This is a genomic window from Klebsiella sp. BIGb0138 (assembly GCF_004342285.1).
Lineage (GTDB): Bacteria > Pseudomonadota > Gammaproteobacteria > Enterobacterales > Enterobacteriaceae > Klebsiella.
Genome location: NZ_SMCV01000004.1, coordinates 1 through 115,343, shown reverse-complemented (window position 1 = coordinate 115,343; position 115,343 = coordinate 1). Strand labels below are relative to the sequence as shown.

At 56.1% G+C, this 115,343-nt stretch carries 105 protein-coding genes, 3 pseudogenes and 1 other annotated feature (1 of these 109 running past the window's edge); of the genes and pseudogenes, 40 read left to right on the top strand and 68 right to left on the bottom strand.

The features are described from left to right. From murP to EDF73_RS11295, 3 genes are all read left to right on the top strand, one after another. Window positions 1-1,205 carry the 3' portion of a PTS N-acetylmuramic acid transporter subunit IIBC gene (murP, locus tag EDF73_RS11305; RefSeq protein WP_132729217.1) on the top strand. 229 nt of this gene lie to the left of the window's left edge, so the window shows 1,205 of its 1,434 coding nt (coding positions 230-1,434); its start codon lies off the left edge, out of view; it ends in the stop codon at window positions 1,203-1,205. Window positions 1,206-1,367: 162 nt separating this feature from the next. Next, on the top strand, window positions 1,368-2,270 hold the full coding sequence (locus tag EDF73_RS11300) for an EamA family transporter (protein ID WP_165905698.1): 903 nt from the start codon (window positions 1,368-1,370) through the stop codon (window positions 2,268-2,270). 100 nt (window positions 2,271-2,370) lie between these two features. Next, the gene (locus EDF73_RS11295) at window positions 2,371-2,661 is read left to right on the top strand and encodes a YicS family protein (protein WP_132729215.1); all 291 of its coding nucleotides are present in this window, start codon (window positions 2,371-2,373) and stop codon (window positions 2,659-2,661) included. Between the two features lie 7 nt (window positions 2,662-2,668). Here EDF73_RS11295 and EDF73_RS11290 read toward each other — a convergent pair whose 3' ends face one another. Genes EDF73_RS11290 through EDF73_RS11275 form a run of 4 tightly spaced genes read right to left on the bottom strand, consistent with a single transcriptional unit; the run spans window position 2,669 to window position 6,069 of the window. Continuing rightward, the gene (locus tag EDF73_RS11290) at window positions 2,669-3,535 is read right to left on the bottom strand and encodes an NAD(P)-dependent oxidoreductase (protein ID WP_132729474.1); all 867 of its coding nucleotides are present in this window, start codon (window positions 3,533-3,535) and stop codon (window positions 2,669-2,671) included. Further along, on the bottom strand, window positions 3,535-4,617 hold the full coding sequence (locus EDF73_RS11285; RefSeq protein ID WP_132729213.1) for a 4-oxalomesaconate tautomerase: 1,083 nt from the start codon (window positions 4,615-4,617) through the stop codon (window positions 3,535-3,537). Before EDF73_RS11285 ends, EDF73_RS11290 begins: the two co-directional genes overlap by 1 nt. A gap of 1 nt (window position 4,618) precedes the next feature. After that, window positions 4,619-5,332, bottom strand: a complete 714-nt coding sequence (locus EDF73_RS11280) for a 4-carboxy-4-hydroxy-2-oxoadipate aldolase/oxaloacetate decarboxylase (protein ID WP_132729211.1) — start codon at window positions 5,330-5,332, stop codon at window positions 4,619-4,621. After that, window positions 5,329-6,069 carry a PIG-L deacetylase family protein gene (locus tag EDF73_RS11275; RefSeq protein ID WP_132729209.1) on the bottom strand — a complete coding sequence of 247 codons (741 nt, stop codon included), beginning with the start codon at window positions 6,067-6,069 and terminating at the stop codon, window positions 5,329-5,331. Before EDF73_RS11275 ends, EDF73_RS11280 begins: the two co-directional genes overlap by 4 nt. 127 nt (window positions 6,070-6,196) lie before the next feature. Here EDF73_RS11275 and EDF73_RS11270 point away from each other — a divergent pair, with 127 nt between their 5' ends. Beyond that, complete coding sequence (locus EDF73_RS11270) at window positions 6,197-7,438, top strand: LysR family transcriptional regulator (protein WP_132729207.1); 1,242 nt, start codon at window positions 6,197-6,199, stop codon at window positions 7,436-7,438. Here EDF73_RS11270 and EDF73_RS11265 read toward each other — a convergent pair. The 7 genes from EDF73_RS11265 to phnR all read right to left on the bottom strand — a co-directional run bounded on the left by EDF73_RS11265 (window position 7,414) and on the right by phnR (window position 15,079). Continuing rightward, on the bottom strand, window positions 7,414-8,676 hold the full coding sequence (locus EDF73_RS11265) for a gallate dioxygenase (protein WP_132729205.1): 1,263 nt from the start codon (window positions 8,674-8,676) through the stop codon (window positions 7,414-7,416). The genes EDF73_RS11270 and EDF73_RS11265 overlap by 25 nt on opposite strands. Window positions 8,677-8,689: 13 nt before the next feature. Then, entirely contained in the window at window positions 8,690-10,063 is a 1,374-nt protein-coding gene (locus EDF73_RS11260) for an aromatic acid/H+ symport family MFS transporter (protein ID WP_132729203.1), read from the bottom strand. Between the two features lie 269 nt (window positions 10,064-10,332). Further along, window positions 10,333-11,130 carry a 2-aminoethylphosphonate ABC transport system, membrane component PhnV gene (gene phnV, locus EDF73_RS11255; RefSeq protein ID WP_132729201.1) on the bottom strand — a complete coding sequence of 266 codons (798 nt, stop codon included), beginning with the start codon at window positions 11,128-11,130 and terminating at the stop codon, window positions 10,333-10,335. A 2-nt stretch (window positions 11,131-11,132) separates the two neighbouring features. Beyond that, window positions 11,133-11,993, bottom strand: coding sequence for a 2-aminoethylphosphonate ABC transporter permease subunit (gene phnU, locus EDF73_RS11250; RefSeq protein ID WP_132729473.1), 861 nt, complete (start codon window positions 11,991-11,993; stop codon window positions 11,133-11,135). Further along, the gene (phnT, locus tag EDF73_RS11245; RefSeq protein WP_132729199.1) at window positions 11,993-13,105 is read right to left on the bottom strand and encodes a 2-aminoethylphosphonate ABC transport system ATP-binding subunit PhnT; all 1,113 of its coding nucleotides are present in this window, start codon (window positions 13,103-13,105) and stop codon (window positions 11,993-11,995) included. The genes phnU and phnT overlap by 1 nt, the downstream gene beginning before the upstream one ends. A gap of 5 nt (window positions 13,106-13,110) precedes the next feature. Continuing rightward, a complete protein-coding gene (phnS, locus tag EDF73_RS11240; protein ID WP_132729197.1) occupies window positions 13,111-14,124 on the bottom strand; it encodes a 2-aminoethylphosphonate ABC transporter substrate-binding protein in 1,014 nt (337 codons plus the stop codon). 235 nt (window positions 14,125-14,359) lie between these two features. Next, window positions 14,360-15,079, bottom strand: a complete 720-nt coding sequence (gene phnR, locus EDF73_RS11235) for a phosphonate utilization transcriptional regulator PhnR (RefSeq protein WP_132729195.1) — start codon at window positions 15,077-15,079, stop codon at window positions 14,360-14,362. Window positions 15,080-15,219: 140 nt separating this feature from the next. On the opposite strand from phnR, the gene phnW reads away from it, so the two are divergent. Together phnW and phnX are read left to right on the top strand one after the other, a co-directional pair. Next, window positions 15,220-16,323, top strand: a complete 1,104-nt coding sequence (phnW, locus tag EDF73_RS11230) for a 2-aminoethylphosphonate--pyruvate transaminase (RefSeq protein ID WP_132729194.1) — start codon at window positions 15,220-15,222, stop codon at window positions 16,321-16,323. A 9-nt stretch (window positions 16,324-16,332) separates the two neighbouring features. Further along, window positions 16,333-17,142, top strand: a complete 810-nt coding sequence (phnX, locus tag EDF73_RS11225) for a phosphonoacetaldehyde hydrolase (RefSeq protein ID WP_132729192.1) — start codon at window positions 16,333-16,335, stop codon at window positions 17,140-17,142. A gap of 68 nt (window positions 17,143-17,210) precedes the next feature. Here the strand turns inward: phnX and nepI are convergent, their stop codons facing one another. From nepI to EDF73_RS11210, 3 genes are all read right to left on the bottom strand, one after another. After that, on the bottom strand, window positions 17,211-18,392 hold the full coding sequence (gene nepI, locus EDF73_RS11220) for a purine ribonucleoside efflux pump NepI (protein WP_132729190.1): 1,182 nt from the start codon (window positions 18,390-18,392) through the stop codon (window positions 17,211-17,213). Window positions 18,393-18,559: 167 nt separating this feature from the next. Then, window positions 18,560-19,012, bottom strand: a complete 453-nt coding sequence (locus tag EDF73_RS11215; protein WP_132729188.1) for a DUF1198 family protein — start codon at window positions 19,010-19,012, stop codon at window positions 18,560-18,562. A gap of 193 nt (window positions 19,013-19,205) precedes the next feature. Further along, entirely contained in the window at window positions 19,206-19,961 is a 756-nt protein-coding gene (locus tag EDF73_RS11210; protein WP_132729186.1) for an IclR family transcriptional regulator, read from the bottom strand. A 244-nt stretch (window positions 19,962-20,205) separates the two neighbouring features. On the opposite strand from EDF73_RS11210, the gene EDF73_RS11205 reads away from it, so the two are divergent. From EDF73_RS11205 to EDF73_RS11185, 5 genes are all read left to right on the top strand, one after another. Beyond that, the gene (locus EDF73_RS11205; protein ID WP_132729184.1) at window positions 20,206-21,105 is read left to right on the top strand and encodes a dihydrodipicolinate synthase family protein; all 900 of its coding nucleotides are present in this window, start codon (window positions 20,206-20,208) and stop codon (window positions 21,103-21,105) included. Between the two features lie 20 nt (window positions 21,106-21,125). After that, on the top strand, window positions 21,126-22,643 hold the full coding sequence (locus EDF73_RS11200) for an altronate dehydratase family protein (protein ID WP_207896640.1): 1,518 nt from the start codon (window positions 21,126-21,128) through the stop codon (window positions 22,641-22,643). 65 nt (window positions 22,644-22,708) lie between these two features. Further along, window positions 22,709-24,019 (top strand): MFS transporter, encoded by a 1,311-nt coding sequence (locus EDF73_RS11195; protein WP_132729180.1) that lies wholly within the window; start codon window positions 22,709-22,711, stop codon window positions 24,017-24,019. 52 nt (window positions 24,020-24,071) lie between these two features. Next, complete coding sequence (locus EDF73_RS11190) at window positions 24,072-24,974, top strand: 2-dehydro-3-deoxygalactonokinase (RefSeq protein WP_132729178.1); 903 nt, start codon at window positions 24,072-24,074, stop codon at window positions 24,972-24,974. Further along, window positions 24,961-25,578 (top strand): 2-dehydro-3-deoxy-6-phosphogalactonate aldolase, encoded by a 618-nt coding sequence (locus tag EDF73_RS11185; RefSeq protein WP_132729176.1) that lies wholly within the window; start codon window positions 24,961-24,963, stop codon window positions 25,576-25,578. Before EDF73_RS11190 ends, EDF73_RS11185 begins: the two co-directional genes overlap by 14 nt. Window positions 25,579-25,630: 52 nt before the next feature. On the opposite strand, the gene uhpT is transcribed toward EDF73_RS11185, so the two are convergent. The 7 genes from uhpT to rbsK (EDF73_RS11150) form a co-directional block, all read right to left on the bottom strand. Next, window positions 25,631-27,022, bottom strand: coding sequence for a hexose-6-phosphate:phosphate antiporter (uhpT, locus tag EDF73_RS11180; RefSeq protein WP_132729174.1), 1,392 nt, complete (start codon window positions 27,020-27,022; stop codon window positions 25,631-25,633). 141 nt (window positions 27,023-27,163) lie between these two features. Next, window positions 27,164-28,492, bottom strand: coding sequence for an MFS transporter (locus EDF73_RS11175; protein WP_132729472.1), 1,329 nt, complete (start codon window positions 28,490-28,492; stop codon window positions 27,164-27,166). 9 nt (window positions 28,493-28,501) lie between these two features. Continuing rightward, on the bottom strand, window positions 28,502-29,983 hold the full coding sequence (gene uhpB / locus EDF73_RS11170) for a signal transduction histidine-protein kinase/phosphatase UhpB (protein WP_165905709.1): 1,482 nt from the start codon (window positions 29,981-29,983) through the stop codon (window positions 28,502-28,504). A 17-nt stretch (window positions 29,984-30,000) separates the two neighbouring features. Beyond that, window positions 30,001-30,594 carry a transcriptional regulator UhpA gene (gene uhpA / locus EDF73_RS11165; protein WP_132729171.1) on the bottom strand — a complete coding sequence of 198 codons (594 nt, stop codon included), beginning with the start codon at window positions 30,592-30,594 and terminating at the stop codon, window positions 30,001-30,003. 82 nt (window positions 30,595-30,676) lie between these two features. Continuing rightward, a complete protein-coding gene (locus tag EDF73_RS11160; protein ID WP_132729169.1) occupies window positions 30,677-31,690 on the bottom strand; it encodes an aldose 1-epimerase family protein in 1,014 nt (337 codons plus the stop codon). Window positions 31,691-31,701: 11 nt separating this feature from the next. Next, window positions 31,702-33,018 (bottom strand): L-fucose:H+ symporter permease, encoded by a 1,317-nt coding sequence (fucP, locus tag EDF73_RS11155; RefSeq protein WP_132729168.1) that lies wholly within the window; start codon window positions 33,016-33,018, stop codon window positions 31,702-31,704. Between the two features lie 27 nt (window positions 33,019-33,045). After that, the gene (gene rbsK / locus EDF73_RS11150; RefSeq protein WP_132729167.1) at window positions 33,046-33,966 is read right to left on the bottom strand and encodes a ribokinase; all 921 of its coding nucleotides are present in this window, start codon (window positions 33,964-33,966) and stop codon (window positions 33,046-33,048) included. 336 nt (window positions 33,967-34,302) lie between these two features. Here rbsK (EDF73_RS11150) and EDF73_RS11145 point away from each other — a divergent pair, with 336 nt between their 5' ends. After that, entirely contained in the window at window positions 34,303-35,094 is a 792-nt protein-coding gene (locus tag EDF73_RS11145) for a DeoR family transcriptional regulator (RefSeq protein WP_132729165.1), read from the top strand. Between the two features lies 1 nt (window position 35,095). On the opposite strand, the gene ilvN is transcribed toward EDF73_RS11145, so the two are convergent. From ilvN to ivbL, 3 genes are all read right to left on the bottom strand, one after another. Continuing rightward, window positions 35,096-35,386: an acetolactate synthase small subunit gene (gene ilvN / locus EDF73_RS11140; RefSeq protein WP_132729163.1), complete on the bottom strand. Its 291-nt coding sequence runs from the start codon at window positions 35,384-35,386 to the stop codon at window positions 35,096-35,098. Between the two features lie 3 nt (window positions 35,387-35,389). After that, the gene (gene ilvB, locus EDF73_RS11135) at window positions 35,390-37,078 is read right to left on the bottom strand and encodes an acetolactate synthase large subunit (RefSeq protein ID WP_132729162.1); all 1,689 of its coding nucleotides are present in this window, start codon (window positions 37,076-37,078) and stop codon (window positions 35,390-35,392) included. Between the two features lie 101 nt (window positions 37,079-37,179). Then, window positions 37,180-37,275 carry an ilvB operon leader peptide IvbL gene (gene ivbL / locus EDF73_RS11130; protein WP_004869113.1) on the bottom strand — a complete coding sequence of 32 codons (96 nt, stop codon included), beginning with the start codon at window positions 37,273-37,275 and terminating at the stop codon, window positions 37,180-37,182. 549 nt (window positions 37,276-37,824) lie between these two features. On the opposite strand from ivbL, the pseudogene tisB reads away from it, so the two are divergent. The 4 genes and pseudogenes from tisB to emrD all read left to right on the top strand — a co-directional run. After that, window positions 37,825-37,939 (top strand): annotated as a pseudogene (tisB, locus tag EDF73_RS11125) (type I toxin-antitoxin system toxin TisB); the annotation flags it as partial. Between the two features lie 89 nt (window positions 37,940-38,028). Beyond that, window positions 38,029-38,475, top strand: coding sequence for a GNAT family N-acetyltransferase (locus EDF73_RS11120; RefSeq protein ID WP_132729159.1), 447 nt, complete (start codon window positions 38,029-38,031; stop codon window positions 38,473-38,475). A gap of 70 nt (window positions 38,476-38,545) precedes the next feature. After that, window positions 38,546-39,379 (top strand): DMT family transporter, encoded by an 834-nt coding sequence (locus tag EDF73_RS11115; protein ID WP_132729157.1) that lies wholly within the window; start codon window positions 38,546-38,548, stop codon window positions 39,377-39,379. A gap of 175 nt (window positions 39,380-39,554) precedes the next feature. Continuing rightward, on the top strand, window positions 39,555-40,739 hold the full coding sequence (gene emrD / locus EDF73_RS11110; protein ID WP_132729155.1) for a multidrug efflux MFS transporter EmrD: 1,185 nt from the start codon (window positions 39,555-39,557) through the stop codon (window positions 40,737-40,739). Between the two features lie 46 nt (window positions 40,740-40,785). Here emrD and dsdC read toward each other — a convergent pair whose 3' ends face one another. Then, the gene (gene dsdC / locus EDF73_RS11105) at window positions 40,786-41,712 is read right to left on the bottom strand and encodes a DNA-binding transcriptional regulator DsdC (protein ID WP_132729154.1); all 927 of its coding nucleotides are present in this window, start codon (window positions 41,710-41,712) and stop codon (window positions 40,786-40,788) included. 225 nt (window positions 41,713-41,937) lie between these two features. Here dsdC and dsdX point away from each other — a divergent pair, with 225 nt between their 5' ends. Beyond that, window positions 41,938-43,275 carry a D-serine transporter DsdX gene (gene dsdX / locus EDF73_RS11100; protein WP_132729152.1) on the top strand — a complete coding sequence of 446 codons (1,338 nt, stop codon included), beginning with the start codon at window positions 41,938-41,940 and terminating at the stop codon, window positions 43,273-43,275. Window positions 43,276-43,292: 17 nt separating this feature from the next. Continuing rightward, a complete protein-coding gene (gene dsdA, locus EDF73_RS11095) occupies window positions 43,293-44,621 on the top strand; it encodes a D-serine ammonia-lyase (RefSeq protein ID WP_132729151.1) in 1,329 nt (442 codons plus the stop codon). A gap of 140 nt (window positions 44,622-44,761) precedes the next feature. Here the strand turns inward: dsdA and EDF73_RS11090 are convergent, their stop codons facing one another. From EDF73_RS11090 to EDF73_RS11075, 4 genes are all read right to left on the bottom strand, one after another. Then, window positions 44,762-45,124: a DUF202 domain-containing protein gene (locus EDF73_RS11090; protein ID WP_132729149.1), complete on the bottom strand. Its 363-nt coding sequence runs from the start codon at window positions 45,122-45,124 to the stop codon at window positions 44,762-44,764. Continuing rightward, window positions 45,114-45,461 carry a DUF202 domain-containing protein gene (locus EDF73_RS11085; RefSeq protein WP_132729147.1) on the bottom strand — a complete coding sequence of 116 codons (348 nt, stop codon included), beginning with the start codon at window positions 45,459-45,461 and terminating at the stop codon, window positions 45,114-45,116. The genes EDF73_RS11090 and EDF73_RS11085 overlap by 11 nt, the downstream gene beginning before the upstream one ends. Before the next feature lie 110 nt (window positions 45,462-45,571). Next, the gene (locus EDF73_RS11080; RefSeq protein WP_132729146.1) at window positions 45,572-46,894 is read right to left on the bottom strand and encodes a 6-phospho-alpha-glucosidase; all 1,323 of its coding nucleotides are present in this window, start codon (window positions 46,892-46,894) and stop codon (window positions 45,572-45,574) included. Continuing rightward, entirely contained in the window at window positions 46,891-48,513 is a 1,623-nt protein-coding gene (locus EDF73_RS11075; protein WP_132729144.1) for an alpha-glucoside-specific PTS transporter subunit IIBC, read from the bottom strand. Before EDF73_RS11075 ends, EDF73_RS11080 begins: the two co-directional genes overlap by 4 nt. A gap of 300 nt (window positions 48,514-48,813) precedes the next feature. On the opposite strand from EDF73_RS11075, the gene EDF73_RS11070 reads away from it, so the two are divergent. After that, complete coding sequence (locus EDF73_RS11070; protein ID WP_132729142.1) at window positions 48,814-49,560, top strand: GntR family transcriptional regulator; 747 nt, start codon at window positions 48,814-48,816, stop codon at window positions 49,558-49,560. On the opposite strand, the gene EDF73_RS11065 is transcribed toward EDF73_RS11070, so the two are convergent. The 3 genes from EDF73_RS11065 to ibpA form a co-directional block, all read right to left on the bottom strand. Then, window positions 49,528-51,189, bottom strand: a complete 1,662-nt coding sequence (locus EDF73_RS11065; protein WP_132729141.1) for a putative transporter — start codon at window positions 51,187-51,189, stop codon at window positions 49,528-49,530. The two genes, EDF73_RS11070 and EDF73_RS11065, sit on opposite strands and share 33 nt — an antisense overlap. Window positions 51,190-51,366: 177 nt before the next feature. Beyond that, a complete protein-coding gene (gene ibpB / locus EDF73_RS11060; protein ID WP_132729139.1) occupies window positions 51,367-51,795 on the bottom strand; it encodes a small heat shock chaperone IbpB in 429 nt (142 codons plus the stop codon). Between the two features lie 113 nt (window positions 51,796-51,908). Further along, entirely contained in the window at window positions 51,909-52,322 is a 414-nt protein-coding gene (gene ibpA / locus EDF73_RS11055) for a small heat shock chaperone IbpA (protein ID WP_132729137.1), read from the bottom strand. Further along, window positions 52,316-52,389 (bottom strand) — a sequence feature (ROSE (Repression Of Heat Shock gene Expression) occurs in the 5'-region of heat shock genes and acts as an RNA thermometer to modulate expression.). Its footprint overlaps the gene before it by 7 nt. Window positions 52,390-52,631: 242 nt before the next feature. Between ibpA and EDF73_RS11050 the strand changes: the two genes are divergently transcribed. Continuing rightward, a complete protein-coding gene (locus EDF73_RS11050; protein WP_165905708.1) occupies window positions 52,632-52,961 on the top strand; it encodes a YceK/YidQ family lipoprotein in 330 nt (109 codons plus the stop codon). A 1-nt stretch (window position 52,962) separates the two neighbouring features. Here the strand turns inward: EDF73_RS11050 and EDF73_RS11045 are convergent, their stop codons facing one another. The 11 genes and pseudogenes from EDF73_RS11045 to dnaA all read right to left on the bottom strand — a co-directional run bounded on the left by EDF73_RS11045 (window position 52,963) and on the right by dnaA (window position 66,518). Further along, window positions 52,963-54,189, bottom strand: coding sequence for a DUF3748 domain-containing protein (locus tag EDF73_RS11045; RefSeq protein ID WP_132729134.1), 1,227 nt, complete (start codon window positions 54,187-54,189; stop codon window positions 52,963-52,965). A 51-nt stretch (window positions 54,190-54,240) separates the two neighbouring features. Then, window positions 54,241-55,577 (bottom strand): annotated as a pseudogene (locus tag EDF73_RS11040) (MFS transporter). A 125-nt stretch (window positions 55,578-55,702) separates the two neighbouring features. Then, window positions 55,703-56,851 (bottom strand): galactonate dehydratase, encoded by a 1,149-nt coding sequence (gene dgoD, locus EDF73_RS11035; protein ID WP_132729130.1) that lies wholly within the window; start codon window positions 56,849-56,851, stop codon window positions 55,703-55,705. Beyond that, complete coding sequence (locus EDF73_RS11030; RefSeq protein ID WP_132729129.1) at window positions 56,848-57,465, bottom strand: 2-dehydro-3-deoxy-6-phosphogalactonate aldolase; 618 nt, start codon at window positions 57,463-57,465, stop codon at window positions 56,848-56,850. The genes dgoD and EDF73_RS11030 overlap by 4 nt, the downstream gene beginning before the upstream one ends. 56 nt (window positions 57,466-57,521) lie before the next feature. After that, window positions 57,522-58,394: a 2-dehydro-3-deoxygalactonokinase gene (locus EDF73_RS11025; protein ID WP_132729127.1), complete on the bottom strand. Its 873-nt coding sequence runs from the start codon at window positions 58,392-58,394 to the stop codon at window positions 57,522-57,524. Continuing rightward, on the bottom strand, window positions 58,391-59,080 hold the full coding sequence (gene dgoR, locus EDF73_RS11020; protein ID WP_132729126.1) for a D-galactonate utilization transcriptional regulator DgoR: 690 nt from the start codon (window positions 59,078-59,080) through the stop codon (window positions 58,391-58,393). The genes EDF73_RS11025 and dgoR overlap by 4 nt, the downstream gene beginning before the upstream one ends. Before the next feature lie 246 nt (window positions 59,081-59,326). Continuing rightward, window positions 59,327-60,139, bottom strand: coding sequence for a sugar-phosphatase (yidA, locus tag EDF73_RS11015; RefSeq protein ID WP_132729124.1), 813 nt, complete (start codon window positions 60,137-60,139; stop codon window positions 59,327-59,329). 209 nt (window positions 60,140-60,348) lie between these two features. After that, window positions 60,349-62,763: a DNA topoisomerase (ATP-hydrolyzing) subunit B gene (gene gyrB, locus EDF73_RS11010; RefSeq protein WP_132729122.1), complete on the bottom strand. Its 2,415-nt coding sequence runs from the start codon at window positions 62,761-62,763 to the stop codon at window positions 60,349-60,351. Between the two features lie 28 nt (window positions 62,764-62,791). Further along, window positions 62,792-63,865 (bottom strand): DNA replication/repair protein RecF, encoded by a 1,074-nt coding sequence (gene recF / locus EDF73_RS11005; RefSeq protein WP_132729121.1) that lies wholly within the window; start codon window positions 63,863-63,865, stop codon window positions 62,792-62,794. A 144-nt stretch (window positions 63,866-64,009) separates the two neighbouring features. Then, window positions 64,010-65,110 (bottom strand): DNA polymerase III subunit beta, encoded by a 1,101-nt coding sequence (dnaN, locus tag EDF73_RS11000; RefSeq protein ID WP_132729119.1) that lies wholly within the window; start codon window positions 65,108-65,110, stop codon window positions 64,010-64,012. A gap of 4 nt (window positions 65,111-65,114) precedes the next feature. Next, window positions 65,115-66,518, bottom strand: coding sequence for a chromosomal replication initiator protein DnaA (gene dnaA, locus EDF73_RS10995; RefSeq protein WP_132729117.1), 1,404 nt, complete (start codon window positions 66,516-66,518; stop codon window positions 65,115-65,117). Between the two features lie 621 nt (window positions 66,519-67,139). Here dnaA and rpmH point away from each other — a divergent pair. The 10 genes and pseudogenes from rpmH (at window position 67,140) to EDF73_RS10945 (ending at window position 75,293) form a co-directional block, all read left to right on the top strand. Further along, window positions 67,140-67,280, top strand: a complete 141-nt coding sequence (rpmH, locus tag EDF73_RS10990; RefSeq protein ID WP_004871828.1) for a 50S ribosomal protein L34 — start codon at window positions 67,140-67,142, stop codon at window positions 67,278-67,280. Window positions 67,281-67,295: 15 nt separating this feature from the next. Next, window positions 67,296-67,655 carry a ribonuclease P protein component gene (gene rnpA, locus EDF73_RS10985; RefSeq protein WP_049264554.1) on the top strand — a complete coding sequence of 120 codons (360 nt, stop codon included), beginning with the start codon at window positions 67,296-67,298 and terminating at the stop codon, window positions 67,653-67,655. Beyond that, entirely contained in the window at window positions 67,619-67,876 is a 258-nt protein-coding gene (yidD, locus tag EDF73_RS10980) for a membrane protein insertion efficiency factor YidD (RefSeq protein ID WP_132729115.1), read from the top strand. Before rnpA ends, yidD begins: the two co-directional genes overlap by 37 nt. A 2-nt stretch (window positions 67,877-67,878) precedes the next feature. Continuing rightward, window positions 67,879-69,525, top strand: coding sequence for a membrane protein insertase YidC (gene yidC / locus EDF73_RS10975; RefSeq protein ID WP_132729113.1), 1,647 nt, complete (start codon window positions 67,879-67,881; stop codon window positions 69,523-69,525). 83 nt (window positions 69,526-69,608) lie between these two features. Then, on the top strand, window positions 69,609-70,973 hold the full coding sequence (gene mnmE / locus EDF73_RS10970) for a tRNA uridine-5-carboxymethylaminomethyl(34) synthesis GTPase MnmE (protein ID WP_132729111.1): 1,365 nt from the start codon (window positions 69,609-69,611) through the stop codon (window positions 70,971-70,973). A gap of 182 nt (window positions 70,974-71,155) precedes the next feature. Continuing rightward, window positions 71,156-71,562: pseudogene (locus EDF73_RS10965) on the top strand (GNAT family N-acetyltransferase). Between the two features lie 122 nt (window positions 71,563-71,684). Further along, entirely contained in the window at window positions 71,685-72,869 is a 1,185-nt protein-coding gene (locus tag EDF73_RS10960) for an MFS transporter (RefSeq protein WP_132729108.1), read from the top strand. After that, window positions 72,838-73,797, top strand: a complete 960-nt coding sequence (gene yidZ, locus EDF73_RS10955) for an HTH-type transcriptional regulator YidZ (RefSeq protein WP_132729107.1) — start codon at window positions 72,838-72,840, stop codon at window positions 73,795-73,797. Before EDF73_RS10960 ends, yidZ begins: the two co-directional genes overlap by 32 nt. 157 nt (window positions 73,798-73,954) lie before the next feature. Beyond that, entirely contained in the window at window positions 73,955-74,692 is a 738-nt protein-coding gene (locus EDF73_RS10950; RefSeq protein ID WP_132729106.1) for a hypothetical protein, read from the top strand. A 37-nt stretch (window positions 74,693-74,729) separates the two neighbouring features. After that, entirely contained in the window at window positions 74,730-75,293 is a 564-nt protein-coding gene (locus tag EDF73_RS10945) for an NADPH-dependent FMN reductase (protein ID WP_132729104.1), read from the top strand. 54 nt (window positions 75,294-75,347) lie between these two features. Here the strand turns inward: EDF73_RS10945 and EDF73_RS10940 are convergent, their stop codons facing one another. Beyond that, window positions 75,348-76,685, bottom strand: a complete 1,338-nt coding sequence (locus EDF73_RS10940; RefSeq protein WP_132729102.1) for an NCS2 family permease — start codon at window positions 76,683-76,685, stop codon at window positions 75,348-75,350. 168 nt (window positions 76,686-76,853) lie between these two features. Between EDF73_RS10940 and yieH the strand changes: the two genes are divergently transcribed. Further along, entirely contained in the window at window positions 76,854-77,519 is a 666-nt protein-coding gene (gene yieH, locus EDF73_RS10935) for a 6-phosphogluconate phosphatase (RefSeq protein WP_132729101.1), read from the top strand. Between the two features lie 97 nt (window positions 77,520-77,616). On the opposite strand, the gene phoU is transcribed toward yieH, so the two are convergent. The 7 genes from phoU to glmU form a co-directional block, all read right to left on the bottom strand. After that, window positions 77,617-78,342 carry a phosphate signaling complex protein PhoU gene (gene phoU / locus EDF73_RS10930; RefSeq protein WP_132729099.1) on the bottom strand — a complete coding sequence of 242 codons (726 nt, stop codon included), beginning with the start codon at window positions 78,340-78,342 and terminating at the stop codon, window positions 77,617-77,619. Window positions 78,343-78,393: 51 nt separating this feature from the next. Continuing rightward, window positions 78,394-79,167, bottom strand: a complete 774-nt coding sequence (gene pstB, locus EDF73_RS10925) for a phosphate ABC transporter ATP-binding protein PstB (protein ID WP_004869200.1) — start codon at window positions 79,165-79,167, stop codon at window positions 78,394-78,396. Window positions 79,168-79,212: 45 nt separating this feature from the next. Next, the gene (pstA, locus tag EDF73_RS10920) at window positions 79,213-80,103 is read right to left on the bottom strand and encodes a phosphate ABC transporter permease PstA (RefSeq protein WP_132729097.1); all 891 of its coding nucleotides are present in this window, start codon (window positions 80,101-80,103) and stop codon (window positions 79,213-79,215) included. Then, window positions 80,103-81,062, bottom strand: a complete 960-nt coding sequence (gene pstC / locus EDF73_RS10915; protein ID WP_132729095.1) for a phosphate ABC transporter permease PstC — start codon at window positions 81,060-81,062, stop codon at window positions 80,103-80,105. The genes pstA and pstC overlap by 1 nt, the downstream gene beginning before the upstream one ends. Window positions 81,063-81,184: 122 nt before the next feature. Beyond that, window positions 81,185-82,225 carry a phosphate ABC transporter substrate-binding protein PstS gene (pstS, locus tag EDF73_RS10910; RefSeq protein ID WP_132729094.1) on the bottom strand — a complete coding sequence of 347 codons (1,041 nt, stop codon included), beginning with the start codon at window positions 82,223-82,225 and terminating at the stop codon, window positions 81,185-81,187. A gap of 339 nt (window positions 82,226-82,564) precedes the next feature. Continuing rightward, window positions 82,565-84,394 (bottom strand): glutamine--fructose-6-phosphate transaminase (isomerizing), encoded by a 1,830-nt coding sequence (gene glmS / locus EDF73_RS10905; RefSeq protein WP_132729092.1) that lies wholly within the window; start codon window positions 84,392-84,394, stop codon window positions 82,565-82,567. A 208-nt stretch (window positions 84,395-84,602) separates the two neighbouring features. Next, entirely contained in the window at window positions 84,603-85,973 is a 1,371-nt protein-coding gene (glmU, locus tag EDF73_RS10900; protein WP_132729090.1) for a bifunctional UDP-N-acetylglucosamine diphosphorylase/glucosamine-1-phosphate N-acetyltransferase GlmU, read from the bottom strand. 347 nt (window positions 85,974-86,320) lie between these two features. Here glmU and EDF73_RS10895 point away from each other — a divergent pair, with 347 nt between their 5' ends. Next, window positions 86,321-88,492 carry a right-handed parallel beta-helix repeat-containing protein gene (locus EDF73_RS10895; protein WP_132729088.1) on the top strand — a complete coding sequence of 724 codons (2,172 nt, stop codon included), beginning with the start codon at window positions 86,321-86,323 and terminating at the stop codon, window positions 88,490-88,492. Between the two features lie 429 nt (window positions 88,493-88,921). Here EDF73_RS10895 and EDF73_RS10890 read toward each other — a convergent pair whose 3' ends face one another. The 13 genes from EDF73_RS10890 to asnC form a co-directional block, all read right to left on the bottom strand. Beyond that, a complete protein-coding gene (locus EDF73_RS10890; RefSeq protein ID WP_132729086.1) occupies window positions 88,922-89,341 on the bottom strand; it encodes a F0F1 ATP synthase subunit epsilon in 420 nt (139 codons plus the stop codon). Window positions 89,342-89,361: 20 nt separating this feature from the next. Further along, complete coding sequence (gene atpD, locus EDF73_RS10885) at window positions 89,362-90,744, bottom strand: F0F1 ATP synthase subunit beta (protein WP_132729084.1); 1,383 nt, start codon at window positions 90,742-90,744, stop codon at window positions 89,362-89,364. A gap of 26 nt (window positions 90,745-90,770) precedes the next feature. Continuing rightward, entirely contained in the window at window positions 90,771-91,634 is an 864-nt protein-coding gene (atpG, locus tag EDF73_RS10880) for a F0F1 ATP synthase subunit gamma (protein WP_132729082.1), read from the bottom strand. Window positions 91,635-91,684: 50 nt separating this feature from the next. Then, window positions 91,685-93,226: a F0F1 ATP synthase subunit alpha gene (gene atpA, locus EDF73_RS10875; protein ID WP_132729080.1), complete on the bottom strand. Its 1,542-nt coding sequence runs from the start codon at window positions 93,224-93,226 to the stop codon at window positions 91,685-91,687. 12 nt (window positions 93,227-93,238) lie between these two features. Next, on the bottom strand, window positions 93,239-93,772 hold the full coding sequence (gene atpH / locus EDF73_RS10870) for a F0F1 ATP synthase subunit delta (protein ID WP_132729078.1): 534 nt from the start codon (window positions 93,770-93,772) through the stop codon (window positions 93,239-93,241). A 14-nt stretch (window positions 93,773-93,786) separates the two neighbouring features. Next, complete coding sequence (atpF, locus tag EDF73_RS10865; protein ID WP_004869221.1) at window positions 93,787-94,257, bottom strand: F0F1 ATP synthase subunit B; 471 nt, start codon at window positions 94,255-94,257, stop codon at window positions 93,787-93,789. A 54-nt stretch (window positions 94,258-94,311) separates the two neighbouring features. Further along, a complete protein-coding gene (gene atpE, locus EDF73_RS10860; protein WP_000429386.1) occupies window positions 94,312-94,551 on the bottom strand; it encodes a F0F1 ATP synthase subunit C in 240 nt (79 codons plus the stop codon). A gap of 47 nt (window positions 94,552-94,598) precedes the next feature. Then, window positions 94,599-95,414: a F0F1 ATP synthase subunit A gene (gene atpB / locus EDF73_RS10855; RefSeq protein WP_132729076.1), complete on the bottom strand. Its 816-nt coding sequence runs from the start codon at window positions 95,412-95,414 to the stop codon at window positions 94,599-94,601. Window positions 95,415-95,422: 8 nt separating this feature from the next. Beyond that, window positions 95,423-95,803, bottom strand: a complete 381-nt coding sequence (atpI, locus tag EDF73_RS10850; RefSeq protein WP_132729074.1) for a F0F1 ATP synthase subunit I — start codon at window positions 95,801-95,803, stop codon at window positions 95,423-95,425. Window positions 95,804-96,419: 616 nt separating this feature from the next. Next, window positions 96,420-97,043 carry a 16S rRNA (guanine(527)-N(7))-methyltransferase RsmG gene (gene rsmG / locus EDF73_RS10845; protein WP_132729072.1) on the bottom strand — a complete coding sequence of 208 codons (624 nt, stop codon included), beginning with the start codon at window positions 97,041-97,043 and terminating at the stop codon, window positions 96,420-96,422. 115 nt (window positions 97,044-97,158) lie between these two features. Beyond that, the gene (gene mnmG / locus EDF73_RS10840) at window positions 97,159-99,048 is read right to left on the bottom strand and encodes a tRNA uridine-5-carboxymethylaminomethyl(34) synthesis enzyme MnmG (RefSeq protein ID WP_132729070.1); all 1,890 of its coding nucleotides are present in this window, start codon (window positions 99,046-99,048) and stop codon (window positions 97,159-97,161) included. Between the two features lie 381 nt (window positions 99,049-99,429). After that, window positions 99,430-99,870 carry an FMN-binding protein MioC gene (mioC, locus tag EDF73_RS10835; RefSeq protein ID WP_132729068.1) on the bottom strand — a complete coding sequence of 147 codons (441 nt, stop codon included), beginning with the start codon at window positions 99,868-99,870 and terminating at the stop codon, window positions 99,430-99,432. A 91-nt stretch (window positions 99,871-99,961) separates the two neighbouring features. Continuing rightward, the gene (gene asnC, locus EDF73_RS10830) at window positions 99,962-100,420 is read right to left on the bottom strand and encodes a transcriptional regulator AsnC (protein ID WP_004869233.1); all 459 of its coding nucleotides are present in this window, start codon (window positions 100,418-100,420) and stop codon (window positions 99,962-99,964) included. A gap of 152 nt (window positions 100,421-100,572) precedes the next feature. Between asnC and asnA the strand changes: the two genes are divergently transcribed. Continuing rightward, entirely contained in the window at window positions 100,573-101,565 is a 993-nt protein-coding gene (gene asnA / locus EDF73_RS10825) for an aspartate--ammonia ligase (protein WP_132729066.1), read from the top strand. Window positions 101,566-101,573: 8 nt separating this feature from the next. Here asnA and viaA read toward each other — a convergent pair whose 3' ends face one another. Further along, a complete protein-coding gene (viaA, locus tag EDF73_RS10820; protein ID WP_132729064.1) occupies window positions 101,574-103,022 on the bottom strand; it encodes an ATPase RavA stimulator ViaA in 1,449 nt (482 codons plus the stop codon). Beyond that, complete coding sequence (ravA, locus tag EDF73_RS10815; protein ID WP_132729062.1) at window positions 103,019-104,518, bottom strand: ATPase RavA; 1,500 nt, start codon at window positions 104,516-104,518, stop codon at window positions 103,019-103,021. The genes viaA and ravA overlap by 4 nt, the downstream gene beginning before the upstream one ends. 334 nt (window positions 104,519-104,852) lie before the next feature. On the opposite strand from ravA, the gene kup reads away from it, so the two are divergent. The 7 genes from kup (at window position 104,853) to rbsR (ending at window position 112,759) form a co-directional block, all read left to right on the top strand. After that, the gene (gene kup / locus EDF73_RS10805) at window positions 104,853-106,721 is read left to right on the top strand and encodes a low affinity potassium transporter Kup (protein WP_132729058.1); all 1,869 of its coding nucleotides are present in this window, start codon (window positions 104,853-104,855) and stop codon (window positions 106,719-106,721) included. 185 nt (window positions 106,722-106,906) lie between these two features. Beyond that, window positions 106,907-107,326: a D-ribose pyranase gene (rbsD, locus tag EDF73_RS10800; RefSeq protein ID WP_132729056.1), complete on the top strand. Its 420-nt coding sequence runs from the start codon at window positions 106,907-106,909 to the stop codon at window positions 107,324-107,326. A gap of 10 nt (window positions 107,327-107,336) precedes the next feature. Continuing rightward, window positions 107,337-108,842 carry a ribose ABC transporter ATP-binding protein RbsA gene (gene rbsA, locus EDF73_RS10795; protein WP_132729054.1) on the top strand — a complete coding sequence of 502 codons (1,506 nt, stop codon included), beginning with the start codon at window positions 107,337-107,339 and terminating at the stop codon, window positions 108,840-108,842. Between the two features lie 5 nt (window positions 108,843-108,847). Next, complete coding sequence (gene rbsC, locus EDF73_RS10790; RefSeq protein ID WP_132729052.1) at window positions 108,848-109,813, top strand: ribose ABC transporter permease; 966 nt, start codon at window positions 108,848-108,850, stop codon at window positions 109,811-109,813. 27 nt (window positions 109,814-109,840) lie between these two features. Then, window positions 109,841-110,731 carry a ribose ABC transporter substrate-binding protein RbsB gene (gene rbsB / locus EDF73_RS10785; protein WP_132729050.1) on the top strand — a complete coding sequence of 297 codons (891 nt, stop codon included), beginning with the start codon at window positions 109,841-109,843 and terminating at the stop codon, window positions 110,729-110,731. Window positions 110,732-110,830: 99 nt separating this feature from the next. Continuing rightward, the gene (rbsK, locus tag EDF73_RS10780; protein WP_165905706.1) at window positions 110,831-111,763 is read left to right on the top strand and encodes a ribokinase; all 933 of its coding nucleotides are present in this window, start codon (window positions 110,831-110,833) and stop codon (window positions 111,761-111,763) included. 3 nt (window positions 111,764-111,766) lie between these two features. After that, the gene (gene rbsR / locus EDF73_RS10775) at window positions 111,767-112,759 is read left to right on the top strand and encodes a ribose operon transcriptional repressor RbsR (protein ID WP_132729046.1); all 993 of its coding nucleotides are present in this window, start codon (window positions 111,767-111,769) and stop codon (window positions 112,757-112,759) included. Here the strand turns inward: rbsR and mdtD are convergent. Together mdtD and EDF73_RS10765 are read right to left on the bottom strand one after the other, a co-directional pair. After that, complete coding sequence (gene mdtD, locus EDF73_RS10770) at window positions 112,756-114,153, bottom strand: multidrug transporter subunit MdtD (RefSeq protein WP_132729044.1); 1,398 nt, start codon at window positions 114,151-114,153, stop codon at window positions 112,756-112,758. The genes rbsR and mdtD overlap by 4 nt on opposite strands. Before the next feature lie 12 nt (window positions 114,154-114,165). After that, window positions 114,166-114,867 (bottom strand): FadR/GntR family transcriptional regulator, encoded by a 702-nt coding sequence (locus EDF73_RS10765; protein WP_132729042.1) that lies wholly within the window; start codon window positions 114,865-114,867, stop codon window positions 114,166-114,168. Window positions 114,868-115,343 lie beyond the last annotated feature (476 nt).

Sequence of the window (115,343 nt, the reverse complement as noted above, 5' to 3'; positions counted from 1 at the left end):
AAATGATGAACGGGCTGCTGGATGAGGCGCCGGCCGGCTCGCCTTCTCTGGCGGATGTCGCATCAGAGAAAAAGCAGGCGCTAAAGAGCAGGCAAACCAGCGGCGTGCAGAAGTTTCTTGCCCGATTCGCCACCATTTTTACCCCGCTGATCCCTGGTTTTATCGCCGTCGGGCTGCTGCTCGGCTTCGCAACGCTGGCGGAGCAGATGTTCGTGCTGGAAAATGCCCATCCGAACGCGCCCCTGGTCGCGCTGATCGGCTATATGAAAGTCTTCAGCAAAGGGATGTTCACCTTCCTCAGCATTCTGATCGGCTATAACGCGCAGAAGGCGTTCGGCGGTTCCGGGGTCAACGGAGCGATCGTTGCTTCGCTGTTTGTCCTTGGCTACAACCCCGAGGCGACCAGCGGTTTTTATTCCGGGATCACCACCTTCTTTGGCCACGGCATCGACCCGCGCGGCAACATTATCGGCGTGCTGATTGCCGCGATTCTGGGCGCATGGGTGGAAAAACAGGTGCGCCGCATAATGCCAGCCAACCTCGATATGATCCTCACCTCGGCGGTCACCCTGCTGATTATGGGCGCGATAACGTTTACCGTGATTATGCCGATTGGCGGCTGGCTGTTTACCGGGATGTCGTGGCTGTTCCTGCATCTCAACGGTAACCCGTTCGGCTCTGCGGTGCTGGCCGGGCTGTTCCTGCTGGCGGTGATGTTCGGCGTTCACCAGGGTTTTGTGCCGGTCTATTTTGCGCTGGTCGATGCGCAAGGTTTTAACTCGCTGTTCCCGATTCTGGCGATGGCGGGAGCCGGGCAGGTTGGCGCCGCGCTGGCGCTTTACTGGCGGGCGAAGCACGGCTCAACGCTGCGTACCCAGATTAAAGGGGCGATCATTCCAGGCTTTCTCGGCATTGGCGAACCGCTGATTTATGGCGTCACCCTGCCGCGAATGAAGCCGTTCATCACCGCCTGTATTGGCGGCGCCTGCGGCGGTTTCTTCCTCGGCCTGATTGCGTGGCTCGGTCTGCCGGTAGGGTTAAACACGGTGTTCGGCCCCTCTGGCCTGGTGGCGCTGCCGCTGATGACCTCGGCAAGCGGGATCTACGCAGGTATGGCGGTCTACACCGCCGGGCTCGCCGTTGCCTACCTCTGCGGCTTCGTCTTTACCTGGCTGTTTGCCAGTAAAAACGTCGATTTGAGCTGAGCGGCAGGCCCGGCCGAGGCCGTAACGCACAGCGCCGACTATGCGCCGCTTAGCCAGGACATACAACGCCGGGCACCGTTTCACGACGGCCGTTTCCTGCCCGGCGCTTCGGCCTCGCGCATGCTATGATGCCCGTTTTGCGCTATTTCACCTGAGGAAAAGATGGGCTCCAGCAAAAAAGGGATGCTGAACGTTCTGATAGCCGCCGTGCTATGGGGGAGTTCCGGCGTCTGCGCGCAGTACATTATGCAGCAAAGCCAGATGTCGTCGCCGTATCTGACCATGACGCGCCTGCTGTTCGCGGGCCTGATTCTCCTGATGCTCTCTTTCGTCCACGGCGACCGAATTTTCCGCGTCCTGCGAAACCGTAAAGACGCCATCAGCCTGCTGATCTTTTCGCTGTTCGGCGCCCTGACCGTGCAGTTCACCTTCCTGATGACCATTGAAAAATCGAACGCCGCCACTGCGACGGTGCTGCAGTTCCTGTCGCCGACGATCATCGTCGCCTGGTTTGCGCTGGCGCGTAAAACGCGGCCTGGGCCGCTGGTGCTGGCCGCCATCGGCACTTCGCTGGCGGGGACGTTCCTGCTGGTCACCCATGGCAATCCGACCACGCTGTCGATATCGCCCGCAGCGCTGTTCTGGGGGGTGGCTTCGGCCTTTGCCGCCGCGTTCTATACCACCTGGCCGTCAACGCTTATCGCCCGTTACGGCACCCTGCCGATCGTCGGCTGGAGTATGCTGCTGGGCGGGGCGATGCTGCTGCCGTTCTATGGCGGCCAGGGGGCCAGCTTTGTGGTCAACGGCCGTCTGCTGCTGGCGTTCTTCTATCTGGTGGTCATTGGCACCGCGTTGACCTTCAGTCTCTATTTAAATGGCGCGCAGATGATTGGCGGCGCGAAGGCAGGTATTCTCAGCTGCGCCGAGCCGTTGAGCAGCGCCCTGCTCTCGCTCCTGCTGTTGGGCATCACCTTTACGCTACCGGACTGGCTCGGCACGTTACTGATTCTCTCATCGGTGGTGCTGATCGCCGTGGATTCCCGGCGGCGGGTTCGGGTAGGATAAAGTCAATCTACTGATTTTAAAAGATTTAATATCCGACCAATTTGCGCATTTCGCCTCCTGCGCATATAGTTGACTGAAGCCACTACTTAAGGAGAAGTCGATGAAAGCGTGTTGGATTGTGTGTCTGATCGCCAGCCTGAGCGCGACGGCGGCCTGGGCCGAATCACCTCTGCAAAGTCTGCAGTTCGAGCAACAAAAGCAGCAGGTGCTGACGGCGGTGAAGGAAAAATGCGCCCCGGCGACCACCCTCAGCGATACCGACTTTGCCAATAAAGTCCTCGCGTCGAAGCAAAACCAGGAATACGTCCGCGAGGCGACGCTGGCGAAAGAGCGTAATAACCAGAAGCAGTATCAGGCAGCAATCGGGAAGATCGGCTGCCCGGCGAAGTAATCAGTAATCACTTCAGCTTAAGGGCCAGCGCTTTCCAGTCGAAAGGGACCAGCTGCGTATAGTTCAGGCCGCGTGCGGCCATGTTCTGCGGCAGCTGGCGTTGCGCCTGTGCCGTCGCCCGGCTCATCAGCCCCGCCCCGCCTGCGTCACGTAGCGTTTTCACGACCTCTTCCATCTCCTCACCGCGGCGAATACCGTGTTCAGCCACCCGGCTAATCAGATATCCCGGAAACTCGTCGTTCCAGCCCAGCGACGGGAAACTGCTATGCAGCGACGCCAGGACCTGCTCTTCCACTCCATATTCGCGGGCGGCGAACAGACATTCGGTCGTCAATGCCTCCAGGCCTTTGATCATGACGCTCCGGCACATTTTAATGGCCGACACCTTGCCCACGTCATCCGCGCCGTAACGAGCGTTAAGCCCCAGGGCGCCTAAGCGTTCCGCGAGCGCGCGAGCCTGTACGCCGCCAATCAGCAACGGCGTTCTCAGCCGCGCCGGCGGTACCGGCGCCATTACCGCCACATCGAGATAGGCCCCGGGCAAAAAGCGATTGGCCGCGATACGTTTAGTTTCAGGCGCTACCGAGTTCAAATCGAGGAAAAATTGGCCTTCACGTACGTATTCGGCTGCTGCCAGCGCGACTTCCAGCGCCGAGCCGGCGGTCACGGTGGAAAAGATCAGCGTTGCCCCCTCCAGCGCCTGGGCAAGCGAGTCCGCAACCCGGACGCCTGCCAGATGCGCTTTTTCCCGCATCGCTGCGCGCTCTGCGCCCTGAAGCTTGCGATCCCAGATGGTAACGTCATTTTCCCGTGCCAAATCACCCGCCAGAATCCCGCCAGCTTCGCCGAAACCAATAAATGTTATTGCCGTCATCATTGCTCCTTACGCGGCCAGACCCTGGCCGGAATGCAGACTTCGCCGGAAAACAGCAGGCGGGCGGTACGCAGCAGACCGCAGCCCGCCAGTTCACCCTGCGCGCTGCGCCGCAGGGCAACGCTGAACTCGCCGCTGGGGTGCTCAACGCTGATAAGCGGATTGTCGCCCACCCGCGCCAGCCCCTCGGCGACCGAACCGGGGATCAGGCAGGCGCTGGCGACGCTGACTGCGCCAAATACGCCAATCGACGCGTGGCAGCGGTGAGGGATAAAGGTCCGGCTGGCAATCGCGCCGCCGTCGCGCGGCTCGGCGATCAGGGTCATTTTCGGTACCGTACGCCGGGCAACATCACCCAGATTCATTCGTGGGCCGGCCTGCAGGCGTATCGACTCCAGCCGCTGTTTCAGCTCGCTGTCGCTATCCAGCTGTTCGCGGGTTTCATAGCCGCTTCGCCCAAGGTCGCGGGCGCGCAACAAAATCACCGGCATCCCGTTATCGATGCAGGTCACCTCGATACCGTCGAAGCGGTCAATGGCGCTCCCGGTTGGCAGCAGCGCGCCGCAGCTGGAACCTGCGACATCAAGAAAATTCAGTACGATTTGGCTGGCATATCCCGGTACCCCGTCAATGCGCGTCCCGCCCGCATACTCCACGCCGTCTTCATCGCAAGGCACCTCAGCGATGGCCGTCTGACCGGTGTTTTCCATAAAGATTCGCACCTGGGTCAGCGGCGCCGCGTGGGCCACCAGGCCGCGTTCAATCGCGAACGGCCCAACGGCGGCGAGAATATTGCCGCAGTTCTGCCCGTAGTCGACCACTGCGCTATCGACGTTAACCTGAGCAAACAGGTAATCGACGTCAGCGTCTGGTCGCGCGGAGCGGCGGATAATCGCCACTTTGCTGGTCAGCGGATCGCCGCCGCCGATGCCATCAATCTGTCTGACGTCCGGCGAGCCCATCGCCGCCAGCAGCACCGCATCGCGCTGCACGGGGTCTGACGGCAGATCGTCCGCCAGAAAACAGGCGGCTTTCGAGGTACCGCCGCGCATCAGCAGGCAGGGTATCTTGCGTTGCGCCATCTTAGCCCTCCACATCGTCCGCATTGTCGTAATAACGCAGCCCCTTTTCCGCCAGACGCGGACGCATGGCGTAAATATCCAGCCCCAGCTCGCCATCGCGCAGCCGATCGCGCTTTGCCATTTCATTAGCCATTCGGGTTTCCGCCTTTGCCAGCACCGCGCGGGCTTGTGCATACGGTACGACCACGACGCCGTCGTCATCCGCCACCACCACATCGCCGGGGGTAACCAGCTGCCCGGCGCAGACTACCGGGACGTTGACCGATCCCAACGTCTCTTTCACCGTCCCCTGGGCATAGACCTGGCGCGACCACACGGCAAAGCCCATTTCTCGCAGGGTATGCGAGTCGCGGATCCCGATATCGCCCACCAGGCCGATCACGCCCCGTGATTGCAGCGACGTTGCCAGCAGGTCACCGAAGAAGCCATCGCCGCAGGGCGAGGTCGGGGCCACGACCAGAATATCCCCCGCGCGACACTGCTCGACCGCCACGTGGAACATCCAGTTGTCGCCCGGCGTCACCAGCACCGTGACGGCGTTCCCCGCCCGGCTGACGCCCTGCTGAATCGGGCGAATGGCTGGAGCCATCAACCCCTGCCGATCGTGCGCTTCATGAATCGTTGCCACCCCAGCTGTTGCAAACTGCTGTAACGTCGCCGCGTCGAGGCGCGGCAGATTACGGATAACAATGCCTTTTTTATTCAATAGCTTCATGCCAGATTCTCCGTCACCCGAGGGAAGATGCTCTGATATGCTTCACCGTGAACGATATCGCGGGCGGCGGTGATGCCGATATTGCGTTTCGCCTGCACGCCGCGCTGCAGCGCAACCCGGGTGTAGTACTCCCAGAGATGCTCCTGGCCCTGCATACACTGAATAGCCTGATATTTTTTTTCCCACACGCTGGTGATATCCAGCAAGACATCCGGCTGCCAGTGGCACTGTTCCGGCTGGTGTGGTTCAAAGCAGTAAACCGGCGGCGCGGCGACGATCTTTTCGCCGGGACGATAGCCTTCCGCCTGGGCAATGATGCGCGCTTCCTGGGCCAGGTTAGAGGCCATCGGATGGTCGTAGTTGTAAGGGTCCTGCAGCGAGTGAGTCAGGACAAAGTGCGGCTGCACGCGACGATACACATCGGCCAGGCGGAACAGCGTCTCTTGATCGGCGCGCAGAGGATAATCGCCGATATCAAAAAACTCGACGCTGGCGCCGAGGATATCGGCGGCGGCCTGCGCCTCTTGCTGGCGGATCTGCTTCACCGTCTCTTCGGTCATATTGCCTTTGCGCCACAATTTGGCCGATTCGCCACGCTCGCCGAACGACAGGCAGACAATATGGACCTGGTAGCCCTGGCTGGCGTGCAGGGCAATCGCCCCGCCAGCGCGCCAGACGAAATCGGCGGAGTGGGCGCTGACGACAAGGGCACTTTTTTCGCTATGCGGATGAGACATGATGGCTTCCTCTGTTGTTTTTTTCAGCTTGTCATGTCCCGGGGTCCGCGGGTAATTCGTTAACTTGCGAAGGCTATGATTTTTATTTATGTTGTAGGAAAGCTCACAACCTGGCGCCTGGTACAGAATGTTGAAGAGAAAATACGATAAGACGATAAATATCATGCAGCTACGTTTCTTCTGCCAGGTCGCTCAGCGCGGCAGCGTCTCGCGTGCCGCTGATGATTTATTTCGTACACAGTCGGCGATCACCCGGGCAATCCGCGATCTGGAAGCGGCGCTGAACGTGACGCTATTCGAGCGCCACTACAGCGGGATGGTGGCGACAGAGTACGGTAAATGTATTCTGCCGCGCGCCCTGCGCGCGATCGGTGATTTACAGGCGATTCCCGCCCTGTTGCACAAGCTGAAAGCCCGCGCCTCATCTGCGCTGCCGGACGCCGGCTGGCTGTTTAATACCCGGCGGCTGGAGATCTTCCTGCAGCTCTACCATGTCAACCACACGCAGACCGTCGCCACGCAGCTGGGTATCACCCAGCCGGCGGTCAGCGCAGCGCTGAAAATTCTGGAAAAAGGCGCCGATTCCGCCCTGTTTCGCCGGACACCGGAAGGCGTCCGGCCGACACCAGCAGCAGATCTGCTGTACCCGCCCATCAGCCGGGCACTCAACGAGCTGGAGAATATCTGGAGCGATCTTGCCGCCCGTCGGGGGGTGCTTGAGGGTAGCGTACGCATCGGCGCCCTGCCGCTCAGCCGTACCCGGCTACTGCCTGCGGCGATTCGCGCCTTTCTGGCGCATCATCCGGGGATTATGGTGATGACCAACGAAAGTCCATATGAGTCGCTGGTTTCCGACATGCGCGCGGGACATATCGATTTTATTATCGGCGCGCTGCGTCAGGATGAAGAGCTGCCCGACCTGAGCTGCGAGGCGCTGTTTGAGGAAGAGATGTTGATTCTTCTGCGCAATGAGCACCCGCTGCTTCGCCACCCCAATCCACTGAGTCAGCTAGCGGCCGCGCAATGGGTACTGCCGCGCTCGAATGCTCCGGCACGACGCCTGCTGGAGCGGGCGTTTCTGACATTGGGATTACCTTTGCCGCAGCCAACCGTGGAGACAGGAGATGCGGCGATGGTGCGCGGCCTGCTACGCGACTCTGATATGCTGGCGGCAGTTTCCGCCAGCCAGATGTGTTTCGAAATCGACAATGGCCTGCTGACCGTACTGCCGGTGCAGCTGCCGGATACCACCCGCCGCATCGGGCTCACCTTCCGCGCGGGAAGTTTGCCGTCGCCGGCGACCCAGGCGCTACTCAGCTTTATCCAGCAGCAGGTCGCGCAAGGTCAACGGGTTCCGGCCACCGAGTAAGTCACCTGCTGATTTCGCGTTTTCTGGAACTCTTCCAGCGTCTGTCCGCGCATGGCGGCGTAGATATCCAGGTTAGATACGCCCACCACCGCCCCCATTTTCTCCAGCAGGAAAAAGCTGGCGCCGTACTGAATCAACCCGCGCCAGTCGCGCGCGTCGAGCAGACGTTGCTCCTCTTCGCTCAGCCCCGCTTCGGCGTATAGCGCCTGCGGTTGCTTGAGAAAACGCTCGCGCCAGGCGGGTTGAATCAGCTGGTGCAGGAAACTGTTCAACCGCAGGCTATTCAGGCTACGCTCATGGGTGAACGGATAGGTCCCCGGCAGCTTTTCCACGCCAGCCAGCTGCTGTGCCATATGCTGACGATGGCGACTGAGGGTATCCACCGGCGGAGTGCGGGCATTATTTTCCAGAATCAGGGTGGCGATGCCGGTCATTGACGGCAGGTAGTAGTCACGCCAGGCTTCAGTCACGTTAGCCGACAGCGCGCCGCGCATGACCAGCCACATAATCACTTCAGACCCTTCCATCCCCCCAAGCGTGGCGTACTCGCCAAGCGTCATTTCAGCCAGCTTTTCCGGATCATTAACCAGCATATCAACGAACTGCGCGTCCCATTGTGGATTGTTGAAACCACAGCGCTCGCCATGCACCTGATGCGACAGGCCCCCGGTCGCGACGATCGCCACGTTGATATCTTCCGGGTAACTTTCAATCGCCCGGCGCAGCGCCTGGCCAAGCTTGTAGCAGCGCCGGGCGCTGGGCACCGGGAATTGCAACACGCCGATTTGCAACGGGATCACCCGCGTCGGCCATCCCGTTTCCTGCTGCCACGGCAGCAGCGCCGAGAGCGGAGAGAACAGGCCGTGGTCGAGCTTTTTGTCCATAAAGAACGACATATCAAACTCGTCCGCCATCAGGCTCGCGCCGATATGCCTGGAGAGCGCCGCATCGCCTTTTACCGGCGGCAGATCGCGCGGGCCTCCCCCTTCATCTGCCACAGCGTATTCGTTATCAATCCCGAGCGTAAACGTCGAGTAGTGATCGAAGAAAAAGGCGGTCACATGGTCATTGAAGATATAGACTAGCGCATCCGGTTTTTTCTCATCAAGCCAGATCTGCAGCGGCTCAAAGCTCTGGAAAATAGGTGCCCATGCCGCTTCCTGCTGTTTGTGATGATCGACGGCAAAGCCGATGGTCGGGGTATGAGAAACGGCGATCCCGCCGAGTATTCTGGCCATAAGGTAACTCCACTTATCGGTTATGCAACGTTTGCGACAGCGCGCTCAGATCCGCCTCTGTTTCCCGAGGCTTAGGGTGGTGGTTCATACGGTGCAGTAAAATCGCGCCCCCGGCCAGGCAGGCCGGCAGCGCCAGCACCAAAAATATTGAAGAGTGGCCCGGTACGGCGAGCATAATCACGCCACCCAGGGTAGAGCTAAGTATCGCTCCGCTACGGCCAATGCCGTGCATCCAGCTAACGCCGGTGGCGCGAATTTCAGTTTGATAGTAGGCCGGAGAGTATGCCTGCAGGCCATTCTGCGCGCCGTTGATGCACATACCGCTGATAAAGATCAGCACCGCCAGGGCCGCCGAACCGAAGTCCATCAATCCTTGCGTTAACAGGCACATACAGCCGAGGAAATAGGTCACTGCAATCACCGCTTTTGCCGAGCCGCGGTCCATCAGATAGCCGACAAGGATGCCCCCCAGCGGGCCGCCCAGCTGGAACAGGCCGGTGATAATCGCCGCCTGCGGCAACGACAATCCACCAGAACGTAAAATAGTGGGCAGCCAGCCGTTGAGCAGATAAATCACAAACAGCCCCATAAAATAGGTCAGCCACAGGGCGAGCGTGCCGCGCGCATAGCCGTTGCGGAACAGCTGCGCTACCTTACTACGCCGTGAAATTTGCGGCGCATTGAGCTGAAAGACGGTGCTGCTATCGAAGCTGCCGCCCAGACGGTTGAGGACCCGGGCAATATGCGCACCCGGTAAGCGACGCGCCACCATATTCATGGCCAACTCCGGCAGCATGACGACCATGAATGGCAGCACCACCAGCGGCAGTACGCCGCCGAAGATCAGCGCCGAATGCCAGCTGTAATGCGACAGCAGACCCGCGGCGATAAAGCCCCCCAGCCCGGAGCCGACGTTAAAGCCGCTGTACATCAGTGTGATCATCAATCCCTTACGACGTTCGGGCATATATTCCGCCACCAGCGTCACACAGTTTGGCATCACCGCTCCCAGCCCCATCCCGGTAAGAAAGCGCATCAGCGCCAGCTGTGACGGGCTCTGCGCCAGCGCGGCGGCAAGGCTGAAGAGAGCAAAAAAGGCCACCGACCACAGTAAAATACGCTTGCGACCGTAGCGATCGGAAAGCGGCCCGGCAACCAGCGCGCCGATGGCCACGCCAAACATGGCGGCCCCGAGGATCGGCCCCATTTCTGCCCGGCTGATGCCCCAGTCTTCAATCAGAGCCGGGGCGATAAAACCCATCACCGCCGCGTCATAGCCATCAAGCATAATGATGACAAAACACAGCAGCAGGACGTTCCACTGAAAACGTGAGATCGGTCGGGCATCGATCCACGACTTCACATCGACTACACGAGAGTGATTCATAGGGTGACTTCCTTAAGCAGGCGGTACGAATGTTCTGGTTTGTGTTTTTTATGGCGAACTTTGCTATTCAACTTAAGGCAGTCACCGGGCGCTGTCCGGTTCAAAAAACCGACGGCAGGTATGAGTTCTGTTTATATTGTGAGGTGGGCAGCAAAACATCAGGCATAAAAAACCCGCGGCGCAGAGGCCGCGGGCCAGGGGTCAAAGAGCGAATTGCGCCCTACGGAATAATAAGCTCTCCGCGCAGCATGCCGCCGCCGGGGATGACGTTATTTCGGGCTCATCCGGCGGGCGATACGCTCAAGCTTAATCATCAGCAGCAGCGTCACACCCACCAGCACGATGGTCAGCGCCGAGCCGTCGGCAATATTGCCGCGGTCGGTAAGACTGAAAATCGTCACCGGCAGCGTCGTCCAGCCCGGCGGATAAATCATAACCGTGGCCCCCAGCTCGCCCATCGACAGCGACAAACTCAACGCCAGCGCGGAGATCATCCACGGCGTCATCAGCGGTAAGGTAACGTAACGCAGACGATACCACGGCGATGCGCCAAGGCTGGAGGCAACGCTTTCAATATCCGGCGAAATACGCGCCAGCCCGGTGGAGACATTGCTGAACGTGAACGCCGAAATCAGCACGAAGTGCGCCGCCAGCACAATCCAGAAGGTGCCGTTCATCTGCAATGGTCCCTGGCTGAAGGCCACCAGTATGCCTAACCCAACGGAAACGGAAGGAATCGCACTGGGCAGATAGAACGCCAGCCCGAGATATTTTTGCCACCGGGCGCTGAACTGACGCAGAGACAGCGCCGCCCACATGCCGCATAGCAGGGCGAACAGACTGGCGCAAAAGCCCACCACCAGGCTTGAGAACAGCGAATCCCAGGCCGCGCCGCGAAACGCATTTACGAAGTGTCCGAAGGTAAACCCGGACGGCAGCAGACCGTTCCACTGCTGGCTAAGGCTGGACATCAAAATCACCGCCAGCGGCAGGAAGAAGAACCCGGCAAACAGCACTACCGCCAGGGTTCCCGCCGCAGCACGGCCTTTGCGCGACCAGATTAACATCGTTAGCTCCTTACGCCGGTACGCGCGGCGGCCAGCCGGTAGAGCATAAACAGCCCCAGCGACAGCAGAATATTAATCAGCGCGATCGTGCAGGCCACGCTGTAATCGGACTCCAGAATGGCCTTGCTGTAGACCATCATCGGCAGGGTATTCACCCCTTTCGCGCCGATAAACAGCACGATCCCAAACTCGTTGGTGGTCAACAGCAGGCACAGGCTGCCGCCCGCCATCAGCGCCGGCAGCGCCGCCGGGAAGATCACCTGGGCAATCACCCGCAGCGGATGGGCCCCGAGAATGCTCGCCGCCTCCAGCTGGCTTTTATCAATCTGCCGCAGCCCGGCCATCAGCGGGCGCATCACCAGCGGCGTGAAAACGGTGATCTCCGCCAGAATCACGCCGTTGATGGAATAGAGGAAGTCCACCGGCGGCAGTTCGACATGCAACAACGACATCAGCGTGCCGTTCAGTAACCCCGCAGAGCCATAAATAAAGGTAAAGGCGAGCGTGATCAGAAAGGTCGGCAGAGCAATAAAAGTATCAATCACCCGGCTAATCAGCTGGCTGCCGGGAAACGGAATAAACACCAGAATCAGCGCCAGGACGCTGCCCAGAACCAGGCAACCGAGCGTGGCAAAGACCGCAATATGTAAGGTATTCAGCAACGCGCTGATAAAACGGCGGGAATCAATCACCCGCCAGAAAGTTTCGGGACTCAGGTGACCGCTGGCATCGCGCAGCGCCTGTTCGGCGATCAGCAGCAGCGGATAGAAAAACAGGCTCGCCAGCACCAGCAGCGGCAGCAGGAGCCACAGGAAGGGGCGCAGGCTGAACGCCGGGCGCGAAAGCGTTAACATCTGCGACATCATGATACCTCAATCAGTACCGCGTCGTTCGGTTCAAAGTACAGCGCCAGCCTGTCGCCCGCGCGCGGCAGCGGGTTGACGTGCGTCATCACCATACGTACCGCCTCACCCGCAACATCACACAGCAGATGGGTCAAGTCCCCCTGCCAGCGCACCGAGGTCAGCGTGGCGCTGAGCCGGTTACTGGTCGCCGAGCGGGGTGCCAGGCTCATATGCTGTGGGCGGATACACAGCAGCTTATTATTGCCATGCTGCCCACCCTGACTGAAAGCATGAATCAATCCACCGCCGCAGCTGACGCTGACCAGCCCAGGACCCGCGCTATCGGTCAGCGCCGTGGCCTGCAGAATATTGGCGCGCCCAAGGAATTCGGCGCTAAAGCGGTTGGGCGGATAATGATAAAGCTGATGCGTCTCGCCGTGGGCAATCAGCGAGCCGTCTTTCATGATGCCAATCTTGTCCGCCAGGGTCAGGGCTTCGGTCTGATCGTGGGTGACGTAGAGAATGGTCAGCTCCGGCAGCTCGCGGTGAAGACGGGCAATCTCCTCCACCATGTTATGGCGTATTTGCGCATCCAGCGCCGAGAGCGGCTCGTCGAGCAGCAGCACCCGCGGACGCACGGCAATCGCCCTGGCGATGGCGACGCGCTGCTGCTGACCGCCGGAAAGCTGGTGTGGATAGCGCGTGGCGTAGTCCGCCATCCCGACAATCTTCAGCGCCTCGTTCACTCTGTCAGCAATCAGCGCTTGCGGCTGCTTTTGCGCGCGCAGGCCAAAGGCGACGTTATCTTCCACCTTCATATGCGGGAACAGAGCATAGTTTTGTACCACCATGGCAAGACCACGCTTGTACGGCGGCAGCCCGGTAACATCGGTATCACCAATCAGGATCCGCCCGCCCGCCGGCTGTACAAACCCGGCAATCGCCCGCAGTACCGTGGTTTTGCCGGAACCGGAGGGACCAATCAGCGCCAGCACTTCGCCGGGTTCGATGGTCAATGACAGCGGCTTCAGCACCACGTTGCCGTGGTACGAAACGCGCAGAGAGTCGAGGGTAATTCCAGTGCTCCCCATCATCGACGGGGAGCGGGAAGCAGTCGTTTTCATCAACATCAGGCCTACTCGCTGTCGGTCACTTTATGCCAACGGGCAATGTCTGCCGACAGCGATACGGCCACATCGTCCCAGTTCGGTTCCCAGCTTTTCACGCCGTCAAGCGCCGCTTTTGCCGCCTGATAGTTGCTATCGGTCGGCGTCACGTCGCTGCGTACCGGCAGGCCCCAGGAGAGAGCGCTGACGCGGGTTTGCGCCGCTTTATCCAGCAGGAAGTTGATCAACTTTTTACCGTTTTCGCTCTGCGGGCCATTCTGGACCAGACCCACGGTGTACGGCAGCGCCAGCGCGCTACGTTCGCCCTTATCGTCCGCCGGCCAGAAAATTTTCACATTCGGGTTACGCGCCATCTGCGACAGATTCATCTGCAGATCGCCGTTCGCGACAAACAGCTCGCCTTTGTTCACCAGCGCGGTGAGCTTGCCGGTAGAAGCGGACGGGCCGACGTTATTGGCCTGCAGTTTACCGAGATAGGCAAAACCCGCCTCCTTGCCGCCCAGACTGTGGAACGCCTGCAGCATTACCGCGGTACCGTCGCCGGCCTGGCCCGGCGTCGAGTACTGCAGTTTGTTTTTGTAGCGGCTATCCAACAGCGCCTGCCAGCTTGCCGGGGCGGTTTTCAGCAGCTGGCTGTTGTAGATAAAGGTCAGGTAGTTGTTCACCAGCGGCGAGTAATGGGCATTGGCGCCGGGAATTCGCTCGCTACCCTGCGGGGTAAACTCAGCTAACAGATTTTCTTTGGCGGCGCGCTGGATAAACGGCGGAACGGTCACCAGTACGTCGGCCTGCGGGTTGGTGCGTTCCTTCGCCAGCCGCTCGACGATCGCGCCGGAGCCGCCTTCCACATACTGCACTTTGATGCCCGTCGCTTTGGTGAAGGCGTCGAACTGGTTCTGATACCAGCTGTTGTCGCCATCATGCAGGCCGTCAGCGGAATAGACCGTGACGATCCCATCCGCCCAAACCGGGGAACTGGTCAGTGCGAAAACGGACAGCAGAGCAAGTCGGGAGAGTTTCATCGTGTAAGCCTCATCGGGTTGTCGGTCACTCTGGTCTACACCAGATTTGCCTTCACGCTACCGGGGGTTTATGACAAAACGATGACCGGAATATGTCGGATGGATTAAAGGCGGGGCAATTAAACATCGTGAGCCGGGGTGATCCCGAAAGCAGGGCAGTTTCTCCACCCGACCTGCCGTCGGAAGGCCGTAAAATCAGCCGATGCCGTCGTCCAGGGAGGAAAAATCAGCAAAATCAGTGGGTGTCGACTTCAATGCGCAGGCTATCGTGGCGCCAGTACTCGATATCGTAATCCAGAATACGCCCGTGCTGATCGTAGTTAAGACGGCGCAGCAGCAGCGCCGGGCGCCCTTCCATTACCCCCAGCGCTTCCGCAGCCTGCGGCGGCATCGAAGTGGGATAGAACGACAAATGCATACTGGTATATATCAGGTCGTAATGGGTGTGATAAATCTCAGTCAGGCTGCCGTTCAGATCGTGGCGCAGCAGCTCCGGAACGCGGGCCGGCAGGCAGTGGTTTTCGCTATAGCAAATCGCCCGCCCGTCGGCGTAGCGCAGGCGCGTCAGCAGGTAAACCCGATCGAACGGCTGCAGTGCCAGCGGCGTCATTACATCCAGCGGCACCGCGGTTAACCGGCCGTCCAGCAGGACCGTTTTCGGCTCGCGCCCCTGCTCGATGCACAGCTTGTGAAAGTTGGTGTTTTGCGTCGGATCCAGCCACAGACGCTCCGGCGTCACAAACCAGCCGCGGCGATCGGCGCGATAGATCGCGCCGCTGGCCTCCAGCTGCGCCAGGCTCTCACGTACCGTAATACGCGTGGTGTTGAAGATCGCGCACAGTTCGCGCTCTGACGGCAGCTTATCGCCGCTTTTCAACGCGCCATTTTGGATACGCGCCTGCAATTGCGCCTTAATCATCAGGTACTGCGGGATCTCGCCAGAGGGTGATTTCATGTTGACTCGCAAACAAATTTGATAGCGCCATTATACCCACGGAGATGAATTTTTTGTTGCAGCGCGATCTTTTCTTTGACCTTTTGCATCAATTATCACCATCATAAAATCAATCTGGTATAGACCAAATGGTGAGATAAATGACTTCACGTAATTACCTGCTGCTGACCCCCGGCCCGCTGACCACCTCCCGTACGGTGAAAGAGGCGATGTTGTTCGATAGCTGCACCTGGGACGACGATTATAATCTCGGCGTGGTACAGACCATTCGCCAGCAGCTGGTTGAGCTGGCAACGCCTGACGCGGGCTACACCTCCGTCCTGCTACAAGGTAGCGGCAGCTACGCGGTCGAAGCGGTACTCGGCAGCGCCGTCGGCGCCGAAGGCAAAGTGCTGATTATCAGCAACGGCGCCTACGGGGCGCGAATGATCGAGATGGCGGAACTGATGGGTGTCGCCTGCCACGCGTATGATTGCGGGGAAGTGGCCCGTCCGGACGTGGCGACGATCGCGCAGATCCTCGAGGATGACCCGGCGATTACCCACATCGCCATGGTCCACAGCGAAACCACCACCGGGATGCTTAACCCCATCGCCGAGGTGGCGGTGCTGGCGCAGCGCTACGGCAAACGCTATATCGTTGATGCGATGAGCAGCTTTGGCGGCATCCCGATGGACGTTGCCGCGCTGAATATCGACTACCTGATCAGCTCTGCCAACAAGTGCATCCAGGGCGTACCGGGTTTCGCCTTTGTGATTGCCCGCGAGAGCGAACTGCAAACCTGCAAAGGTCGCTCGCACTCGCTGTCGCTCGACCTCTACGCCCAGTGGCGTTGTATGGAAGACAACCATGGAAAGTGGCGCTTTACCTCGCCAACCCATACCGTGCTGGCCTTCGCCCAGGCGCTGAAAGAGCTGGCCGATGAGGGCGGCGTGGCCGCACGCCACCGACGCTACAGCGCCAACCAGCGCCGTCTGGTCGCTGGGATGCGCGCGCTCGGTTTTCAGCCGCTGCTCGACGACAGCCTGCATTCACCGATCATCACCGCGTTTTACTCTCCGGATGCGCCGCAGTACCGCTTTAAAGCGTTCTATCAGCAGCTTAAAGAGCAGGGCTTCGTTATTTATCCGGGCAAAGTCTCACAGAGCGATTGTTTCCGTATCGGCAACATCGGCGAAGTGTATGACGCTGATATCACCGCCCTGCTGACGGCAATCGACAACGCCATGTACTGGAAACACTAAGGAACCGCCATGAACCGTATTACCGCACTGATTCTCGACTGGGCCGGCACCACCGTAGATTTCGGCTCCTTCGCACCGACGCAAATTTTCGTCGAGGCCTTCCATCAGGCGTTTGATGTCGACATTACGCTTGCCGAGGCCCGCGTGCCGATGGGGCTTGGCAAGTGGCAGCATATTGAAGCGCTGGGTAAATTACCCTCCGTGGACGCGCGCTGGCAGGCAAAATTCGGCCGTTCGATGACCGCCGCCGATATTGAGGCGATTTATGCTGCGTTCATGCCGCTGCAAATCTCTAAAGTTGTCGACTTTTCCACCCCTATCGCCGGTGTTGTCGACACCATTGCCGCACTTCGCGCCGAAGGAGTGAAAATTGGCTCCTGTTCCGGTTACCCGCGCCCGGTGATGGAAAAGCTGGTGCCCGCCGCTGCCGCCCAGGGCTATGCGCCGGACTACTGGGTCGCCACCGATGATCTCGCGGCCGGCGGGCGTCCCGGCCCATGGATGGCGCTACAAAACGTGATTGCTCTCGGCATTGATGCCGTCGCCCACTGCGTGAAGGTGGACGACGCGGCGCCGGGGATTAGCGAAGGACTGAACGCCGGGATGTGGAGCGTGGGTCTGGCGGTTTCCGGTAACGAGTTTGGCGCCACCTGGCAGGCATTTCAGGCGATGACGGCAGAAGAGATTGCCACCCGCCGCGAGCAGGCGGCTGAAAAGCTGTACGCCGCCGGGGCGCATTATGTTATCGATACGCTGGCGGACCTGCCGGGAGTGATCGTCGAGATTAACGCCCGGCTGGCGCGGGGCGAACGCCCGTAGATTTCACTCGCCGGTCCCCGCCGCTACCTCGCTCCGCGTCACGCGACCGGGGTTTTATCGCCGACGGGCTACACGCGAACTTTGGTCGCCACCAGCAGCCCGGTCAACAGCATCAGCGCGCCGGAAATCACCAGCGGCGACAGCAGACCGAGATGGTCCAGCGCCACGCCGCCTACCGCCGCGCCACAGGTATTGGCCAGCTGAATAACCGCCACCTGGATCGACCCGGCCTTTTCCGCCTGGTCGGACAGCGAGCGGGTAATCCACGTTGACCACCCCACCGGAATCAGCGCAAAAGCAAAGCCCCAGATAATCGCAACCGTCGACGCCACAACCTGGCTTTCCCCCCACAGCACCAGCGTCGTCGCACAAATCGCCAGCAGCAGCGGCGCAACCGTCAGAGCCATTTTCACCGAACGCTTAAGGATCATCGACGACAGCGAGGTACCGATAAAGCTGGCAATACCGAAGCTCAGCAGCACCAGCGTCAGGCCGTCGACATCAAAACCGGCAAGGGTCATGTAGACCGGACGAATATAGGTAAAGAAGGCAAACTGGCCGGCAAATGCCATGAAAATGGCGCACATCCCGGCCATCACGCCGGGCCGTTTCAGCAGGCCAAACATATTTTGCTGGTGATGCGGCGCTTCGCCGGGTAAAGAGGGCAACACCTTCAGTACCCAAAGGGTACAGAGCACGCCCATTACCGCCGCGGCATTAAAAACGTTACGCCAGCCGATCACGCCGCCCAGAAAACTGCCCAACGGCGCGGCAATCACCAGCGCAATCGACACGGCGCCGAAGATGACCGACAGCGCTTTCGGCACCACCCGCATCGGGACAAGGCGCATCGTCAGCGAGGCGGACATCGCCCAGAAACCGCCTAACGCCAGCCCGAGGCAGGCGCGCCCCACCAGCAGCAGGGCGAAGCTGTTGGCAAAAGAGACCAGCAGGCAGGATACCGTCAGCAGAACGGAAAACAGGATCACCACATAGCGCCGGTCGGTGCTGCGGATAATCGAGGTAATAAACAAGCTGGCGAACATGGCCACAAACGCGGTGGTCGTGACCGACTGCCCGGCCAGCCCTTCGGAAATCCCCAGGTCCTGGGCCATTGGCGTGAGCAGGCTAACCGGTAAAAACTCAACGGTAATCAGGCAGGCCACGCAAAAGGCCACCGCAAATACCGCAGACCAGTTTGGCCGCGTTAATTCACTGGCATGTTGTCTGGTTTCATTGAGAGGAGTCATTGGTTACCTGCAAATTTGGATGGCGGAAAAGTTGCGCAGTGTAACATTTTGTTTGTGACTAATTTAACGTTTTGACAACTTTAAGCTTGATTATCGGGCATGAATAAACCGGAACCCGCCAGTAACGGGCCGCTGCGCGATCTGATGTCGGGTGGCAGGTTAGGTAATCAGTGCAGCCAGTGAACGCCGTCCTCGGGTAAAAACAGCGCGTTATAGCGCTGCTGCAGGGCCACCAGCTCGCTCAGCTCTGGCTCCAGCTCGCGAAGAAACCCCTGCGCGAGACGGATCTGCGCATCGGTAACTGGAGCCGCCAGACGGGATTTTTGCATCAGCCGATACCAGTAATGCAGGTTCTGCTCGCTGCCATCGACGATGCCAACCTGCCAGATCAGCAGGACCTGGGCTGCGTTTTGCAAATGCGCTTCGTTGGGACGTTCAAGATAGCGAAGGTACTCATTCCCGGCGCTTTTCCCCAGCTGATCGATCATCGATTCCAGCGGCACCGGGGTAATGCCTAATCGCTCGCTCAGGCGGCGAATAGCACGGCGTGAATCAGAGGTAAGTACCCGAAATCCGACAACAAATACTACCACCAGCGTGGCCAATCCTAACCAGATCATGCTTCCTCTCATTCTACCGCAGCCCCACTATCATAATGGGAATTTGCCCGCTGTCGACTCCCGGGCATAGCATAATGTGACTTATCGCGGCTGGGGCCAGCCATGATGAGAGTCGGCTGTCTTAAACAGCCGAAAATAGCGGATGCGCATCACGGAATTCGGTACGAGAAACGGCTCCGCGAGGCGGGGCGAATTAAACCAGTTTTGCCGAGAGAGCCTGGCATGCCTCGCGAACCAGAACGGAGTATCGGGGAATGCGCTCTTTGGGCATTTGCAGCTCCACGCCGCTGATGCTGACCGCGGCAATCACTTCCCGGGAACGGTTAAAGACCGGAGCCGCAATACAATAAATGCCCGGCGAATCTTCCGCGTTGTCAAATGCCCACCCTTGCTCACGAATCCTGGCAAACTCCTGCATCAAAAGGGTTTTACTGGTGATCGTCGTAGCGGTAAAGCTCGGAAGCCTCTCTTCCGGTAACAGCTGGTCTATTTTTTCTGCCGGTAGCCAGGCACATAGCGCTTTCCCCACCCCAGAACTGTGCAGAGGCAGCTTTTTACCCACCCAGGTACGAATACCGATTGGCTGTGTATTCTCAAGTTTCAGTACATAGATCGGCGCGACTTCATCAAGAATGCCAAGATGACAGGTCAGATCGGTTTGTTCTCTCAGCTTTTCCAGCACAGGCAGCGCGACGTTGCGAATATCAAACTGCTCCAGCGAGCGGTTTCCCCACTCATAAAGCTTTAGCCCGAGGAAAAAACGCCCTTTCTCCAGGCGCAATAAATGGTGATCAACCAACGCATTGAGCAACGAGGACGTGCTGCTTTTCGGTAAAGCCAAATCCTGCTGAATCTGGCTGAATGTGGCGCCGGGCGAATTGAACAGGTAATTACAGATTTTGACTGTCTTATCGAGGGCGGGTACCGGTGTTGTTATATCCTTGTTCATACGCAAATTGATCTTTTGATTCATACACTCCCATCAGTATACCCCATTCTATTCTCTCCGCGATGAGGCTTTTTTGCACAAACCCGTGACCTCCCTGGCTCCGCCGGGCATTCCGTTTTAAATACGACACGAGTCACAATTGTTCATTAGTTCTACAAAAATCGTTGACGAAATGCGCGATGTTTTGCTGTACTTTATTCAACATACAGAACATTAGTTCCATATATAGAACAAGGGAGTTAGAATGACAGCCGTATTTAAGGGTGTATTTCCACCGGTACCAACCATTGTCAATGAACAAGGTGAACTCGATCGTCCAGGCATGGCCCGCATGCTGGATCATGTGATAGCCAATGGCGCTGACGGGGTGCTGATCCTTGGCAGCGGCGGGGAGTTTTGCCATTTATCGAACTGCCAACGTAAAGAGATTGCTGAATTTTGTCTCCAGCATATAAAAGGGAGGGTCCCGGTACTAATGGGTATCGCCTGTGCCGGTACGGCGGAAACCATTGAACTGGGTTTACATGCCCAGCAGCATGGTGCGGATGGCGTACTCGTCGTTAATCCCTATTATGCCAAATTAAGTGACGAAGCGCGTTATACCCATTATAAGCGGGTCGCAGACGCATTAAACACCCCCGTATTTCTCTATAATTTTCCCGAACTGACCGGTCAGGATATTGGCATTGAGGTCATTACGCGTCTGGCCCGGGACGTGCCCAACATCGTTGGTATTAAAGACACCATTGATAACATCAGCCATACCCGCGAAATCATCAATCGGGTACATGCTTTTCGCCCGGATTTCATCATATTTAGCGGTTATGACGAATACATGCTGGATACCCTGCTGTTGGGTGGTCACGGCGGTATTCCCGCGACGTTTAATTTCGCGCCGCAGATTACGCGCGGGATTTACCAGGCGTTCCTTGATGGCGATATGACTTCTGCCGGTCTTTACCAAAAACAGCTGGCCAGGCTTTCCCCGCTGTATGCCCTTGAGCAACCGTTTTTTGGCGTGATTAAAGCGGCAATAAATTTAAGTGGCCTGGATATTTCTACTGCCGTGGTACCGCCAGCGCTGCCGCTCAATGCCGAGAAAACGGAGTACGTTAAAAACGTTCTGGCCCGCATTAGCCAATAAATTCTTAGAGAGCAATGTCAATGAACACGAATCCTGTACTCAAACTAAATGATAAAGATGATGTCGTCATCGCCAGACAACCGGTCGCCGCCGGTACCTGGCTTCCTGAAGAACAATTGAAAACCCTCAGCGATATCCCCGCCGGTCATAAAATTGCCATTCGTGATATTGCCGCAGGTGAAGCGGTAAAACGCTACGGACAGATTATCGGGTTTGCTACCCAGTCTATTCGTCGTGGTGAGCATATTCATATGCAAAACCTCGGCATGGGCGATTTTGAGCGCGAGTATGGTTGGGGGGAAGACTGTCATACCCTGCCGCCTGCCGGGCACCAGGATACATTTATGGGCATACGCCGGGCCGATGGACGGGCAGCAACCCGCAACTACATTGGCGTACTGAGCTCAGTTAACTGCAGCGCTACCGTTGTCAAAGCCATTGAAGATCACTTTCGGCTTCATGGTCTCGGCGACTATCCCAACGTGGATGGCGTTGTCGCGCTACCACAAAGTTTTGGTTGCGCCATTGGTTCAAAAAGCGAATCGATGGAGGTCATGCGTCGAACCATGGCGGGTTATGCCACTCATGTAAATTTTGCTGGCGTGATCATCATTGGTCTCGGATGTGAATCCAGCCAAATCAAAGATATGATGAACGCCCATGGCTTAAGCGATGGTCCCATGCTGCACAGCTTCACGATTCAGGAGATCGGCGGTACCCGCCATGCTATTGCCAGGGGCATTGAGCTCATCAACGAAATGCTGCCGCAGGCAAACCGGGTGCAACGGGAGCCGATTCCCGCGGCAGAAATCATTCTGGCCCTTGAATGTGGGGGGTCAGATAGCTATTCCGGTATCTCTGCCAATCCCGCGCTCGGTTACGCGGTTGATAAACTGGTGCAGCAAGGGGGTACCGCAATCCTCTCTGAAACGTCAGAGATCTATGGTGCTGAGCATCTCCTGACCCGCCGCGCCGTCACTCGTGAAGTCGGTGAAAAACTCATCGCTCGTATTCATTGGTGGGAAGATTATTGTCGCCGTACCGGGAGCGAGATGAACAATAACCCCTCAGCGGGTAATAAAGTTGGTGGACTGACCACCATCCTGGAAAAATCGCTTGGGGGAATTGCTAAGGCCGGAACCACAAATTTAACCGCTGTTTATGAATATGCCGAACCGGTAACGGAAAAAGGATTCGTATTTATGGATACCCCCGGGTATGACCCCATTGCGGTCACCGGGCAAATTGCCGGAGGCGCAAATCTGCTGTGCTTCACGACTGGCCGCGGTTCTGCGTTTGGCTCTAAACCCACCCCAAGCCTGAAACTCGCCACCAACAACGCCTTATGGCAACGCCAGCAGGAAGATATGGATATTAATTGCGGCACCATTGTTGAAGGTGAAGAGACAATTGCACAGGTCGGTGAACGTTTATATCAAATGATCCTTGAAATGGCGTCCGGTAAAAAAACAAAAAGCGAAGAGTTTGGTTATGGTAGCCAGGAGTTTGTTCCCTGGACTATCGGTTCCATTATGTAAGTTACCCTGATAATTATAATACCTCGTATCGCCATGCTCATTATTGGGCATGGCAAGGAGCATCTATGTCTCATGTCAATGTCCATACTGAAGAAGAAAAGCTCAAAGCGACAACGGTAAGATGGCGAATATTTATTGTCATGCTTATTCTGGGAGCAATTAACTATATTGACCGTACCTCTTTATCCATTGCCATGCCCTATATTACCGATGAATTCGGCATTACCGACACGCGTGTTGTTGGTGTTATTCACAGTGCATTCTTCTGGGCCTATGCGCTCATGCAAATACCCAGCGGGGTCATTGCTGACAAGTTTAAAGCCCGAAATATTATTGCTATCGCCACAATTTTATGGGGTGCATTTCAGGCCATCGCCGCCCTTTGTCATTCTATTTTTACCCTCTCAATTTCACGCATTGGGCTGGGTATCGCCGAGTCCCCCATTATGCCCGCGGGCGCAAAACTGATGGGGACCTGGCTGACCCCGACTGAACGCGGCCGCGGCTCAATGCTGCTGGATGGCGGCGCGCCGTTAGGTACCGCACTGGGTGCCGTCATCATTGCCGGGCTTATTGCCCAGTTTGACTCCTGGCGGATGGCCTTCATCATTGCCGGGGTGGGGACTATCGCTATAGGTCTTATTGCCTGGTGGTATATTCGTACCTATCCTTCTGAACACCCTGGGATTAACAAAGCTGAACTGGATCATATTACTGAAGCCAATGGAGATTCCACCGCTGGTAAAAAATATCGTCTCGCAGATATCAAACCTTATTTAAAACAACGTAATGTCATTGCGTTAATTTGTGGGTGGGTATGCTATAGCTTTGTCTTCTATGGTCTCATGACCTGGCTACCATTATATTTCCAGGCTACCTACGGCTTCGATATTAAGTCTATGGGTGGCGCCATGGCAATTATTTTCCTGCTGTGTTTTGTCGGCCAACTAACCGGCGGCTACATCATGGATAAATGGCGCAGTAAAGGCGGTAAAACCAGTCGCGTTATGCATACCATGCTGGCGATTTCAGCTATTACTGCTGGCATAGGGATATTTCTTTGCGCGCAAAGCAGTACGCCAGGCGTCGCGATTACGCTGCTCACTATCGCCCTGTTCCCTCTGCGTTGGGCAAGCGTCTACTGGTCTATTCCGGGTCTTCTTGGCGCTCAATCCGTAGCGGGGACGATCTGCGGCACCATGAACTTTACCAGCAATCTGTTCGCCGCCATCCTGCCGATTTTTATCGGTTTCCTTGTGCAATTCACCGGTAATTATTATGCCGCAATGATGTTCTTCGCCCTCGCAGCGGTGGGGTATCTCGTCTGCTCTTTGAGCATCAATTTCGATAAGAAAATGGAAATTTCAGAGCAGTAACTATCTCATCCACGGCCTGGCAACAGGCCGTTTTATCCATCAGGAATGCTTGATGTTCAATCTACAAAACTATATTGCCGTGGACTGGGGTAGCAGCAATCTGCGCCTGTGGCTATTCCAGCAAGGTGAAACGATCTGGACCTATCGTAGTCGCGAAGGGGTAACCCACCACCGACCGGGCGCGTTTAAAGAGCTCTGGCTCACCATCCTCTCACGGTGCCCACATCCCCTGGCCCCTGACACCATTGTCATCATGAGCGGCATGATCGGTAGCAATCTCGGCTGGCTTGCCGTGCCCTATATTCCCTGTCCGACATCCGTTTCAGCGCTCTCCTCAAACCTGACGCCGGTCGAAAATGCCGGGCCTTTACCGGTGTGGATTGTCCCCGGACTCCAGCTCAACGGCCCGGAACATTTCAACGTGATGCGTGGAGAAGAAACGCAACTCCTGGGCGCACTGAATGCAGAGGAGTGGTATGTCTTTCCCGGCACCCACAGCAAATGGGTACGCATGGAGAGGGAGTACATCGGTGATTTTCAAACCATCATGACCGGGGAGTTCTTTCACTTGTTAAGCCACTACTCCGTGCTGTCCCAACCACAAGACGGGCATCGGGAAGATCGCCAGGCATTTCTTGATGGCGCGCGACTGGGAGCCCAGGAGTGCTGCCTGTCGCGAGGAACCTTTGCGCTGCGCGCACGTATGCTCTGCGGCGCCCTGCCTTCTGACGCTCTGCATAGCGCCCTCTCTGGCCTGCTGATTGGCCACGAAGTCGCCAGGATGTGCGAGCAATACGCCATTTCCTCCACGGAAAGCGTAGTTCTGGTCGGTAACGATGCGCTACTGGCGCGTTACCAAAGCGTTTTTGCCCTTTTTGGCCTCACCTGTCGCCCCCTCAACGGTGAAGCGGCCTTTCTTAACGGCATCAGGAGACTTCTTCATGATCACACCTGACTCTCTTCCTCTGGTCGCCATCCTGCGCGGGGTAACCCCAGATGATGTACTGGTGCACATGGCGGAACTGTATCGTGCGGGTTTTACGCAGGTAGAGATCCCGCTTAATTCCCCCAGCTGGCAACAAAGTATTGTGCTTGCCGTAAAACATTATGGCGACCGGATGCGAATCGGCGCCGGTACGGTAACCACACCGCGAGAGGTCGCCATATTAAAAGAGGCGGGCTGCGAATTTATCCTTACGCCCAATACCGATATCTCCGTCATCGAGGCCGCGACATCTGCGGGAATGGCCACCTGCATCGGCTGTCTGACGGCCAGCGAGGCGTTGACCGCCCTCAGGCATGGTGCCAGCATGCTGAAGATCTTCCCTGCGGGCGATGTCGGGCCAGGCTATATTCGCTCACTTCGGGCAATACTGCCGTCGAAGACCCGGCTGTACGCTGTGGGTGGCATCACCGCGACAAATCTCGCAGATTATCTCCGGGCCGGTTGTGAGGGGGCGGGATTAGGGAGCGATCTGTATCGTGCTGCACAGTCCAGGACGGAAACCGCGGAAAAAGCGCAGCGCTTCATCCAGGCCTGGCAGGCATATCACGCCTGAAATAAAAAAGCCCGGCATCAAGGCCGGGCAACGTTACCAGAACCTGAAGTCCTCAGGCGGTCTGCAAAGTGCGTTTCTTTTTCTCGCGGCGAATTTTACGTTCTTCACATACCGCCACGATGGCCATCAGGCAGATACAGCCAATCGCGGCCGCATCCAGCGCCGCAAAGGTCCCTGCCCAGCCGGTCAGGCCGAAGATCGGCGTACCGTCGGCAATCATCCCGAGACCCAGTTTGGCAAAGCTGTCGCCAATCAGATAGGCGAACGTCCCTTTGATACCGTCGGCCGCGCCGATGGCTTTCTTCGGCACGAAGCCCACCGCGGCGACGCCGATCAGCAGCTGCGGACCGAAGACCAGGAAGCCTAAAGCAAACAGCGACGCCAGATAGATATACTGGTTGCTGGCATGCTGGTAGACGCCAAGGGTGGCAATGATTAACGCCAGGGCGATACAGGCCACCAGCGCACGGCGGCCGTTCGCCAGATCCGACAGCCAGCCCCACAGCAGCGTCCCGACCAGAGCGCCGACTTCAAACAGGGTAAAGCCCTGAATCGCCACCTCTTTTGACAGCTTCAGCTCCTGGAAAGCATAGACCGTGGACCATTGGTCGATACCGATACGCACCACGTAGAGGAAGATGTTGGAGAAGCACAGCAGCCAGATGACTTTGTTTTTCAGCACGTACTCGACGAAGATCTGCCACTTGGTCATGGCGTTTTCTTCGGTTTCTTTATCCTCTTCGCTGATCTCTTCGCCGAACAGCTCTTCGGCGTTACCCAGGCCGTAGGATTCCGGGGAGTCGCTGCCAAAACGCAGGCCGATGAAACCCACAATCAGCGCGATAATCGACGGGAAGATGAACATGCCGATCACGTGACCGTTGAACAAATAGTTGGCCCCGAACAGCGCCACGCCCGCCGCGCCGGCCCCGCCGAGGTTATGCGAGATATTCCAGAAGCCAAGGAAGGTGCCGCGCTTACGACGAGGCGTCCATTTGGTAATGGTCGAGTAGCTGCACGAACCGCCGGTACTCTGGAAGAAGCCGCTCAGCGCATAGAAGGCGATCATCAGGAACAGGCTGGTTGAACCGGCCCCCATGCTGGCGCTGAAGCCCAGCATACAGATGGCGGAGAGGATCAGCATAAACGGCAGGAACTGCTTGGTGTTTTTACCGTCCGCGTAGTAGGACACCACCGTTTTACCCACGCCGTAGGTAATCGAGAAGCCAAGGCCGATCATCCCCAGCTGGGTCATGCTCAACCCGTAGGTGGAGATCATGTCGTTCTGAGCAATGTTAAAGTTTTTGCGGATCAGATACATGGTCAGGTAGCCAATAAAGACCACCAGGTAGGACTGCATGAACGGTTTGAACCACATCTTACGCCGCACGTCGAGCGGCAGATCCAGGGTCGGTTTACGCACCTGGTTTAGAAAGGCCAACATAGGACACTCCGGGCTAATTTTTATACCTGCGAATGGCAGGCATTGTAAAAATCAGCGGCGCGACAGGCCTGAGACAGCGTCCCGACGGAACCGGGAAAATGTCTTAGTTTTGCCCCACTCGGGGCAAAAAGGAGAGGTAGGTCACGCTTCGCTGGCGGTTCTCGGCGCCTGGGCGTTTAAAAATGGCAGCAGCAGCAGGGCGGAAATCCCGGCGGCAATGGCGATGACCACAAAAAAACCGCTCCAGTGCCAGATATCCATCACCTGCGCCAGCGGCCAGCCGGACAGCGAGGCCCCGAGATAGGCAAAGAGCCCGACGAACCCGGTCGCCGCGCCGGCGGCCTCTTTGTGGGAACACTCCGCCGCCGCCATGCCAATCAACATCTGCGGTCCAAAAACGAAGAAGCCGATGGTAAAGAAGCAGGCCGCCTGCATCACATAGCTGGCGAAGGGCATCAGCCACAAACCGCCGACCGAGAGCAAAATCCCGGCGGCAAAAATCAGGTTCATCGGCCCGCGGTTGCCGTTAAACAGCTTATCCGAGCCCCATCCCGCCACCAGCGCGCCGATAAACCCGCCCAGTTCGAACATGGTGACCGCCGAGTTGGCGGTCACCAGATCGACGCCCAGCGTCTCCGACATGTAGAGATTGCCCCAGTCGTTAATCGCCGCCCGCACCACGTAAACCAGCACGTAGCACAGCGACAGCAGCCAGATATAGGGATTCAGGAGCACGTATTTGTAGAGGATCTCCTTACGCGTCAGCCCTGCCCCTTCCTGCTGCTGGGCAATCTCCAGCTCATCGTGTCGCCAGTCGCCCACCGCAGGCAGGCCAAGCGCCTGCGGTCGGTCGCGCAGCCGCCAGCAGAGAAACAGCCCGACGACAATCGCCAGCGTGCCGGCAATCATCATCCCGGCGCGCCAACCGTAGTGCAGCGCCGCCGCCCCCACCACCATCGGGATCAGCGCCCCGCCGACGTTATGCGCGGTATTCCACAGCGCCCACCAGCCGCCGCGCTCGGTACGTGAATACCACGTCGTCAGCAGGCGGGCGCACACCGGCGAGCCCCAGCCCTGGAAAAAGGCGTTCAGCGCCCATAGCAGGGCGAAGGCCCACAACGAGGTGGAGAAGCCAAACAGAATGTTGACCACTCCGGTGGCAACCAGACCGAGCCCCATAAAGTACCGGGCGTTGGAGCGGTCGCTGACGATACCGGAGAAAAACTTCGATAGCCCGTAGGTGATGTAAAACAGCGTCGCCAGCAGGCCAATATCGCTGCGCGTCAGCACGTTGTTGGCAAGGATTTCCGGCACCGCGGCGTTGAAGCTTTTGCGCGTGAAGTAAAACAACGCATAGCCCAGCCAGATAGTCAGCAGAATATGGCGCCGCCAGTAGCGATAACGCTCATCCAGCGCCTGTTTATCGGCAACCGGCGCGGCATCAGGCGGGGATTTCAGAAAGCTCAGCATCATCGCTCCTCAGACATAACGTCGCGGCAGGCTAACGCAAACGCGGGTGCCGTGGGTACAGGAGATGGTTAAGGTGCCGCCCAAAGCCGTCACGCGCTCGCGCATCCCGGTCAGGCCAAAGCCCTGCTGCCCGGTGCCCGGCGGCAGCCCGCAGCCGTCATCCTCAAGCACCAGCATCAGCCGTTGATCCTCCTGCCAGCCCTGCAGCGTCACCGCGCTGGCGCTGGCATGTTTGACGATATTGTTCAGCCCTTCCTGACAGACGCGGAACAGGGTCACGCGCTGGTTTTCGCTTAAGGCGGACTCGTCGATGCGCCAGTCGAGATGGCTGACCATCCCGCGATCGTCCAGTTCCATCTCACGCATCAGCGAACGCACCGCCTGTTCAAGGGTAAGATCGTCAAGCTGCCGCGGACGCAGGCGGCCCAGCAGGCGGCGCACCGAGTCGTAGACGCCCAGCGACAGTTGCTCGATCAGCTGGCCGCTCTGTTTGACGCCGCCGTTATCCGGCGCCAGCCGCTGCACAATACCCGCCTGGGTACGAATGGCGGTGATGGTCTGGCCGATATCGTCATGCAGCTCGCGCGCCACGTCCCGGCGCACGCTCTCTTCGGTTTCCAGCAGCCGCTCCGCCAGGCGACGGTTGCGCGCCAGCTCGCTTTGCAGCGACAGGTTCAGTTCGCGCAGGCGCTGAATTCCGGCGCCCAGCAGCAGCCCGGTCAGGCTCTGCGCCAGCAATGAGAGCAGTAAATCCACCGGATGATCGTGCCAGGTCTGGCTGGCGATTAACGCAATGGCATTCATCAGGGCGGCGATTAGCGCCCCCTGCCAGCCGTAATGCCAGGCCAGCGCGATGATCGGCAGGGCCAGACAGAACGGGGTAAAGCGCGACAGTTCAGCGGGCAGCCCCAGCTGCAGCCACAGACTGATGACAAACAGCAGCAGGTACCAGATCAGGTGCCGGCCGCGCCAGTTAACCGGCTGCGAAACCAGCGCGGGCCCCAGCGGCCGCCAGACGGTACTGGTAAGATAATGCCAGATAACCAGGCAGGTCGGCGCCAGCGTCAGGCCGCCGGTCAGGGTCAGCAGCAGCGCGTTCAACCCCTCGCTCGCTTCCCCCATCCACGGCAGAGATTGCAGCAGCGCGGCGGCGATCAGCGCTCCGCCCTGACGCAGCAGGGTAAGCCAGTCGCGCTGCTGCCGGTAGCGAGAGATCAGCGCCACCGGCAGCAGGGTCAGCAAACTACCGATCATCAATATTACCGGATGCGCCAGCGCCACTTCCTGCGCCAGCCAGAAGATTAACAGCCACTCCGCGCCCAGCAGCACCGGCCAGTAGCCGCGCGGGCATTGCAGCATCAGGCCCAGCCGGAGGCCGAAAGGGAACAGCAGGACGGCGAGATCCGCGCGTTCCACCAGGTGCAGGCTGATGCTCCACAGACAGAACCACGCGGCAGAGAAAATACACAAGCAGCCGACCACCGAAAGCAGCCGGGAGAGCAGCGCTTTCATTGCCAGCTATCGAACATACGCCGCGCCAGCTCAACGTCGTTGCTGACGCCCAGCTTTTCCAGCAGATTGGCGCGATGCACATGCACGGTTTTCGGCGATAGCCCCAGCTCGGCGGCGATCTCTTTCACCGCCATCCCCTGCGCCAGCTTCTCCGCCACCTGCCGCTCGCGCCGGGTGAGCGGATCCTGACGCCCCGCCACCAGCTTCATGGCGATATCCGGGGTCAGATAACAGCCGCCGGTCGCCACCGTTCTGACCGCGGCGATCAGTTCATCCGGGCTACAGCGTTTGGAGAGAAAACCCCGGGCGCCGGCATTGAGCGCCTGTTCAACCAGCGCCGGGCTGTCGTGAACCGAGAGCATGATGATCCCCATCCCTGTGGGCAGCTGGCTTAACAGCTCGAGGCCTGAAATATCCGGCATCGAAATGTCGCAGATACAGACCTGGACGCCGCGCCCGGGCAGCCCCGCCAGCGCTTCGCGGCCGGAACCAAATTCAGCGACGACCTGAAAGTCGGCTTCCAGCCCCAGCAGCTGCGCAAAACCGGAGCGGACGATAAGATGATCGTCGATAAGGGCAATGGTGGTCATGGCGTTTCCTGGCGGGTAAAAAAACGCGCTTACCTTAACGATAAGCGCGTTGTTGTTCAAGCCTTGAGCAATATTATCCCGCTCAGGCGATACCGGTGGTCACCGAGAAGGTCCGGGTTTGCTGCGGGGCCAGCGAAATCAGGCTACCGTTACGCTGGGCCGCCAGAAATCCCTCCGGGCGGCAGGTGGCAGGCAGCGCAAAGGCGGCAACCTGCTGATCGCCGTTATACAGGATCCAGCGGGTGACGTAATTCAGCTCCGCGCTTGAGAAACGGGTGATGAACGTGGTGCCATCAGGCGCCATCATGCGAAACTCAGGACTATTTGTGTAGCGTTCCAGCTTATCGGCGAAAAAGACGATTTCCGGATCGTAATAGTGCGGCTCGTTCAAGGTGGCGACCGACGCCTCTCCCTGCAGGATGCGCTGATTGAACGCCAGCCACGATTCCGTCGGCTGCACGTGAGCAGGTACCGATTCGCGCAGCGAGAGCGCTTCGTCAGGGATATTCTGACTGAAGGTCGCCCCCGCCACATAGGCATAGTTCATATGGCACATGTACTGCAGCGGCATGGCGACGGAGGCAAGGTTGGTCACCGCCATCTGAATATCAAACAGCGCGCTCGCTTTATGCAATACCACCGCGGGCCGCGCCTCATAGTGATGGCCGAAGCCCATCACATATTCATAGCGCCCCGCCACGCACAGGCAGCCCTCCTCCAGCTCCAGCCAGGCTTCATCCATCGCGGCACAGGCCATTTCGCCATGCAGCGGATGCGTGTCCTGCGGCGACGGGCAGCCATTCGCCAGCAGCCCCGAATGGAAAGCGAAGCAGCCATAGGTAGCCACCACCTCCGTTGCCGGCTTCGGTTCACTGAACATATTGCGCATGGTCAGGTCGCGGCCGTCAAATTCCGCATCCCAGATCATCTGTCCCAGCCAGGGCAAAATCACCAGATGGCCGCGCGCGTTTTCAATCCGCAACCCTTCTACGCCGCTGGCATAACGGAAGGCCGTCACCGTAAAGTCATCATTCACCAGCAGCGTACGGGGTTGTTCGCTAAAGAGCTGACGCCATAAAGGTAGTCGTGTGATCATCACTATTCTCCTCAGGAGGCTGTCGCTTCGGTGAGCGCGCGGCGGGCCTTGCGCTCACGCCAGAAGTAAATGCCGACGTAGATAAAGCACAGCATCGGGACCAGGAACGAGACCTGCAGCGAGTGGAACATATCGGCAACAAAACCCTGAATCGCCGGGACCACCGCCGCGCCGATAATCGCCATCACAATCACCGCGCCGGCCATTTCGGTGTGTTCGTTGTCTACCGTATCCAGCGTACCGGCATAGATAGTGGCCCAGCATGGCCCGAACAGGACGCTCACCAGCACCGCCACGTATACCGCGCTAAAGCTCGGGGCCAGGGCCACATACGCGAGGAACAGCGCGCCGATGATCGAGTAGAGAATCAACACTTTTTCCGGTGTGAAGCGGGTCATTAATATGTTGGCGATAAACTTGCCGATAAAGAAGCAGGCAAAGCTGTAGACCATAAACGTCGAGGCATCACGTTCGTTGATATCCCCCAGCACCAGGGCGAGACGAATGGTGAACGACCAGACGGTCACCTGCATACCGACGTACAGGAACTGGGCGACAATCCCGCGACGAAAACGCGCATTGCTGGCCAGATAGCGCAGCGTATCGGCCGCCGAAGGGCGTTTATGGTTCGCCGTTTGCGCGACTTTACAGGTCGGGAAGCGCGTCATCAGGAACAACACCATCACCACCACCAGTACCATAATCATGTACTTGTAAGGCTCAAGCGTGTTTTCCAGCATCAGAACTTTAAAGCTGTGGATCTGTTCGGCATTCATGCCGGCCATCTGTTTTTCCAGACTTTCACCGTCGGAAAAGACCAGATATTTGCCCAGTAAAATACCGGCAGCCGCGCCAATCGGATAAAAGGTCTGGCTGATGTTCAAACGCAAGGTGGCATGGCTTTTCGGGCCGATCATCGAACTGTAGGTATTCGCCGCCGTTTCCAGAAAGCTCAGGCCGATAGCTATCGCGAAAATCGCCGCCAGGAACATGGTGTAGGTCGCCATGTGCGAAGCCGGGAAAAAGAGCGTACAGCCGACGATGTAGAGCGTCAGCCCGGTCAGAATCGCGACTTTATAGCTGGTATTCTTAATGACTAAAGAAGCCGGAATAGCAATTAAGAAATAACCGCCATAAAATGCACTTTGTACCAGGGCGGAGGCAAAGTTACTCAGTGCAAATACGCTTTTAAACTGCGTGATTAAAATATCATTTAACGCCGCAGCGCATCCCCATAAAGGGAACAAACAGGATAACAAAATAAACTGGAACAGAGGGGTTTTATTCAGATAGCCATCAGGCATCTGAATGATGTTTTTATCGTTCATAGTGCTACCTTTTACTGTGCAGGGTGATTATTCGTTTAACGACAGATATTCATTAAACTGCTCAATACTGGGATAAGATGACTGAGTGCCTTTTCCGGTGACGCTAAATGCGGCAAAGAGGGCGGCTTTTTTCATGGCGAATTCCACATCTCCGCTCTGGACATAATAATGAGCGAAACAACCGATAAAGGCGTCACCCGCTCCGCTGGTATCAACCGCGCTAACTTTAAACGCCGGAACGTGAACCTCCTGAGTGCGGGTCATCCACAGCGCGCCTTTCTCACCCATAGTGACAATAATATTGTTCAGTCCTTTTTCGACGAGACTACGGGCAGCTGTACGAATATTATCGTAAGTATCAACAGGCAAACCGGTTAATATTTCCAGCTCCGTTTCATTGGGCACAAAGAAATCACATTTACAGGCATAAGACATATCTAATTCCCGTAATGCTGGCGCCGGGTTTAATAAGACTTCAATACCGTGCTTTTTACCAAATTCAATGGCGTGATAAACGGTTTCGAGCTGAACCTCAAGCTGTAAAACAATCAGCCGGCATTTTTTTAAATCCTCGGCGGCGCGATCGATATCCTCAGGAGAAAGGAATTTATTGGCGCCTTTAATAATCAGGATGCTGTTGCTGGAGTTAGCGTTCACAAAAATAGGCGCGACGCCGCTGCTGGTGCAGGGGACTTTTTCAACATAGGTGGTATTGATACCCCAGGATTCGAGGTTACGAATAGTGTTATCCGCAAAGATGTCATCCCCAACCTTGGTCAGCATCAGCACTTTCGAGTTGAGCTTGGCTGCCGCAACGGCCTGATTTGCCCCCTTGCCACCGCAACCAATTTTGAACGCTGGCGCCTCGAGGGTTTCCCCCTCTTTTGGCATCTGGTTGGTATAGGTGATGAGATCCACCATGTTGGAGCCAATAACCGCGATATCCATTTTACTACCTCTCAGAAACAATCACACAACAATGATATTATCGTAACATTATCATGTTACTTTAGTACCATTTGTGACCATGATCGCGATTGTAGTATCATAAGTTGTTTATTTAGCAACCACGAAAACGCATAGACTCGCTGAGAGAAGAAAAATAAAAATCAAAAAAATAGCCATAATCACCTGAAAATAAAGTTGTTTTAATGATAAAAACGCGATCTATCAGGCTTTTAATTCCGGGTAGTCCACAGTATAGTAATGTGAATGCACGATGTTTCCCTGTGAGTAAAAATGTTACTAAAGGAACATTTGCGAGCTAAATTGCGGAGAGGGTGAATGGAGACCAAGCAAAAAGAACGTATCCGTCGTCTGATGGAACTGCTGAAGAAAACCGACCGCATCCATCTTAAAGAGGCGGCACGCATGCTCGAAGTCTCTGTGATGACCATTCGGCGGGATCTCAGCCAGGAAAATGACGAACCGCTGCCGCTCACCCTGCTGGGCGGCTATGTGGTGATGGTGAACACGCCTTCATCCCCTGCGGCCAGCCCCTCTCTCGCGGCAAAACAGGCCCATCATCGCGACGATTTACCCATTGCCATCCTTGCGGCAGGCCTGGTGAGTGAAAACGATCTGGTCTTTTTTGATAACGGCAGCGAAATGCCGTTGGTCATCAGCATGATCCCCGATGACATTACCTTTACCGGCATTTGCTATTCACATCGGGTGTTTATCGCGCTGAACGAGAAACCCAACGCCACCGCCATCCTCTGCGGCGGCACCTATCGGGCCAAGAGCGATGCCTTCTACGATACCAGCAACCCGTCGGCGCTGGATTCGCTCAACCCGCGTAAAGTATTTATCTCCGCCAGCGGCGTACACGAACATTTTGGCGTCAGCTGGTTTAATCCCGAAGACCTCTCCATCAAACGCAAAGCGATGGATCGCGGGCTGCGCAAAATCCTGCTCGCGCGCTACGCGCTGTTCGACGATGTCGCGCCCGCCAGTATCGCGCCGCTGCCGGCGTTTGATGTACTCGTCAGCGATCGTCCCTTACCGGCAGACTATGCCACGCACTGCCGGAATGGCTCGGTCAAGGTCATCACTCCGGACTCAGAAAGCGAGTAACTCACTCAAAGAAGACGGAAATTTTATTAAACATTGACGGATCGGACTGGTTACGCGCCACCTTCTCCACATCTTCAAGCTTTTCAATCTGACTGATCATCTGCCCCAGGCGCTGATCGTCGTTAACCAGCAGCCAGATGCGGCTGTGGCTGCTGTTGTGAATCGGCAGACAGAGAATGCCTTCCACGTTGAACGCACGGCGGGCGAACAGGCCGCAAACGTGGGTCATTACCCCCGGGTGGTTGCGGACGGTAAGTTCCAGAATAACGTTGTCATGAGTCTGCTGTTGCATGGTTTATTCCCCCACCATTTCTGTGTTTGCCGCGCCCGGCGGAACCATTGGATACACTTTTTCTTCCGCATCGATACGCACGTGAATCAAGGCTGGACCGGGGCGGTCAATCATCGCCTGCAGCGCGGCCTGCGGGTCAGCTTCATTATTTAAATCACAGGTTTGTAGGCCAAAACCGGCGGCAATCTGCATAAAGTTGATCATCCCTGGATAGGTCGCGGCAAAGACCCCCTGCTGATAAAACAGGCTCTGCTGCTGATAAACCAGCCCCAGCGCTTCGTTGTTCATCAGGATGATTTTTACATCCAGCTGATTTTCCGCCGCGGTGGCCATCTCCTGAATATTCATCATCAGGCTGCCGTCGCCGGAGAAGCAGATAACTTTGCGCTGCGGGTTGGCCAGCGCCGCGCCAACCGCCGCCGGCAGGCCAAAGCCCATCGTTCCCAGACCGCCGGAGGTCAGCCACTGCCGCGGACGGTTCAGCGGATAGGCCTGCGCTGTCCACATCTGGTGCTGACCGACGTCGGTGGTGATAATCGCTTCATCATCAACGCAGGCGGCAACGGCGTTGATCAGGCCGTAATGCGAGAGCGGATCGCTCTCCTGAGGGATGGTAGACGGGAATTCGCGCTGCAGGTCCGCCACCAGCTGACGCCACTCGCTGCGCGGCTGGGACTCAATTTGCGGGATCAGCTGCGCCAGCACTTCAGCAACATCGCCCTGAATCGCCACGTGCGGCTGCTTAATTTTACCCAGCTCGGAACGGTCGATATCGACGTGAATAATTTTCGCATTCGGGCAGAACTGTTCGGTTTTGCCAATCGCCCGGTCATCAAAACGTGCGCCGAGAACAACCAGTAAATCAGACTCTTGCAGAATATAGTTGGTACTGCGCGCGCCGTGCATCCCCAGCATCCCCAGCGACAGCGGATGCGCCTTCGGCAACATGCCCAGCGCCATCAGGGTCATGGTGGTTGGCAGGTTGGCTTTTTCCGCCAGTTCACGTACCTGCTCAGGGGCGTTAATCACCCCGCCGCCCAGATAAAGCACCGGACGTTGAGCGGCATTAATCATCGCCGCCGCTTCGTGGACGCTGGCGCTGTCGAACGCCGGCGCTGCCGTGCGGGTACCGGGCTCCGGCAACCTATCCAGTTCGATGGTTGCCGTCTGCACATCCTTAGGAATATCTATCCACACCGGACCCGGGCGCCCGGACTGGGCGATGCGAAACGCGTCGCTCATGACCTGCGGCAGTTCGGCGATATCGCGGACCAAGTAGTTGTGTTTGGTGATGGGGATAGAGATACCGTAGGTGTCGACTTCCTGGAACGCATCGGTGCCAATCATCGAGGCGGGAACCTGGCCGGTAATGCAGACCAGCGGGATCGAGTCCAGACGGGCATCGGCGATGGCGGTGATCAGGTTGGTGGCGCCCGGGCCGCTACAGGCCATACAGACGGCAGGTTTCCCCTCGGTACGCGCCATACCCTGGGCGATAAAGCCCGCTCCCTGTTCATGCCGCGCCAGCACATGGCGAATCTGTGTGCTTTGGCTTAAGGCATCATAGACAGGAAGAATAGAGCCGCCCGGGATACCCGTAACCGTCGAGATCCCCTGACGCTCCAGTAAATGAACAACTAACTGCGCGCCGGTAAAGCGCATTTTTTCTGCGGTTGTGCCCGAACTTGCCATGCTCCAGTCCTTTTATTCTGAGCCGACTTACCGGGCGAGGGTCGAAAAAAAACCCCGCTCGGTTTGCGCCGGCGGGGTTTGGAATCGTGTTGTTCCGGACCCTACGGCGCATTGCCGACGACGACCACCACACGCACGACGACCACCGCGGCAGGCGCGGTTTTTAGTAGGGTCGAAGTCAGAATGGAAGCGTTCATTAGGGACCTGTTGTGTCGAAAAATTAACTGAATTTATACAAACACAGCTGCCGCCATTACACAATGGATTTATTTTCAACCACGAGGATTTGTGTGCAGCATCACAATTTTTAGCCCAGCGGCGAACAATAAAAAACCCCGCCGGAGCGAGGTTTTTATCAGCATGTTCACGGCTGGTAACCGCAAGTACACTGTATTACGTCAACGCTGCAAGTATACGCGCTCAGGGATATTCACGCAATTTTCACCACGGTTTTTGCCGAATTAGAGTATGGCGCGCGGGTGTGATTTTGTCCAGAAAACACTGTTTATTTATACAGTGTATGTTTATACTGAAAGCGTTCACTTTGTGCCATTCGGGGCCGCAAGTTGTACCGGCGCAATGAAGTCCTGGCTGAAACGGGTGGTGCCGTCAGTGCCTTAACCCCGAGAGAGCACACTGTGTTACGTCAACAAATACGCTAATGTCTTCTGGCCGCGGCAACGCGTCCAGCAGGCGGCGTATACCCCGACTGGCAACAGGCAGCGGAAAGGTACGCCAGCGGGTCGTGCTCCTCTACCGGAGGAGACGCGTATGGGCGCAATGGATATTATTGTTCTTATCCTGAAACTCATGGTTGCCGCGTTGCAACTACTTGATGCCGTCCTGAAACAGCTGCGCTGATTCAGGTTCAAGTCGCACCTGAGAGGGGCGGGAAACCGCCCCTCTACAGGCGGTGCCTCTTTACCTTATGCTGACTTGCCGGAGAAAACATGCCGCCGCTGTTGATTGCCACGACCACCCCGCACGATCCCGGCTTTCCCGCTCTGCGCCGCGAAAGCCTCGATCAACATTTCAATATGCTGCGTCGCCTGGCCGAGAACTGGCAAAGCGGGAAAAACCGCTTCAATGCCCCGGGTGAAAAACTGTTCGGCGCCTTTGTTGCCGGGCAGCTGGTCGGGATATGCGGGCTGAATATTGATCCCTTCAGCCCGCAGCCGCGCGCCGGGCGTATCCGTCATCTTTATATCAGCGAAGCCTACCGTCGGCAGGGGATCGGGCAACAGCTGCTGGTGACCGCGATCGCCCACGCCGGCATGTGGTTCGATTTTCTCAACACCCATGCGCCCCCCGCAGCCTGGCCGTTTTATGAAACGCTCGGTTTTCGCCCGGTGTATGACGAGCCAAAAGTCACCCACCGTCTGTTCTGTTCGCTGTAAGCGCGACTGGCTGGCAGAAAATACCCATGTTACAGTTCCAGGACACTGCCACTCACCGTACGCGCCCGCGATGTCGATAACCGTTTTCTGCGTTCTGCTGTTCGCCGCCCTGCTGCATGCCAGCTGGAATGCAATCGTCAAAGCGAGCGGCGATAAGCTGTATGCCGCCATTGGGGTGAGCGGTTCCGCCGCGCTTATCGCGCTGGCGCTGCTGCCCTTCGCCCCACAGCCCACATTGGCCAGCGCCCCGTATCTGGTGCTGTCCAGCGCATTGCAGGTGGTGTACACCGTTCTGGTCGCCAAAACCTATCAGGTCTCGGATATGAGCCAGACCTATCCGCTGATGCGCGGCACCGCGCCGCTGCTGGTGGCGGTGATTAGCGTCGCTTTCCTCGGCGACCGGCTATCAGCCCTGGCGTGGATGGGGATTGGCGTGATCTGCCTGGCAATCCTCGCCATGGCCTGTAACGGCCGGACCAGCTCTCGCCGTGGCATCGTCCTGGCGCTGATCAACGCCTGTTTTATCGCCGGCTACACCCTGGTGGATGGTACCGGCGTGCGGCTGTCTGGAAGCGCGCTGGGCTACACGCTGTGGTCCTTTTTTATGAACGGCTTCTGTTTGCTGAGCTGGGCAATGGTCGTCCGACGCCAGCAGGCCAGCCGCTATCTCCGTCAGCACTGGCAAAAAGGGCTGCTCGGTGGCCTGGGGACGATGGGCTCCTACGGCCTGGCGCTGTGGGCGATGACCCAGGCGCCGCTGGCAGTGGTGGCTGCGCTGCGCGAGACCTCTATTTTATTCGGTGCCGTCATCGCTTTTATCCTGCTGAAAGAGAAGGTCATGGCTCTGCGTGTCGTTGCCGCCTGCGGTATCGCGGCGGGTGCGATCCTGCTGCGTCTGTCCTGATGCCGGATGGCAACATTAGTTGCCGATTATCGTTTACAAAACCTGCCTGAAATCCCCTACCAATCCTCGCCAAATGGTTGTTCTGTCATTTTTATATGGTAGATTCCCCCATCGTTTACGGTATGTGCCAGTCACATATTCTTATTTTACCTCTACTCACAAAGTATTCATCGACATGAAACGGCATAAAAACTTCACTTTGTTGTTGATGCTGGTACTGCTGGTGGCCGTTGGCCAGATGGCGCAGACCATTTATATCCCGGCGATCGCCGATATGGCAGTATCGTTAAACGCCCGCGAGGGGGCGGTACAAAGCGTGATGGCAGCGTATCTGCTGACCTATGGCGTCTCGCAGCTTTTTTACGGCCCGCTCTCCGACCGCGTGGGCCGACGCCCGGTGATCCTCATCGGGATGTCCATTTTTATGCTGGCGACGCTGGCAGCCATCACTACCCATAGCCTGACGGTGCTGATTATCGCCAGCGCCATCCAGGGGATGGGGACCGGCGTAGGCGGGGTGATGGCGCGAACTCTGCCGCGCGACCTGTACGAAGGCGCACAGCTCAGACATGCCAATAGCTTGTTAAACATGGGGATTTTAGTCAGCCCTCTGCTGGCGCCGCTGATTGGCGGCGTGCTCAATACCGTGTGGAGCTGGCGGGCCTGCTACGCTTTCCTGCTGATACTGTGTGCTGGCGTGACCTTCAGCATGGCGCGCTGGATGCCGGAAACCCGCCCGCAGGGCGCACCGCGTACCCGGCTGGCCACCCGTTACAAAACGCTTTTCGGCAATACCGCGTTCAACTGCTACCTGCTGATGCTGATTGGCGGTCTTGCCGGCATCGCCGTTTTTGAAGCCTGTTCCGGCGTACTGATGGGCGCGGTGCTGGGCTTAAGCAGTATGGCGGTCAGTATTCTGTTTATTCTGCCGATTCCGGCGGCCTTCTTCGGCGCCTGGTTTGCCGGGCGTCCGCATAAACGCTTCCCGACGCTGATGTGGCAATCGGTGATTTGCTGCCTGCTGGCCGGGATTATGATGTGGATCCCGGGGCTGATGGGTATCATGACCATCTGGACGCTGCTGGTGCCCGCGGCGCTGTTTTTCTTTGGCGCCGGGATGCTGTTCCCGCTGGCGACCAGCGGGGCAATGGAGCCCTTCCCGTTCCTCGCCGGGACGGCGGGGGCGCTGGTGGGCGGCCTGCAGAATATCGGTTCCGGCGTGCTGGCCTGGCTGTCGGCAATGCTGCCGCAGACCGGTCAGAGCAGCCTCGGTCTGTTGATGATGCTGATGGGATTGCTGATTCTGCTGTGCTGGCTGCCGCTGGCCTCACGCTTTAGCCGTCACCAGCAGACGGTGTAAACGCCCGGATCGCGGCTTACGTCTTATCCGGGCAGCGCCGGAAACATTACTGCGCCAGCCCTTGCAGCCAGCGAATAAAGGCATCAATTTTTGGCCACTGACGGCCCGCAAGGGTCGTCACGTAGTAATGCTGATGGCACTTCAGGGTCATCTCACCAAAAGGCGCGATCAGCTCTCCGCTGGCAAGGCGCTTTTGCACCAGCCGTTTACGCCCCATCGCGACACCAACATGGTTCATCGCCGCAATCACCGCTAAATCGGAACGATCGAAGCCAATACCCGATGATTGCGGTAAATTCACCCCGAAATGCTGCGCCCAGCTAAACCACTCATCGGTACCGGAGTCGTTGCTCCAGGCCTGACGGTCATGCAGCAGAGTGCAGTGCTGCAGGTTATCGGGATTCTGCTGCAGCTGATGCTGGCGGGCATAGTCCTGGGTGCAAACCGGCACAATCGCCTCATCCATCAGGAAGTGATGGCTCAGTTGCGATGAAGGCAGATCGTCAAAATAGATTGCCAAATCGATGCCCGCCCGCTGCATGTTCACATTATCGTTGCCGGTCAATACGGTTAGCGAGATGGCGGGATAACGACGGGTAAAATCGCCTAACGCCGGTACCAGCCAGCATTGGGCGATTGACGGGCGCGAGTAAACGGTCAGCGTGCCGGACAGCTCCTGGTTTTTGATATCCAGTATCTCCTGATTCAGGCTGTCCAGCGATGACTTCAGCGCCCAGAAAACCCGCCGCCCTTCATGAGTTAATTCCACCTTGCGATGAGAACGGACAAATAGCTGAATGCCCAGCTCCTCCTCCAGCTGATTAATGCGGTGGCTCACCGCGCTGGGCGTCAGCGACAGCTCCTGCGCCGCCAGCGCGAACGACTCGTGCCGCGCGGCGACCTCAAAGGTGTACAGCTTCGACAGCTGCCAGCCGTTCAGCAGCCGGTTACCGATCTCTTTTAGCGCATCCATCGTCCGCTCCCCTCATTTTATTCCCGTCGATTGTAAGGAAAATGGCCGCCTCATGCTGGCTTAAAGATGATAAAAAGTGATTCATGACACAAAAAATAGCCATTTTAAGACCGAAATCACCATTTTGATTTAATCCAATTCACCTGAAAGGCGATTTATATCGTTTGTCAGCCGATGACGTTTTTCTGTTCAATAGCCGCAGATTATTCACAGGCGAGGTGGGGTATGGAATCTCAGATTTGGGTTGTGAGCACGCTATTGATAAGCATCGTGTTGATTATATTAACTATCGTAAAGCTGAAACTTCACCCGTTCCTGGCGCTGCTGTTAGCCAGCTTCTTCGTTGGCGCCATGATGGGCATGAGCCCGCTGGATATGGTCAACGCCATTGAAAACGGGATCGGCGGAACCCTCGGCTTCCTGGCGGCGGTGATCGGCCTCGGCACTATCCTCGGTAAAATGATGGAGGTCTCGGGCGCCGCAGAACGTATTGGCCTGACCCTCCAGCGCTGCCGCTGGCTATCGGTCGATGTGATCATGGTGCTGGTGGGCCTGATTTGCGGGATTACGCTGTTTGTCGAAGTGGGCGTGGTGCTGCTGATTCCGCTGGCCTTTTCGATCGCCAAAAAGACCCACACCTCCCTGCTGAAGCTGGCTATTCCTCTGTGTACCGCATTAATGGCCGTACATTGCGTCGTACCGCCGCATCCGGCCGCGCTGTTCGTCGCCAATAAACTGGGTGCCGATATAGGTACCGTGATTGTCTACGGTCTGCTGGTCGGCCTGATGGCTTCGCTGGTCGGCGGGCCGCTGTTCCTGAAAATACTGGGCAACCGCCTGCCGTTCAAAGCGGTTCCTCTCGAGTTCGCTAATCTGGAAGTCCGTAAGGAAGAGACGCTGCCGTCGCTCGGCGCCACGCTGTTGACCATCCTGCTGCCAATTGCGTTGATGCTGATAAAAACCGTGGCCGAGCTGAATATGGCCAAAGGCGGCACGCTGTACATGCTGCTGGAGTTTATCGGTAACCCCATTACCGCCATGTTCATCGCCGTCTTCGTGGCTTACTACATCCTGGGGATCCGCCAGAATATGGGCATGGCCACGCTGCTGACCCATACCGAAAAGGGCTTCGGCTCGATCGCCAACATTCTGCTGATTATCGGCGCGGGCGGCGCGTTCAACGCCATCCTGAAAACCAGCGGCCTGGCCGATTCGCTGGCGGTCATTCTGTCGAACATGCATATGCACCCGATTCTGCTGGCCTGGCTGGTGGCGCTGATTCTGCACGCGGCGGTGGGTTCGGCGACCGTCGCCATGATGGGGGCGACCGCTATCGTCGCGCCGATGCTGCCGCTGTACCCTGGCGTCAGCCCGGAGATCATCGCCATCGCCATTGGTTCCGGCGCAATTGGCTGCACGATCGTTACCGATTCCCTGTTCTGGCTGGTTAAACAATACTGCGGGGCTAGCCTGAATGAGACGTTCAAATACTATACTACGGCCACATTTATCGCCTCCGTGCTTGCACTGGCCTGCACCTTCCTGCTTTCTTTCATCATCTGAGCGCAAAGAGACGTAATATGAAAAACGCTGACATGACCACTTTACTTGCACAGTACCCTCTGCTGGAGGATCTGATTGCCCTGAAAGAAACCACCTGGTTTAACCCGGCAACCACCTCGTTAGCCGCAGGTTTACCCTACGTGGGCCTGACCCGCGACGATGTCCAGGACGCCCGCGCCCGGCTTGAGCGCTTCGCGCCGTACCTGGCGCAAGCCTTCCCGGAAACCGCCGCCGCCGGCGGAATTATCGAATCTGAACTGGTTGCGATTCCGGCCATGAAAGCGCGACTGGAACAGGCTTTTTCCCAACCCATCGCCGGCGATTTACTGTTGAAAAAAGACAGCCATCTGCCCATCTCCGGCTCTATCAAAGCCCGCGGCGGTATTTATGAGGTCCTGACCCACGCCGAAAAACTGGCGCTGGACGCGGGTTTACTCACCCCCGCCGATGACTACCGTAAGCTGCTGACGCCGGAATTTAAGCACTTCTTTAGCCAGTACAGCATCGCGGTGGGCTCCACCGGTAACCTCGGGATGTCGATTGGTATCATGAGCGCGCGTATCGGTTTTAACGTCACCGTACATATGTCTGCCGACGCCCGGGCATGGAAAAAAGCGAAGCTGCGCAGCCACGGCGTGACGGTGGTTGAATACGAACAGGATTACGGCGTCGCGGTCGAACAGGGACGTAAGGCCGCAGAAGGGGATCCCAACTGTTTCTTTATCGATGACGAAAACTCGCGCACGCTGTTCCTCGGCTATGCCGTCGCCGGCGAACGCCTGAAGGCGCAGTTTGCCCGCCAGGGACGGGTGGTGGACGCCGATCGTCCGCTGTTTGTGTATCTGCCGTGCGGCGTGGGCGGCGGCCCTGGCGGCGTCGCATTTGGGCTGAAGCTGGCCTTCGGCGACCATGTCCGCTGTTTCTTCGCCGAACCCACGCACTCCCCGTGCATGCTGCTCGGCGTCCATACCGGCCTGCATGATGGTATCTCGGTCCAGGATCTCGGGATTGATAACCTGACCGCCGCCGACGGGCTGGCCGTTGGCCGGGCCTCAGGTTTCGTCGGACGGGCCATGGAGCGCCTGCTGGATGGCTTCTACACCCTCAATGACCAGACGATGTATGACATGCTGGGCTGGCTGGCGCAGGTAGAGAGTATTCGCCTGGAACCGTCGGCGCTGGCGGGGATGGCCGGACCGCAGCGCATCTGCGCCAGCGCGGCGTACCAGCAGATGCACGGCTTCACGGCGGAACAGATGCAGCATGCGACGCACCTGGTCTGGGCGACCGGCGGAGGTATGGTGCCGGAAGATGAGATGGCGCAGTACCTGGCGAAAGGACGCTAAGGCACCGTCAACGCAGCAGCGACATCAGCTCCGCCGCTGACCGCTGCTGCCTGCGTAAATCGCGCATCACCCGCATACAGCTGCCGCGGCGTATTCCGCGCCCGAAGCGGGTGGACTAAGCTGACTCGCCTGACTTCCTGTCATGTCACCGCCTGAATGAATAACCCGATCTGCCGCAGGTGCATGAAAGCAAACAACAATGACAGCGAAAGCACTGCGAGAGCGATTAAAAATTTGTCACGCACCGCCTGCGGCTGCACAAAATCATTATCGTTCACATCCATCAGATTGCGGCTACGCGTGTAGCGCCAGAGGATTATCGCCACCACCGCCAGTACGCCAATCGACAGCCAGAACAGCGTGCCGGCGCTATGCCAGCTATGTTTAATCGCCAGCGCCATCAGCGCTCCGTAGCCCAGCAGGGTACGAAACCAGGCCAGCGACGTACGCTCCGGCTGCAGGCCCGGATCGCTTTCCCGCCGCGCCCGGCGCCTATCCGCCATAGAGCACCAGCGCCATCACCACCCCCACCACGATCATCAATAAGACGCTAATGACCAGCAGCGTTCTGGTGTAAGGCAGATCCTGCTTCAGGCGCATCGCTTTTTCGTTACTCAGCCAGCGCAGGTAGCCATAAATCGCCAGACCGCCGGCAAACAGGCACAGCAGCAGCGCCAGGAGTTCGCGAATCAGCGGCGTGGCAAAATCCGGCGCCAGCTGATCTAAGCCGACGCCGGCGGCAAGAAAGCCTAACGCCGTGCGGATCCACGCCAGAAAAGTGCGTTCGTTGGCCAACGAGAAGCGGTAATCCGGCGCTTCGCCGACGCGAGAAATTTTCATCAGAGTTCCTTGTTCGTACCGCGAGCAGGCTTCAGCATAGCGTAATTCATCACGAACAGGGGAGAGGCAGGAAGAACCGGCACCCGATGGATGCCGGCGAAGGGCAAAGATTAATGCAGCTCTGGCCAGAACGCTTTGTTGGCCTCAATCAGGTCATCGAGAATCGCTTTCGCCACCGACGCGCTCGGCACGGTTTTCGACAGGGTAATCGCCTGCCACAGCTTGTGATAGGAGCGGTGCTCCCAGGCATCAACCACCAGTTTTTCTACCGCCACCTGCTGGCTCATCATCCCCTTCTGGAAGTGCGGAATATCGCCCACCGTCAGCGGTTCCGGCCCATTGTGGCCAACCAGGCACGGAATCTCGACCATCGCATCGGCGTCAAAGTTATGGATAGCGCCATTGTTCGGCACAATCAACAGCATACGTTCCTGAGTGTTGAAGGCGATCGCCGTCGCCAGGTCCACGATATAGGAAGCGTGCTCATCGATCTCCAGATCGCCTGCGGAGGATTTGCCCGCGGCGATAATCGCCCGACAGGCGCTGAAGACATTTTTCTCGCGGTGATCCATGACCTCGTTAGCGCGGGTGCGTTCCGGGTTGGAATGTTCAACCACATAATCCGGGAACAGATAGTACTTCAGATAGGTATTCGGCATGGTGTCCGGATCCAGCGCCTGCACATCTTTGGCTTTGGCGAAGGTATCATTCCAGCTGGCCTCGGTATGCGGATCGTTAGAGGGCGGAACATAGCCGTGTTTCGCCACATATTCCCGCAGTTTCGGCATCAGATCGTTACCCTGCAGATCTTCAATCGAGGTCCACCAGCCGAAGTGGTTCAGGCCATAGTAGCGCACGCGCATCTGTTTACGATCCGGCAGGCCGACGATTTGCGCCATGCGCCCTTCAATACCGATCGGCATATCGCAGATGTTGAGGATTTTGGCATTCGGACGCAGGCGACGGGTGGCCTCCGCCACAATCGCCGCCGGGTTGGAGTAGTTGAGCATCCAGGCGTTCGGCGAATATTTTTCCATGTAATCCACCAGTTCCAGGACGCCGCCAATAGAGCGCATACCGTAGGCAATCCCACCAGGTCCGCAGGTTTCCTGGCCCAGCACGCCGTGGCGCAGCGGGATCTTCTCATCTTTTTCGCGCATCGGATATTTGCCGACGCGAATATGCGCCATCACAAAATCCACGTCGGTGAAGGCGGCCTGCGGATCGGTGGTATAGCTGAACTCAATCTCCGGAGCCTGCTCTTTGAGGATCACCTTGCACGCTTCGGCGATGGTCTCCTGACGCGCGCCGTCGTTGTCATAAAATTTCAGTGCCCGCAGCGGGAAACGGTCCTGGTTTGCTAACAACATCAATACGATACCCGGGGTAAATGTACTGCCGCCGCCTGCGATAACAACTGAGAATTTTTTCATGATACTGCCTCCGTCATGGTGGTTTGTTCGGTCTGTAGAGAATCTTTCATCAGGGATTCGAGCTGGTCGCGAACCTGAGGGACGTGCAGGCCAACGATGACCTGAATCCCGTTGCCGCGACGCACCACCCCGTGAGCGCCCAGCGCTTTAAAGACGTCGTCGCTTTGCGTGTGCGCCATATCGACCAGCGCGATGCGCAGCCGGGTGGCGCAGTTATTGACGCTCTCGATGTTGCTCGCGCCGCCCAGCGCCTGCAGGAAACCTGCGGCCTGGCCTAATTTGGTCTCTGCGGCGCCCGCCGCGGTGGTCTTGCCGCGGGCCGCCTGATAATCCGCCTTGCTGTAGAGCTTGATTTCACTCTCTTCGCGACCCGGGGTTTTCAGATTGAAATGCAATATCAGGCTGCGGAAGATAACGAAGTAGATACCGGTGAAGCACACTCCGATGCCGATCTGGATGAACATCATCGAGGCGTGGTTATGGAACATCGGGATCCAGTTTTGCGGCAGGAACTGGTCCAGCAGGCCGCCGCCAAAATTTCCCACCACGCCGCACATGTACATCACCGTCGCCATCGTCGCCGCCAGCACCGCATGGACGGCAAACAGCAGCGGGGAGATAAACAGGAAGGTGAACTCCAGCGGCTCGGTAATCCCCACCAGCATGGCGGTCAGCGTCGCCGGAATGAGCAACCCGGCCACCTTCACGCGATTGGCGGGGGAAGCGGTGAAGTAGAGCGCCAGCGCAATCCCGACCGAGCCAAAGACTTTGGAGTTACCGTGCAGGGCAAAACCGCCTTCCGGGAACAGGGCTTTCAGCGGTTCAGTACTCTGGCTGAACTCTTGCAGATGCTGCGCCCAGTACACCTGGATGCCGCCCTCAACCACTGCCGGGCCAAAAATAAACGGTCCATAGACGAAGTGATGTAGCCCGGTAGGAATCAGAATGCGCTCAAGGAAAATATAAACCCAGACGCCAAGCGCCCCGGCCGAGCGTAAAAAGGCCTGCAGTGATTCGATGCCCATCTGCACTTTTGGCCAGCCCAGCAGCGTTAACCAGGCGCAGGGAATCATCGCCAGGAAGGCGACGATCACGACAAATGACGACCCCTGGAAAATACCGAGAAATACCGGCAGCGGTTTGTCAAAATAGCGGTTATGTAGCGCGGTGACGATTCCGGAAATAGCGATCGCGCCGATGATACTGGTATCCAGGGTTTTAATGCCGGCAATCATCGTCAGACCGCTACCCGCCGTAGGGTCGGCAGAAAAGTCGACGCCGAAAAAATGGCCCCAGGTCATCCCCATGGCGTTAATGAAGTAGTTCCAGGTCAGGAAACTGACCAGTACCGCCAGACAGGCCCGCCCCTGGGCCTGCTTTGCCAGGCCAATCGGTAAACCAACGGCGAAGATCAGCGGCATATTGCGAAATATCGTCCAGCCGCCCTCTTCAATAATGTGGACAATCTGGGCAAATAAACTATCAGGTGCCGTAAGCGCTTCGCCGACAAACATCGGGTTGCGCAGCATAATGGCTATCCCCACCACGATCCCGGCGAAAGGAAACAACAAAACCGGGGTAAACATGGCGCCGCCAAAACGTTGTATTTGACTGAGCATTTTAAAATCCTCATTTAACAACCAGTAGGGTAAGAGAGGCCTTATTTGTGTTGAGTATCGGCCTAAAGCGAGAATAGGAATTTACCTGTCTGACAACATGCTATGGCGTTGCGATTCGTGATCGCTTTCATGGTTTTATTTACAGCAATGTTGTCTACTTTTTGTGTAAAAATTAGACATGATGAATTGTGTTGATACGGGCGGGCGAATGAATAAATAACATCTCAATGTATTAAATGGATTTTTTACGCAAAAAGACGGTTTGATTACTCTTTTAATAAATGGAATAGAGGTCTACTGGTGATCTACAAATCTATTGCGGACAGATTACGGCTTCGGCTGAATTCTTCCGATTTCAATATCGGCAGTCCGTTACCGGGTGAGAAAAAGCTGGCGCAAGAATTTGGCGTCGCGCGGATGACGGTCCGGAAGGCTATCGACCTGCTGGTGAGCTGGGGGCTGGTGGTTCGTCGTCACGGCTCCGGAACCTTCGTCGCCCGGAAAGATGTTCACCATGAGACCACTAATCTGACCGGTCTTGCCGAGGTGTTACGTCAGCAGGGGAAAGAGGTGGTAAGCCAGGTGCTGATCTTCGAAGTGATGCCCGCCCCGCCGGCTATCGCCAGCCAGCTGCGCATCCAGATTAATGAACGGATCTATTTCTCGCGCCGGGTACGCTACGTGGACGGTAAATCTCTGATGCTCGAAGACAGCTATATGCCGGTAAAACTGTTTCGCAACCTGTCGCTGGCGCATCTGGAGGGGTCAAAATTCGACTACATCGAAAAGGAGTGCGGCATCACCATTAGCGGCAACTATGAAAGCCTGACGCCGGTGCTGGCAGACAGACAGCTGGCCCAGTCGATGAATGTCCCGGAGCAAACGCCGCTGTTGCGTATTACCTCCCTTTCCTACAGCGACAGCGGCGAGTTCCTCAACTATTCGGTGATGTTCCGCAATGCCAGCGAATATCAGGTGGACTACCATCTGCGGCGCGTCCACCTTGAAACGCCGTTAACCCATTCCCCAGAACAGCACGGCCAGTAGCTGCGGCGTAATGATGCGCAAAAACATCACCAGCGGATAGACCGTCGCATATGAAAGCGCCGCCGCCCCGCTGGTGGCGTGCAGATTGTTGGCGAAGGCCAGCGCCGGAGGGTCGGTCATCGATCCGGCCAGCATGCCGCACAGAGTCAGATAGTTCATCTTCAGCAGCAGCCGCGCCAGAATCCCTACGGCCAGCAGCGGGATCGCGGTGATAAAAATCCCGTAGGCAATCCAGCTCAGCCCGTCACCTTCGGTCAGCGTCGCCACGAAATCGCCGCCGGATTTCAGCCCCACGACCGCCAGAAACAGCACAATCCCCAGCTCGCGTAGCGCGAGGTTGGCGCTCGGCGGCATAAACCAGTACAGCTTGCCGATACTGCCGATGCGCCCGAGGATCAGCGCCATAATCAGCGGCCCGCCGGCCAGCCCCAGCTTCAGCGCGGCCGGGAAGCCGGGAATAAACAGCGGGATCGAGCCAAGCAGCACCCCGAGGCCAATACCGATAAACACCGGCAGCATCTGCACCTGCTGCAGTTTTTGCTGCGCGTTGCCCAGTTCAGCGGCAACGGCATCGATCGCCTCCGGGCGACCGACAAGATTAAGAATGTCGCCAAACTGCAGGCTGGCGTGACTGCTGGCCACCAGCTCAACCCCGGCGCGATTCAGCCGCGAGATCACCACGTCATAGCGCTGTTTAAAATGCAGATCGCGGATACGCTTGCCTAACACCTTCTCGTTGGTGACGACCACCCGCTCCACTTTGAGATCCGTGCCGCGGGTGGAGAGCGAGGTCGCCACTTCCTTGCCGATGACCAGCTGAGCGTTATGTAAATCCTCCGGTCGCCCGACAAGATGCAGGAGATCGCCGGTTTGAATTAAGGTTCCCGGCGCCGGTACCATCAGCAGCTCATCGCGCTTGAGACGAGAACAAATCAACTTATCGCTGTTGAGCATCGGAACGTCCTGAATCGCCATATTATTCAGGTTAGGGTTTTCCACGCGAACGTTGATGGTTTGCAGGACCGCATGCCCGTTCCCGCTGCGCTCATCGAACTGCTGGGCTTCGTTTTCGACGTTAATGCGAAAAAACAGACGCACCAGCCACATGGTCAGCAGAATACCGCAAATGCCGAACGGATAGGCCATGGCATAGCTCATCCCCATCTGGTCGATAACCTCAAACGGCACGCCAAGGTCGCGCAGAATCTGCTGTCCGGCCCCGAGCGCCGGCGTATTGGTGACCGCACCGGAGAAAATACCGAGCACCACCGGCAGCGGGATTTGAAACAGCTTATGCAACAGCGCGGTGACCAGACCGCCGAGGATCACGATAAGGATGGCGAAGAGATTGAGCCGTAGCCCGGAGACGCGCAGAGAAGCAAAGAAACCCGGCCCTACCTGAATACCGATGGTATACACGAAGAGGATCAGGCCAAACTCCTGGATAAAGTGCAGCATCGGGCTGCTGAGGGCAATCCCCGCCTGGTCGACAAAGTGGCCAACGATAATGCCGCCAAACAGCACGCCGCCGATGCCAAACCCGACGCCGCGAATTTTGACATTGCCGATCCACAATCCGACTACCGCCACCAGCGCCAGTACGCTGACGGTCAATGCGATATCACTCATCGTCTGTTCCCTGTGAATAACATCATCAATAGCAGGGATTATGACCTAAGCCTCCAGGCCAGTATGCAGCCTGGCGCACAATAATCAGCGGGTCATCGGAATGACATATCGACCATGAGACCAGGTTTTCAGGTAAAAAAAAGCCCCGAAAATCGGGGCCTTGTATGCGAAGTCGGCTTAGCTATCGAGGGCCGGGCGCTCGCTGATGGCGATACGCTGCGGGATAACCGCCTCTGGCTCGTTGCGGGTTAAATCAATATGCAACAAACCGTTGTTGAAGGTCGCACCAGAGACTTCCATATTTTCTGCCAGGGTAAAGCTCAGGCTAAAGGCCTGGTTGACTAACCCCTGATGCAGCCATTGTGTTTCTTTGTCCGCCTGCTGCGGCGTCCCTTTCACGCTCAGGCGCGTCCCTTCCAACTGAATATCCAGATCTTCCTGACGGAAACCGGCCAACGCAAGGGTGATGCGATAGTGGTTATCGTCGCTTTTCTCAATGTTATACGGCGGGAAGCCCTGGTTTTCGCTGGTGGTTTGCAGTGCGCTGGCCAGTTTGTCAAAACCGATCCATTGACGCAGCAGCGGGGATAAATCGTAGTTACGCATAGTCTGTTTCTCCTTCTAAGAAGCGAGTAAGTGCCGCGGGTTTAAAACCCGCATTTGCTCCCTGACGGCGAGCAAGTTTTCCGGGATCGGGCCGCGCTGGCGACCCAACAGGATTAGTTGATGGCGATACGGCGTGGCTTATCGGCTTCCGGAATCACGCGTTCCAGATCGATATACAGCAGACCGTTCACCAGGTTGGCGCCGCGGACATGAATATTTTCCGCGAGCTGGAATTTGCGCTCAAAGTTGCGCTCGGCGATCCCCTGATAAAGATAGGTCCGTTCTTTCTGCTCGGCCGTATGGGAGCCTTTCACGATCAGCAGATTATCCTGCGCGGTGATCTCCAGTTCGCTCTCAGCAAAGCCGGCAACGGCGATAGCGATGCGATAATGGTTTTCATCTACCAGCTCGACGTTGTACGGAGGGTAGCCGCCATTACTCTGGCTCTGATTGTTCTCTAACAGATTAAAAAGGCGGTCAAAACCAATGGCAGAACGATACAGCGGAGAGAGATCGAAATTACGCATAATAAATAGCTCCTGAAATCAGCGAGAATTTATGACCTTCCATCATGGACAGGTCGTTATCACCCGGAATACCCCGCAGGCGTATCCTCATCGGGCCACATTATTAAAATGTGGTTCCTCCCACTGTTTTCAAGCGCGGAAGGCCAATTTTTTTTGCAGTTTCCCGCTGATTGCTTAGACTGGGGAGAGCACAAAAAGCAAAATGCGATGCCTGCCACAGTGCGGCGCAATAACGCTAGGCATTCACGGGATGGCTCGATATAACCGATATAAAGGTTATCTCAATGCCGAAACAACGATGGAAGAATGATGAAAAGCGGTCTGTTAAAGCTGGTCCTGTTCAGCGGGATGGTAAGTTTGAGCGGTTGCTCCAGCGTGATGTCGCATACCGGCGGAAAAGAAGGAACCTATCCGGGAACCCGAGCCAGCGCGCAAATGCTGGGGAGTAATGATGCCAACTGGGGGACGAAATCCCTGGTCGCCCTTGATATGCCCTTCACGGCGGTGATGGACACCCTGCTGCTGCCGTGGGATATGTTCCGTACTGACAGCTCGATAAAATCGCGTGTGGAAAAGAGCGAGCAAAAGGCGCTGGCGACCAACTCGGTCATTCCGCCAGCAACCCTGACCGCACCTTGATTTAAAACGTGACTTCGGTTATCCACAGTTGACGATAGCCGCCCACTTCCTGCATCCAGGCCAGCTGTTTCCCGTCCGGAGAAAATACCACTGCGTCCGCGGAAGGCGGATTTTCATGATCGGCCGTCAAAAAGGTGATTTCACCGCTGCGGGCATGGCAAATAGCCAGACGATTATCCAGTACAAATCCCAGCCATTCCCCCGACGGGTGCCAGTTAAAGGCCGATTGAATATCATTCACGTTGTGAGTTAATTGCCGCATATCGCGACCCTGCGGCGATATAAGCCACAGCTGAACCACTCCGGCCTCATCGCGCATCAAAAATGCGATCTGCGTTGCCTGCGGGTTTGCCCGCACCCAGTGGCGCGGCGTATTGACCAGCCCGGGATAGCGGCGATGATGAGTGAAGGTTAAACGTCGCTGCACCACCCCGGCCGGCGGCGCCGGCAGAGTAGCATCGGTGCCCGCCAGAGGCGCATCGCCCTGCTGCTTCCAGCCCCGTTCGCTGTCGGGCAGGGTTACCATAAACAGCTCCGGGATTTTTTCGCCCCCTATCGACAGCGTATCGCCGATAAATGCCAGCGCATGGTTACCCACCCAGCCTTCTTCATACGCCCGGTTTATCTCATCGCTGCCCGGGAGCGGCGTCGGCGTCGTCCGGCTCACCAGCACGCACCAGTGGCTGCCGCTATATTCACGCGGATGCTGCCCCCCCGGCGTCACCGGGCCATAGGGCGTCGCCACCCCGACGTTACGTAGATCCAGCGCGGGCGAGCGCTCGTGCAGGACATGATCGTTATAGGTAAAACTCACATACTGCCCGTCCGGGCTGTAAACATGGACATGGCTGCCGCCGCGCAGGGCGCCTGGCGTATACGGCGCGGTGATATCCATGGCGTCGAGGTTGTGCGTTTCGCCCTGATACGTCACCACGCCACGACGGTGGTGAAAATCGTACTGCCAGTCGTCATCAGGATGCTCAGGCCCATGAATAAAAACATATTTATCTTGCGCAGGATGAACGGTCACCACGCCAACATGGGCACCGTGCCCGGCATGATAGAGGGTTTCTACGTCACCGGTTTGCACATTCACCCGCTCAATCGTCTTGCCGGTAAAGGAGGCGCCCGACGGGCGAACGTCAAAGACCAGCCACTGGCTGTCCGCGGTCCAGGTACGAGTATTGGTAAGCTGATGATGACGGGAAGCAAAGGTGACTTGTTTCATAGAGATACCCTGATGCACAACGTTCACATCAGGGTATAGCATCGGGCTGGATTAACCTACACGTTTAACATCGCCCACCAGCAAGATATACGACAGGGCGCCAATCAGCGCGACGGCGGCGATATAAACCAGTGCCGGACCAAAACCATAGTCCTGCGCCAGATAACCAATCACCAGCGGAACGGTGATCCCGCCCAGCCCGCCGACGAAATTAAACACGCCCCCCGTCAGGCCAATCAGCCGCATTGGCGCCAGCGAGGAGACCAGCGACCAGGTAATGGAGGCAAAGCCGTTGCCGAAGAACGCCACCGCCATCAGTACCATGATCCAGACCGGGTCGTTAGTATAGTTAGCGCCCATAATGCAGGTAGAGATCAACAGACCGCAGATAATCGGCGTTTTACGCGCCACCCCTAGCGAGAAGCCTTTTTTCACCAGTCGATCCGCCAGCCAGCCGGAGAGCAGTACGCCGAAGAAAGCGGCCAGGAAGGGCACGGTGGTCATAAAGCCGGCCTTCAGCGCCGTGATCCCTTTCTCCTGCGTCAGGTAGTTCGGGAACCAGGTGAGGAAGAACCACAGCGTGGAGGTCACGGCAAACTGTCCCAGGTAGACGCCGATCAGTTTACGATGGAACACCAGTTTCCAGTCGGCTTTGCTCAGCGCCTGTCGCGCCGCTTTTTTAACCGGCGCATCGCCATCCACCAGCCCGCCGCCGTCGCGAATATAGTCCAGTTCCGCCTGGCTGATGCTTTTCGTCTGACGCGGCGGCTGATAGACCTTAAACCAGATTAAGGACCAGATAATGCCGATCCCGCCGGTCACGATAAACACCCAGTGCCAGCTGAGCATCTCCTGAATCCAGATCAGCAGCGGGGTCAGGAACGCCAGCCCCACAAACTGCCCGGAAGTGTAAAACCCGACGGCGGAAGCGCGTTCATGCTCCGGGAACCAGCTGGTGACCATCCGATTGTTGGTCGGGAAGGCCGGGGCTTCAAAAATCCCGGTAATCGCCCGCAGGCCAATCAATGACATCAGCCCTGTGGCGAATCCCTGGAACAGCGTCGCTACCGACCAGCCAAAAATAGCGATAAAGTACGTCAGTCGTGAACCGACCCGGTCAAGGAACCAGCCGCCGGGGATCTGGCAGAGCGTATAAAGCCAGGCAAAAGCAGAAAAAACATAGCCCATTTCCGCTTTGGTGATACCAAACTCCTCCTGAATATGCGCCGACGCCACGGCAAGGTTCGCGCGGTCAACATAGCAAATGACGACGGTAATAAAGATCATAAACAGCGTCAGATAACGACGACGCCCGGTTTTTGCAGCTGTAACTGAAATATCCATCGCAATCTGTCTCCAGATTTGGGCATAGCGAGGCCACTCACCATGCCCTGTAAAATACAGAGGGTGTATGAATTTATTTTTTAATTAATAACTTAAAGGTAATGCGCTCAATAATTCGTGGCGGGGAATACGTTGCTAACGCGCCGCCCGCATGAAGTACGACGCGCCATTACCACTCCGCGACCGACCCATCGGCGTGACGCCATACCGGGTTACGCCAGTCCGGCGCCGTTTTACTCAGCTCAATAACCCTGGCTTCGTCAATCTCGACGCCCAACCCCGGCTTCATTAACGGTTTAAAGAAGCCGCCTTCCATATTGAAGTCTGCTTTATTTTTCACAAAGTCGAGCAGCTCCGCGCCCTTGTTGTAGTGAATGCCCATGCTCTGCTCCTGGAATACCGCATTGCGTGAGACAAAATCGACGTGCAGGCAGGCGGCCAGCGCGATCGGTCCCAGCGGGCAGTGCGGCGCCAGCGCTACATCATACGCTTCCGCCATCCCGGCGATTTTATAGCATTCGGTAATCCCGCCCGCGTGCGACAGGTCCGGCTGCAGAATGGCCAGACCGCCCGCTTCCAGCACGCGCTTAAATTCGAAGCGCGAGAACATCCGCTCGCCCGCCGCGATAGGAATATGGGTTTGCGCCGCCAGCTGCGGATAATATTCCGCCTGTTCCGCCAGCACCGGTTCTTCGATAAACAGCGGACGATACGGCTCCAGTTCTTTAATCAGCACTTTGGCCATCGGCGCGCTGACGCGACCGTGAAAATCGAGGCCAAACTCAATTTCATTGCCGAAGGCTTCACGAATTTGCGCCACGGTATTCACCGCCGCATCCACCGCGCGCGAATTATCGATCGCCCCCATCTCTTCGCAGCCGTTTAATTTGAAAGTATCAAAACCAATACCGCGCAGCTTTTTAATCCCGTCGATGACTTCCGCAGGGCGGTCGCCGCCAACCCAGCTGTAGGCTTTGATTTTGTCGCGCACCAGGCCGCCCATCAGCTGCCACACCGGCGCATTCAGCACTTTACCTTTGATATCCCATAGCGCCTGGTCGATACCGGCAATGGCGCTCATCAGAATCGGGCCGCCGCGATAAAAACCGGCGCGATACATCACCTGCCACAGATCGTTGATTCGCGCCGGGTCCTGCCCTATCAGATATTCCCCCAGCTCGTGCACCGCCGCTTCCACGGTCCGCGCGCGCCCTTCAATCACCGGCTCGCCCCAGCCAACGACCCCTTCATCGGTTTCAATCTTCAGGAACATCCACCGCGGTGGTAAACGGTACGTGGTGAGTTTGGTTATTTTCATTGCACTGCCTCTCGATACGCTTTAACAAATGCGGCCGCCTGCTGTGCGGTGCGCTCGACGGACTGCCCGGCGCGATAAAGATCGCTCCCCAGCCCGGCGCCGGCACAACCGGCATCAATCCATTGCGCCAGATTCTCCGGCGTCACGCCGCCCACGGCGAAGACCGGGATCTCAGGCGGTAACACGGCTTTCAGCGCCTTGATATAGTCCGGGCCAAAAGCGGATGAGGGGAAGATCTTCAGCGCCTGCGCCCCGGCATCGAGCGCGGTAAACGCTTCGGTCGCCGTCGCGCACCCCGGGCAAACGGTCATGCCATAGCCCACCGCCCGGCGAATGACCCCGGCGTGAATATTGGGCGTCACGATAAGCCGGCAGCCCATTTTCGCCAGTTCGTCGACCTGCTCCGGCTGCAGCACGGTCCCCGCGCCGATCAGCGCCCGGTCGCCAAAGGCTTCGACGATCGCCGGAATGCTCTGCTGCCAGCGGGGAGAGTTGAGCGGAATTTCAACCGCGTCGAATCCGGCGTCAATCACCGCGCCAACGTGCGCCAGCGCCTCTTCTGGCGTTACGCCGCGTAGAATGGCGATCAGCGGAAGCTTAGTTTGCCACTGCATATAGATGCTCCTTATTTACCCAAAATCATGGCGCGATCGGGACGGGCAGACGCTGCCTACATAGAGGCCGACTGAACGATAAAGCGGATACCTGCCTGAAATGCCGTATCGCCGTCTACCGTTGCCACCTCACGCCCGATGGCGTGAAATGCCTGAAGGTAGCGCGGGGTTAACGATGACCCGGCGACCAGCGTTAGCTGCCCGGCGAACTGCTCGCTCATGGTGGCGACTTCAGCACCGATCAGCAGGCCGGATAAAAACTCGCTCACCTGCTCGCGCGCCAGCGTACCCAGCACATGTGCGGCACGGACCTCAAACAGCTGTGGCAGCACGGCGGGCGAAGCAAGCCCCCGCTCCAGCCCGGCGGCAAAGGCGCCGGGAGCGGTTTCCTGTTGCGGCAACCCCGCGCCCACCAGCGAGTGGCGCAGCAGCAGATGATGCAGCTCCCCGGTCATCACGGTACGGAAATCATGGATCTGCTCGCGGTCCGCCTGCACCCATTTGCAGTGCGTACCGGGCATCACATAGACAGAAGAAGGGGAAAGGGCCCGAGCGCCAAGCAGCTGCGTCTCTTCGCCGCGCATCACGTTGTGGTTGTTATCCCCTGAGACGCACAGGCCGGGAATAATCCAGATATTGTCGCTAACGGGCGTTAACTGCTGGCTAATGGCGGAAAAACGGACGGGAACCGGCAGGTACGGCGCGGTTTTCCAGCCCACGTTACTGCCAACCATTCCCGCCATCACCACCGGAGTGGCGCTATCGCGCCAGTTCTCGGTTATTTCGCTAAATACCGCGACCGGGGATTTCCCCTCCAGGCGGGTTACGCCAGCCTCTGATTGCCTGCTCTCCAGGCATTTTTCGCCCTGATACAGCCAGGCGCGCAGATTGGTCGAACCCCAGTCAATGGCGATGTAGCGAGATGTCATGTGATTTCCTTCAACCTTCGTGTCGAGCTGGCGATCATGGTCAGCGCCGCCTGCTCTGCCGCTTCGCTGTCCTGATGCCGGATAGCATCAAACAGCGCCTTATGTTCCTGGAGCGTTTTCGGCATATTGGCCTCATCGCCCATCCAGGTCCTTTCGAACACCGCTCGCTGTAGCGAGCTGATCGCTACGCTCAGCTGCTGCAGTACCGGGTTGTGCACCGACTGCAGCACCGCTTCGTGATAGCGAATATCGGCTTCGTTAAACGCATCCCGATCCTGGTTATTGGCAATCATGTCGTTGAGCGCCTCTTCGATTTGCGCCAGATCGCTCGAGGTTGCGCGTTCAGCCGCCCAGCGGGCGATGGCCGGTTCCACCAGGTTTCGGACTTCACTCATCGCGCCAATCAGGCGCGGGTCGTAATCATTCGCCAGCACCCACTGCAACACCTCGGTATCAAGGTAATTCCAGTGGTTACGCGGTGCGACGAAGGCGCCGCGATAACGCTTCATTTCAATCAGCCGCTTGGCCATTAACGAGCGAAACACTTCGCGAATAATGTTGCGCGAGGTGGCGAACTCGTCACACAGCTCCGCCTCCGCCGGCAGCGCCGAGCCGGGAACGTATTTACCGCTGACGATCTGGTTGCCCAGCGTGATAACGATGCGATCGGTTTTATTGAGAGTCATGGAGAGTCCTTGTGCTCTGTATGTCCTTCTCTACTTTACCGTGACCGCCGGATTTCGCCTCAACTTTGTAGTACTAACGTGATAGTACTCATCATTACCATGCACTCAATGTAGTACAATTATATTGTGTTGTACTACAATTTAGATCACAAAAACGACAATTGATGATGAGAATATTGTTGGCCGGGAAACGGCAGGTATAAAAAAACCCGCGAGCGTCGCGGGTTGATTCCGGGGGAAGAGAGATTAATTCAGCACATACTTTTCAATGGCATAGGCAACGCCATCTTCAAGGTTAGATTTGGTGATAAAGTTTGCGGCTTCCTTCACCGTTGGGATCGCGTTGTCCATCGCCACGCCAACCCCGGCAAACTCAATCATCGCAATGTCGTTTTCCTGATCGCCAATCGCCATGATCTCTTCCTGCTTGATATTCAGCGCATCGGCCAGAGATTTCACGCCGGTCCCTTTATTGACGCGTTTATCGAGGATTTCGAGGAAGTACGGCGCGCTTTTCAGCACGGTATATTTCTCTTTTACTTCCGCCGGGATACGGGCGATGGCCTGGTCGAGAATCGCTGGCTCATCGATCATCATAACCTTCAGCAGCTGGATGTTCGGATCCATATTTTCGGCTTCGCAGAAGACCAGCGGAATCGTTGCCACGTAGGATTCATGCACCGTGTAGTAGCTTACATCGCGGTTGGCGGTGTACAGCGTGTTGCGGTCAAGGGCATGGAAATGGGAGCCGACCTCGCGGGCAAGCTGTTCCAGATAGCGGTAGTCGTCATAGCTCAGGGCCGTTTGCGCTACGGTACTGCCGTCGCTTGCCTTCTGCACTAACGCGCCGTTATAGGTGATGCAGTAGTCTCCCGGCTGCTCCATATGCAGCTCTTTCAGATAGCTGTGTACGCCGGCATACGGACGCCCGGTGGTGAGTACGACGTTGACGCCGCGAGCGCGCGCCGCGGCAATCGCGGTTTTTACAGCAGGAGAGATGGTATGGTCAGGCAGCAGCAGCGTGCCGTCCATATCAATTGCAATCAGTTTAATAGCCATGAGATCCCCAGGTAAGATGAGTCCTGGGCCATGCTAACGCGATTCCGCTCAAAAAACAGCAACAGAAGAGCGGGAAAACGGGGATAGGATCGAAAAGGGGAATTCCTCTTTTACGCGTGAGTAGCTCCCGGATCGCGACGCCAGGCGCCTTATCCGGGTCACTCCTTCAGCACGCCCGGCAAGCGTCGCGCCGCCGGGAAATCGACAGATTAGATATCGATGTTCGCCGCTTTCAGGGCGTTTTCTTCGATAAATGCGCGGCGCGGTTCAACGGCGTCGCCCATCAGGGTGGTAAACAGCTGGTCAGCGGCAATCGCATCCTTCACGGTCACGCGCAGCATACGACGGCTATCCGGATCCATCGTGGTTTCCCACAGCTGATCCGGGTTCATCTCGCCCAGACCTTTATAGCGCTGGATAGACAGGCCGCGACGGGACTCTTTCACCAGCCAGTCCAGCGCCTGCTCGAAGCTGGCAACCGGCTGACGGCGTTCGCCGCGTTCGATAAACGCGTCGTCTTCGATCAGGCCGCGCAGTTTCTCGCCCAGCGTGCAGATACGGCGATATTCACCGCCGGTGACAAACTCGTGATCCAGCGGATAGTCGGTATCCACACCGTGGGTACGGACGCGGATAACCGGCTCGAACAGCTGCTGCTCGGTGTTTTCGTGAATGTCGAATTTCCACAGGCTGCCGTGCTGCTCTTTCTCGTTCAGGTCGGTGACCAGCGCATTCACCCAGCGCGTCACGGTCTGCTCGTCAGAGAGGTCGGCTTCGTTCAGCGTTGGCTGGTAAATCAGCTCCTTGAGCAGCGATTTCGGGAAGCGACGCTCCATGCGAACGATCATTTTCTGCGTCGCATTAAACTCGGCAACCAGTTTTTCTAACGGTTCACCGGCCAGAGCCGGGGCGCTGGCGTTGGTGTGCAGGGTCGCACCATCCAGAGCGATAGAGATCTGGTACTGGTCCATCGCTTCATCGTCTTTGATGTACTGTTCCTGCTTGCCTTTCTTCACTTTGTACAGCGGCGGCTGGGCGATGTAGACATGACCGCGTTCCACGATTTCCGGCATCTGACGGTAGAAGAAGGTCAACAGCAGGGTACGAATATGCGAGCCGTCGACGTCCGCATCGGTCATGATGATGATGCTGTGATAACGCAGCTTGTCCGGGTTGTACTCGTCGCGCCCGATGCCGCAGCCCAGCGCGGTAATCAACGTGGCCACTTCCTGCGAAGAGAGCATCTTGTCAAAACGGGCTTTCTCGACGTTGAGGATTTTCCCCTTCAGCGGCAGAATGGCCTGGTTCTTACGGTTACGGCCCTGCTTCGCAGAACCGCCCGCCGAGTCCCCTTCCACGAGGTACAGTTCGGACAGCGCCGGGTCACGCTCCTGACAGTCTGCCAGTTTGCCCGGCAGGCCTGCCAGGTCCAGCGCGCCTTTACGGCGGGTCATTTCACGAGCACGACGCGCCGCTTCACGAGCGCGCGCCGCATCGATAATTTTGCCGACCACGATTTTCGCGTCCGACGGGTTTTCCAGCAGGTATTCATTCAGCAGTTCGTTCATCTGCTGTTCTACCGCCGTTTTCACCTCGGAGGAGACCAGTTTATCTTTGGTCTGCGAGGAGAATTTAGGATCCGGCACCTTCACCGAAACCACGGCAATCAGGCCTTCACGCGCATCGTCGCCGGTGGCGCTGACTTTCGCTTTTTTGCTGTAGCCTTCTTTATCCATGTAGGCGTTCAGGGTACGGGTCATCGCCGCGCGGAAGCCCGCCAGGTGAGTACCGCCATCGCGCTGCGGGATGTTGTTGGTAAAGCAGTAGATATTTTCCTGGAAACCGTCGTTCCACTGCAGCGCGACTTCAACGCCGATACCGTCTTTTTCGGTGGAGAAGTAGAAGATATTCGGGTGGATCGGCGTTTTGTTCTTGTTGAGATACTCCACGAACGCCTTGATGCCGCCTTCGTAGTGGAAATGATCTTCTTTGCCGTCACGCTTGTCGCGCAGGCGGATAGACACCCCGGAGTTGAGGAACGACAGCTCGCGCAGACGCTTCGCCAGGATGTCATATTCGAATTCAATCACATTGGTGAAGGTTTCGTAGCTGGGCCAGAAACGAACCATGGTGCCGGTTTTTTCGGTATCGCCGGTAATGGCCAGCGGCGACTGCGGCACGCCGTGGGTATAAATCTGACGGTGAACTTTACCGTCGCGCTGAATCACCAGCTCCAGTTTTTGTGACAGGGCGTTAACTACCGACACCCCTACGCCGTGCAGGCCGCCGGAGACTTTATAGGAGTTATCATCAAATTTACCGCCTGCGTGCAGCACGGTCATGATGACTTCCGCCGCCGAGACGCCCTCTTCCGGGTGAATACCGGTCGGAATACCGCGGCCATCGTCCTGTACGGAGACGGAGTTATCGCTATGGATAGTGACAACGATGTCTTTACAGTAACCTGCGAGCGCTTCGTCGATAGCGTTATCCACAACCTCGAATACCATGTGGTGCAGACCGGTGCCGTCATCCGTGTCGCCGATATACATACCCGGGCGCTTACGCACCGCATCCAGCCCTTTCAGGACTTTGATACTGGAGGAGTCATAAGAATTCGACATCAACGTTTCTCGCTCATTTAAACTTAGGTTAATCCGTTATTTTACCCTTTTCCACGGTGAACATCTTCGAATTTTTGTCCGACATGTCCATTACGTGTTCAGCGCTGATCGCGCTGACGAAAACCTGCGACTGCGTCGCTTTTAAGCGGCTGGCAAGCAGCCCGCGCCGCGCGTCATCAAGTTCCGAGGCAAAATCATCTATCAGATACAGGCAGCGTCTCCCGCTTTCGCGGGTTAAAAACTCCCCCTGCGCCAGTCGTAGCGCGCACATCAGGAGTTTAAGCTGCCCACGTGACAAAGTATCTTCGACCGGCGCACCATCGGCACGAATGCGGAAATCCGCTTTGTGCGGGCCGTGGGCAGTGTAGGTCAGCATGCGGTCACGCTCGAAGTTTCTCTCCAGCACCGCGGAATAGTCCGTTTCTTTCTCCCAGCCGCGCTGGAAGGAGAAGGTCAGAGAGAATTCAGGTAAAAACTGTTTACAGGTATCCGCCATGTCTTCGACGATAGCGGCGCTATATTCGGCACGCCAGCGGCTGATTTGTTCCGCCAGCGGGATAAGTTCCAGATCCCAGGGCCGTATCTGGGCATAGCGGCTGACCTGACGCAGCGCGGCGTTACGCTGCTTCAGCAGGCGCTTCAGATTGCTCCAGGCGGTAAAGAATCCGGCTTCATTGTGAAAGCATCCCCAATCGAGGAAGGCTCTTCTGTATTTGGGGCCGCCGTTGAGTAAAGTAAACCCCTCCGGCGTAATCAGCTGCATCGGCATCAGGTGCGCCAGCTCCGCCACTTTGTGGCCGTCGGTACCGTCAATACGGACCTTGCTGTCGCCCTGCTTATCTTTGGTCAGGCCGATCGCGACCTCGCGCTCCCCGCCCAGCAGACGCCCGTGCAGCACAAATGACTCCTGCTCATGGCGAATCACCCGGCCAATTTGCAAACTACGAAACGCCCGGCCGTGACCGAGCGTATAAATCGCCTCAAGCACGCTGGTCTTGCCGCTGCCGTTCGCGCCAACCAGAAAGTTAAAGCCGGGAGATAAAGCGAGATCCGCATCTTCAATGTTGCGGAAATCTTTGATTAGCAGGCGCGTTAGTGACATATCCGGGGTTCTTCAGACCAGAGCGTAATCGGCGCAGCCAGTTTCAACGCGGACTGCGCACAGACCCTGGAGCGTACACGAAGTACGTGACAGGGGCGAGCACGGCCCAGGTTGAAAATGGCAAGTAAGATAGCCCGATATTCTTTACAAGCGCATAGGCATGACAACGTAAGCTGCGGATTGTGACGCCGCATCCTCAATCTGCACGCTCGACACCGAGTCGGTCAGCAAAATACGCACGTTCTCGCACTTCAGCGCATTGAGCACATCCAGCACGTAGCTGACGTTAAAGCCGATTTCCATCTCGCTGCCGGAGTAGGAGACGTCGAGAATCTCTTCCGCTTCTTCCTGTTCCGGGTTATTAGCGGTGATTTTCAGCTGGTTTTCACTGACGTACAGGCGCACGCCGCGGAACTTCTCATTTGAGAGAATCGCCGCGCGGGCAAAGGCCTGCTTGAGAATATCGCAGCCGGCATCCAGATGTTTATCCGGATTTTTCGGCAATACGCGGCGATAATCCGGGAAACGGCCGTCAACCAGCTTCGAAGTGAAGATAAAGTCGCCGACGTGAGCGCGAATATTATTGCTGCCAATCTGCACGCGCAGCGGCGTATCGCCGCCGTCGAGCATACGCATCAGCTCAATCACCCCTTTACGCGGCACGATCACCGAATGGTTCGGCAGCGATTCGCCCAGCGGCATCGAGCAGACCGCCAGACGGTGCCCGTCGGTGGCGACGGTACGCAGTTCGTCACCTTCGGTCTCAAACAGCATGCCGTTTAAGTAATAACGAACGTCCTGGTGCGCCATCGAAAACTGGGTGGCTTCAATCAGGCGCTTCATCGTCGCCTGCGGCAGGGTAAATTCAACTTCGCTCTGCCAGTCATCCAGATTCGGGAAATCCGCGGCCGGCAGGGTCGACAGCGAGAAACGGCTGCGCCCGGAGCGCACCAGCATCCGATCGCCTTCCAGCTGCACCGCAATCTCCGCGCCTTCAGGCAGGCCGCGGCAGATATCAAAGAATTTACGCGCCGGAACGGTAGTTGCGCCCGCTTCATGCGGTTGAATCAGCGCAACGCGCGCCACCATTTCCATTTCCAGGTCCGTACCGGTCAGCGACAGCGCGCCGTCCGCGACCTGAAGCAGCAGGTTACCGAGAATTGGCAGCGTCGGACGACCACCTAAGGGACCGCTAACCTGTTGCAGCGGTTTTAATAAATGTTCACGTTCTACGGTAAATTTCATAGCGTCACGAGGATAATGTTCTGATTAAATTGGAAAAATCTTCTTTGATATCGTGGCTTTCTTCACGCAGCTGCTCAATCTTACGGCAGGCGTGCAGCACGGTGGTATGGTCGCGGCCGCCAAACGCATCGCCGATTTCCGGCAGGCTGTGGTTGGTCAGCTCTTTCGCCAGCGCCATTGCCATCTGGCGAGGACGCGCCACCGAACGGGAGCGGCGTTTAGACAACAGATCCGCTACCTTAATTTTGTAATACTCTGCCACCGTCTTCTGAATATTGTCGATGGTGACCAGTTTTTCCTGCAAAGCCAGCAGATCGCGCAGCGCTTCGCGCACGAAATCGATGGTGATCGCCCTGCCGGTAAAGTTGGCATTGGCGATAACGCGGTTCAGCGCCCCTTCCAGCTCACGGACGTTGGAGCGTAGACGCTTGGCAATAAAGAACGCCACTTCGCCCGGCAGACGAATGTCGTTTTCGTCGGCTTTTTTCATCAGGATCGCCACGCGGGTTTCCAGCTCGGGCGGCTCGATCGCCACCGTCAGGCCCCAACCGAAGCGCGATTTCAGACGATCCTCAACGCCGTTGATCTCTTTCGGATAGCGATCCGAGGTGAGAATGATCTGCTGATTACCTTCCAGCAGGGCGTTAAAGGTGTGGAAAAACTCTTCCTGAGAGCGCTCTTTATTGGCAAAGAATTGAATATCATCGATCAGCAGAGCGTCGACGGAGCGGTAATAGCGTTTAAACTCCTCGATGGCGTTGTTCTGCAAGGCTTTCACCATGTCCTGAACAAAACGCTCGGAGTGCATATAGACCACTTTGGCATTCGGCTTGCGCGCCACAATGCCGTTACCGACCGCGTGCAGAAGGTGAGTTTTACCCAGACCGGTGCCGCCATAAAGGAACAAGGGGTTATACGCGCCACCCGGGTTGTCCGCGACCTGCCGCGCTGCCGCGCGGGCCAGCTGGTTGGATTTACCCTCAACGAAGTTATCGAAGGTGTGCTTAACGTTGACGTTGGAGCGGTAGGTCGGTTCCGCCGGGGCCGGGACGTTATCCCAGCCGGGACGCACGGGCGTTGGCGCAACGCGCGCCGTCTGAACCTGCGCCGCCGGTACGGCTGCCGCGACATTATTTACCGCGCCTCTTTGCGCCTGCACCGCCGGCCGGGAGCCGACTTCAAAACGCAGCTGTGGGGCATCAGCACCGCAAAAATCATTGAGGAGTCCATTGATATTATTGAGGTATTTATCCCTTACCCAATCGAGCACAAAACGGTTTGGCGCATACAGTGCCAACGTGTTATCGCTCAATTCCGCCTGCAACGGGCGTATCCACATACTGAATTCTGTGGCTGGTAACTCATCCTGCAATCGGGCAAGACACTGCTGCCAAAGCGAAAGTGACACGGCGGACTCCACTCGAACATAAAATCGATATAAAGAAAAAAAGAAACAATCGTGATTGTTGGCACACGTCGACAAGACCCTGCATTGGCCGAAAAGCCCCTGCACAAAAGGGGTGACGTGCGAACCGCTATCTGCGGTATTTATCCGATGCGGATCGGTGGATCGCGATCAGGACCAGGGATCATAGCCTAAACTGAGAAAGATATCTTGTGTTTCTCAACAGATTCTTCCCGATTTATCCACAGGAAGGATCGAAACCGGGTAAGTGTAATCGATCCTGAGAAGAGTGAGGCACGATTTCGCCCACATATTGGAAAATTTAATGAGCTCTGTCGGTTTAGGGCCTAAACGATCTAACAAAGATCCTTTGCGATCCTTGCGCTTTACCTGTCAGACCGTATAATCCTCCACCCGGCGCGTAAAGCCCGTTTTCCGCCACCGGTCGCCGGTCGTTTTTTGTGCGACAAGGTGTGAGAAATAAGGAAAGAGAATTGACTCCGGAGTGTACAATTATTACAATCCGGCCTCTTTAATCACCCTCGCTGCAGCGTGAGTCGTTCGAAGTTCGTTCGGGTATACGCAAAAGTCAGTGAAATTATTCAAGTTTAGGTAGAAACCGCCATGAAACGCACTTTTCAACCGTCTGTACTGAAGCGCAACCGTTCTCACGGCTTCCGTGCACGTATGGCTACTAAAAATGGTCGTCAGGTTCTGGCACGTCGTCGTGCTAAAAGCCGTGCTCGTCTGACCGTTTCCAAGTAATAAAGCTAACCCTGCGTGGTTAAGCTAGCATTTCCCAGGGAGTTACGTTTGTTAACTCCCAGTCATTTCACTTTCGTCTTCCAGCAGCCACAACGGGCTGGCACGCCGCAAATCACCATCCTCGGCCGCCTGAATTCGCTGGGGCATCCCCGCATCGGTCTTACCGTCGCCAAGAAAAACGTTAAACGCGCGCATGAACGCAATCGGATTAAACGTCTGACACGTGAAAGCTTCCGTTTGCGTCAACATGAACTCCCGCCAATGGATTTCGTGGTGGTGGCAAAGAAAGGGGTTGCTGACCTCGATAACCGTGCTCTCTCGGAAGCGTTGGAAAAATTATGGCGCCGCCATTGTCGCCTGGCTCCCGGGTCCTGATAGGCCTTATCAGGGTCTATCAGCGCCTGATTAGTCCGCTACTCGGGCCGCATTGTCGTTTCACGCCAACCTGTTCAAGCTACGGAATTGAGGCATTGCGCAGGTTTGGAATGATAAAAGGCAGTTGGTTGACAGTGAAACGCGTATTAAAATGCCACCCTTTACACCCTGGTGGTGACGATCCCGTCCCGCCTGGACCATTTGATACCAGAGAACACTAACGATGGATTCGCAACGCAATCTTCTTATCATCGCTTTGTTGTTCGTGTCTTTCATGATCTGGCAAGCCTGGGAGCAGGATAACAATCCTCAGGCTCAGCAGCAGACCACGCAGACAACGACCACCGCAGCGGGTAGCGCCGCCGACCAGGGCGTACCGGCCAGTGGCCAGGGGAAACTGATTACGGTAAAAACCGATGTGCTTGAGCTGACCATCAACACCCGCGGTGGTGATGTGGAGCAAGCGCAGCTTCCGGCTTATCCAAAAGCGCTGAAGTCTACCGAACCGTTCCAGTTACTGGAAACCACGCCACAGTTTATCTATCAGGCTCAAAGCGGCTTAACCGGTCGTGATGGCCCGGATAACCCGGCTAATGGAGCCCGCCCGCTGTATAACGTCGATAAAGATGCGTTTGTCCTGGCGGAAGGCCAGAACGAAATCGTCATTCCGCTGACCTATACCGATAAAGCAGGCAACGTCTTCACCAAAACCTTCACCCTGAAACGCGGTGATTATGCGGTGAACGTCGGCTATAACGTGCAGAACGTTGGCGAAAAACCGCTGGAGATTTCTACCTTCGGTCAGCTGAAACAGACTGCCAACCTGCCAACCAGCCGCGATACGCAAACCGGTGGCCTGTCTACGATGCACACTTTCCGTGGCGCCGCGTACTCCACCGCTGAGTCGAAATACGAAAAATACAAATTCGACACGATCGCCGACAACGAGAACCTGAACGTCAGCACCAAAGACGGTTGGGTTGCCATGCTGCAGCAATACTTCACCACCGCATGGGTGCCGCGTAACGCCGGATCGAACAACTTCTACACCGCCAACCTCGGCAACGGTATTGTGGCTATCGGCTACAAATCGCAGCCGGTTCTGGTGCAGCCGGGTCAAACCGATAAGCTGGAAAGCGTCCTGTGGGTCGGCCCGGCAATTCAGGACAAAATGGCCGCCGTTGCGCCGCACCTGGATCTGACCGTCGACTACGGCTGGCTGTGGTTCATCTCTCAGCCGCTGTTTAAACTGCTGAAGTGGATCCATAGCTTCCTCGGTAACTGGGGCTTCTCGATTATCGTTATCACCTTTATCGTTCGTGGCATCATGTACCCGCTAACCAAAGCGCAGTACACCTCCATGGCGAAGATGCGTATGCTGCAGCCGAAGATTCAGGCTATGCGTGAGCGTCTGGGCGACGATAAACAACGCCAAAGCCAGGAAATGATGGCGCTGTATAAAGCTGAGAAGGTCAACCCGCTGGGCGGCTGCTTCCCGCTGATTATTCAGATGCCGATCTTCCTTGCGCTGTACTACATGCTGAGCGCCTCGGTTGAACTGCGTCATGCGCCGTTTATCCTGTGGATTCACGACCTGTCAGCACAGGACCCGTACTACATTCTGCCGATCATCATGGGCGCGACGATGTTCTTCATTCAGAAGATGTCGCCGACGACCGTTACCGACCCGATGCAGCAGAAGATCATGACCTTTATGCCGGTCATCTTTACGGTGTTCTTCCTGTGGTTCCCGTCTGGTCTGGTGGTTTACTATATCGTCAGCAACCTGGTAACCATTATTCAGCAGCAGCTGATTTACCGTGGTCTGGAGAAGCGTGGCCTGCATAGCCGCGAGAAGAAAAAGACCTGATACGCTGTCTAAGCCGCAGTAGAATCAATGCCAGAGAAGGCGGTCAATAGACCGCCTTTTTTATATTTCCCTGGAGAGTCATCATGAGCCATAACGACACTATCGTCGCCCAGGCAACCCCACCGGGACGCGGTGGTGTGGGCATCCTGCGTATCTCCGGCCGGCAAGCGCGCGAGGTCGCACAGGCGGTGCTCGGCAAGCTGCCAAAACCGCGCTACGCCGATTATCTGCCCTTTAAAGATGCCGACGGTACGCCGCTGGATCAGGGTATCGCGCTGTGGTTCCCCGGCCCGAACTCCTTTACCGGTGAAGATGTCCTGGAGCTGCAGGGCCACGGCGGTCCGGTGATTCTGGATCTGCTGCTCAAACGCATTTTGACGCTGCCGGGCGTGCGTATCGCCAGACCCGGTGAGTTCTCTGAACGCGCGTTTCTTAACGATAAGCTCGATCTGGCCCAGGCCGAAGCGATTGCCGACCTGATCGACGCCAGCTCCGAACAGGCCGCACGCTCGGCGCTGAACTCGCTGCAGGGCGCTTTTTCTGCCCGGGTGAACCATCTGGTGGAAGCGCTGACCCATCTACGTATCTATGTCGAAGCCGCTATCGATTTCCCGGATGAGGAAATAGACTTCCTCTCCGACGGTAAAATCGAAGCTCAGCTCAATGGCGTAATTACCGATCTTGATGCCGTTCGCGCCGAAGCCCGTCAGGGCAGCCTGCTGCGTGAAGGGATGAAAGTGGTTATCGCCGGTCGCCCGAACGCCGGGAAATCGAGCCTGCTGAACGCGCTGGCCGGGCGCGAAGCCGCGATCGTGACCGATATTGCCGGAACCACCCGCGACGTGCTGCGTGAGCATATCCATATCGACGGTATGCCGCTGCATATCATCGATACCGCCGGTCTGCGCGATGCTAACGACGAGGTTGAGCGCATTGGCATTGAACGCGCCTGGCAGGAGATCGCGCAGGCCGACCGGGTACTGTTCATGGTGGACGGCACGACCACCCGCGCCGTCGATCCGGCGGAAATCTGGCCGGACTTTATCGAGCGTTTACCGGCGAAACTGCCGATTACCGTAGTACGTAACAAAGCCGACGTCACCGGCGAAACGCTGGGCCTCAGTGAAGTGAATGGCCACTCACTGATTCGTCTGTCGGCGCGTACCGGTGAGGGTGTCGATGTCCTGCGCAACCATCTCAAGCAGAGCATGGGCTTCGAGACCAACATGGAAGGCGGTTTCCTCGCCCGTCGTCGCCACCTGCAGGCGCTGTCAGAGGCCGCCAGTCATCTGCAGCAGGGCAAAGCGCAGCTGCTTGGCGCCTGGGCCGGCGAGCTGCTGGCGGAAGAGCTGCGGCTCGCGCAACAGGCGCTGAGCGAAATCACCGGCGAGTTTACCTCTGATGACCTGCTCGGGCGCATTTTCTCCAGCTTCTGTATCGGTAAATAATCCCTATCGACACGATAGTGGTGAGTATTAACTAACCCGCATTAACACGCTGTTAATGCGGGTTTTTTAGTTTCTGCAACAGATGTTTTTCTCTCACCGTGTCACGCTACCGACGACGCGCCGTTGCATCCGCGAACGCAGCATCATTAAATGGCGTTAACTCCTTGTTACCGGATACCGCCATGAGCCCCGATTACACCGTGATTGATTCCGTTCCGTCAGCTGATGATTTTTGCCGTTTACGCCTTATCGCCGGCATGTCGCCGCGCCCGCTGGAGGGCGTGAAAGCAGGGCTGCCGCGAAGCTGCTATGGCGTGCATATCCTCTGGCAAGGCGTTCCCGTGGGCATGGGACGTATCGTTGGCGATGGCGCGGTGAATTTCGACATCGTCGACGTAGCGGTCGATCCTGCGCACCAGGGGAAAGGGCTGGGAAGAGTCATCATGGAAAAGATCGTCAGCTGGCTGGACGCTAACGCCTGCCAGGGCGCCTATGTCACGCTGATCGCCGACGTCCCCGAGCTGTACGCGAAGTTTGGTTTTACCCGGTGCGCCCGGCCAGCGAAGGAATGGCCAGAGTCTGGTCGTAGGGCAAGCGGCTGTAAACCCGCGGAGTGTTTTTCCTCTCAGGAAATCATTATTGTCCAAATGGCAACTCGTGCTGCCGCGCAATAGCCATTACTCTGTACGCCTCTATTCTCGCGGGGGTCTTATGGCACGCTTTCTTATCTGCAGTTTTGCGCTGGTTTTACTCTATCCATCCGGCATCGATATGTATCTGGTGGGTCTGCCGCGGATTGCGCAGGAGCTCGGCGCCAGCGAAGCGCAGCTGCATATTGCGTTCTCGGTTTACCTTGCGGGCATGGCCGCCGCAATGCTGTTTGCCGGCAGAATTGCCGACAGGTCCGGGCGTAAACCGGTGGCCATTTTCGGTGCGACGACATTTATTCTGGCTTCGCTGCTCTGCGCCCACGCGCAGAGCAGCGATCTCTTCCTGGTCGGGCGTTTTATCCAGGGCATCGGCGCGGGGAGCTGCTACGTCGTCGCTTTCGCCGTGCTGCGCGATACCCTCGACGATCGCCGGCGCGCCAGGGTGCTGTCGCTGTTGAACGGCATCACCTGCATTATCCCGGTCCTCGCTCCCGTTCTGGGTCACCTGATTATGCTGAAATACCCGTGGCAGAGCCTGTTCTACACCATGACCGGCATGGGGGTGATGGTCGGCCTGCTCTCGGTCTTTATGCTGCGGGAAACGCGGCCGGCAGCCCCTTCGCATACTCCCGCCGGGCAGAAAAATGCCACGGAATCACTGCTGAACCGCTTTTTCCTCAGCCGCATCGTCATTACCACCCTCAGCGTGACAGCGATTCTGACCTACGTTAACGTCTCCCCGGTATTGATGATGGAAGAGATGGGGTTCGATCGCGGACAATACTCGATGGCGATGGCCTTAATGGCGCTGGTCAGCATGACGGTGTCGTTTTCAACGCCCTTTGCGCTCACCCTGTTTAAACCGCGTACGTTGATGCTGACGTCACAGGTCATGTTCTTTACGGCCGGGACTTTGCTCAGCCTTGCCACCAGCCAGACGGTCACCCTGCTGGGTCTGGCACTAATTTGCGCCGGCTTCTCAGTGGGCTTCGGCGTCGCGATGAGCCAGGCCCTGGGGCCCTTTACCCTGCGGGCGGGGGTTGCCAGCTCGGTACTGGGCATTGCTCAGGTTTGCGGCTCTTCGCTGTGGATTTGGCTGGCCGCCATCATCGGGTTAAGTGCGATGAATATGCTGATCGGGATTCTCATTGGCTGTAGCATAGTGAGCATTGTTCTGATTCTGGCCGCTTCCTCTGTCCGGGCTGCGCAACATAATGAAGAAATCCCTGTCGAGTCTCGATCTTAATTTATTACTCTGTCTGCAGCTTCTGACCCAGGAGCTCAGCGTCACCCGCACGGCGAAACGTATGAACGTTTCGCCGTCGGCGGTGAGTAAATCATTAGCTAAACTACGCGCCTGGTTTGACGATCCGCTATTCGTTAAAACGCCGCTCGGTCTGTCGCCGACGCCATTGATGACCCGCATGGAGCAGGATCTGACGGACTGGATGCAGATGGGCAACCAGATCCTCGATAAACCCCACCACATCATGCCGAGCGGTCTGAAGTTCGAACTGGCGGCGGAAACGCCGCTGCTGATGATCCTGTTCAATTCCCTGTCGCAGCAAATCTACCAGCGCTATCCCCAGGCGCTGATCCGCCTGCGCAACTGGGATTACGACTCGCTGGACGCCATTATTCGCGGTGAGGTTGATATCGGCTTTTGCGGACGGGAAACGCATCCGCGTTCGCGGGAACAGCTGAGCCAGCTGCCGTGGTATATCGATTTTGAAGTCCTGTTTACCGATCTGCCTCAGGTATGGCTGCGGGCGGATCACCCGGCGCTCGATGAGGAGTGGAATCTGGCGACTTTTTTACGCTACCCGCATATCAATATCAGCTGGGAACAAAGCGATACCTGGGCGCTGGATGATGTTCTGCACGAACAGGGACACAAGCGCACCGTCGCGTTAACCCTACCGGGGTTCGAACAATCGCTGTTTATGGCCGCCCAGCCGAATCACACTATGCTGGCCACCGCGCCGCGCTATTGCCATCACTATAACCAGCAGCACCATTTACCGCTGGTTTCACGCCCGCTACCGCTGGAGCCGCTACTGCTGGAAAAAACGCGGGTGCCCTTCACCTTGCTGTGGCACAAACGCAATAGCGACAACCCCAAGCTGGTCTGGCTCAGAGAAACCCTCAAGCGGCTCTACAGGGACCCGCTCTAACGCGCTTTTCCTCATCAGCGTCTGCCAATCGCGCAATAATTTGTAAAATTCGCGCAAATACCCTTTTCAAGGGGTGATTTCCGCATTAAAACCTATCAATACCAGGTGATAATAACCGCCTCTATTTTATCTCAGACCATTAATCACGGAGCGACGAATGGCAACGCATTTTGCAAGAGGGATACTCAACACCCGGGAGCCGCTATCGACACGCCTGTCGGCGGCCTGTCATCAAGCCGCACAGCGCCTGCCAGAGTACCAGCAGGCCCGCTATCGCGCATCACGTTCACTGCTCGCCGAACTGGTGTTCATGCTGTATGGCATTAGCGAGCTTCCCGAAATCATCAGCGATGACCACGGCAGGCCGGTCTTTCGCGACCCCCATCTCCCCCGATTTTCTATTTCCTATGCCGGAAACATTGTCGGCGTCACGTTGACGACGGAAGGCGATTGCGGACTGGATATGGAACTTCAGCACGCCTCGCACGGCATTCATCCTCTGCACGATGCCAACCGCTATGTTTTCAACAGCAATGAGAATTTATGGATTAACATCCAGCACGATCCGGACGAAGCGCGCGCCCAGCTGGTGGCGCTGCGTCGCAGCGTGCTGAAGCTGACCGGCGAATCTTCCGTACGCCTGCAGCTGTTGCCCGGCGCGGGCCGGCTGCGAACCACCAACATACAGCCTGTTGAAGCCCTCTGCGACGCCGAAACGGTGCTGGTGTGGTCCATCGCCGCGACGCCCGCTATCGGCCAGCTTAAAGTCTGGGAATACACCCATCAGGACGGCTGGCGTAGTCTGCCGGACGCACAGCGGCGCGCGAAAGAAGCCTCTGCCCGTCTGATACGTTTTACCAGTCTGCCTGCAGAAAAAGCCTTCTCCCTCAACTGACCGGTCAGTCCGGCCATCATGATGCAAAGGAGCAATCATGTCTGATACGTTGAAAGTTGTTACGTTACTCGGAAGTCTGCGCAAGGGGTCTTTTAATGGCATGGTCGCACGTACCCTGCCAGGTATCGCGCCGGCGGGCATGGAAATCTCCGCACTGCCGTCGATTGGCGACATTCCGTTGTATGACGCGGATGTTCAGCAGGAAGAAGGTTTCCCGCAAGGCGTGCAGGATATTGCACAACAGATTCGCGAAGCGGACGGCGTCGTCATCGTGACGCCCGAATATAACTATTCCGTGCCTGGCGGCCTGAAAAACGCGATTGACTGGCTGTCGCGCCTGCCTGAACAACCGCTGGCCGGGAAACCGGTACTGATTCAAACCAGCTCGATGGGCGCTATCGGCGGCGCACGCTGCCAGTATCACCTGCGACAGATACTGGTGTTCCTTGATGCGATGGTGATGAACAAACCTGAGTTTATGGGCGGCGTAATTCAGAACAAAGTCGATCCGCAGTCGGGTGAAGTGGTCGATCAGAGCACCCTCGACCATCTGCGCGGCCAGCTAACCGCATTTGGCGAGTATATTCAGCGCGTCCGTTAAATATAAAAAAAGCCCGGCAGCGCTGCCGGGCTTTTTCATTATGATGCGCGAGCGTTAATGTGCGTCAATAAACACGATTTTCAGCACGAACAGCAGCGAGACGATAATTACGCACGGGCTAAGGTCGCGCAGGCGGCCGGTACCGATCTTCATCACGCAGTAAGAGATAAAGCCTAACGCAATCCCTTCGGTAATCGAGAAGCTAAACGGCATCATCACCGCGGTAATAAACGCCGGCACCGCTTCCGTCAGATCGTCCCACTTCACGCGCGACAGGCTCGATGTCATCAGCACGCCCACGTAGATCAGCGCACCTGCTGCGGCATACGCCGGTACCATACCCGCCAGCGGCGACAGGAAAATCACCAGCAGGAACAGAATACCAACGACTACCGCCGTCAGGCCGGTACGCCCGCCCACCGAGACGCCGGAGGAGGATTCGATATAAGCGGTGACGGAAGAGGTACCGATAAAGGAACCAGCCACCGATGAGATGCTGTCGACAAACAGCGCCTGCTTCATCCGTGGGAATTTACCCTTCTCATCGGCAAGGCCGGCTTTATCGGTCACGCCAATCAGGGTGCCGGAAGAGTCGAACAGGTTCACCAGCATAAAGGAGAAGATAACCCCCGCCAGACCGAGATTAAACGAGCCGGCCAAATCAACGTGGCCAATAACCGAAGTAATGCTCGGCGGCGCGGAAACAATCCCGGCGTAGTGAACATCACCCAGTATCCAGCCCAGCAGCGTCGTCACCACGATGGAAACCAGCACCGCCGCATGAATGTTACGGGAGGCCAGAATAGCAATAATAAAGAAGCCGAGGATCCCCAGCAGGACGCTGTGAGAGGTCAGATTGCCGATACTCACCAGGGTGTCCTGATTCGCGACAATCACGCCGGCATTTTTCAGCCCCATCATACCGATGAACAGACCGATACCGCTGGTGATCCCCACGCGCAGGCTGAGCGGAATATTGGCGATCATCCAGTAACGCACGCGGAAAATGGTCAGCAGCAGCAGGCCAACGGCGCCCCAGAAAATGGCGCCCATCCCCACCTGCCACGACAGGCCCATCGCCTGGACGACGACAAAAGCGAAGAAAGCATTCAGGCCCATTGCCGGCGCCAGCGCGACCGGCAGGTTTGCGAACAGCCCCATCAGAATACTACCGAAGGCGGCAATCAGACAGGTCGTCACAAACACAGCGCTGGTATCCATACCCGCCACGCCAAGTATTTGTGGGTTAACGAAAACAATGTAGACCATCGTCAGAAAGGTGGTGAAACCTGCGATCGCTTCGGTGCGTGCCGTCGTGCCGTGTTCACGGAGTTTGAACACGCGCTCCAGCAGACCCTGGCCAGAAGACTGGCTGGTTTGTTGTTGACTCATTATCGGTTTCCGAACAAAGGAGGGAAATTTCGCCGCTATCCTATACCAAAATGCGACACCAGGTGCAGTTGTATGGTAATTTTTTTCATTGAATTTGCTTATACGGCAACGATTGCGTCCCGGCAATATACATGACGAAAACGTTAAACTGATTAAAATGGAAACGGCATGTCCCAAATAGAAGCTCTATTTTTCGACTGTGACGGCACGCTGGTCGACAGCGAAGTGATCTGTTCCCGCGCCTATGTTCACATGTTCAAAGCGTTCGGTATTACCCTGGATTTAGAAGAGATATTTAAGCGTTTCAAAGGGGTAAAGCTCTACGAAATCATCGACACCATCAATGAAGAGTACGGCGTCGACCTGCAAAAACCTGAGCTCGAACCGCTCTACCGTGCCGAAGTCGCGCGCCTGTTTGATTCAGAACTGGAAGCGATCGCCGGTGCCGAAACGCTGCTGGATGCGGTAACCGTGCCGATGTGCGTGGTTTCGAACGGCCCGGTGAGCAAAATGCAGCACTCGCTCGGTCGAACCGGCATGTTGCGCCATTTTCCCGACCGACTGTACAGCGGTTACGATATCCAACGCTGGAAGCCCGATCCGGCGCTGATGTTCCATGCGGCGAAAGCGATGGACGTTAACGTCGGAAACTGCATTCTGGTGGATGATTCCAGCGCGGGCGCGCAGTCAGGAATCGATGCCGGGATGGAGGTTTTCTACTTCTGCGCCGATCCGCATAACAAACCGATCGTTCATCCGAAAGTGACGACGTTTACCGATTTAGCGCAGCTGCCGGCGCTGTGGAAAGCGCGCGGCTGGAACATCACGCGATAATTGCCGGAGCCCCGGATGGCAGCGATCCGCGCCTTGTCCGGGCGACCCGCGCGCCCGTAGCCCCGGTAAGCGTAGCGCAACCGGGGAGCCGTGGTGATTACTCTTTCGGGTCTTTACCCGCCAGCAGCTTATCCAGTTCGTCGCCGCCCACGTGGCGAAAATCCTGTCCCTTCACAAAGTAGAAGATGTATTCGCAGATGTTCTGGCAACGGTCGCCGATCCGCTCAATAGACCGGGCGCAGAACAGGGCGGTCAGCACGCTGGGAATGGTACGCGAATCTTCCATCATATAGGTCATCAGCTGACGTACGATGCCCTCATATTCCTGATCGACTTTCTTATCTTCGCGATAGATACGCACCGCTTCGTCCAGATCCATGCGGGCGAACGCGTCCAGTACGTCATGCAGCATCTGCACGGTATGACGCCCCAGCGATTCCAGGCTGACCAGCAGCGGCTGATGCTGCTGGGAAAACTTCTCCAGCGCGGTACGGCAAATTTTATCCGCGACGTCGCCAATACGTTCCAGTTCCGCGATGGTTTTGATAATCGCCATCACTAAACGCAGGTCGCTGGCGGTAGGCTGACGCTTGGCAATAATGCGTACACAGGCTTCATCAATGGCAACTTCCATCATGTTGACCTGCTTATCACCCTCGATCACGCGTTTTGCCAGATCGCTGTCCTGATTGTGCATCGCGGTGATGGCATCAGAAAGCTGCTGTTCCACCAGCCCACCCATGGTCAACACCTGGGTGCGGATATACTCCAGTTCTGCATTGAACTGGCCGGAAATGTGTTTATTAAGATTTAGGTTGTCCATGGTGTCTCCTGAATGCCCAACTGGTTAGAGCCTGTGAAAGCAGAAGGGCAATCAACCGTAGCGGCCAGTAATATAATCTTCAGTTTGCTTCTTCGCGGGCTTGGTAAACAGATCGTCCGTGTTACTGAATTCAATCAGCTCGCCAAGGTACATAAATGCCGTATGGTCTGAACAACGCGCAGCCTGCTGCATGTTGTGGGTAACAATAACGACGGTGTAATCCTGCTTCAGTTCGGTGATCAGCTCTTCAATACGCCCGGTTGAGATCGGATCCAGCGCGGAACACGGTTCATCCAGTAACAGCACTTCCGGGCGAATCGCGATACCGCGCGCGATGCACAGACGCTGCTGCTGCCCGCCGGAGAGAGAATATCCACTCTGATGCAGTTTATCTTTGGTTTCGTTCCATAATGCGGCTTTGGTCAACGCCCACTGGACGCGCTCATCCATATCGGCGCGCGACAGCTTTTCAAACAGGCGAACGCCGAAGGCGATATTGTCATAAATCGACATCGGGAACGGCGTCGGCTTCTGGAAGACCATGCCGACTTTCGCCCGCAGCAGGGCGATATCTTGGGTGTTGGTCAGAATGTTGTCGCCATCCAGCAGAATTTCGCCTTCCGCACGCTGCTCCGGGTACAGTTCAAACATTTTGTTAAACGTACGCAGCAGGGTCGATTTACCGCAACCTGACGGGCCGATAAACGCTGTAACCTGGTTTTTGGTGATATCCAGGTTGATGTTTTTCAGGGCATGGAATTTTCCGTAGTAGAAGTTCAGGTTACGAACTGAAAGTTTACCCGGGGTCGCATTCGCCATACTCATCAATCTCTTCCTCATTCGGCGCCGCATTTCGCCGCGCCGCAAAAATTAACCGTGTTTATTCTTCGCGAAAACCACGCGCGCCAGAATGTTCAGCAGCAATACGCACAGGGTGATAAGCAATACCCCGGCCCATGCCAGTTGCTGCCACTCCGCGAACGGACTCATGGCAAATTTGAAAATGGTCACCGGCAGGTTGGCGATCGGCTGCATCATATCGGTGCTCCAGAACTGGTTGGAGAGCGCGGTGAACAGCAGCGGCGCCGTTTCCCCGGCGATACGGGCGATGGCCAGCAGAATCCCCGTCATGATCCCGGAAACCGAGGCCTTCAGGGTGATCGCGGAAATCATCTTCCACTTCGGCGTCCCCAGCGCATAGGCCGCTTCACGCAGGCTGTCCGGCACCAGTTTCAGCATATTTTCCGTGGTGCGAATGACGATCGGGACCTGCAGCAGCGCCAGCGCGATGACCCCAGCCCAGCCGGAAAAGTGCTGCATCTGCGCCACCACAATGGTGTAGACGAACAGACCCACCACGATGGACGGAGCGGAAAGCAGGATATCGTTAATAAAACGAATCACTTCCGCCAGCCAGGACTTACGCCCATATTCCGCCAGATAGATCCCCGCCATAATGCCCAGCGGCGTACCGAAAATCGTGGACCACAGGATCAACAGGCCGCTGCCGGCCAGAGCATTCGCCAGACCACCGCCTGCGGTGTTCGGCGGCGGCGTCATTTCAGTGAACAACGCCAGCGACATCCCATCGAAGCCGCGCGTAATCGTGGCCATCAGGATCCATACCAGCCAGAACAGACCAAACACCATCGTCGCCATGGAAAGCGTCAGGGCGATACGGTTCTTCAGCCGACGTTTGGCCTGCATTTTACGGCGGGATTCCGCCAGCTCAGCGGTGGTTTGCAATTCGAGCGTTGCCATCAGCGAGCCCCCTCATTCTTAGCGAGGCGCATAATCATGAATTTAGACGCCGCCAGAACAATAAAGGTGATAACGAACAGAATCAGCCCCAGTTCCATCAGCGCCGCCACGTGCAGGCCGGTTTCCGCTTCGGCAAACTCATTGGCCAGCGCAGAGGTGATACTGTTGCCCGGCATATACAGCGAGGCGCTATCCAGCTGGTAGGTGTTACCGATAATAAAGGTCACCGCCATGGTTTCCCCCAGCGCGCGCCCCAGACCCAGCATCACGCCGCCGATCACCCCATTCTTGGTAAACGGCAGCACGATACGCCAGATAACTTCCCAGGTCGTACAGCCGATGCCGTAGGCCGACTCTTTCATCATCACCGGCGTCTGCTCGAAGACATCGCGCATTACCGCAGCGATATACGGGATAATCATGATGGCCAGAATGACGCCTGCCGCCAGAATACCGATCCCAAACGCCGGGCCGGCAAACAGCGCCCCCACAAACGGAATCGTCGACAGGACGTTGCCCACCGGCTCCTGGAAGTAGGTGGCGAACAGCGGGGCAAAGATAAACAGGCCCCACATGCCGTACACGATACTGGGGATAGCCGCCAGCAGCTCAATCGCGATGCCAAGCGGGCGTTTCAGCCAGCCCGGCGAGAGTTCCGTCAGGAATAACGCGATGCCGAAGCTCACCGGAACGGCGATCAGCAGCGCGATAAACGAGGTGACCAGCGTCCCGTAGATGGGCACCAGCGCACCGAAGATTTCGTTGGGCGCATCCCACTCTTTAGTCCACAAAAAGGAAAAACCAAACTTCTGAATGCTTGGCCATGAAGAGATGATGAGGGAAACGATGATGCCGCCCAGCATCAATAGCACAATCAGCGCCGCCAGCTTAACCAGCACGCCGAAAATGATGTCACCCTTTTTCCCCGGAGGGTTAAATGCCGGCTTGGTTGCAGCCATAGGTTACTCTTTAAGTTCGGGCCCGAAAGACCGGTATTTTACCGTTCTTTCGGGCAAAGGTAATGCTATACACATCCTCCTGTAAGCTGCCTGCTTGCGGGCGGCTCAAGGTATGACGGTATTTAGTACAGCGCTTTACCGCTGCTGTCTTTCACGTTGGTTTTCCATGCAGCGCGTACCTGCTCAACCACGCTGTCCGGCAGCGTTGCGTAATCCAGAGCGTTAGCTTCTTTACCGCCGTTTTTGTACGCCCAGTCAAAGAATTTCAGCACTTCGGCCGTCTGTTCTGGTTTGGTCGTCGCTTTGTGTACCAGGATGAAGGTGGTTGAGGTGATCGGCCATGCGTTCTCACCGTTCTGGTTGGTCAGATCCTGGGCGAAGGATTTGCTCCAGTCGATACCTTTTGCCGCATTGGCAAAGTTATCTTCGTTCGGGCTAACCGGCTTACCATCTGCGGAGAGCAGTTTGGTGTAGGCCAGGTTGTTCTGCTTAGCGTAAGCGTATTCAACGTAGCCAATGGAGCCCGGCAGACGCTGAACGAAAGCGGCGATACCGTCGTTGCCTTTGCCGCCCAGGCCGGTCGGCCAGTTAACGGTAGAGCCGGCGCCGATTTTAGATTTCCACTCTTCGTTCACTTTCGCCAGATAGCTGGTGAAGACGAAGGAGGTACCGGAACCGTCAGCGCGACGAACCACGGCAATATTCTGTGCCGGCAGTTTCATACCCGGGTTGAGTTTAGCGATCGCTTCGTCATCCCACTTCTTAATTTTGCCGAGGTAGATATCCCCCAGGGTTTTGCCGTCCAGCACCAGCTCGCCGGATTTGACGCCCGGCAGATTGATAGCCAGAACCACGCCGCCGATAACGGTCGGGAACTGGAACAGGCCTTCCTGAGCCAGTTTGTCATCTTCCAGAGGTGCATCAGAAGCACCGAAATCAACGGTGTTGGCAATAATCTGTTTTACACCACCGGAGGAGCCGATGCCCTGGTAGTTCACTTTATTGCCGGTTTCTTTCTGATAGGTATCAGCCCATTTGGCATACACCGGCGCAGGGAAAGTTGCGCCCGCGCCAGTCAGGCTTGCCGCTGCAAATGCAGAAAAAGCGCTCATCGATAAGGTCGCGGCGACAACTGTTGCGACGGTGGTACGCATAACGTTCATAATGTCTCCTGCTGGATTCGTAAATCGTTGTTTCGAGGCTATGGTGAGCAAAATAGGACAAAGAGGTGACAGTAAAATGTACGAATTATTACAGTTTTATGACACCCAAAAAGATGCGCGGCTGGCGAAAATAAAAACAATATAAATCATATTGTTATATATTTAAGTGACGTTAAGTTTGCAGATAAATTTTCTTTTTATGACACCCGAAATCGTAGCCGAAGATGACAGTTTGTCATAAAACAGCGCCGCAGAATTTTTCACCGTGCAATGAAAAAAGGATCGAGCGGTAAGAAAAAGGGCCACCGGATGGCAGCCCTTTGCATAATGCATGGCATTTTATTCGACGGTAACCGATTTCGCCAGGTTACGCGGCTGGTCAACGTCCGTACCTTTAATCAGCGCGACGTGGTACGCCAGCAGCTGCAACGGTACGGTGTAGAAGATTGGCGCAATCACCTCTTCAACATGCGGCATCTCAATGATGTGCATGTTGTCGCTGCTGTTGAAACCGGCATCGCCATCGGCAAAGACGTACAGCTCTCCGCCACGGGCGCGCACTTCTTCGATGTTCGATTTCAGTTTTTCCAGCAGTTCGTTGTTTGGCGCCACGACAATCACCGGCATTTCCGCGTCAATCAGCGCCAGAGGGCCGTGTTTCAGCTCGCCGGCAGCATAGGCTTCCGCATGGATATAAGAGATCTCTTTGAGCTTCAGCGCCCCTTCCAGAGCGATCGGGTACTGATCGCCGCGGCCAAGGAACAGCGCATGATGCTTATCGGAGAAGTGCTCGGCCAGCGCTTCAATCCGCTTATCCTGAGACAGCATCTGTTCAATACGGCTCGGCAGCGCCTGCAGCCCCTGCACGATATCATGCTCAATCGCCGCATCCTGGCCTTTAAGACGCGCCAGTTTCGCCACCAGCAGCAGCAATACGGTCAGCTGGGTGGTGAAAGCCTTGGTCGACGCCACGCCAATCTCGGTGCCGGCGTTGGTCATTAATGCCAAATCGGATTCACGTACCAGGGAGGAACCGGCAACGTTACAGATAGCCAGTGAACCGAGATAGCCCAGCTCTTTTGACAGACGCAGCGCGGCCAGCGTATCCGCGGTCTCACCGGACTGGGAGAGCGTGATCATCAGGCTGTTGCGGCGTACCGCCGATTTGCGATAGCGGAACTCAGAGGCGATTTCGACATCGCACGGCACGCCCGCCAGCGCTTCAAACCAGTAGCGCGAAACCATACCGGAGTTATACGAGGTGCCGCAGGCCACAATCTGGATATGCTCAACCTGGGACAGCATCTCGTTAGCATGCGCCCCCAGCTCGCTCAGATCCACTTCGCCATGGCTGATACGCCCGGCGAGGGTGTTTTTGATCGCATTCGGCTGTTCGTAGATCTCTTTCTGCATGTAGTGGCGGTAAATACCTTTATCACCGGCATCATATTGCAGGTTGGATTCGATATCCGCACGCTTAACTTCAGCGCCGGATTTATCGAAGATCGCCACGGAACGACGGGTCACTTCGGCAATATCGCCCTCTTCGAGGAAGATAAAACGACGGGTCACCGGCAGCAGCGCCAGCTGATCGGAGGCAATGAAGTTTTCCCCCATCCCCAGACCGATGACCAGCGGGCTACCCGAACGGGCCGCCAGCAGGGTACCGGGATCGCGGGTATCCATAATGACGGTGCCATAAGCGCCGCGCAGCTGGGGGATGGCGCGCAGAACGGCTTCGCGCAGCGTACCGCCTTGTTCCAGCTCCCAGTGCACCAGGTGCGCAATCACCTCGGTATCGGTCTCGGAGACAAATACGTAGCCACGGGATTGCAGCAGTTCTCGCAGCGGTTCGTGGTTTTCGATGATACCGTTATGGACCACCACAATGTGTTCAGAAACATGCGGATGCGCGTTACCTTCAGACGGTTCGCCGTGCGTCGCCCAGCGGGTATGAGCAATCCCCGTACCACCGTGCAACGGCTGCTCTTCTACCGCCTGAGCCAACATCTGGACTTTACCGAGACGGCGAACGCGGGACATATGCCCTTCGTTATCAACTACTGCCAGACCGGCAGAGTCATATCCACGGTATTCCAGACGACGTAAACCTTCGAGAAGGATTTCAGCAATATCACGCTGCGCGACTGCGCCAACAATTCCACACATAGTTAAATTTCCTGATAATGGCGTTATGCCATGCGTTGTCGCTGACCTGTGTTTACCCTTCGCCTGTTACTGCGTTGGGTAATGCCCTTTACGGGCGCCCCGAGCCTTGTAGAGAGTGGGGTTATTTTTATGGTTACTGCCGTGGGGCGGAGGATTATATTATCCCCTCACCCCGCCCCTCGCCCCACCGGGACGAAGGATAAAAGAGTTACTTCTTCTTCACCGGACGCTGCCAGCCCTGTTTATGGACCTGCGGCACGCGGCTCAGCACCAGTTCGTTATCGGCAATGTCACGGGTGACCGTGGTACCCGCGGCAATAGTCACGCCATTGCCCACGGTAACCGGCGCCACCAGCTGGGTATCAGAACCGACAAACACATCGTCACCGATGATGGTCTTAAATTTATTGGCGCCATCATAATTACAGGTAATGGTACCGGCGCCGATATTCACGTTATCGCCGATTTCCGCATCACCGAGATAGGTAAGATGCCCCGCCTTCGACCCTTTACCGAGGCGCGCTTTTTTCATTTCGACAAAGTTGCCGACATGGGCGCCTTCCAGCAGCTCCGCGCCCGGACGCAGACGTGCGAACGGCCCGATAGTACAGGCGGCGTGCAGATGCGCATCTTCCACCACCGAATAAGGGCTAATCTCGCAATCATCGTCAAGGGTACTGTTTTTGATGACGCAGCCGGCGCCGATCTTCACGCGATCGCCCAGCACCACGTTCCCTTCAAGGATAACGTTAGTATCCATCTCCACATCACGCCCATGTTTCAGCGTACCGCGGAGATCAAAACGCGCCGGATCGCGCAGCATCACGCCGGCCAGCAGCAGTTTTTCAGCCTGTTCAGACTGATAGACGCGCTCCAGGCGGGACAGCTGCAGGCGGTTGTTTACCCCTTCCACTTCGCTTAGACGCTGCGGATGCACGGCAACGATTTCACGCCCTTCCTGATATGCCATCGCGATAATATCGGTGATGTAGTATTCGCCCTGCGCATTGTTGTTGGTCAGCTTCGCCAGCCAGCGTTTTAAATCCGCACCGCTGGCGATCAAAATCCCGGTATTAATTTCCTGAATCTGGCGCTGCGCTTCGCTGGCATCTTTATGCTCAACAATCCCGGTGACCTGGCCGTTTTCACGAGTAATACGACCATATCCGCTTGGGTCGTCCAGTTTCACCGTCAGCAAGCCAATACCGCCCTGCGGCTTCGCCGCACGCAGACGTTGCAGGGTATCGACGGAGATCAGTGGGACATCGCCATACAGCATCATGATGTCTTCATCATCTTTGAAGAACGGCGCCGCCTGCTGCATGGCATGGCCGGTACCGAGCTGTTCGGCCTGTAGGACCCAGTTCAGATTGTCTTCATGCAGCGTCTGGCGCAGCAGATCGCCGCCGTGCCCGTATACCAGGTGGACGGCGGAAGCGCCGAGATCTTTAGTAGCATCAATAACATGCTGCACCATTGGCTTCCCGGCCAGTGTATGCAACACCTTAGGAAGATCGGAATACATGCGGGTCCCTTTGCCTGCGGCAAGGATAACCACGCTCATCGCACTGTTTGACATACGCATCCTGACAGCTATTAGAACGAAAAGTAAAAGCCTTTCACGTTGAAATATCTACATATTTTTCATCATGAAACGAGACGAGGAAAAAACGCCCTGGCTCAACGCTATACACCATTTTATGGTGCTATTTTTCACCACTGCAAATGAGTTTACCTCCGAAAAAAGGTCATAAAGGAGGTAAATATCTGCTATCTCACTGCTTTTTCTGTTTTTTTGACGTCTGAATAAAGCATGAGTTAAAAAATAAAACACGATTTCAATATTCATTTATTGTGACATGGTAAATAGAAACAGCATTTCATTCTCATGATAATGCTGGTCAATATTTACCCTGGAGAACAAAAATGAATAAAAAAATACCTTTGGCATTAGCCCTTTCCAGCACAATTATCGCATTGCCGCTGCATGCTGACGAGCCGCATATCTGGCGGGGGATCGCTTTTGGCCAGTCTACTGATGTTAATTTTTCCTCGAATGTTCTGCCGGAAAAAATCGGCGTGAATGACGTAACGATTGCTGGAAAAAAGCTGACCCCGAACGATAGCGCCGATCTCAGCGCGCCCGTGATCCTTGAGAGCCGCGGCGGAAAAATCGCCAACTCCCATGATGGCCTGACCTTCTTTTATACTGAACTGTCGGCCCGGCAGAATTTTACCCTACAAGCCACGGTAACGGTCGATCAGTTTGGTCCGGAAAATGGCGCTCTCCCGGCGGCCCAGGAGGGCGCGGGACTGCTGGTTCGTGATGTCATCGGCCACCCGCGACAACAGCCTTTAAAGGTGGGTTATGAAGAGTTTCCGGCGGCAGCCAATATGGTGATGAACGCCATTATGACCCAGGATAAAAAAGACCACTCACGCGTTAAAGTGCAGGCGATCGCCCGCGAAGGTATTACCCAGCCGTGGGGCAACGCAGGTTCCACAATCAACCGCATCAGTTATAAAGAAAACATCGATCTGCGGCAAACACCCGCTTTCCAGCTCAGGCTGGCGCGCACCGACGAGGGGTTTATAACCTCATGGGCACCGGTCGGCAGCGACGCATGGGTCAGCCAGAAGGTCCCTCACGCCGACCTGATCGCGCAACAGGATAAAGAGCGCTACTACGTGGGCTTTTTTGCCTCACGCAACGCGAAAATCACCGTCACTCACGCTTCGCTGGCAACATCGGCTGCGCATACGGTTGCCTCACGACCGTCTGTCGCCAGCCGCTGGCCGCTGGTGATGCAAATAGCCTCGGGCGCAAAAAGCGCAGACGCGGAGTACATTCTGCAGGCGCGCGCGAACGATGATGGCGACTTTACCCTCCTCCAGGATGAAGTGACGATTGGGTTGGGCAAACGGGTCAAAGCCGGAGAGATGCTGACGCAACCGGCCACGCTTAAGGATAAGAGCACCTTCGAGATTCGTTTTACCCCAGCCAACGGCCAAAAGCCGGTGACGCAACGTCTGACGGTTGAACGCATCTCTCCCATCGAAGGGAATACGCTGTATGTTTCTCCTCAGGGGCAGGCCAGCGCCAAAGGGACGGCCGGCTCACCGTTCGACCTCGCCACCGCCGTTGAGCGGCTGCCGCCAGGGGGGAAGATTGTTTTAGCCGCCGGGGATTATCCGCAAACGCTGATTCCGCTGCAGGCCAGCGGGCTGCAGGGACGGGAAAAAACGCTGCAGGCCGATGGGAAGGCCGTCGTTCATGGCCTGCTGCTGGATGCAAGCTACTGGCATATCAACGGTATTTCAGTCACCGATAAAAGTCTGCGCATCCAGGGCAGTCATAACCTGATCGAGAACGTCACCGCCTACAAAAATGAGGATACCGGGATTCAGATATCCTCTCCGGATAAGATTGGTCGCCCGCTGTGGGCCAGCTATAACCGGGTGGTGAACTCAGAATCGTTCAGTAACGAGGATCCCGGAAAGATTAACGCCGACGGTTTCGCGGTAAAAATGCGCGTAGGAGAAGGCAACCGGCTGGAAGGGTGCTACTCGCACGATAACATCGACGACGGATTTGACCTGTTCAACAAGATTGAAGACGGCGCCAACGGCGTTGTGGTGATCGAGAATTCAATTGCCCGCAATAATACCAGCAACGGTTTCAAACTGGGTGGGGAAGGGCAGCCGGTAGGCCACGAAGTACGCAACAGCATCGCGACGGGCAATCATCTGGACGGGTTCACCGACAATTTCAACCCCGGCAAGCTGGTGGTGGTCAACAACGTGGCGGTGGATAATCAGCGTTTTAACTATATCTTCCGCCCCAGCCCTTACGGCAAGCCGGAGACCCAGGGCCGCTTCAGCAACAACCTCTCTCTGCGCAGCCAGCCCGGGAAATATGATGATGCCGTCGTCGGTAACGTTGAGGCTAATAACTTCTTTATTCGCGATGGCAGAAGCGTCAACGCGGCAGGGAAAACCATCACCGGCGACGATTATCAAACGCTGGCGCTACCGGATCCGTTGTTACGCCGTGCCGACGGCAGTTTTGCGACCGGCAATTTTCTCAACCGTCATTAGGCCGCACTCTGCGGGTAACGACGTCTTACACCTTCACCGAAGGACAAAAACACCAGGGTCGCCCTCAGGCGACCTTGTTCTTTTCAGCTTCACACCGCAAGGGTTGTCGTGTTCATTAGCGGGACAGCGCGAAGGCGGAACGGCTTAGTGGTTGAAAGTACCGAAGGTGACGTTCATCGCGCTGAAGAAAGCGATAATTTTGTTAAGCAGTTTCATGATGGCTTCCTGATTAAAGAATACGTTCTGCCGAGCTCGTTATGTGATAAACATCACAAAATAAGTCTACGCCGCACTATTTAATCGTTCAACAAAAGCGTGACTTAAATCACAAAAATTTAAAATGCGGTTTTAGTTTTGCAATTGTTGAAACGAAGCCATAAAAAAAGCCAGCCTGGAAACCAGACTGGCCTTTTAACTTTCAAGCCGGTGTTACATCGCTTTTTTGGTCAACTCGATAACGCGCAGTTTGGCGATCGCTTTGGCCAGTTCCGCGGACGCCTGAGCGTAATCCACGTCGCCGTGAGAGCTGTTAATGTGCTCTTCCGCTTTACGCTTCGATTCCAGGGCTCGCGCTTCGTCGAGATCCTGGCCACGAATTGCCGTATCAGCCAGAACGGTCACGCTACCAGGCTGCACTTCGAGAATGCCGCCGGACAGATAGATAAACTCTTCATGACCGTGCTGTTTAACGATGCGAATCATACCAGGCTTAATGGCGGTGAGCAGCGGCGCGTGACCCGGGTAAATACCCAGTTCACCTTCACTACCCGTTACCTGGATTTTTTCGACCAGGCCGGAGAACATCTGTTTCTCCGCGCTGACGACATCCAGGTGGTAAGTCATTGCCATATCACCCTCCGATTAAGGCGTTAAAGTTTTTTGGCTTTTTCCACGGCTTCGTCGATAGAACCGACCATGTAGAACGCCTGCTCTGGCAGGTGATCGTATTCGCCTTCCATGATGCCTTTAAAACCACGGATGGTGTCTTTCAGGGAGACGTATTTACCCGGAGAACCGGTAAATACTTCTGCCACGAAGAACGGCTGGGACAGGAAGCGCTGAATCTTACGCGCGCGTGCTACCACCAGTTTGTCTTCTTCAGACAGTTCATCCATACCAAGGATGGCGATGATGTCTTTCAGTTCCTGGTAACGCTGCAGCAGGGACTGTACGCCACGCGCGGTGTCGTAGTGCTCCTGACCAACCACCAGCGGATCCAGCTGACGGCTGGTGGAATCCAGCGGGTCAACGGCCGGGTAGATACCCAGAGACGCGATCTGACGGCTCAGTACCACGGTTGCGTCTAAGTGAGCAAAGGTGGTGGCTGGTGATGGGTCAGTCAGGTCATCCGCAGGTACGTATACCGCCTGTACGGAAGTGATAGAACCGGTCTTGGTGGAGGTGATACGTTCCTGCAGAACGCCCATCTCTTCCGCCAGAGTCGGCTGATAACCTACTGCTGAAGGCATACGGCCCAGCAGTGCGGATACTTCAGTACCGGCAAGGGTATAACGGTAGATGTTGTCGACGAACAGCAGAACGTCACGACCTTCGTCACGGAATTTCTCAGCCATGGTCAGGCCGGTCAGCGCAACGCGCAGACGGTTTCCCGGCGGCTCGTTCATCTGGCCGTAAACCAGGGATACTTTGTCCAGAACGTTGGAGTCGGTCATTTCGTGGTAGAAGTCGTTACCCTCACGAGTACGTTCACCTACGCCCGCAAACACGGAGTAACCGGAGTGTTCGATCGCGATGTTACGGATCAGCTCCATCATGTTTACGGTTTTACCTACACCCGCACCACCGAACAGACCGACTTTACCGCCCTTCGCGAACGGACACATCAGGTCGATAACTTTGATGCCGGTTTCCAGCAGTTCCTGAGAGCTGGACAGCTCTTCATAGGACGGAGCTGCGCGGTGAATCGCCCAACGCTCTTCTTCGCCGATGTCGCCTTTCATATCGATCGGCTGACCCAGCACGTTCATGATACGACCCAGCGTTGCTTTACCAACCGGGACTTCGATCGGGTGCTGAAGGTCTTTAACTTCCAGACCACGACGCAGACCGTCGGAAGAACCCATGGCGATAGCACGTACGATACCACCGCCGAGCTGCTGCTGAACTTCCAGCACCAGGCTCTCGTTACCATTTTGTACCTCAAGAGCATCGTACACGCGCGGTACGGCATCCTGAGGGAATTCGACGTCAACCACGGCGCCGATTACCTGGACAATTTTTCCAGTAGCCATCTTGAATCCTCTACGAATTAACCTGGTTATACCGCGGATGCACCACCGACGATCTCGGTGAGTTCCTGAGTAATGCTGGCCTGACGAGCTTTGTTGTATACCAACTGCAGCTCTTTAATCAGGCTGCCGCCATTATCGGTTGCGGCTTTCATCGCCACCATACGTGCGGCCTGCTCGCTGGCCAGGTTTTCTACCACGCCCTGATAAACCTGGGACTCGACATAACGGCGCAGGAGGGTATCCAGCAGCGCTTTCGGGTCTGGCTCATACAGGTAATCCCAGGATTTACGCTTCAGCTCAGCATCTTCTGATGCCGGTAACGGCAGCAGCTGAGTAATGGTCGGAGCCTGAGACATGGTATTAATAAATTTGTTGCTGACAACGTAAAGCTTGTCCAGACGGCCTTCATCATAGGCCTGCAACATCACTTTTACCGGGCCGATCAGTTCGGACAGGGACGGGTTATCACCCATACCGGTCACCTGGGCGACAATATTGCCACCTACGGAACTAAAGAAAGAGACGCCCTTCGAGCCGATCATTGCGATATCGCACTGAACGCCTTTATCGGACCATACTTTCATATCCGCCAGCAGCTTTTTGAACAGGTTAATGTTCAAGCCACCGCACAGACCACGGTCGGTCGACACCACCAGGTAGCCCACGCGTTTAACGTCGCGTTCTTCCAGGTACGGGTGCTTATATTCCAGATTGCCGTTTGCAAGGTGACCAATCACTTTGCGCATGGTATCTGCATAAGGACGGCTGGCCGCCATGCGCTCCTGCGATTTACGCATTTTGGAAGCGGCGACCATTTCCATCGCTTTAGTGATCTTTTGCGTGTTCTGGACGCTTGCGATCTTACTACGTATCTCTTTTGCGCCGGCCATGAACTTCTCCTCAATGCCTTACGGCCCGCCCTGGGGCAGGCCGCCAGACTTTACCAGGACTGGGTTGCTTTAAAGGAGTCGAGGATGCTTTTCAGCTTGCCTTCGATCTCGTCGTTATAGCCACCGGTCTGGTTAATCTCTTGCATCAGCGGAGCGTGGTCACGGTCGACGTAAGCCAGCAGAGCGGCTTCAAAGCTACCGATTTTCGCCAGTTCCACATCTTCGAGGTAACCGCGTTCAGCAGCAAACAGGACCAGACCCTGCTGTGCGACAGACATAGGTGCATACTGTTTCTGTTTCAGCAGCTCGGTTACTTTCTGACCATGGCTCAGCTGCTTACGGGTTGCTTCATCCAGATCGGATGCGAACTGAGAGAACGCAGCCAGTTCACGATACTGCGCCAGCGCGGTACGAATACCACCGGACAGTTTCTTGATGATCTTGGTCTGAGCAGCACCACCCACACGGGATACGGAAATACCCGGGTTAACCGCCGGACGAATACCGGAGTTAAACAGGTTGGTTTCCAGGAAGATCTGACCATCGGTAATGGAAATTACGTTGGTCGGAACGAATGCGGAAACGTCACCTGCCTGCGTTTCGATAATCGGCAGCGCGGTCAGGGAGCCGGTTTTACCTTTCACTTCACCTTTGGTGAAGTTCTCAACGTATTCCGCGTTAACGCGGGATGCGCGCTCCAGCAGACGGGAGTGGAGGTAGAACACGTCGCCCGGGAATGCTTCACGTCCAGGCGGACGACGGAGCAGCAGGGAAACCTGACGGTAAGCAACGGCCTGTTTAGACAGATCGTCGTAAACGATCAGCGCATCTTCACCGCGGTCGCGGAAGTATTCGCCCATTGCGCAACCGGCATATGGCGCCAGGTATTGCAGTGCAGCGGATTCAGAAGCGGTCGCCACTACCACGATGGTGTTGGACAGCGCGCCGTGCTCTTCCAGTTTACGAACCACGTTAGAAATGGTGGACGCTTTCTGGCCGATAGCCACGTAGACGCATTTAATGCCGGAATCACGCTGGTTGATGATCGCATCGATTGCCATCGCGGTTTTACCGGTCTGACGGTCGCCGATGATCAGCTCACGCTGGCCACGGCCGATTGGAATCATAGCATCGACGGATTTATAACCGGTTTGAACCGGCTGATCGACGGACTGACGTTCGATAACGCCCGGTGCGATCACTTCGATTGGCGAGAAGCCATCGTGCTCAACCGGACCTTTGCCGTCAATCGGTGCACCCAGGGTGTTCACCACGCGACCCAGCAGGCCACGGCCAACCGGAACTTCAAGAATACGGCCAGTACATTTGACCTTCATGCCTTCGGCCAGGTCAGCGTACGGCCCCATCACAACGGCACCTACGGAGTCGCGCTCCAGGTTCAGTGCGATAGCGTAACGGTTACCCGGCAGGGAAATCATCTCACCCTGCATACAATCGGCCAGGCCGTGGATGCGGATAACGCCGTCACTGACGGAAACGATAGTACCTTCGTTGTGAGCCTCGCTCACAACATTGAACTGAGCAATGCGCTGCTTGATCAGTTCGCTGATTTCGGTGGAATTCAGTTGCATGCTCCAGTCCCCTTAAGACTGCAAGACGTCTGCAAGGCGATCAAGACGGCCGCGTACGCTACCATCAATGACCATATCACCCGCACGGATGATAACACCTGCCATAACAGACTTATCGATTTTGCAATTCAGCTTAACTTTGCGTGACAGACGTTTTTCCATCGCGCCGACGATCTTCGCAAGCTGTTCTTCACTCAACGGGTTGGCAGAGATAACCTCTACCTCTGCGGTTGCCTCACTGGCAGCGCGCAGGTGAATGAACTGCTCAAGAACATCCGGGAGCACTTTCAGACGACCATTTTCAGCCATAACCCGAATCAGGTTCTGGCCATTTTCGTCCAGTTGCTCACCGCAGACCGCAATGAACGCGTCAGAGAGCGTTTCCGGCGCCAGAGCACCGGACAGAAGCTCTGCCATTTGTTCGTTTTTGGTCACTTCAGCGGCAAACGCCAGCATATCCTGCCAGCGTTCAACACTTTTGTGTTCGACGGCAAAGTCAAAAGCTGCTTTGGCGTAGGGGCGAGCTACCGTTACAAATTCAGACATCAGCCCCTCCCTCCTTACAGTTCAGCGACAAGTTTATCCACGATGTCGCTGTTAGCAGCTTCATCCACGGAACGTTCGATGATCTTCTCGGCGCCAGCAACAGCCAGGATTGCGACCTGCTTACGCAGCTCCTCACGAGCACGTTTACGTTCGGCATCAATTTCAGCCTGCGCCTGTGCGACGATTTTGGTGCGTTCCTGTTCTGCTTCAGCTTTAGCTTCATCCAGCATCTGAGAGCGACGCTTGTTCGCCTGCTCGATGATAACTTGGGCTTCCGCTTTCGCTTTTTTCAGCTGGTCGGTCGCGTTGGCCTGTGCAAGGTCCAAATCTTTCTTAGCGCGTTCTGCGGAAGCTAAACCGTCAGAAATCTCTTTCTGGCGTTTTTCGATGGCAGCCATTAAAGGCGGCCATACGTACTTCATGCAGAACCATACGAAAAGAACAAACGCGATGGCCTGGCCGAGGATTGTTGCGTTCATGTTCACAGCACAATACCTCTTAAATTAACTCTGTGGCTTAGGTTTCTTTCGAACAACTTACTACGCGACAGCAAACATCACGTACAGACCCAGACCTACAGCGATCATCGGGATAGCATCCACCAGACCCATAACGATAAAGAACTGAGTACGCAGCAGAGGAATCAGATCCGGTTGACGCGCTGCGCCTTCCAGGAATTTGCCCCCGAGGATGCCGATACCGATCGCAGCACCGATCGCCGCCAGACCCATCATCACAGCGGCAGCCATGTACAGCAGATCCATATTCAGGTTTTCCATGACAGTCTCCAGTTTGTTTCAGTAAAAACGTAGTATGTTGGTAAAAATCAATGCTCTTCAGATGCCATCGACAGATAGACGATCGTCAGAACCATGAAGATGAAGGCTTGCAGCGTAATAATCAGGATGTGGAAAATGGCCCATGGCACATTCAGAACCCACTGTGACCACCACGGCAGCAGACCAGCAATCAGAATGAAAATCAGCTCACCGGCATACATGTTGCCGAACAGTCGCAGACCAAGTGAAACCGGTTTGGACAGCAGGCTTACCCCTTCAAGGATTAAGTTGACAGGAATGAACGCCCAGTGATTGAACGGCTGCAGCGTCAGTTCTTTAACGAACCCACCCACGCCTTTCATTTTGATGCTGTAGAAAAGAATCAGGATAAACACGCCAAGCGCCATCGACAGGGTGATGTTCACGTCAGCAGACGGAACCACGCGCAGTGCAGGCAGGCCGAAAATGTGTTCGCCGATATAAGGAATCAGGTCGATTGGCAGCAGGTCCATCAGGTTCATCAGGAATACCCAGACAAACACGGTGAGGGCCAGCGGAGCAATCAGCTTGCTCTTGCCATGATACATGTCTTTAACGCTGCCATGGACGAAGCCGATGGTCATCTCGATAGCCGTCTGGAGCTTACCCGGAACACCGCTGGTCGCCTTTTTGGCCACGCTACGGAAAATGGTAAGGAACAACAGACCGAGCACCACTGAGAAGAACATGGAGTCAATGTTGAGCGTCCAGAAGGTGGCCGGGGGGTTGTGCGGATCCACCAGCGAGAATGTACGCAGGTCCAGCTGAAGGTTGTTCAGGTGGTGACCTATGTAATCCTGCGGCGTCATATTTTCTGCAGCCATGATGCCTTTTACCCTTTGTTGTTAATTACAGCTGGTGCCAGAATTTGTACCACCAGCACCAAAACCCACGTCACTATCAGCGGCATGAATACCACTTTTAAAACGGCCAGCGCCACCGCGAGGAGGGCAAAGGTCAGCAACACCTTGAAAGCTTCCCCGAAGGCGAAGGTCCAGGCCACACGGCCTTTAGATGGTGTATGCGCCTGATGACGCCAGGCAAAAATCATAAACAACATGTTTGGCACAACAACCGCCAAACCTCCGCATATTGCGGAAACGCCCCAGAAGGGGTCTTTTAGGCTGAACAGCAGTCCACTTGCTATTACTGCCAGTAACTGAATAAACAGAAGCTTACGAGCAACGTTTCGACTCAAGAGCGACACAGACATCACGTTTTTACTCCTGCTCCCTTCGAGGTATGTCGCGTGTCGTATAAAACGTCCTTTAAGACGAAGAGTCAAGCATCAAAAAGCGGACAAATTATACGGTGACGCCTCGTGATTTCAAACAATAAGTAGCAAAATAGTGAATAAATGTTTAATTATTTTCCGACAGGCAACTTTTCCTGCATTTCGTCAATCTGTGAGCACTCATACAAAACTGCAAATACTGAGAAAACACAGCGACTAAAGCGTGCATCAGATCACATATTAAACATTTTAGGGTTAAGCGAATTAATTCCGTTCATAAATTGTCTGTTTTCATCGTTTTGATATTAAACATAAAAAGTGAGGAGTTTTTATAAAACAACACCACATACAATAAAAACCTTTTATTGACATTTATAATAAAAATTTAACATCACTATATCTTGTCAGCATCTCAATTTTTAGCGCGCTGATATTTTCAATGTTGACTATTTTAGCGGTAAAGCAATGTGCCAAAGTTAACCGCTGGAAAAGCCATGGTAAAAATATGGTTAAAGGCGTTCCGATAATACCGCGTAGTGACCGTTATTTTTGTAACATGCGGCGGGCGCACTTTTTTCACATTTTTTGATAAAAATTAAATCATTTTTGGCTTAATAACCACCAGGTGACGCTCCCCTTCCAGCTGAGGAACCTGCAGCTCAATAATCTGGCTCACCACATATCCTTCCGGGAGATGAGCGATTTCATCTTCCTGAGCCACGCCTTTCAGCGCGTAAAAACAGCCGTGCTCTGCTGGCAGATGGCGGCACCAGCTCACCATATCATTCAGCGAGGCAAATGCGCGGCTGATGACGCCATCGAACGGCGGCTCTGCGGGGTACGCTTCCACGCGGCTTTGTACCGGCGTAATGTTATCCAGCTTTAACTCATGCTGAACCTGACGAAGAAAGCGCACGCGCTTGCCAAGGCTATCCAGCAGCGTGAAATGTGATTGCGGACGCACGATAGCCAGTGGAATCCCCGGCAGCCCTGGCCCCGTTCCGACATCAATAAAACGACTCCCCTGCAGGTACGGAGCGACAACAATGCTATCGAGAATATGGCGCACCAGCATCTCGTTCGGGTCACGGACGGAGGTCAGGTTGTAAGCTTTGTTCCACTTATCAAGCAGTCCAACGTAGGCCACCAGCTGGTTTTTCTGGTGATCGGTGAGCGAAATACCTGCTTCATCCAGCAGAAGGGAGAGTTTGTTGAGCACGTTCAGTACCTGTCCAGAAATAATGAGCCCGGAGGCGATGACGCTTACCGGGCTGGTGAATCAAAAAAGGCGGAGACACCATGCGTTCTCCGCAAAAAACCGACTGTCAGGGCGATCAGGCGCTGCGGCGCAGCATCCCCTGCTTTTTCAGCCATACCAGCAAAATGGAAATCGCCGCCGGCGTAATGCCGGAAATCCGCGACGCCTGGCCGATCGAAGACGGCTTGTGATCGTTCAGCTTGGCAATGACTTCATTCGACAGTCCGATCACCTGACGGTAATCGAGCGTTGCCGGCAGTATGGTATTTTCATTGCGCTGCTGTCTTTCGATCTCTTCCTGCTGGCGGGCGATATACCCTTCGTATTTCACCTGGATCTCGACCTGCTCGGCGGCCTGCGCATCTTCCAGACCCGGAGCGAATGGCGACAGCTGAACCAGCTGCCCGTAGGTCATTTCCGGGCGACGGAGTAAATCTTCCCCGCTGGCTTCGCGGGAGAGCGGTGCTGTCAGGTGAGTATTCACTTCTTCAGCGCTGTCCGCCGCCGGATAAACCCAGGTCGATTTCAGACGCTGACGCTCAAGTTCGATGCTTTCCAGCTTCTCATTGAAGCGTGCCCAACGTTGATCATCCACCAGGCCCAGCTCGCGCCCTTGTTCGGTCAGACGCAGATCGGCGTTATCTTCACGCAGCATCAGACGGTACTCGGCGCGGGAAGTGAACATGCGGTACGGCTCTTTGGTACCCAGCGTGCACAGATCGTCGACCAGCACGCCAAGGTAAGCTTCAGAGCGAGCCGGCGCCCAGCCCTCTTTTTCCGCGGAGAAACGCCCGGCATTCAGGCCGGCAAGCAGCCCCTGAGCCGCTGCTTCTTCGTAACCGGTGGTGCCGTTAATCTGGCCGGCAAAGAACAGACCCTGAATATATTTGCTTTCCAGCGTCGGCTTCAGGTCGCGCGGATCGAAGAAATCGTACTCAATAGCGTAGCCTGGACGGACGATTTTCGCGTTCTCCATGCCCTGCATTGAGCGAACAATTTGCATTTGTACATCGAACGGCAGGCTGGTGGAGATGCCGTTAGGATAAATTTCGTTGGAGGTCAGTCCTTCCGGCTCGAGGAAGATCTGGTGCTGATTACGATCGGCGAAGCGCATCACTTTATCTTCGATCGATGGGCAGTAACGCGGGCCGATCCCTTCAATCACCCCGGCATACATCGGGCTGCGATCGAGGTTATTACGGATAACGTCATGGGTTTTCTCGTTGGTATGCGTGATGTAGCACGGCACCTGACGCGGATGTTGATCCGCGGATCCCATGAACGAGAATACCGGCATGGGAGTATCGCCATGCTGTTGCGCCAGTACGCTGAAATCGATGGTCCGCGCGTCAATCCGCGGCGGGGTCCCGGTTTTCAGACGGCTCACGCGCAGCGGCAGTTCACGTAAACGACGAGAGAGCGGGATGGACGGCGGATCGCCGGCACGGCCGCCGCTGTAGTTATCCAGCCCGATATGGATCTTGCCGTCCAGGAAGGTGCCGACGGTCAGCACGACCGCTTTAGCACGGAATTTCAGCCCCATTTGGGTCACCGCGCCGACAACCCGATCGTTCTCGACAATCAGATCCTCAACCGCCTGCTGGAAGATCATCAGATTTGGCTGGTTTTCCAGCGCCGTACGTACCGCCTGACGGTACAGCACGCGGTCCGCCTGAGCTCGGGTGGCTCTCACCGCCGGGCCTTTGCTGGCGTTTAGTATCCTAAACTGAATGCCTGCCTGGTCGATCGCTTTCGCCATCAGTCCGCCAAGCGCATCCACTTCTTTTACCAGGTGTCCTTTCCCAATGCCGCCAATCGCCGGGTTGCAGCTCATCTGCCCCAACGTGTCGATATTGTGTGTCAAAAGCAGGGTCTGCTGACCCATTCGCGCTGCGGCCATCGCGGCCTCAGTGCCTGCATGACCCCCGCCAATGATGATGACGTCAAAAGGATCCTGATAAAACATGGTGGTATGCCTCGCATAAAGCGGTTTGAAAATGGATTGAAGCCCGGGCCGTGGATTCTACTCAACTTTAGTCGATCGAGAAAGCTCCGGGATCCTGAGTATTAAAAAGAAGATCTTTTATTTAGAGATCTGTTCTATTGTGATCTCTTATTAGGATCGAACCTTTCTGTGGATAAGCCGGATCCGCGTTGTAAGATCAAACGCTTAAGAAGGATCACTATCTGTGAATGATCGGTGATCCTGTTCCGTATAAGCTGGGATCAAAATGAAGGGTTATACACAGCTCAAAAAGCAGTCAACGGTTATACTTTGGATAACTACCGGTTGATCAGAGCTTTTGAGTGTAGTTATCCACAGAAGAACGGACGATCTTTACAAAACTTAGAGCAAATTTTTCCAGGATCCGAGCCAAATCTCTGCCGGATCTTCCGGAATTTCATGTTCCAGGACATTTATCTTCAGCGTTTCGCCTATCTGTTTTGCGCCACACGCCTTCAGCGCGCTATCGATCTTATCAATAGCCCCGCAGAAGGTGTCATATTCACGACTACCGATCCCGACTGAACCAAACCGAACGGCAGAAAGGTCGGCTTGCTGTTCCTGCAGCGCTTCATACCACGGCAGCAGGTTGTCAGGGATATCACCCGCGCCATGAGTAGAGGAGATAACCAGCCAGATCCCGTCAGCCTGCAGATCCTCGATCAACGGTCCATGCTGGATTTCGGTGCTATAGCCCGCCTCTTCCAGCTTTTCAGCCAGATGCTCCGCTACATATTCCGCACTGCCCAGGGTACTGCCGCTGATAAGCGTAATGTCTGCCATGATCGCCTGCTCAATTATTCAGAGTGCCACATTGTACGCTGTGTGAGAGCTGGGATCTACCTGTGGAAAATGTGGGATTAAAAAAGCCCGATCACGGGCGGATAGTGCGCATAATCGGGTTCTGCAGGGAGATCAGCGTCTCGGTGGACTGAATTTCATCGATTGTTTGGATCTTGTTGATAAGTACCTGTTGCAGAGCGTCGATCGACCGGCACATTACTTTAATAAAGATACTGTAGTGCCCGGTGGTGTAGTAGGCCTCGGTGACCTCATCAAGACTTTCCAGTTTGGCCAGCGCGGAAGGATAGTCTTTGGCGCTTTTCAAAATGATGCCGATAAAGCAGCAAACGTCGTAGCCGAGCTGTTTCGGATTCACGTCGATGCGTGCGCCGGTGATAATGCCCGCTTGTTTCATCTTCTCTACGCGAACGTGGATCGTACCCGGGCTGACGCCAAACTGTTTGGCCAGCTCGGCATAGGCGGTACGCGCATTGGCCATGAGGGCTTCCAGGATGCCGCGATCCAGATTGTCGATCTGATAATTTTCCATAGGTTTTTCTTATGATGTTTGATGATTCTTTCTATATTAGCCGTATATTTTAATGAATCAAAAGTGAAGATGGCTTTTTGTTGTTTGATTATTGAATTGGTAGCCATTTTTGTTGCTTAATCAATAGCAACAGGACGCAGGAGTAATAAAAAATGAAAACCGCATACATCGCAAAACAACGCCAGATTAGTTTCGTTAAGTCGCATTTTTCCCGCCAGCTGGAAGAGAAGCTTGGTCTGATTGAAGTCCAGGCACCGATTTTAAGCCGTGTAGGAGACGGGACTCAGGACAACCTGTCTGGTTGCGAGAAAGCGGTTCAGGTGAAAGTGAAAACACTGCCAGACGCCCGCTTCGAAGTGGTTCATTCACTGGCGAAATGGAAACGTCAAACCCTGGGACAACACGACTTCAGCGCGGGCGAAGGGCTGTACACGCACATGAAGGCCCTTCGCCCCGATGAAGACCGGCTTTCCGCTATTCACTCTGTTTACGTCGACCAGTGGGACTGGGAGCGCGTCATGGGAGATGGTGAACGCCATACTGAAACGCTGAAATCGACCGTAGAAGCGATCTACGCCGGGATCAAAGCGACCGAAGCGGCGGCCTGCAAAGAGTTTGGCCTGACGCCGTTCCTGCCTGAGCAGATTCAGTTTGTTCATAGCCAGCAGCTGCTGAGCCGTTATCCGGACCTCGATGCCAAAGGGCGTGAGCGGGCGATTGCCAAAGAGCTGGGCGCCGTCTTCCTGATGGGGATTGGCGGCAAACTCTCCGATGGCCAGCGTCACGACGTTCGTGCGCCGGATTATGATGACTGGAGCACGCCGGCTGGCGAAGGTTTTGCCGGTCTCAACGGTGATATCCTGGTGTGGAACCCGGTTCTGGAAGATGCGTTTGAGCTCTCTTCAATGGGGATCCGCGTGGACGCTGAGGCGCTGAAGCGTCAGCTGGCGATCACCGGGGATGAGGATCGCCTGGAACTGGAGTGGCACCAGGCGCTGCTGCGTGGCGAAATGCCGCAGACTATCGGCGGCGGCATTGGCCAGTCCCGTCTTACCATGCTGCTGCTGCAGCTTGACCATATCGGCCAGGTACAGTGCGGCGTGTGGCCAGCACAGGTCCGTGAGAGCGTCGCTGCGCTTCTTTAACTGGCCTGTTAACGCCGCCAGCGGCGCAGCAGGCGGCTACGCAACCCGGTATCAAAACGCCAGATATGGTCGAAGATGCGCATGATGCCGGGTTTGCCATGTACTGACATCGCCACCGCATGAAAACGATGCTGATGTTTGCGCTGTAGCTCTCCCACCTTATTGATCACCTCATCCGGCAGACGCTGGGCAATAAAATCGGAAATCACCACCGCATCGGCATCCACCCACTGCGGGTTCTGCATCCGTTCGATAACGGCGCGGAAACAGCTGGCAAGATCGGTGCCGCCGCGAAAGCGTTGGCTCAGAAAACGGATCGCCTGCTCCAGACCCTGCGGGCCAGTCAGCTCGTAATGCACGACTTCGCTGGAGAACAGCATAATAAAGCAGCGGCGATTATCCGCCAGCGCCACCCGCATTAACGCCAGGCAAAACGCCTTGGCGCACTGTTCGTTGAAGCCCCCCATCGATCCCGAAGTGTCGACGCAGACGATAAACGGCCCGCGCGGCTGCTCGTCAAAATCCTGACGGGTGACCGGCCTCTCGGTGATTTTTTCCCGCCAGGCGTCGCCATGGAGCCGGTAGGTCAGCAGCTGCTTTTCCACCAGCTTGCGGTAGAACTCGAACTCCAGTTCGGTTATCCCCAGCGTTGCCAGCTCCGGTGGAAGCAGCCGTAGAATATCGTCACTCTGCTGCAGGCCATCCACCTGTTCCGGCACCGTTGCCGGTTCGCGAACCAGGGTGCGAAAAGCCTCCATCGGCGCATCCTTTTTCGGCACCGATTTCGCTTCCCGCGAGCGGCCTAGCTGCTCAGCAAGATGCATGAGTTCCGGCTGCTGGCTGAGAAAATCGCCATATCGAATAATCAACTGATAATCGCCGCGCTTGAGTTCGCCGGCGCTCATATCCCACAGGCGGCCCGCGGCGTTATCGTTTTCGACCAGCACCGGTTCCAGCTGCCCGCTGAGGGTCATCCGCTCCTGTACTTCGCTGAGCAGCTGGTCGCGCTCTTCATCCAGCAGCTGCTGGTTGAGGGTCGTCGCCTGCACCACCAGACTCAGGCGCCAGCGCTGTAAAAACAGCGTATGCAGCGCCGGTGTAAAGGTGGCGTTGTCATCCACCAGCTGCTGCGCCTGGGCGGCAAACGGGGATTGCAGTTGATGTAGCTGGCCAAGGATCTGCGGCAGCTGCACGATGAACTGCGAGGTGGAGAGCAGCTGCGATCGTTGGTAGGTCAGAACTTCAGCATCCAGCTCCGGCGGGACATGAGTCTCCTTGAGCCGCGCACGGACTGATTCCCGCCAGCGCGGGATATCGGCGGCGATAATGTTTTTCAGCCGCGGAAATTTTTCAAAGAAAACGGCAAGCTGCGGGGAGGCCAGCAGCGCCAGCAGCATCTCTTCGATCATCCCCTCTTCGCTGACTGCCAGCATGACATTCAGCATATCCAGGGTCATGGCTGTCGCGCCTGTTTAATCTGCGCGCCGACGTCCTGCAGGCTGGCTTCGATACGCCCCAGCCAGTCGCCGGGAATAAACAGACATTTTTGCTGTTCGCTAAAGCGGTTGTGTTGCTGGTGCCACTCGTCATCCAGCGCTTCCAGCTGCTGCCTGATTTCCGCCGGCATGTTTTCCTGCGATTCGCTACCGGGCAAGGAGAGGCGGGAGCCCTGTAGACTGACGTCGCGTACCACCAGATGCTGGCTGGCATCTACATCGATGTTGAGCTGCTGGGCGAAACCAATGCCGTTAAGCTTGCCGCGGATCTCGCCGCCCTTTTCCAGCCAGTGCGACAGCTCTTCGCGAACGAAGCTGATATGGATAACCTCTATGTCATGCAGCTTAAGCGGCTGCTGGAGCAGCAGGGTCAGCGTGGCATCCTGTATCTCCGCAGGTAACTCATAATGTGGCTTACGGCTGAACATGCCGCCGAGTCGGTTGACCTTCAATGCGGTTTTGTCGCTGTGCTGCTGCTGGATCTGAATGCGTCTTTGGGTGATTGTGCCGAGCCTGGTCAGCATCGCCTGCTGCTGCCAGGCATGGCTGGTCATTAAGGTTTCCAGCTGCTGCGCCATCAGATTCATACTTTCGATATCGTGCCACAGGCAATCTTTCAGCAGGATCAGGTCGATAGGCGCGATGGTATCGCGGCCGCTGAAGAAGGCGCTGGCCTGCAGCAGACGAATGGCTTTTTTCCAGCGTCGATCCGAAACATAAGGCGCTTTAGGCTGCGCATCCAGCTGCTGACGGAGCTGGAAGATCAGCTCAAACACGTTGTCCGGCAGTTTGACGGCACTGATATCCTGCTGCCATTGCTTAAACTCTTCATCGCTGACCTGCAGGCTGGCGGGAACCGGATTGCTGCTTTCATCCTGCTGGCTTATCAGCATTGAGCGGAAGTTCGTTTTGTCCTGGACTTTATCCAGCCACAGGCGAATAAGCATGCGGTCGTAGAGCGCTTCCAGGCTGCTGTCTGCTTCCGGCAATTCGTTTGAGGCCGCCACCAGCAGACGCATGGGGATTTTCTCTTCCGTCGCGCCGTTGCGGAAATGACGTTCGTTGATTGCGGTCAGGAGGGTGTTGAGGATCGCCGGCCCGGCTTTCCAGATCTCATCGAGGAAGACAATTTCTGCTTCCGGAAGATAGCCAGTCGTTAAGCGCTCGTAGCGTCCTTCATCCTTCAACGCCTGGATAGAAAGGGGGCCAAAAACTTCTTCCGGAGTGGAAAAGCGGGTCATCAGGTATTCAAATGCGCGGGCCTGCTGGAAGGCGAACTTGAGGCGACGGGCGATCAGGCTTTTGGCGATGCCCGGCGGGCCAAGTAAAAAAACGCTTTCACCGCTGAGCGCGGCAAGCAGGCAAAGTCGTATCGCGTGACTGCGTTCAAACAAGCCTTTTTCCAGGGAAGCGCTTAGCCGGGAAATTCTTTCTGCCAGTAAATGTGATTGAGCCATAATTGAGTTGCGTGCTTTTTCATGTGTCGTTATTGAGTCGAGTATAGATGTTTGGTCAGGGGTGGTAATAGCCTGAAGAATCGATTTATTTTCTTTGAGTCAGGTTAATATGATGTCAGTTAGGGGTACGATTCAGCAAATAATCGTGCATACTGTGCGCTTTTTGTGGGCCAAGGGACCAGGCACGCATTTGTTTTATATACACCAAAATGTTCAGGATGCGTCAAGGGATGAAATCCCCTGGAGCATAGATAGCTATGCGACCGAGGTTTCTGCGCGCAGCCGGCGCAGAGGCAGCTTGAAGCATAATGTGTATAAACGAAAAGACTAGTCTATGAGCTCTGATAATAAGCAATCGCTGCCAGCGGTAACGTTAGCGGCTATCGGCGTGGTATACGGCGATATCGGTACCAGCCCACTGTATACACTTCGAGAATGTCTGTCTGGTCAGTTTGGGTTTGGCGTTGAACGTGATGCTGTTTTTGGCTTTCTGTCGCTGATTTTCTGGCTGTTAATCTTCACCGTATCACTCAAATATATCACCTTCGTTATGCGCGCTGACAACGCCGGTGAAGGGGGGATCCTGACGCTAATGTCGCTGGCGGGACGCAACACGTCCGCGCGAATGACATCGGTTCTGGTGATTCTGGGCCTGATTGGCGGTAGCTTTTTCTACGGTGAGGTGGTTATTACCCCGGCTATCTCGGTGATGTCGGCCATTGAAGGGCTGGAAATTATCGCCCCCGACCTGGATACCTGGATTGTCCCGATATCCATTATCGTGCTGACGCTGCTGTTTGCGATCCAGAAGCACGGTACCAGCATGGTGGGCAAGCTGTTCGCGCCGATTATGCTGATCTGGTTCCTGCTGCTGGCGGTGCTGGGAGCGCGAAGCATTCTGGCTAACCCGGAAGTGCTGCAGGCGTTGAATCCCTACTGGGCGGTTCACTTCTTCCTCGAATATAAAACCGTCTCGTTTGTCGCGCTCGGAGCGGTGGTGCTGGCCATTACCGGCGTTGAGGCGCTGTATGCTGATATGGGGCACTTCGGTAAGCTGCCGATTCGCCTGGCCTGGTTTTCAGTCGTACTGCCTTCACTGGTGCTGAACTACTTTGGTCAAGGGGCGCTGCTGTTAAAACATCCGGAAGCGATAAAAAACCCTTTCTTCCTGCTGGCCCCCGAGTGGGCGCTGATCCCGATGCTGATTATCGCTGCGCTGGCGACGGTTATCGCCTCGCAGGCGGTGATTTCCGGGGTCTTCTCGCTGACTCGCCAGGCGGTGCGTTTGGGCTATTTGTCGCCAATGCGCATTATCCATACTTCCGAAATGGAGTCCGGGCAGATTTATATACCGTTCATCAACTGGCTGCTGTACGTCTCGGTGGTCATCGTGATTATCAACTTTGAGCACTCCTCTAATCTGGCGGCGGCGTACGGTATTGCGGTGACCGGGACAATGGTGTTGACCACCATTCTTTTCACCACGGTGGCTCGTCAAAACTGGCACTGGAATAAATTCCTCGTGGCGCTGCTGTTTATCGCCTTTATGTGTATCGATCTGCCGCTGTTCTCGGCCAACCTGGATAAGATTGTCTCCGGCGGCTGGCTGCCGTTGACGCTGGGGCTGGTGATGTTCACCGTAATGACGACCTGGAAGAGCGAACGCTTCCGTCTGCTGCGTCGGATGCATGAACACGGCAACTCCCTGGAGGCGATGATCTCTTCCCTGGAAAAATCGCCGCCGGTTCGCGTTCCGGGGACAGCGGTATATATGTCCCGTGCGCTGAACGTGATTCCTTTTGCCCTGCTGCATAACCTGAAGCACAACAAGGTGCTGCATGAGCGGGTGATTCTGCTCACGCTGCGTACTGAAGATGCGCCTTATGTGCATAACGTCCGCCGGGTGCAGATCGAGCAGATTTCGCCGTCGTTCTGGCGGGTGGTTGCGAGCTACGGCTGGCGCGAAACGCCGAACGTGGAAGAGGTTTTCCACCGCTGCGGGCTGGAAGGTCTAAGCTGCAGGATGATGGAAACCTCGTTCTTTATGTCGCATGAGTCGCTGATTATCGGCAAACGGCCATGGTATCTGCGCCTGCGCGGCAAACTGTATCTGCTGCTGCAGCGCAACGCTCTGCGAGCGCCGGACCAGTTTGAAATCCCGCCAAACCGGGTGATAGAACTGGGTACCCAGGTCGAAATTTGATGGTCAGAAGCCCTTCCTCGTGAAGGGCTTTTTGTTGTTTTTTGCCGCAGTTCACTTTTCTTCCCTCGCGTTTGCGAAACGTTTCGATGGCGATCACATTTCTCTCTTCTGGCGATGGTTTTTCGCTCGCGGATTCACAATACTTTGTTCAGCGAAACGTTTCGCTAGTGGAGCAAAAGAGAAAAATGAAAAAAGGTACCGTACTTAACGCTGATATTTCCTCGGTTATCTCTCGCCTGGGTCATACCGATACGCTGGTGGTCTGCGATGCCGGTTTACCGGTTCCCCGCAGCAGCGCGCGCATCGATATGGCGTTAACTCAGGGCGTTCCCTCCTTTATGCAGGTTCTGGAGGTGGTGACAGCGGAAATGCAGGTCGAGGCGGCGATCCTTGCGGAAGAGATAAAAACGCATAATCCGCAGCTCCATGCGACGTTGCTCAATCACCTTGAGCTGCTGCAGCAACACCAGGGAAACACCATTGAAATTCGTTACACCAGTCATGAGCAGTTTAAAAAGCAAACCGCAGACAGCCAGGCGGTGATTCGCAGCGGGGAGTGCTCCCCGTATGCGAACATTATTCTCTGTGCCGGCGTGACGTTCTGAGGTCGCCGATATGGAAGCCTTATTGCAATTAAAGGGGATCGATAAAGCGTTCCCTGGCGTGAAGGCGCTCTCCGGCGCCTCGCTCAATGTTTATGCTGGCCGCGTGATGGCGCTGGTCGGGGAAAACGGTGCCGGCAAGTCCACCATGATGAAGGTGCTGACCGGTATCTATGCCCGCGATGCCGGTTCTCTCCTGTGGCTAGGTCAGGAGGTGGCGTTCAACGGACCTAAATCTTCCCAGGAAGCCGGGATTGGCATTATTCACCAGGAACTCAACCTGATCCCTCAGCTGACGATCGCGGAAAATATTTTCCTTGGTCGTGAATTCGTTAACCGGTTCGGCAAAATCGACTGGAAAAAGATGTATGCCGAAGCCGATAAGCTGCTGGCAAAGCTGAACTTACGCTTTAACAGCCAGAAGCTGGTGGGCGATCTGTCGATCGGCGATCAGCAAATGGTCGAAATTGCCAAGGTGCTGAGCTTTGAGTCGAAGGTCATCATTATGGATGAGCCGACGGATGCGTTGACCGATACCGAAACGGAATCTCTGTTTCGCGTGATCCGCGAGCTGAAAGCGCAGGGGCGCGGGATTGTTTATATCTCCCACCGGATGAAAGAGATTTTCGAGATTTGCGATGATGTGACGGTATTTCGCGACGGGCAGTTTATCGCCGAGCGCGAGGTCGCCAGCCTTAATGAAGATCTGCTGATTGAAATGATGGTGGGCCGCAAACTGGAAGATCAGTATCCGCATCTGGATAAAGCGCCGGGGGCGATTCGCCTGAAGGTCGATAACCTGTGCGGCCCGGGCGTTGAAAATGTCACCTTCACCCTGCGTCAGGGGGAGATTCTCGGCGTCGCCGGGCTGATGGGCGCCGGTCGTACGGAACTGATGAAGGTGTTGTACGGCGCCCTGCCGCGCAGCAGCGGCTCCGTGACGCTCGACGGTCGTGAAGTGGTGACCCGTTCTCCTCAGGACGGCCTGGCGAACGGGATTGTCTACATCTCTGAAGATCGCAAGCGCGACGGCTTAGTGCTTGGCATGTCGGTGAAAGAAAATATGTCCTTAACGGCGCTGCGCTATTTCAGCCATGCCGGCGGCCGCCTGAAACATCAAGATGAACAGCAGGCGGTGAGTGATTTTATCCGTCTGTTTAATGTTAAAACGCCGTCAATGGAACAGGCGATTGGCCTGCTCTCCGGTGGTAACCAACAGAAGGTGGCCATCGCCCGCGGGCTGATGACGCGACCGAAGGTATTGATCCTTGATGAGCCGACCCGCGGTGTGGACGTCGGCGCGAAGAAAGAGATCTACCAGCTGATTAACCAGTTTAAAGCCGATGGTCTGAGCATCATTCTGGTCTCCTCGGAGATGCCGGAAGTGTTGGGCATGAGCGATCGCATCATTGTGATGCATGAAGGGCATCTCGGCGGTGAATTCACACGCGAGCAGGCCACTCAGGAAGTATTGATGGCTGCCGCTGTGGGCAAGCTTAACCGTGTGAATCAGGAGTAAAAAAGATGACAACCCAGGCTGTTTCTGGTCGCCGCTATTTCACGAAAGCATGGCTGATGGAGCAAAAGTCGCTGATTGCCCTGTTGGTGCTGATAGCGATTGTTTCGACCATGAGCCCCAACTTTTTTACCATCAATAACCTGTTCAATATTCTGCAACAGACCTCGGTCAACGCCATTATGGCCGTCGGCATGACGCTGGTTATTCTGACCTCGGGGATTGACCTGTCCGTCGGTTCCCTGCTGGCGCTGACCGGCGCGGTGGCGGCGTCGATTGTGGGGCTGGAGGTCAACGCGCTGGTGGCGATCGCTGCGGCCCTCGCCTTAGGCGCAGCGATTGGCGCCGTTACCGGGGTCATTGTGGCGAAAGGGCGCGTACAGGCCTTTATCGCCACCCTGGTGATGATGCTGCTGCTGCGAGGGGTGACGATGGTGTATACCAACGGCAGCCCGGTCAATACCGGGTTCACCGACAACGCCGATCTGTTTGGCTGGTTCGGTATCGGCCGCCCGTTAGGGGTTCCTACACCGGTGTGGATTATGGCTATCGTGTTCCTTGCCGCCTGGTACATGCTGCATCACACGCGTCTGGGCCGTTACATCTACGCGCTGGGCGGTAACGAAGCGGCGACGCGTCTGTCCGGTATCAGCGTCAATAAAGTGAAAATCATCGTCTATTCTTTGTGCGGTCTGCTGGCTTCGCTGGCGGGAATTATCGAAGTGGCGCGTCTCTCTTCCGCACAGCCGACGGCGGGTACCGGTTATGAACTGGATGCCATTGCGGCGGTTGTGCTGGGCGGCACCAGCCTGGCTGGAGGGAAAGGTCGTATCGTTGGTACCCTGATTGGTGCATTGATCCTTGGCTTCCTGAACAATGGTTTGAATCTATTAGGCGTTTCTTCCTATTACCAGATGATCGTGAAAGCGGTGGTCATTTTGCTGGCGGTGCTGGTAGATAACAAAAAGCAGTAACTAAGAACTCTACAGGACATCTTAACTATGAATATGAAAAAACTGGCGACCCTGGTATCTGCTGTTGCTTTAAGCGCGACCGTCAGTGCCAACGCGATGGCAAAAGACACTATCGCTCTGGTTATCTCTACTCTGAATAACCCGTTCTTTGTCTCCCTGAAAGACGGCGCGCAGAAAGAAGCGGACAAACTGGGCTATAACCTGGTGGTGCTGGATTCGCAGAACAACCCGGCGAAAGAGCTGGCGAACGTGCAGGATTTAACGGTACGCGGCGCTAAGCTGCTGCTGATTAACCCAACGGACTCTGATGCTGTCGGTAATGCCGTGAAGATGGCTAACCAGGCGAAGATTCCGGTGATTACCCTTGACCGTCAGGCTGCGAAAGGCGACGTTGTCAGCCATATCGCTTCTGATAACGTGCTGGGCGGTAAGATGGCCGGCGACTATATTGCGAAGAAAACCGGTGAAGGCGCGAAGGTTATTGAACTGCAAGGCATTGCCGGGACTTCCGCGGCACGTGAACGTGGCGAAGGCTTCAGGCAGGCCGTTGCCGCGCATAAATTCAACGTGCTGGCCAGCCAGCCGGCGGACTTTGACCGTACTAAAGGTCTGAACGTGATGCAGAATCTGTTGACGGCGCATCCTGACGTGCAGGCGGTGTTTGCGCAGAATGATGAAATGGCGCTGGGCGCGCTGCGTGCGTTGCAGACTGCGGGTAAATCCGATGTGATGGTGGTTGGATTTGACGGCACTCCGGATGGCGAAAAAGCAGTAAATAGTGGCAAACTGGCAGCGACCATCGCTCAGTTGCCGGAGCAGATCGGCGTGAAAGGCGTCGAGACTGCTGATAAAGTGCTGAAGGGCGAAAAAGTGGATGCCAGCTATCCGGTTGAGCTGAAACTGGTTATTAAGCAGTAATATGCGATTCGGGCCGGCGACGGTCCGAGGGACAATATAAAAAAGAAAAGCAGGGCATGCGCCACCGGAGTCCGGTGGCGCGCTTTCCCGGGAACAGAAATAATGAAAACCGCAGGCAAACTTGTCGTCCTTGGCAGCATTAATGCCGATCACATTCTTAACCTTGTATCTTTCCCGACGCCGGGCGAAACCGTCACCGGTAACCACTATCAGGTGGCTTTCGGCGGTAAGGGCGCGAACCAGGCCGTTGCCGCCGGGCGTAGCGGAGCGGATATTGCATTTATCGCCTGTACCGGCGATGACGATATCGGCGAACGCATCCGCCGCCAGCTGGCGAGCGATAATATCGATGTGGCGCCGGTGCGTGCCGTCACCGGTGAATCGACCGGCGTGGCGCTGATCTTTGTTAATGCCGAAGGTGAGAATGTTATCGGTATTCATGCCGGCGCCAATGCCGCGCTCTCTGTTGCGCGGGTTGAGGCCGAAAAAGAACGTATTGCCAGCGCTCAGGCGCTGTTGATGCAGCTGGAGTCGCCGCTGGAAAGCGTACTGGCCGCGGCGAAAATCGCCCATCAAAATCACACCACCGTGGTGCTGAACCCGGCGCCGGCGCGTGAGTTGTCAGATGAACTGCTCGCGCTGGTGGATATCATTACGCCTAACGAAACCGAAGCGGAAAAGCTGACCGGCATCCGTGTGGAAAACGACGACGATGCGGCACATGCGGCCAGGGCGCTGCATGAAAAAGGTATTGGTACGGTGATGATTACCCTCGGGAGCCGCGGCGTATGGCTTAGCCAGGAAGGTAAAGGGCGTCGGGTTCCCGGCTTTAAAGTGCAGGCCATCGATACAATTGCCGCCGGTGATACCTTTAATGGCGCAGTCGTGACTGCCTTACTGGAAGGAACCGCGCTGGACGAGGCGATCCGCTTTGCTCATGCCGCCGCTGCCATTGCCGTTACCCGCAAAGGCGCGCAGCCTTCCGTACCATGGCGCGAAGAGATCGACGAGTTTTTACGTCAACAGGGGTAACGTTTGGCTACCATGAAGGATGTAGCCCGCGCGGCGGGCGTTTCCACTTCAACAGTTTCTCACGTCATTAATAAAGATCGCTTCGTCAGTGAGGCGATTACCGCCAAAGTCGATGCGGCGATTAAAAACCTGAACTACGCACCCTCCGCGCTGGCGCGTAGCCTCAAGCTCAACCAGACCCGGACCATCGGTATGCTGATCACCGCCAGTACCAATCCGTTTTATTCGGAACTGGTGCGCGGCGTGGAGCGGAGCTGCTTTGAACGCGGCTATAGCCTGGTGCTGTGTAATACCGAGGGGGATGAGCAGCGGATGAACCGTAATCTTGAAACGCTGATGCAAAAACGCGTCGATGGCTTACTGCTGCTGTGTACCGAAACGCATCAACCTTCCCCGGAGATCATGCAGCGCTACCCATCGGTGCCCACGGTGATGATGGACTGGGCGCCGTTCGATGGTGATAGCGATCTGATTCAGGATAACTCTCTACTGGGTGGCGATATGGCGACGCAGTATCTGATTGATAAAGGGTATACCCGAGTGGCCTGTATTGCCGGGCCGCTGGATAAAACGCCATCGCGCCTGCGCCTTGAGGGATATCACGCGGCGATGTCCCGCGCCGGACTTGCCATTACCGCAGGCTATGTCATCACCAGCGACTTCGAATTTGGCGGCGGCTTTAACGCCATGCAACAGCTGCTCGCGTTACCCGAGCGGCCACAGGCGGTGTTTGTCGGCAACGATGCAATGGCGGTTGGGGCGTATCAGTCGCTTTATCAGGCCGGGCTGCGTATCCCGCAGGATATGGCGCTGGTGGGCTATGACGATATCGAACTGGCGCGCTATATGACGCCGCCGCTCACTACTATCCATCAGCCGAAAGATGAACTGGGTGAGCTGGCCATCGATGTGCTGATTCACCGCATGGCCGATCCGGGCCAGAAACAGCAGCGCGTACAGCTCACTCCTGAACTGGTGATTCGCGGTTCAGCTTAACGTTTGTGCCGCTCCTTGATCAGGTTGCGGCCATCTTTTGCTCTTAACAGCATAAAGGTCAGCGCCGATATGATGGTGATCGCCCCCATTGTCATAAAGGTGTAGTGGAACTGCTCCACGGTATTGGCGCTGTCGAACCCTTCATAAAAACGCAGTACCGCCGCGCTAATAGCGACCCCGAGGCTGATTGACAGCTGTTGGGTAACGGCCAGCAGGCTGTTTCCGCTACTGGCGTTATCATCGGTCAAATCCGCCAGCGTGATGGTGTTCATCGAGGTGAACTGGGTGGACATCGCCATTCCCAGTACAAACAGCGGCAGCAATAGCATCCAGATCGGCATTTCCGGAGACTGGAATGAGAACTGGGCGATCATCAGACCGATAAATATCGTTACCCCCACCAGGGTTTTCCGATAGCCCAGCCAGCGTAAAATCTGGGTGACGGTGGATTTCGCGATAATCGAGCCGATAGCGGTGGGGGCTATCATGCAGCCCGCGATGATTGCCGGATAGCCAAACCCGACCTGTAGCATCAGCGGCATCAGAAATGGCACGCAGCCGGTGCCCAGACGGGTGGCCAGATTTCCGGCTATACCGACTGAGAACGTACGGGTCTTAAATAAAGAAAGCGCGATCAGCGGCGTTGGGTGGCGACGCGCGTGGCGAATATAGGCCAACAGTAAAAGGATGCTCAGGGCGATGATCGACAGAGCAATCCAGGTCGCGACAATTCTCTCGCCAAACAGCTCGATGCCGCTGGAAAACAGCACCAGGCTCAAACCAAACAGCAGGAAACCGCTGGTATCAAAGCGACGACGTGGCGTGGTGAAGTCCGGCATATATTTACGGGCGTAGAGTATCCCGATAATGCCGATAGGGATATTTATCAGGAAAATCCAGTGCCAGCTGGCCCAGGTGACCAGAATCCCACCGAGAACCGGCCCAAGAATCGGGCCGACCAGCCCCGGCATGGTGACGAAGTTCAGTACCGGCAGTAGTTCGCTGCGCGGATAGGCCCGCAATAATGCCAGGCGCGCTACCGGCATCATCATCGCGCCGCCCATCCCTTGAATGACGCGAAAGATAACCAGCTCCATCAGCGAATCGGAAAGGGCACAGGCAAGCGAGCCGAGCGTAAACAGGCCGACGGCAATAATGAATACCTTGCGTGTGCCGAAACGGTCAGCCAGCCAACCGCTGACCGGGATAAGCATGGCGACGGTTAAGGTATAACTGATGATGGCGGATTGCATTGCCAGCGGCGAACGGTTGAGACTGTGCGCAATGGCGGGAAGGGCGGTATTCAGAATGGTGGCGTCCAGCGCCTGCATAAAAAAGGCCATGGCCGCGATCCACGGTAGCCCGGCCATACTATGCCCTTTCTTTTCGCTCATGCGGAACCCTTGTTATTTGCCTGAATGGTGTGGTGCGTTCAACAACGTCTGGCTGGCGTTAAGCGCCCGCGGGCCGTCGCTATCCTGAATGGCGTCAACGATGGCCTGATGGAGATCCAGCTTCACCACTTCGTTTTGGGTAATCGAAGTGAAGTAGGTGTGGTACACCGAATGAAACAGCGAGGCGAAGGCGATCAGGAACGGGTTTCCGCTCATTTCATAGATGTGCTCATGCCAGGCCATATCGACTTCAATCCAGCGCTCACGCTGAAAACGTCTTTTCAACTGGCTCATCTCTTCCATTAAGGTATTGAGCTGGGCCTTCTGTTCAGCGCTGCCTAATGTGGCGGCCAGAAAACAGGCCTGCGGTTCCAGACTGCTGCGCATGACGAGGAAATGGGTCACCACCTCTTCAAAATTATCTTCCGTTAACCACCATGAGAGCAGCTCTTTATCGAGAAAGTTCCAGTTACTGCGAGGCATGACCCGTGTGCCAATGCGTGGACGTGGCAACAGCATTCCTTTTGCAGTGAGCGTCTTGACCGCCTCGCGTACCGCCGTGCGGCTCACACCGAACTGTTCACCCAGCTCCATTTCGCCGGGCAGAATCGTTTCTGGCTGGTATTCACCGGTCAGGATTTTTTGAGCCAGTTTCTCCGCGAGTACCCAGGAGATGTTCTTTTGTGCCGCCAGTTGCTGTGCGCTTAAAGACATAAATGCCGTTCCTTTCTCTTTTTTACTCTATCAGTATGCCATCAGGTGGGCTATTTCGTTGGTTAAAACGGCAAAACGCTGGTTTTTTGCCACCTTACACGCCGCTTTGGTGAAAAAAGAGACGGTTGAAAAGTTTTTTTAAAACAGGGCTTGTCAACGTCTCAGAACTCCCTATAATGCGCCTCCACTGACACGGAACAACGGCACGCAAGCCGCCGGGTCAGCGGGGTTCAGCGATGAACGCCAGCGGAGAAAAGCAAAAATAAACGCTTGACTCTGAATGAGGAAAACGTATTATACGGGACCTCGCGACAGAGCGCTCAGCGCCGTCGCACTGCTCTTTAACAATTTATCAGACAATCTGTGTGGGCACTCAAAGTGACATGGATTCTTAACGTCTTCGGACGAAAAATGAATACCAAGTCTCTGAGTGAACATACGTAATTCATTACGAAGTTTAATTCACGAGCATCAAA

Bases quoted from the DNA above. Each gene is read 5' to 3' on its own strand.
- pstS (WP_132729094.1), bottom strand. From the start codon at position 82,225: ATGAACGTTATGCGTACCACCGTCGCAACAGTTGTCGCCGCGACCTTA.
- phnU (WP_132729473.1), bottom strand. From the start codon at position 11,993: ATGTCGCAGATGTTAACGCTTTCGCGCCCGGCGTTCAGCCTGCGCCCC.
- atpH (WP_132729078.1), bottom strand. From the start codon at position 93,772: ATGTCTGAATTTGTAACGGTAGCTCGCCCCTACGCCAAAGCAGCTTTT.
- phnX (WP_132729192.1), top strand. From the start codon at position 16,333: ATGAACCGTATTACCGCACTGATTCTCGACTGGGCCGGCACCACCGTA.
- nepI (WP_132729190.1), bottom strand. From the start codon at position 18,392: ATGACTCCTCTCAATGAAACCAGACAACATGCCAGTGAATTAACGCGG.
- EDF73_RS10895 (WP_132729088.1), top strand. From the start codon at position 86,321: ATGAATAAAAAAATACCTTTGGCATTAGCCCTTTCCAGCACAATTATC.
- EDF73_RS10945 (WP_132729104.1), top strand. From the start codon at position 74,730: ATGTCTGATACGTTGAAAGTTGTTACGTTACTCGGAAGTCTGCGCAAG.
- phnV (WP_132729201.1), bottom strand. From the start codon at position 11,130: ATGTTAATCTGGTCGCGCAAAGGCCGTGCTGCGGCGGGAACCCTGGCG.
- dgoD (WP_132729130.1), bottom strand. From the start codon at position 56,851: ATGAAAATAACCAAACTCACCACGTACCGTTTACCACCGCGGTGGATG.
- rbsA (WP_132729054.1), top strand. From the start codon at position 107,337: ATGGAAGCCTTATTGCAATTAAAGGGGATCGATAAAGCGTTCCCTGGC.
- EDF73_RS11115 (WP_132729157.1), top strand. From the start codon at position 38,546: ATGTCGATAACCGTTTTCTGCGTTCTGCTGTTCGCCGCCCTGCTGCAT.
- EDF73_RS11260 (WP_132729203.1), bottom strand. From the start codon at position 10,063: ATGAATCACTCTCGTGTAGTCGATGTGAAGTCGTGGATCGATGCCCGA.
- yidC (WP_132729113.1), top strand. From the start codon at position 67,879: ATGGATTCGCAACGCAATCTTCTTATCATCGCTTTGTTGTTCGTGTCT.
- emrD (WP_132729155.1), top strand. From the start codon at position 39,555: ATGAAACGGCATAAAAACTTCACTTTGTTGTTGATGCTGGTACTGCTG.
- yidZ (WP_132729107.1), top strand. From the start codon at position 72,838: ATGAAGAAATCCCTGTCGAGTCTCGATCTTAATTTATTACTCTGTCTG.
- EDF73_RS11090 (WP_132729149.1), bottom strand. From the start codon at position 45,124: ATGGCGGATAGGCGCCGGGCGCGGCGGGAAAGCGATCCGGGCCTGCAG.
- atpI (WP_132729074.1), bottom strand. From the start codon at position 95,803: ATGTCTGTGTCGCTCTTGAGTCGAAACGTTGCTCGTAAGCTTCTGTTT.
- ivbL (WP_004869113.1), bottom strand. From the start codon at position 37,275: ATGAACGCTTCCATTCTGACTTCGACCCTACTAAAAACCGCGCCTGCC.
- phoU (WP_132729099.1), bottom strand. From the start codon at position 78,342: ATGGACAACCTAAATCTTAATAAACACATTTCCGGCCAGTTCAATGCA.
- EDF73_RS11085 (WP_132729147.1), bottom strand. From the start codon at position 45,461: ATGAAAATTTCTCGCGTCGGCGAAGCGCCGGATTACCGCTTCTCGTTG.
- phnW (WP_132729194.1), top strand. From the start codon at position 15,220: ATGACTTCACGTAATTACCTGCTGCTGACCCCCGGCCCGCTGACCACC.
- uhpA (WP_132729171.1), bottom strand. From the start codon at position 30,594: ATGACCACCATTGCCCTTATCGACGATCATCTTATCGTCCGCTCCGGT.
- dsdX (WP_132729152.1), top strand. From the start codon at position 41,938: ATGGAATCTCAGATTTGGGTTGTGAGCACGCTATTGATAAGCATCGTG.
- EDF73_RS10890 (WP_132729086.1), bottom strand. From the start codon at position 89,341: ATGGCAATGACTTACCACCTGGATGTCGTCAGCGCGGAGAAACAGATG.
- EDF73_RS11030 (WP_132729129.1), bottom strand. From the start codon at position 57,465: ATGCAGTGGCAAACTAAGCTTCCGCTGATCGCCATTCTACGCGGCGTA.
- atpD (WP_132729084.1), bottom strand. From the start codon at position 90,744: ATGGCTACTGGAAAAATTGTCCAGGTAATCGGCGCCGTGGTTGACGTC.
- recF (WP_132729121.1), bottom strand. From the start codon at position 63,865: ATGTCACTAACGCGCCTGCTAATCAAAGATTTCCGCAACATTGAAGAT.
- EDF73_RS10940 (WP_132729102.1), bottom strand. From the start codon at position 76,685: ATGAGTCAACAACAAACCAGCCAGTCTTCTGGCCAGGGTCTGCTGGAG.
- EDF73_RS11050 (WP_165905708.1), top strand. From the start codon at position 52,632: ATGAAAAGCGGTCTGTTAAAGCTGGTCCTGTTCAGCGGGATGGTAAGT.
- ilvB (WP_132729162.1), bottom strand. From the start codon at position 37,078: ATGGCAAGTTCGGGCACAACCGCAGAAAAAATGCGCTTTACCGGCGCG.
- EDF73_RS11280 (WP_132729211.1), bottom strand. From the start codon at position 5,332: ATGAAGCTATTGAATAAAAAAGGCATTGTTATCCGTAATCTGCCGCGC.
- yieH (WP_132729101.1), top strand. From the start codon at position 76,854: ATGTCCCAAATAGAAGCTCTATTTTTCGACTGTGACGGCACGCTGGTC.
- EDF73_RS11080 (WP_132729146.1), bottom strand. From the start codon at position 46,894: ATGAAAAAATTCTCAGTTGTTATCGCAGGCGGCGGCAGTACATTTACC.
- gyrB (WP_132729122.1), bottom strand. From the start codon at position 62,763: ATGTCGAATTCTTATGACTCCTCCAGTATCAAAGTCCTGAAAGGGCTG.
- mioC (WP_132729068.1), bottom strand. From the start codon at position 99,870: ATGGCAGACATTACGCTTATCAGCGGCAGTACCCTGGGCAGTGCGGAA.
- phnT (WP_132729199.1), bottom strand. From the start codon at position 13,105: ATGTTGATGAAAACGACTGCTTCCCGCTCCCCGTCGATGATGGGGAGC.
- EDF73_RS10950 (WP_132729106.1), top strand. From the start codon at position 73,955: ATGGCAACGCATTTTGCAAGAGGGATACTCAACACCCGGGAGCCGCTA.
- mnmG (WP_132729070.1), bottom strand. From the start codon at position 99,048: ATGTTTTATCAGGATCCTTTTGACGTCATCATCATTGGCGGGGGTCAT.
- dsdC (WP_132729154.1), bottom strand. From the start codon at position 41,712: ATGGATGCGCTAAAAGAGATCGGTAACCGGCTGCTGAACGGCTGGCAG.
- pstC (WP_132729095.1), bottom strand. From the start codon at position 81,062: ATGGCTGCAACCAAGCCGGCATTTAACCCTCCGGGGAAAAAGGGTGAC.
- asnC (WP_004869233.1), bottom strand. From the start codon at position 100,420: ATGGAAAATTATCAGATCGACAATCTGGATCGCGGCATCCTGGAAGCC.
- EDF73_RS11285 (WP_132729213.1), bottom strand. From the start codon at position 4,617: ATGGCGCAACGCAAGATACCCTGCCTGCTGATGCGCGGCGGTACCTCG.
- rbsK (WP_132729167.1), bottom strand. From the start codon at position 33,966: ATGGATATCGCGGTTATTGGCTCCAACATGGTGGATCTCATCACCTAT.
- EDF73_RS11025 (WP_132729127.1), bottom strand. From the start codon at position 58,394: ATGACATCTCGCTACATCGCCATTGACTGGGGTTCGACCAATCTGCGC.
- EDF73_RS11270 (WP_132729207.1), top strand. From the start codon at position 6,197: ATGTTGAAGAGAAAATACGATAAGACGATAAATATCATGCAGCTACGT.
- viaA (WP_132729064.1), bottom strand. From the start codon at position 103,022: ATGACCCTGGATATGCTGAATGTCATGCTGGCAGTCAGCGAAGAGGGG.
- yidA (WP_132729124.1), bottom strand. From the start codon at position 60,139: ATGGCTATTAAACTGATTGCAATTGATATGGACGGCACGCTGCTGCTG.
- ibpA (WP_132729137.1), bottom strand. From the start codon at position 52,322: ATGCGTAATTTCGATCTCTCTCCGCTGTATCGTTCTGCCATTGGTTTT.
- EDF73_RS11295 (WP_132729215.1), top strand. From the start codon at position 2,371: ATGAAAGCGTGTTGGATTGTGTGTCTGATCGCCAGCCTGAGCGCGACG.
- EDF73_RS11275 (WP_132729209.1), bottom strand. From the start codon at position 6,069: ATGTCTCATCCGCATAGCGAAAAAAGTGCCCTTGTCGTCAGCGCCCAC.
- EDF73_RS10960 (WP_132729108.1), top strand. From the start codon at position 71,685: ATGGCACGCTTTCTTATCTGCAGTTTTGCGCTGGTTTTACTCTATCCA.
- atpB (WP_132729076.1), bottom strand. From the start codon at position 95,414: ATGGCTGCAGAAAATATGACGCCGCAGGATTACATAGGTCACCACCTG.
- rpmH (WP_004871828.1), top strand. From the start codon at position 67,140: ATGAAACGCACTTTTCAACCGTCTGTACTGAAGCGCAACCGTTCTCAC.
- EDF73_RS11075 (WP_132729144.1), bottom strand. From the start codon at position 48,513: ATGCTCAGTCAAATACAACGTTTTGGCGGCGCCATGTTTACCCCGGTT.
- EDF73_RS11210 (WP_132729186.1), bottom strand. From the start codon at position 19,961: ATGAACAAGGATATAACAACACCGGTACCCGCCCTCGATAAGACAGTC.
- glmU (WP_132729090.1), bottom strand. From the start codon at position 85,973: ATGTCAAACAGTGCGATGAGCGTGGTTATCCTTGCCGCAGGCAAAGGG.
- EDF73_RS11205 (WP_132729184.1), top strand. From the start codon at position 20,206: ATGACAGCCGTATTTAAGGGTGTATTTCCACCGGTACCAACCATTGTC.
- dnaN (WP_132729119.1), bottom strand. From the start codon at position 65,110: ATGAAATTTACCGTAGAACGTGAACATTTATTAAAACCGCTGCAACAG.
- EDF73_RS11215 (WP_132729188.1), bottom strand. From the start codon at position 19,012: ATGATCTGGTTAGGATTGGCCACGCTGGTGGTAGTATTTGTTGTCGGA.
- dsdA (WP_132729151.1), top strand. From the start codon at position 43,293: ATGAAAAACGCTGACATGACCACTTTACTTGCACAGTACCCTCTGCTG.
- rbsC (WP_132729052.1), top strand. From the start codon at position 108,848: ATGACAACCCAGGCTGTTTCTGGTCGCCGCTATTTCACGAAAGCATGG.
- EDF73_RS11175 (WP_132729472.1), bottom strand. From the start codon at position 28,492: ATGCTGAGCTTTCTGAAATCCCCGCCTGATGCCGCGCCGGTTGCCGAT.
- EDF73_RS11195 (WP_132729180.1), top strand. From the start codon at position 22,709: ATGTCTCATGTCAATGTCCATACTGAAGAAGAAAAGCTCAAAGCGACA.
- EDF73_RS11160 (WP_132729169.1), bottom strand. From the start codon at position 31,690: ATGATCACACGACTACCTTTATGGCGTCAGCTCTTTAGCGAACAACCC.
- atpG (WP_132729082.1), bottom strand. From the start codon at position 91,634: ATGGCCGGCGCAAAAGAGATACGTAGTAAGATCGCAAGCGTCCAGAAC.
- ibpB (WP_132729139.1), bottom strand. From the start codon at position 51,795: ATGCGTAACTACGATTTATCCCCGCTGCTGCGTCAATGGATCGGTTTT.
- pstA (WP_132729097.1), bottom strand. From the start codon at position 80,103: ATGGCAACGCTCGAATTGCAAACCACCGCTGAGCTGGCGGAATCCCGC.
- EDF73_RS11265 (WP_132729205.1), bottom strand. From the start codon at position 8,676: ATGGCCAGAATACTCGGCGGGATCGCCGTTTCTCATACCCCGACCATC.
- asnA (WP_132729066.1), top strand. From the start codon at position 100,573: ATGAAAACCGCATACATCGCAAAACAACGCCAGATTAGTTTCGTTAAG.
- yidD (WP_132729115.1), top strand. From the start codon at position 67,619: ATGGCGCCGCCATTGTCGCCTGGCTCCCGGGTCCTGATAGGCCTTATC.
- EDF73_RS11145 (WP_132729165.1), top strand. From the start codon at position 34,303: ATGGAGACCAAGCAAAAAGAACGTATCCGTCGTCTGATGGAACTGCTG.
- EDF73_RS11290 (WP_132729474.1), bottom strand. From the start codon at position 3,535: ATGACGGCAATAACATTTATTGGTTTCGGCGAAGCTGGCGGGATTCTG.
- atpE (WP_000429386.1), bottom strand. From the start codon at position 94,551: ATGGAAAACCTGAATATGGATCTGCTGTACATGGCTGCCGCTGTGATG.
- EDF73_RS11185 (WP_132729176.1), top strand. From the start codon at position 24,961: ATGATCACACCTGACTCTCTTCCTCTGGTCGCCATCCTGCGCGGGGTA.
- atpA (WP_132729080.1), bottom strand. From the start codon at position 93,226: ATGCAACTGAATTCCACCGAAATCAGCGAACTGATCAAGCAGCGCATT.
- mnmE (WP_132729111.1), top strand. From the start codon at position 69,609: ATGAGCCATAACGACACTATCGTCGCCCAGGCAACCCCACCGGGACGC.
- phnR (WP_132729195.1), bottom strand. From the start codon at position 15,079: ATGAAATCACCCTCTGGCGAGATCCCGCAGTACCTGATGATTAAGGCG.
- EDF73_RS11045 (WP_132729134.1), bottom strand. From the start codon at position 54,189: ATGAAACAAGTCACCTTTGCTTCCCGTCATCATCAGCTTACCAATACT.
- EDF73_RS11065 (WP_132729141.1), bottom strand. From the start codon at position 51,189: ATGAGTGATATCGCATTGACCGTCAGCGTACTGGCGCTGGTGGCGGTA.
- ilvN (WP_132729163.1), bottom strand. From the start codon at position 35,386: ATGCAACAGCAGACTCATGACAACGTTATTCTGGAACTTACCGTCCGC.
- EDF73_RS11200 (WP_207896640.1), top strand. From the start codon at position 21,126: ATGAACACGAATCCTGTACTCAAACTAAATGATAAAGATGATGTCGTC.
- EDF73_RS11120 (WP_132729159.1), top strand. From the start codon at position 38,029: ATGCCGCCGCTGTTGATTGCCACGACCACCCCGCACGATCCCGGCTTT.
- pstB (WP_004869200.1), bottom strand. From the start codon at position 79,167: ATGAGTATGGCGAATGCGACCCCGGGTAAACTTTCAGTTCGTAACCTG.
- rbsD (WP_132729056.1), top strand. From the start codon at position 106,907: ATGAAAAAAGGTACCGTACTTAACGCTGATATTTCCTCGGTTATCTCT.
- mdtD (WP_132729044.1), bottom strand. From the start codon at position 114,153: ATGAGCGAAAAGAAAGGGCATAGTATGGCCGGGCTACCGTGGATCGCG.
- rbsB (WP_132729050.1), top strand. From the start codon at position 109,841: ATGAATATGAAAAAACTGGCGACCCTGGTATCTGCTGTTGCTTTAAGC.
- fucP (WP_132729168.1), bottom strand. From the start codon at position 33,018: ATGAACGATAAAAACATCATTCAGATGCCTGATGGCTATCTGAATAAA.
- uhpT (WP_132729174.1), bottom strand. From the start codon at position 27,022: ATGTTGGCCTTTCTAAACCAGGTGCGTAAACCGACCCTGGATCTGCCG.
- EDF73_RS11190 (WP_132729178.1), top strand. From the start codon at position 24,072: ATGTTCAATCTACAAAACTATATTGCCGTGGACTGGGGTAGCAGCAAT.
- kup (WP_132729058.1), top strand. From the start codon at position 104,853: ATGAGCTCTGATAATAAGCAATCGCTGCCAGCGGTAACGTTAGCGGCT.
- ravA (WP_132729062.1), bottom strand. From the start codon at position 104,518: ATGGCTCAATCACATTTACTGGCAGAAAGAATTTCCCGGCTAAGCGCT.
- dgoR (WP_132729126.1), bottom strand. From the start codon at position 59,080: ATGACTCTCAATAAAACCGATCGCATCGTTATCACGCTGGGCAACCAG.
- phnS (WP_132729197.1), bottom strand. From the start codon at position 14,124: ATGAAACTCTCCCGACTTGCTCTGCTGTCCGTTTTCGCACTGACCAGT.
- EDF73_RS10765 (WP_132729042.1), bottom strand. From the start codon at position 114,867: ATGTCTTTAAGCGCACAGCAACTGGCGGCACAAAAGAACATCTCCTGG.
- glmS (WP_132729092.1), bottom strand. From the start codon at position 84,394: ATGTGTGGAATTGTTGGCGCAGTCGCGCAGCGTGATATTGCTGAAATC.
- EDF73_RS11300 (WP_165905698.1), top strand. From the start codon at position 1,368: ATGGGCTCCAGCAAAAAAGGGATGCTGAACGTTCTGATAGCCGCCGTG.